Genomic DNA, 115,343 nt, shown 5'->3' on the forward strand with positions numbered 1-115,343 from the left:
CGAGTTCCTGGGCAAGCAAAGGGCCAGCGCAGGCGCTAGGGGCAAAACGCGCCACGCCATGGGTAGAGGCTTGGGCACGGTGGGCGGTGCCAAAAGCGTCCATCACAAAGATATCGCACAGCGGGCGTACTGTTTCGCCAACTGCTCATCATCTTTTTTCTCGCCGCTGTTAAAGCGCACGTTCTCTAGCAGTACGACGTCGCCATTGGCGAGATCCAGCGTTTCGTCGACCGTTTCACCGAGATAGGCTTTGATCAGCGGCACTGACGGCCTAACAGTTCACCCAGGTGTTCAGCCACCGGCGCCAGGGAAAACTCCTCGGCGGTTCGCCTTCGGTGGGGCGCCCTAAATGGCTCATCAACATCACCTTCGCCCCAGCCTTTGCGGCGGCTTGGATGGTTGGTAGTGCGGCACGCAGGCGGGCGTTGCTAGAGACGCGCCATGTTTGATAGGCACATTCAAATCTTCACGAATCAGCACGCGTTGTCCTTCCAGGGGAAGGTCAGTCATCTTTTTTTACGTTCATGGAAGCGGTTTCCTCGTGTTTAGGCCGTGGAACTCAATATAAACAGTTAATGCAAATAGGTTACGTTTCTGTCGAAAGTCTGGCCAGTCGCTGGCTAATATCGAGCATACGGTTAGCGAACCCCCACTCATTGTCGAACCAGCACAGCAGTTTGATAAGGCGCTTGCCAGCCACTCGGGTTTGGGTAGCGTCCAGGATGCCTGAGCGAGGGTCGTGATTAAAATCAACCGACGCCATAGGCGCTTCAGTATAGCCAAGCACGCCCTTTAAGCGCTGCTGACTGGCGGCCAGCAGCAGGTTATTACATCGTCGCGGTGAGTGTCGCGGCTGACGGTGAGTGCCACGTCCATGGCAGAGACATTGATAGTGGGAACACGTACGTGCAGGCACTCAAGCGGTTCGCAAGATTAGGCATCAAGCGGCTAATACCAGCGCCAAGCCGGTATCCACCGGCACAATGGAGTGCATTGCCGAGCGGGTCAGACGCAGGTCGGTCTGGTGGTAGGCATCGATCACCGGTGGTCATTCATCGCCGAATGAATCGTCGTGGTGACACCGTGCTCAAGGCCGAGAGCTTCATCCAGAACGGTCAACAGCGGCACCAGGCAGTTGGTGGTGCACGAAGCGGCAGAGAGTATGCGCTGGGAAAGCGCCAGCTCGCCTTCATTAATGCCCCACACAATGGTGGCATCGACATCATTTTCCGCTGGCTGGGAAAACAGCAGCCGCTTAGCGCCTGCCGCTAAGTGCAGCTCAGCGGTGGCACGATCTTTAAAGCTCCCGGAGCACTCCAGCACCAGATCCACATCAAGCGTCTTCCAGGGTAACTTGTGTGGATCTTGTTCGCAGAGTACCTGGATGCGCTGGCCGTTGACGATAAGGTACTGACCGTCGTTATCGACGTCACCGGAAAGCGGCCATGGGTGGTGTCGTAACGGTTAGATAGGTGATGTCGCGAGATCAGAGAGTTCATTAATGGCGACCACTTCAAGTTCGGGGTTGTTGCCGCTCGACGAGCGCCGCAACACGCATTGGCCAATGCGTCCGTAACCGTTAATGGCGACGATACCTGGAGCAGAATTAGCCATGCAGAAGGGTGGCTCTTAAAGTGAATCAACAATAATCGAAATAGGCTAGAACTCGTTGTGATGATAACGTATTTCAGCGGACGATTCTTATTAACTGCCGGTGCCTATCAGCTGCCCATGCTTATTAATCGCCAGGCGAGTGGCAGCAGTACTGCGGTGAAAATACCGGTAAGGCTCATGCCCAGTGATGCAAAAGCCCCAGCGGTGGGGCTGATCTCAAATGCTCTTACCGTGCCAATGGCATGGCCGTTAAGCCCCAGGGCGAAACCGATCAAGCGCTCATCGTCAATATGCAGCCAACGCGCAGCGAGGCTGACACAGGAATCGTGATCACCCGGTGACCAGCAGCGCACCCAACAGCAGGGCTACCGTACCACCAAGCTGTTCCGTAATGCCGATAGCGATAGGCGCGGTTACCGATTTAGCGGCAATGGAAGCGAGTATGGTGTCGAGCTGCCCAGTAACCAAGCAATTGCCAGTGAATAGCAAGCTGCCAGCGTTGCGGCGATGGGTAAACAATCGCCAGCGGTCGCCATAATTCAACAATCGCGGCAACTGTTGATAACGGCATACCCAGCGCCACTGTGGCTGGCCCCAATAGCACCGTTTAGCCATGTGGCCCCCTGCTGATAGGTAGCGTAGGCAGCCCTATCAGCGCTAACGCTCCCCCAGTAGCAGCGCCGCGATCAAAATAGCGGGAAGCCAAGAAGGGCGCTTTAAACGCTGAACAGAGCACTACCAAGCAAATAAGCGGCGAGCGTTAACCCCCCGCAAATAGCGGGGTGGTGGTTAATAAAGTGAGCAGCGGTGTATCAGCGGAACATGCGGCTGCCCGATTAGTCGCTTGAGCAGCCACAGCGTGGTTATCACGCTGAGTAACGTACCCAACACAAAGGCAATAAGAATGGCACTCCACTGCCCAGCCAGTTCGCCGATGATGAAAAACACTCCTACAACCCCGGGCATAATCAGCATAGCGAGGAGCGCAATAAGCGGCTGGGCGTCAGCGGCAATGCTGCTAGGGACACGGCCGGACGGCGAGCGTAGCGCAGAGCAGCAACATGCCGATCACGCCTGACGAGATCGGCAAAGCGGTGAAGTGGATTACCACTTCACCGATAAGCCAGTAGCTAATCAGCCATAGGAAGCCACTGATGCTGGCATGGCTTAGCCGAGTAGTTCGTTGGCTTGCTTGACCACATTGTCGACGGTAAAGCCGAAGTGCTTGAACAGATCCCCCGCTGGTGCGGATTCACCGTAGGTGGTCATGCCGATCACGCGGCCGTCAGACCCACATACTTGTACCCAGTAGTCGGCATGGGCGGCTTCGATGGCGATACGCTTGGTCACCGCCTTAGGCAACACGCTCTCACGGTACTCGGCGTCCTGGCCGTTAAAGCGATAGGCCGAGGGCATGGAGGACCACGCGTACCGCTTTGCCCTGCTGCTCGAGCTCGGCGGCGGCGTCCATCGCCAGGCCGACTTCAGAACCGGTGGCAATCAGAATCAACTCCGTTCCTTCGCTGTCCTTAAGAACGTACGCACCGTTCTGAATGGCTGCCAACTGAGCTTTAGTGCGCTGCTGGTGGGGCAGGTTCTGGCGTGACAGCACCAGCGCCGTGGGGCCAGAGTGACGCTTGATGGCCGCATCCCAGGCGGCGGCGGTTTCGACCGCATCACAGGGACGCCAGGTATTGAGGTTCGGCGTGGTACGCAGGCTGGTGAGCTGCTCAATGGCTGGTGAGTCGGGCCATCTTCACCCAGGCCGATGGAGTCGTGGGTAAACACGTAAATCACCTGCTGGCCCATCAGCGACGCCATGCGAATCGAGTTACGCATGTACTCCATAAAGATCAGGAAGGTTGCACCGTAAGGTACCAGACCGCCGTGCAGGGCGATGCCGTTCATGACCGCCCCCATGCCGAACTCACGCACACCGTAGTGCAGGTAGTTGCCGCTTGCATCTTCTGGGGTAATCGCTTTGGCGCCTTTCCAGAAGGTCAGGTTAGACGGCGCCAGGTCGGCACTGCCGCCCAGCAGTTCCGGCATTTGCGGGCCGATCACATTGAGTGCTTCAAACGAGGCTTTGCGTGACGCAATGGTCTCGCCGCGCTCTTGGGCCTGCTCGATCAAGGCTTCGGTGGGCAGTTCCGCGGGCAACTGACGTTTCATCCGGCGGGTGAACTCCCGCGCTTCTGTGGGGAAGGCTTCCGCGTAGCGGGCAAACCGCGCGTCCCACGCCTGCTGAGCCGCTTTGCCCGCTTCACGGGCATCCCAGGCGGAGTAGATCGGCTCGGGAATATGGAAGGGCGCATGGGGCCAGTCGAGCTGAGTGCGTGCCAGGGCCACTTCGTCGTCGCCTAAGGGGGCGCCGTGGGCGTCTTCCTTGCCCTGCTTGTTGGGGGCACCAAAGCCAATGATGGTCTTGCAGATAATCAGGCTCGGCTTATCGTCGTGGCTCTTGGCCAGCTCAATAGCGGCTTTAACCTCTTCAGGCTTGTGGCCATCCACATTGGGCACCACGTGCCAGCCGTAAGCTTCAAAACGCTTGGCGGTATCGTCGGTGAACCAGCCTTCCACTTCGCCATCAATGGAGATGCCGTTATCGTCGTATACAGTGATCAGCTTACCCAACTGCTGGGTACCGGCCAGCGAGGCCGCTTCGTGGGAGATACCTTCCATTAAGCAGCCGTCACCTACAAAGCACCATGTGTGGTGATCGACGATGGTGTGGCCGGGGCGGTTAAACTGCGCCGCCAGAGTTTTTTCCGCGATGGCAAAGCCCACGGCATTGGCAAAACCCTGACCCAGTGGGCCAGTGGTGGTTTCAATGCCGGGCGCGTAGCCGAATTCCGGGTGGCCCGCGGTGGGCGAATGCAGCTGGCGGAAATTCTGCAGCTGTTCCAGGCTTAGCTCGTAGCCGCTGAGGTGGAGCAGCGAGTAAAGCAGCATGGAGCCGTGGCCATTGGAGAGCACAAAGCGGTCACGATCGGCCCACTTGGGGTCTTCGGGATTGTGCTTGAGGTAGTCATTCCATAGCACCTCGGCGATATCAGCCATACCCATGGGGGCGCCCGGGTGGCCGGATTTGGCCTTCTGAACGGCATCCATGGACAGGGCGCGAATGGCATTGGCTAGCTCAAAACGGGACGGCATGGGGTGCTCCTCGCCTGAAAACAGAAATTATAAAGGCGCTATTGTCGCTGACTTCCCATGTTGCGGCAAATGTAGCGGCAAATTCTGGGGATCACGTTCTGGGAAGCATCGCCGACAGCGTGTAGACTCTGCCTCCCGACGCGGTAGAAAAGTAATGCTATCGCTTCACTAATACGGGCAGGGGACACCTGCCATGATTTCCTGCTGATGCTGTGGATTAAATACAGCCGTCATACAGAGGGTAGAGTGCGCGATGAGCGAATATTCCCTGTTTACCTCCGAGTCCGTCTCCGAAGGTCATCCCGATAAGATTGCCGATCAGATCTCTGACGCAGTGCTAGATGCCATTATCGCCCGCGATAAACAGGCCCGCGTTGCCTGTGAAACCATGGTGAAAACCGGGGTGGCGATCATTGCCGGTGAAATTACCACCTCCGCCTGGGTCGATTTAGAAACCCTCGTGCGTGATGTGATTATCAGCATTGGCTATAACTCGTCCGACGTGGGCTTTGACGGCGCGACCTGCGGCGTGGTTAACCTGATTGGCAAGCAGAGTGTCGAGATTGCCCAAGGCGTTGACCGCAGCAAACCGGAAGATCAGGGCGCTGGCGACCAGGGCTTGATGTTTGGCTACGCGACTAACGAAACCGACTCTTTTATGCCGGCACCGATCCACTACTCTCACAGGCTGGTCGAACGTCAGGCCGAACTGCGTAAAAATGGCCTGTTGCCGTGGCTACGCCCGGATGCCAAGAGTCAGGTAACCTTCCGCTATAACGCCGAAGGCCAGCCCTGCGGTGTCGATGCCATCGTTCTCTCTACCCAGCACGACCCAGATATTGATCAGGAAGACCTGCGCAAAATGATCAAGCGCGAGGTCATCGAGCAGGTGATCCCCGCTGAGTGGTTGGATGACAGCACCCAGTACCATATCAACCCGACCGGCAAATTCGTGATTGGCGGCCCGGTAGGTGATTGTGGGCTGACTGGACGTAAAATTATCGTCGACACCTATGGCGGCATGGCACGCCACGGTGGTGGTGCGTTCTCGGGCAAAGACCCCTCTAAAGTGGATCGCAGCGCTGCCTATGCGGGCCGCTATGTGGCCAAGAATGTGGTGGCCTCAGGCCTGGCTGACAAGTGTGAGATTCAGGTCTCCTACGCGATTGGCGTTGCCGAGCCGACGTCGGTCTCCATCGATACCTTCGGCACCGGTAAAATTGACGATGCCAAGATCGTTGCACTGGTTCGCGAGCACTTTGATCTGCGCCCCTACGCGATCACCAAAATGCTTGACCTGCTGCACCCGATGTATCAGCTCACCGCCGCTTACGGCCACTTTGGCCGGGCACCGTTCGAGCACAGCTACACCTGGAACGATGATAAAGGCCAAGCGCATACCGAAACCTTTACCGCCTTCCCGTGGGAAAAGATTGATAAGGCTGAAGCACTGCGTAAGGCCGCCGGTTTGTAAGAGATTCGCTACACCGTTTGTAAGAAATGGATTAAATCGCCCCTTTGGCTTCGGCCGAGGGCTTTTTTTATGTCCGTTGCGTTAGGCTAAGCCTAAAAGCTGATGTGTTACCGCGGGGGTAAGCAATGTTGTTGAGTGTACGAACTTGGCTATTGGGTAGCCTTATCTGGCTTGTCACTTTTTCCGCACAGGCTGCCCAATGCCCTGATTGGCCGGAGGAGCGCCTAAGCCGCGAAAGCAAGGCGCTGGCTGAGCAGGTTCACCGCTGGGACACTGCCTACCATGACGAGGGCGCCGCGCTGATCGATGATGCCCTTTACGACCAAGCGGTTGAGCGCCTAGCCACTTGGCAGCGTTGCCTGGGCACTGTACCGGACCATCGCCCGCTTACACGCGTTACACGTAGCAGCGGCACTCTTGAGCATCCGGCTGCGCAGCGTGGGCTTGATAAAGCCGATGACGATGGCGTCAGACGTTTTACCAGCCGCCGCGAAGACCTGTGGATCCAGCCCAAAGTGGACGGCGTGGCGATTACGTTGCGCTATGAAAATGGCGAACTGGTCGAAGCCGTTAGCCGTGGCGACGGCGAGCGGGGCCAGGACTGGACAGTCCGTGCCCAACAGATACCTGCCATTCCCAATACGCTACCCGAGCCTATTTCTGCAGTGCTCCAAGGCGAGCTGTATTGGCGGTTAACCCAACACGTGCAGTCGCGTTCACCCGCATCGGGTGCCCGGGGTGCCGTGGCGGGAGCAATGGCGCAATCCTCCCCCACAGCGGCCACCCTTGAGCGTATTGGCCTGTTTGTCTGGGGCTGGCCCGATGGCCCTACCGCAATGCAGGAACGTTTAGCACGGCTAAGTGAACTGGGCTTTGATAGCGCTGACTACACTCATCCACTGGATGACCGCCATGATGCCGGTTATTGGCGCGATAGTTGGTTTAACGGGCCGTTGCCGTTTGCCACCGACGGGGTGGTGATTAAGCAAGCCGAGCGACCCGGTGTACGCCGCTGGTCATCATCACCGCCTGAATGGGCCATTGCCTGGAAATATCCCGCCCAGCAGGCGCTAGCGGAAGTGCGCGGCATTGAGTTTCGCGTTGGGCGCACTGGGCGTGTGACGCCGCTGGTGTGGCTTAATCCGGTGCTGCTGGAGGGGCGGCGTATTAGCCGCGTCTCGTTAGGCTCACTGGAGCGCTGGGAGTCACTGGATGTCCGTCCCGGTGACCAAGTGGCGATTTCGCTAGCGGGATTAACGATTCCCCAGTTAACCGAGGTGGTGTGGCACACTCAGGAGCGCTCGCCGCTGACACCGCCTTCACCCCAGCGCTTTAACCTGCTGAGCTGCTTTGAATTAACGCCCGGCTGCGATGATCAATTGCTGGCGCGGCTTAGCTACCTTGGCGAGCAGCTTGGTATGCAGGGTATCGGTGAAGGTACTTGGCAAGCGCTAATGGATGCGGGCGTAGTCACGCATTTACTGGACTGGCTGGATGTCGAACCGCGCCAGCTGCAACAGGCCTACGGCATTGGTGAGGCGACCGCTGAAACGTTACTGGAACAGTTTCAAGTCGCCAAGGGCAAGTCGTTTTCGGCCTGGTTAAGCGCGCTGGGGGCGCCGCCAGGTAGCGAGTCGGTTCGCGGGGATTGGGATGAGCTAGCGGGCTACCAGCGCGCACAGTGGCAAGCCGTTCCCGGCGTTGGCCCGGTTCGCGCTGACGCGCTGGTAGCATTTTTTAGCCACCCCGAGATACAACACATGGCTCGACAGCTTAACGAAGCAGGTGTGGCTGGTTTTTAGCCTAGTCCTGTGAGACGCAGCATCAAACCCAGATAAAGCGGAATCAGCAGCGGCGCGAGCAGTGTCGTCACCAGCACCGCTAATGCGCCTTTTTGCGGTTGAATGCCCAGCTCCATGGCCACCACCACTACGTTGGAAGCCATGGGTACCACGCCTATCAACAGCAGCGCCATGGCCAGCTCCGTGGAAAGAGGTGCCGCCCACTGTAGTATTAAAGCGGCCCCCAACATAACGAGCGGCCAGAGCAGGTAGCGAAGACCCAGGCAGGCGGCTACAAAGCGTGAATCCCAGGCGGCAAGCGTTACTTGGCTAAGCGTCATGCCAATAATCATCATGCCCAGCAGTGTGTAGGTGGCGGGGAAGACTTGCAGCGAACTCATTACTGCAACGGGTATGGTTATTTCAAGGGCGCTAAGCAGTAACGCGAATAGGAACGCATAGATAAGCGGTAAGCGAGAAATTTTGATCAAACTCTCACGTACGGAAAAACGTCCGCGTGCGCTAAGGTAAAAGCCCACGGTGAATTCGTAAATATTAATCCCCAGCATACAGAACAGGTAAAGAGTAACGCCTTCAGGGGGAGCAAAATCAGCGCAATCGGTAGGCCGAAATAGCCGGTATTACCCGTTCCTGAGGAGAACGCCAGCAGAGCAGCCTCCTGTTCACCAAAACGGTGGCGAGTAATACGCTGTACCACCAGTGCCATCAGGCTTGCCAGAATGAACAGTGCTAATGTGAGTAAGAGGTAGTCAGGTGTTGGGCCGCCGTTCATCAGCGCGCGAAAAATCGTAAAAGGCGCTATCAGGTAAACCAGCAGCGTCGCAATCGGGCGAGGATCTAGCTTGAGTCGTTGGGCGGCGAGCCAGCCTAGCCCCACGTAGCTGAGTAGCATGAGTAGCGGCCCAACGAGCGCCCCAGGTGCAAGATCCATTTATCCTCCCGTCGTATGTGGTGGCCCGCTAACATGAGCCGAATTAAAGGCCAAGCGTGGAATCTTTCATTAGCCCCAGCGCGCTGGAACAGCGAGAATACCTCAAAATATCATCACTTTTGATCACTAATAAGGAAACCCCATGAGCAGCCATGAGCATCCGCTAGGTATCAGCTTTGAATTCTTTCCGCCCAGTACCGATGCTGGGCGCGACAAGCTGATCCACGTTCGCGATGAACTGGCCGCCCGAAAACCACGTTTTTTCTCAGTTACTTACGGTGCTGGTGGGTCTACCCAAGCGCGTACCCGTGAGGTGGTGCGTGCGGTCGGTGAAAGTGGTATTAATACCGCCCCGCATCTCTCCTGCATTGGCAGTGAAAAAGCGCAGTTGCGTGATCTGCTGGCGCAGTACCGCGAGGAAGGGGTCGAGAGCCTCGTCGCGCTGCGTGGTGATATGCCCTCAGGTATGGGAAGCATTGGTGAGCTACGTTATGCCAACGAACTGGTTGAGTTTATTCGCGCGGAGACGGGCGACCATTTCGACATCGCAGTGGCTGCTTACCCTGAATCTCATCCACAGGCGCCTAATCTTGATAAGGATGTGGAAAACTTTGCGCGTAAAATGAAGGCGGGCGCCAATATGGCCATCACCCAGTACTTCTTCACCGCTGACGCCTATTTCAACTTCGTTGATAAAGCCCGCGCGCTGGGCGTCGAGCAGCCGATTATTCCCGGTATCATGCCGATTACCAACTACACCAAGCTGGCGCGTTTCTCTGACGCCTGTGGAGCCGAGATCCCGCGCTGGATTCGCAAGCAGCTGGAGTCCTATGGCGACGACAGCGAAGCGATTGCTGCCTTTGGCACCGATGTAGTGAGCCGTCTTTGCCAGCGATTGCTGGAGGGCGGCGCGCCAGGCCTGCACTTCTACACGCTTAACCAGGCGGCGCCGGTGCTGAGAATCGTCGATAACCTGGCTGGTTAACCAAGCCGCTTTATTTGCTTACCTTGTGCCCATTAAAAACCCTGCTCAACCATTGTTGAGCAGGGTTTTTTTACGCTTAGCGTTTAGCGGCTTAAACCAATCAGCCAGCTTGCGCCGTTTTGCTACCACCGCCGTTCACCTTACGCTGCATCATGAATAGCACGATACCAATCGCAAGGCCGGCAATGTCGGTATAGATACCGCCGTAGATTAAAAACAGCGCGCCTACCAGCATGACGACACGCTGCACTAGGTTAACGGGGCCAAAGAACCATTTCTGTACCATGCCTGAAAGCAGCACAATGCCCAGCGTTGCAGTTAACCCAACGCGCAGGATCTGCATCGGTGAGCCTTCCATCAGCATGGCCGGGCTGTAGAAGAACATAAACGGCACAATGAACGCGGCCAAGCCAATCTTGAACGAGGCCACCGAGGTGCCCATGGGTTGTCGCCGGAGATACCGGCCGCGGCATAGGAGGCCAAGGCAACAGGGGGGGTAATCGCGGAGACGACCGCAAAATAGAACACAAAGAAGTGAGCAATCAGCGGCTCAATGCCGATATTGATCAAGCCGGGAGCGACCACGGAAGCGGCCACCGCATAGGCAGCAGTAGTAGGCATACCCATGCCGAGTAGAATACTGATCAGCATGGCGAACACTAGTGCCAGCAGTTGGCTCACGCCCGCTAAGCCAAGTAGCAGTGACGAGAAACGCGCGCCCACACCGGTCAGCGAGATAACCCCGACGATTAAGCCCGCGCAGGCGCACACGGCGATAATCTGAATCGACATAGTGCCCGCTATTTGCAGCGCTTTAAGAATCGCCCGAAATCCCATTTTATTGGGTGATAGCCAGCTAACCACCGCGGCTGACGCGGTTGCCAAGGTGCCCGCGCGGATCACCGAGTAGCCCATAAACAGGGCGACAATCAGGATAATAATCGGCGCGAACAGATAGACCTGTTTTACCAGCTTCGAGAACAGCGGAATCTCATCTTTGCGCATGCCACGCATGCCTTTACGGGCGGCTTCAAAGTCGACCATAAAATAGATAGAGGCAAAATACAGAATCGCCGGAATAACAGCGGCAAGGGCGATTTCGGTATAGGGAATACCGGTCACTTCGGCCATGATGAACGCGCCCGCGCCCATAATCGGCGGCATGATTTGCCCACCGGTTGAGGCGGCTGCCTCAATCGCGCCTGCGCTACGTGATGGGTAGCCGACTTTCTTCATCAGGGGAATGGTCAATGAGCCGGTGGAAACCACGTTACCTGCCGAAGTACCGTTAATCATACCCATCAAGCCAGAGGCAAAAATGGCCACCTTGGCAGGGCCACCACGGGCACGGCCAGCTGCGGCAAAGGCAAAGTTAACGAAGTAGTCGCCTACTTTAGAGGCCTGTAGGAAGGCAGCAAAAATAATGAACAGAATAATATAGGTCGACGACACGGCGGTGGTGGGCCGAGAATGCCTGCGTCGGTATACACCTGGCTAAAGAAGCGCTGTAGTGACAGCCCCGGATAGCCTAAAAAGCCTGGCAGATAGGGCCCGGCGAAAACGTAGGTCAGGAAAACCGCAGAAATAACCACCAGGGCCAGGCCTGCGACCCGGCGGGTGAGCTCCAGAATCAGTAGTGAGCCCGCAATCGCCGCCCAGGAAATGCCTGACGGTGCGAAAGAGGTACCCGTCGACATGCGGATATTGGTGTTATAAGCCACTAACAAATAACCAGCGCTGGCCAGCGCGCAGACCATCAGTACCAAGTCTGCAGGATTGAAGCGATGCCGTGCCTGACGATAAAACCATGACAACACAACAGCCGCCGCTGTCGTTGCCATTAGCGGGTAGCCGTAGTGCCAGTTTTCAATGCTCGGGTCGATGCGCATGGCGCCGCCGCTGAGTGTTTGATACATCAACAGAACTTGCGCCAGAGTATAGGCGGCAGGAATCAGTAACGCGTAGCTAAGCCATTTGATCCAGGCACCTGACGCCTGGTGATCGTCGTCGGCAAAACGGGCACCGGAAAAGAGCCCGTAACCGAGAATAAGTGCACCGGCAATATGCACGATACGAAACGACCAGGTTTCCATCGGATACACGTTGAGTGAAATCAGATGGAAACTTGAGTAAGCGATTGCTAATGCCGCAAACAGTAGGAACTGCCAGCCCGTAAACAGGCGGCGATTGGGTTCAACAACGTCTTCATCGACACCATCGGCAATGGACTCTGGTATCACTGACGCCGCGTGGGCATCATCCTTGAGATCATTGGGTCTTGGTCGGTTTTGTGACTCATTAGAGTTCACCCTCACAGCAAAAGCAGACAAAGGGGTAGCAGCAGCGAAAGCTGCCCCGCCCGGCTGGGCCGGAAACGGGGCAGTCAGAACGGTAAACGTTGCTTAGTTGATCATGTCATCAGCAATTTCATAGCCGTTCTCTTCGTACCAGCGTGCAGCGCCGGGGTGAAACGGCAGCACGGTGTTGTGCTTGATGTTTTCTGGAATGGTGGTTTCAGCGCTGCGGTGCACAGAGCGCATGCGGTCGTTGTTTTCCATCGTCGCCTTGGTGACTTCATAAACGAAATCTTCCGGCAGGTCGCAGCCTGCGATAGCGAAGTTCCACATGGAGACAGCGCGGGCATCTTCTTCCAGCGTCGTATAGGTGTTGGCCGGAATCATGAATTCAGCTACGGGGAAGTTTTCCAGCACCGTGGCCAGCTCTTCCTCGTTAAACTCAATAATGTTGACGTCAGTTTGTACTTCTAACTGGCTAACGGCGGGAATCGGAATACCGGCAGCGAAGGCGACCACGTCAAGCAGGCCATCCTGCAGTTGACCGCCCAAGTCTGACCAACCGCCGTTGCGACGCTCAAAGTTAACGCCCAGGGTTTCTAGAATCGCTGGGAAGTAGGTGTCAGAGGTCGAGGCAGCCGGGCCAAAACCGATGCGCGCGCCATCAGGAATGTCGGAAATTGACTCAATACCGCTGTCAGAAAGCGCGGTAATGGAGAATGGCGTTTCGTACATGGGGAACATGGCACATACATTGTCCATCTTCATTCCAGGCGCTAGCGGACTTTCACCTTTAACGGCATCAGAAGCAGGGCCCATGGTGGTTAAGCCAAATGCCATATCGCCTGTGTGCACCAGTGCCAGGTTTTGAGTCGGGCCACCGGTGACTTCACCACCGCCAGATACACCCAGCTCATCAGCGATAAAATTGGCCCAGCCTGAACCGTAGACGAAGTAAGTGCCGCCTTGGCTAGCGGTGCCCACGGTAAAGTTATCGGGCCAATCAGAGCGGTCTGCTTGCGCTTGGGCACTGCTGGCGGCTACAAGCAGAGCGCTGCTGGCGAGAAGAGTGAACGTTTTAGGCATATGTTTGCGCATGGCGAAAATTCCTAGCTGTTATTGGGGTTATATACTGACAGCGTCGATAAATGCGGCCAGTCGATACTGCGTTAAGCAGGGTATCCAAGGTATATAACAGCGATAGTTGTGCCATTTAAAGGTTATGATTTTTAAATCAGATGCTTATGAATTTTTTATTCAACTTTGGTGGAAAGCACTTTTTGTCATAGTGTCCGATTGTTCGCACGACAATGGTTATTTAGTGTGCGGATAACCGCACATAAATGGTGTTGCCTGTACGCTATCGGCTTGTGGGGCGGTCAGGAAAGAGTGAACACGCCATCCTTGGCGGGGAGGGGGTTAACGCGAGGATTTACCTGGATCCAAAATACGCACGGGTTGCACATCCTGCTGCTTCTGATCGTCACGTACCTGGTTGACCCGGGTGGTCATTTCGGTAAGCGCATCCTCTTCGATGGGCAGTTGCTCGAAGAAATCGCAACTGACGCATTCTCGGTAGCGAATACCGTTTTGCTCCCAGGCACGGATCCGATCCATCGCCGCGCAGCGCGGGCAAGTAACACCGGCGATAAAGCGTTTCACACTAGACATCATTAGACTCCAAGAGCGCGCCTTCTAAGTGGAGGGCGCGCATAGGTTTTGCAGATTTAAGCAGCGCGAATGCCGCTATGGCGCAGTAGCGGTTCGACGCTCGGCTCTCGGCCTCGAAAGGCGACAAACAGGTCGGCTGCATCGCGGGCGCCGCCCTGCTCCAGGATTTCGCGACGAAAGCGCTGGCCCGTTTCAGGATCGAAAATACCGGTCTCTTCAAAGGCGCTCCAGGCGTCCGCCGAGAGCACTTCAGCCCACTTGTAGCTGTAGTAACCAGCCGCATAGCCACCGGCAAACACGTGGCCAAAACTATTTTGGAAGCGGTTGAATGGCACTTTCGGCAGCACAGACACCGCTTCGCGCACCTCATCTAACAAGGCTTGCACATCGCTGGCGCTGGGGGCGCTAAGTTCATGGTGCAGACGCAGATCAAACAGCGAGAACTCGATTTGGCGCATCATACCCATGGCTGACTGGAAATTCTTGGCTGCCTGCAGGCGCTCAAGCAGCTCTGCTGGCAGCGGTTCACCACTATCCACGTGTTTGGCGAGTAGATCTAAGCCTTCACGCTCCCAGCAGTAGTTTTCCATAAACTGGCTGGGCAGCTCTACGGCATCCCAAGCGACGCCGTTAATGCCGGAAATATCGGCGATCTGCTGCTGGGTCAGCATATGGTGGAGGCCATGGCCAAACTCATGGAACAGCGTGGTGACTTCGTCGTGGGTGAGCAGTGCCGGGCGGCCGTTTACCGGGGCAGTAAAGTTGCAGGTCAGGAAGGCGACGGGCAGTTGCAGACCCTGCTCGGTTTGACGACGCACCCGGCAGTCGGCCATCCAGGCACCGCCACGCTTACCTTCGCGGGCGTAGAGATCCAGATAGAAACCGGCAATGGGTTGGCCGTTTTCGGTGAGGCGGAAATAGCGCACGTCATCATGATAGCGGGGTGCTTGGGTATCTTCTTCAAAGCGCACGCCGTAAAGGCGTTCAACCACCTGAAACAAGCCATCGATTACCTGGGGTGCTGGAAAATAGGGGCGTAATTGCTCCTGGGAGATCGAGTGGCGCGCTTCGCGTAGTTTTTCGCTGGCATAGGCAACATCCCACGGTTCCAGCGTCTCTAGGCCGAGTTCATCTCGGGCATAGGCAGTGAGTTCTGCAAACTCCTCCTTCGCCTGAGGCAACGCACGGCGGGCTAAGTCGTTGAGAAAATCGAGCACCTGCTCAGGAGATTCCGCCATTTTGGTGGTGAGAGAGTAATCGGCATAAGTGGCAAAACCGAGCAGTTGGGCCATCTCATTGCGCAGTGCCAGGATCTCTTCCATGATCGCCGCGTTATCGAATTTGCCCGCATCTGGGCCTTCATCAGATGCACGGGTAACAAAAGCGGTGTAGACCTCCCGGCGCAGCTCGCTGTTATCGGCATAGCTAATCACCGGGAAGAAGCTGGGGAAATCCAGGGTAATACGGTAGCCCGCAATGCCTTTCGCCTCGGCGGTGGCTTTTAAGGTGTCGAGAGCACTTTCCGGCACCCCCGCTAACGTCTCTTGGCTATCGATGTCCTTGTGCCATGCCTGGGTAGCATCCAGCACGTTATTGGAGAACTGATTTGACAGCAGTGAGAGCCGCGACTGAATCTCGCCGTAGCGGGCTTTCTGGTCAGCAGGAAGATCAACACCGGCAAGGCGGAAATCGCGTAGGGCGTTCTCCACGGTGCGCCGCTGTGCGGCATCCAGGTGCTTCCAGGCCGGGCCATCTTTCAATGCTTGCCAGCCACGAAACAACCCTTCGTGCTGGCCTACCCAGGTGCCGAAGTCGGAGAGCTTCCCAAGGCATGCCTGATACGCTTCGCGCATTTCCGGCGAGTTCATGGTGCCATTGAGGTGCGAAACCGGTGACCACGCCTTGGTGAGCCGATCATTCACCGCTTCAAGGGGCGCTGCAAAAGTGTCCCAGGTAGGCGGGGTAGCGGCTGCCTGCTCGGCGAGGCGATCAATGGCCTCTCGGCTTTCGCTTAGCAGCGTCTCCACGGCAGGCTCCACGTGCTCGGCGCGAATCTCAGCAAAGGGGGGCAGCGCGTGCGTTTCAAGCAGCGGATTGGTGGACATGGGCACCTCGATTGGCATCGTTTTAAAAACCGTTAGTGAGCGCAAAACGCGCAATAATAATGACACAGTGCGGGCGGTGGTGCTGTGTTTCAATGTTAGCCTCAACAACTATGTTTAATGCCAGGGTTTGGCCTGCACGCGAGCGCCTGCTAGTCTTGCCGCCTTTTAATGCCACCAATGGCAGGAGCATGTGATGAGCGAAACGCTGGAGCGCTGGGGGTCGAAGCGGGCCTTTATCTTGGCGGTAACAGGTGCTGCGGTGGGGTTAGGCAACATCTGGCGCTTCCCTTACGTGGCCGGAGAGAACGGCGGTGCGGCGTTTTTACTGATTTATGTGGCGTTTGTGCTGCTGCTGGGTATCCCGGTCATGATGGCGGAGATACTGATTGGCCGTGCCGGGCGACGCGGGCCAATGCAAGCGTTGAGTGCCTTGGCGGCCGAGGCGGGGGCTTCGCCTCGCTGGCGCTGGTTGGGGCTATTCGGGGCGTTCACCGTGTTCTGCATTTTATCTTTCTACTCGGTGGTGTCCGGCTGGTCGATTGAGTTTTTGGTGGCCTCTGTTAACGGCCATTTCAATGGCGCGAGTGCCGCAGAGATTGGCGCCGGTTTTGAAGCCTTCTTGGCCAACCCTGGGCTGCTGATCTTCAACCACTCGCTATTTCTGTTTATGACCATGACGGTCGTGGCGGCGGGTGTTGCCAAGGGGTTAGAGCGGCTGAATAACCTGCTGATGCCGCTGCTGTATCTGTTGTTGCTGCTATTAGCGGGCTATGCCGCGACGACTGATGGCTTTGCCCCCGCCTTGGCGTGGCTGTTTTTACCCTCTTTCGAGGCGATAACCCCCGCGGTGGTGGTTCACGCCATGGGGCACGCGTTCTTTACTTTGGCGGTGGGCGCCTGTGCTTTGATGGCGTATGGCGCTTATATGCCGGAAGAGCAAAGCCTGCCTAAAGCCGCTGTGGCAGTCGCCGTACTCGATATTAGCGTGGCGTTACTGGCGGGGATCGCTATTTTCTCGGTGGTATTTGCTCAAGGCATGGATCCCACTGATGGCCCAGGGTTAATGTTTGTCACCCTGCCCATTGCGTTTTCTGAGTTGCCCTGGGGCTCTGTATGGCTGAGCGTGTTCTTCTTGCTGCTGCTACTGGCCACCTGGACATCGGCCATTAACCTCGCGGAGCCGATGGTCGCAACGTTACAGGGTTTGGGGCTGCGTCGCAGTATCTCGACTGCCATTGTGGCGCTCAGCGTCTGGTTGATCGGGCTGTTATCGGCCTTCTCTTTTTCAACCCTGGCGGAATTTCGGCCGCTATTTGGACGCAATGTCTTCGAGCTTGTCAGCAGTATACCGCCGGATGTTTTCCTGCCTTTGGGCGGCCTATTGATAGCCGTTTTTGCGGCTTGGGTAATGCCTCGCGATAGAGTGGTGAGCGCGTTAGGCATTGGTGAAAGTGGCTATCTGGTGTGGCGCAATATCATTCGCTGGGTGTCGATTCCGCTGACCTTTATTGTTCTGCTGGCCGGGTTGCTATAGTGGGGTAACTGAATTCTCTAAGCTATCCAACAACCCTAGGAGCGAGTTATGAGTAGTGCATTAAGGCCCTATCAAGGTATGGAACCCCAATTGGGTGAGCGCGTTTATATTGATCCGGCCAGTGTGGTCATTGGTGATGTGGTGATGGGTGACGACTGCTCTGTCTGGCCGATGACGGTTATCCGTGGCGATATGCACCGTATTCGTATCGGTGCGCGTACCAGCGTGCAGGACGGCAGCGTGCTACATATTACCCACGCCAGTGATTTTAGTCCGGAGGGGTTTCCGCTCACCATTGGCGATGATGTGACCATCGGCCATAAAGCGATACTGCATGGCTGCACCTTGGGAAGTCGGATCCTGGTAGGGATGGGCGCGATTGTAATGGATGGCGCGGTCGTTGAGGACGAGGTCATTATTGCCGCAGGCGCCGTGGTAACGCCGGGTAAGCATTTGGAGAGTGGCTATGTGTATGCCGGTAACCCCGCCAAAGCGATGCGACCACTCAAAGACAAAGAGCGTGCTTTCTTTCCCTATACCGCAGGTAACTACGTTAAATTGAAAGACCGCTTTCTGGCCGAAGTCACCCGCTAGCGACTTTTTCTAAGCTTTCCCTAAGCGATTGCTAAGCCAACCTTTTTTCTTAAATTAGTCATGTCGCGAACACTAAAAGTCTGTTAATTTATACAGTTTTCTGTTTTGCAGACTTTGGGATGCCGCGTCATGGCTAATTTTCGCACGCATATTACGGTGGCAGCGGCGGGCGGCATGCTGATAGCTTACGTAGGTTGGAAAGGCCAGTGGTGGCCACCCTCCCAAGCGCTGGTGATGATTGCATTAGTCACCTTTGGCGGCATTTTGCCCGACATTGATGCTGACCGTTCCCACTCTATCCGTTTGATATTCAATCTGCTTTCGGTGCCCGCCTTGGTATTAGGCGCCTTGTTGTTACAGCCATGGCTCACGCCGGGCGCGTTGTTGATTGCCTGTGGCGGAATCTACTTCTGTGTGCGCTATTTGGCGGGGTGCTGTTCTCGCGTTTTACCGTGCACCGCGGTATTTGGCATTCACTGCTAGCGGGCGGGCTATGCAGCCTGCTCACCGCCGCGTTAAGTTTTAATTTGCTCAGCCAACCAGCGTGGCTAGCGTGGTCTCACGGTGCGGCCACCTTAGTAGGGTTTTTGATCCACTTGAGTTTGGATGAGATATACAGCGTTGATCTTGAAGGCGCGCGGCTAAAACGCTCGTTTGGTACGGCGCTCAAGCTAGGCGACAGCCGGCGGCCAATGTCTAACCTGCTAATGTTGATTGCCACATTAACGCTGGTGCCCTGGGTGCCGCCCTGGTCTGTCTTGGGGGAGTTGTTGCATCAAGGCTCGCTGCTGTGGCGATAGTCGTCGGCATTGAGGCCGTGCTTTTTAAGTTTGTCGTAAAAGGTTTTGCGCGGAATGCCCAAGTGGTGACAAACATCGGTTACCCGTCCATGGTAGCGCGACAGAGATTGGCTGATCAGGCTCTTTTCAAACAGCTCTACCTGGCGCGGCAAAGTAGGCTCTTCGGTGTCGGCGTTGACCCCTTCCAGCAGCGCATCCAGACGATAGTCAAAGGCGGCGCCCAGTAGCACGTAACGCTCGGCAAGGTTCCGCAGCTCGCGCACGTTGCCGGGCCAATCATGGGCCAGCAGGGCGGCAATGGCGGGGCTGTCGAGGGTCGGTGCTTCTAGCCCGCTACGATTGGCAGCGACCACGGCAAAGTGCTGGAACAGCAAGGGGATATCCTCACGCCGCTCGCGTAGAGCAGGCAGCGGCAGGGTGACAACGTTTAGCCTATAGTAAAGGTCTTCGCGAAAACTCCCCTCTTCGGAGGCGGCTTTGAGATCCACCTTGGTGGCCGCAATCACCCGAATATTGAGCGGAACTGTTTCATTGGCGCCTAACCGCTCGACGCTGCGTTCCTGCAGCACCCTCAGCAGCTTGACCTGCAGCGCCATGGGCATCGATTCGATCTCATCCAGAAACACGGTGCCGCCGTTAGCGTGTTCAAACTTGCCGATTCGCCGCTCTACTGCACCCGTGAAAGCGCCTTTTTCATGGCCAAACAGCTCGGACTCAATGGTGTTTTCGGGCACCGCGCCGCAGTTGATCGCCATAAAGGGGCTGTTGCGCCGGCCGCTGCGTTCGTGAATTGCACGGGCCACGAGGTCTTTACCGGTACCTGTTTCACCAAATAGCAGGACATCGGCTTCTACTTGGCTGATACGCTGAATCATCGCCGCGAGCCGGGAAATGATGGGCGTGCGCCCAACGAGTCGCGGCCCCAACGCGGCTTGTTGCACTTCAAGTTCAGCTTTAAGGCGGTGGTTTTCCAAGCTGAGCTGGCGCTTCTCTATGCCTCGGCGTACTACGTCCAGCAACTGATCACCGGCAAACGGCTTCTCGAGAAAATCCCATGCCCCTGCGCGCATGGCTTCTACGGCCGTGGAAATGTCGCCGTGGCCGGTGATTAAAATAATCGGCAAAGTGGCGTCGCGGCTGTGTAACTCATGGAGTAGTGCCATGCCATCCATTCCCGGCATGCGGATATCACTGACAATGACACCTGGGAAGTCCGGTGTTAATGCTGCCAGGGCTTGTTCCGCTGATTCGAAGCAGTAGGGCGTGTAGCCTGCAAGCTCGAGGGTTTGGCTGGCGGTGATCCGCAGATGCGGTTCGTCGTCGATCACCATGACCGGCAGCGTCGACGGCTCATGCATACGAGGAGCTCTCCTGGGGGTGAGTTAACGGTGAGTGGGGCAGGGTGATAGTGAAGCAAGCGCCGCCTTCGGGTTGATTAGTCGCCTGTAGCTTGCCGCCTAAATCGTCCATGATACGCGACGAAATCGAGAGTCCTAGGCCTAAACCACTCCCCGGCGCTTTGGTGGTAAAAAAGGGTTCAAAAATATGCCCTAAGTGCTCCTCGGGAATGCCAGGGCCATTATCGGTAACGCTAATAATGACCTGCTGCTGGTGTATTTGGGCGCCCAGAGTAAGTTGTGGCGCAGGTACACCTTTCATGGCCTGCAGCGCATTACCGATTAAATTGACCAACACTTGTTCCAGACGCACTAGATCGCCTTGCACCCATAGTGTTTCATTGGGCCACTCCTGAGTAATGGAGATGTTGCCTTCGCGCAGGCGGCTTTGAAACAGGCGAAGAGCGTAGTCGATACAGGCTTGTACCGAAATCGCCTCCTGATGCTCGCTGCTCTTACGTGAAAACTGGCGCAGCTGAGCGCTGATGTCCGCCATACGTTCGGTCAGTTCAACAATTTGTTCAAGGTTGGCATCCGCTTTTTCGTGGCGTGCTAATGCCATAAAGCGGCGGGCGTTTTCCGCGTAAGCGCGAATAGCCGCCAGTGGTTGATTAAGTTCATGGTTGATGCCCGCGGCGAGCTGCCCCAACACAGCGAGTTTGGCGGCTTGAATAAGCTCGTCTTGGGTCTGGCGTAAATTGGCCTCTGCACGGCGACGCTCTTCAATTTCATCCGATAGGCGTTGGTTGCTGGCCACCAGATCACGGGTGCGGCGCTCTACGCTTACCTCAAGTTCGTCACGCACGTGTGCCAAGGTATTGCGCTCGCGCTCGGCAAACGCTTCGCGTTCACGGCGCAGCCGTAGGCGCTGCCAGCCAATACCTGCGCCGAGAGTGACCACGCCGTAGAGGCCGCCTGCCATGAGGGCGGCAATCCACTGAGCGCTAATCACCGGTGTTAGCGGCTTTAAAATATGCATTTGCCAGCCAAATTCAGGGACATGTCGGGTCAAACTAAGATAGTCGCTACTGCTCAATGGGCCTTGGGAGAAACTGACCAACTGGCTTCCCTGTCGGTAAGGTGCATTGATTTCAATACCCGAGGGTGACAATGGCTCCATGGCATAGCGGCGCGTTTCTCTTAGGGCTTGACGCTGCTCATCGGTGAGTGGGTAGAGCGCGTTCATGCGTAGTTCGGGGTGGCTGGCCATGAAAATGATGTCGTCGCTATCAGTGACAAATAGCTCGGCATCCTGCTCAGCCCAGCTCTCTTCAACATCATCTAAAAGCACTTTAACTACTAGCACGCCGTCTGGCTGTGCATCGGGCGAGGTGTCGTCTAGCCATATGGGCGATGAAAAGTAGTAGCCCCGCTCAAGCGACTTGATGCCCAAACCAAAAAAGCGCCCCTGGCCTCCGGCAATGGCATCGGTGTAGTAGGAGCGGAAAGCATAGTTCTGGCCAATAAAGGTGTTAGGGCGGTGCCAATTGCTGGCGGCGATCGTGTCGCCATCGCGATTGAGTAAATAGACATCTGAAACCCCCGCTGTAAAGCGGAAACGATCCAGTAGCATATTGAGCGGCATCGGGTCTTGGCTATCGGGAGAGGCCAAAAAACGCTGCACGCCTTCCCGAGTGGCAAGCATTTGCGGCAAGTAGTCGTAGCGCAGTAAATAGCCGTTTAAGTTGGCGGCAGACAGCCGCAGCTCGTTTTCGGCATCATCCTGTAAGTTGGAAAGCGCTTGTTCACGCGCCAACTGGGCGGCCTGCCACATGCAAAACAGCAAGCCGAGTGAAATAACCAGCAGCCACAGGCGCCGCCAGCGTGGCGGCAAGGGGGTGGGCGCTTGGTTATTCATACCAGCGCTGTTCATGCTGACGTCTTACTACTGCCTTGAGCGCGGCGAAGGGCACGCTGGGCGCGCGTCTCAGCCCTCGCCATCTCAAGTAGACCTTCTTCGACAAACACTAAGTGCTCATGGGCTCGAGTGCGGGCATCCTCCGCGCGGCCTTCCAAAATGGCATTGAGTAGGGCGCGGTGCTGTTGCATTAACTGACTGCGCGAACCCTCCTTGGCGAATAAATGGGCCAGGTTATTTACAATGCTCTTCTCTAGCAGGTGAAAAATGCCGCGAATGGTATGCAGCAGTAGAACATTGTGAGCAGCTTCGGCAATCGCTAAGTGGAACGCTGCATCTAGTTTGGCCTCTTGGATAGGGTCGGCACCGGCAAAACCGCCGTCGAGCTCTTCAAAGCGCTGAATAAGCACGGACTTATCGGCGGGTGTTGAGCGCAGCGCAGCGTAGTAGGCGGATATACCTTCCATAGCGTCGCGGAATTCAAGTAAGTCTAGGTTAAATTCGCCGTGACGAGAGAGCATCTCCAGCAAGGGGTCGGTATAACCATTGCTGAGGTCATCGTTAACAAAAGTGCCGCCGCCTTGGCGGCTGGTTAGTAGGCCACGAGCGGCTAGTTTCTGAATAGCTTCCCGTAAAGAGGGGCGCGAAACACCAAACCGTTCGGCTAATTCACGTTCGGGAGGTAAGCGCTCGCCTGGTTTTAGGCTGCCTTCTAGCATCATAGCTTCAAGGCGTTCAGTAATTACATCGGCCAAGCGCTGCTGGCGGAGCGGTGGGTAGCTCATATTGAATAGCTCATGTCGATTTGCGTCCGCAATTGGTAAGACCAATATTAAGATCTTTGAGGTTTGATCTCAAGCGTCTGCGAAGTAGGATTTAACGCTAATAAAACGCATTAATAGCGACTTTAAACTAAAGTATAGCGGGATGAGGTGCTAAGGCGTGATATCACCGTTTGACACGCTTAGGGCGGCTCACTACTGTTGGTGCTAGTTTTTTTGTCAATTGGTAAAACCAATTTTCCACTTTGGGGCGCCGGTGTATAGCGCATCCATTGTATAGGGCTATTACACAGGGCTATCCATGATCATTTCTGCTTCCACTGATTATCGCCAAGCGGCCAAGCGTCGTATCCCCCCTTTTCTATTTCACTACGCTGACGGTGGTTCCTACGCGGAGCATACGCTGCGACGCAATGTTGAGGATCTTGCTGGTGTCGCTTTGCGTCAGCGTGTGTTGAAGGATATGTCTTCACTATCATTGGAGACCACACTGTTCGGCGAAGCGCTTGCTATGCCGGTCGCCTTGGCGCCGGTGGGGTTGGCAGGAATGTATGCTAGGCGTGGTGAAGTGCAAGCTGCGCGGGCAGCTGCTAATAAGGGGGTGCCGTTTACACTGTCGACAGTATCGGTGTGTCCAATCGACGAAGTGGCCTCTGCGGTTGATCGGCCTATCTGGTTTCAGCTTTATGTGTTGAAAGATAGAGGATTTATGAAGCATGTCTTGGAGCGAGCCAAAGCCGCTGGCGTCAAGACACTGATCTTTACCGTCGATATGCCCGTGCCGGGGGCACGCTATCGAGATGCACATTCAGGCATGAGCGGTAAGCGCGGCCCAATGCGGCGTATGCTTCAAGCAGCAACACACCCTTTTTGGGCCTGGGACGTGGGTGTTAATGGCCGTCCCCATGACTTGGGTAACGTGTCTGATTATCGCGGCAAGCCAACGGAGCTAGAAGACTATATTGCCTGGCTGGGTGACAACTTTGATCCGGCCATCTCATGGAAGGACTTGGAGTGGATTCGTGAGCTCTGGGAGGGTCCAATGATCATCAAAGGGATTCTCGACCCCGAGGATGCTCGTGATGCGGTTCGCTTCGGCGCGGATGGTATCGTTGTTTCCAATCATGGTGGTCGTCAGCTAGACGGTGTCCCCTCTACCGCGCGTGCGCTGCCTGCTATCGCTGATGCGGTTAAGGGCGATTTGGCCATTCTAGCCGACTCCGGCGTACGCAGTGGGCTTGATGTTGTGCGCATGATCGCCATGGGGGCGGATACCGTATTGATTGGGCGTGCTTTTATCTATGCACTTGCTACAGCCGGAGAGGCGGGCGTTTCCCATCTGCTTGAGCTGTTTGAAAAGGAGATGCGGGTTGCAATGACGCTCACCGGGGCGCGTAGCATCGCCGACCTAGGGGCTGATTCGCTGGTGCCAGACTCGCTCCGCGGTATCTGAGGGCCATTGTCAGTACCTCTATCAGTATTAGGGTTAAAAACCGCTTGCCAACCCGTCAGCGAATCCGTAAAGTACGCATCCGCTGCCGGGGACGCCAAGCGTTACCAGCGGTGAATAAGGTGTGAAAGCCTTGGTTTGTCAGGAGGTTAGAGCAGGTTGTGTCGCTCGCCTCACTCGCTAAAAAAACAGCGATTGACAAACACCACGGAATGCGTAGAATACGCCTTCCTCGCTGAGGCAAGCCAGTTCAACGGCAAGTCGTGTGGCCCAGTTGGTTTATTAGCTAGCCACCGCAGCGAAACAGCTCTTTAACAATTTGATCAGGTAATTCATGTGGGCGCTTGCTGATGTTGGTGACAAATCACCGAATATCAAGGCAAGCGACTCAAGCAATAAGGTTTTAAAGGATTTGTCCTTTGGGATCTGTTTTGAATGAATTCGTTTGAACCTTGAGCCAAGTTTGGTTCGCTTCTGTCACTTTCGGGTGGCGGGTAAGAACCGCATAGATCTTAAACTGAAGAGTTTGATCATGGCTCAGATTGAACGCTGGCGGCAGGCCTAACACATGCAAGTCGAGCGGTAACAGGGGTAGCTTGCTACCCGCTGACGAGCGGCGGACGGGTGAGTAATGCATAGGAATCTGCCCGATAGTGGGGGATAACCTGGGGAAACCCAGGCTAATACCGCATACGTCCTACGGGAGAAAGGGGGCTTCGGCTCCCGCTATTGGATGAGCCTATGTCGGATTAGCTAGTTGGTAAGGTAATGGCTTACCAAGGCAACGATCCGTAGCTGGTCTGAGAGGATGATCAGCCACATCGGGACTGAGACACGGCCCGAACTCCTACGGGAGGCAGCAGTGGGGAATATTGGACAATGGGGGCAACCCTGATCCAGCCATGCCGCGTGTGTGAAGAAGGCCCTCGGGTTGTAAAGCACTTTCAGCGAGGAAGAACGCCTATCGGTTAATACCCGGTAGGAAAGACATCACTCGCAGAAGAAGCACCGGCTAACTCCGTGCCAGCAGCCGCGGTAATACGGAGGGTGCAAGCGTTAATCGGAATTACTGGGCGTAAAGCGCGCGTAGGTGGCTTGATAAGCCGGTTGTGAAAGCCCCGGGCTCAACCTGGGAACGGCATCCGGAACTGTCAGGCTAGAGTGCAGGAGAGGAAGGTAGAATTCCCGGTGTAGCGGTGAAATGCGTAGAGATCGGGAGGAATACCAGTGGCGAAGGCGGCCTTCTGGACTGACACTGACACTGAGGTGCGAAAGCGTGGGTAGCAAACAGGATTAGATACCCTGGTAGTCCACGCCGTAAACGATGTCGACCAGCCGTTGGGTGCCTAGAGCACTTTGTGGCGAAGTTAACGCGATAAGTCGACCGCCTGGGGAGTACGGCCGCAAGGTTAAAACTCAAATGAATTGACGGGGGCCCGCACAAGCGGTGGAGCATGTGGTTTAATTCGATGCAACGCGAAGAACCTTACCTACCCTTGACATCTACAGAAGCCGGAAGAGATTCTGGTGTGCCTTCGGGAACTGTAAGACAGGTGCTGCATGGCTGTCGTCAGCTCGTGTTGTGAAATGTTGGGTTAAGTCCCGTAACGAGCGCAACCCTTGTCCTTATTTGCCAGCGAGTAATGTCGGGAACTCTAAGGAGACTGCCGGTGACAAACCGGAGGAAGGTGGGGACGACGTCAAGTCATCATGGCCCTTACGGGTAGGGCTACACACGTGCTACAATGGCCGGTACAAAGGGCTGCGAGCTCGCGAGAGTCAGCGAATCCCTTAAAGCCGGTCTCAGTCCGGATCGGAGTCTGCAACTCGACTCCGTGAAGTCGGAATCGCTAGTAATCGTGAATCAGAATGTCACGGTGAATACGTTCCCGGGCCTTGTACACACCGCCCGTCACACCATGGGAGTGGACTGCACCAGAAGTGGTTAGCCTAACGCAAGAGGGCGATCACCACGGTGTGGTTCATGACTGGGGTGAAGTCGTAACAAGGTAGCCGTAGGGGAACCTGCGGCTGGATCACCTCCTTAAACGATGCGTCACAGTCGGTAAGCGTCCACAATGAATTACCTGATCAGATATAGAGCAAACGGTAAAAGCACGATCCCCTCTTGGGTCTGTAGCTCAGTTGGTTAGAGCGCACCCCTGATAAGGGTGAGGTCGGCAGTTCAAGTCTGCCCAGACCCACCAAATTTTATCTATCGCTGCGTTATTTTATAACTCGCATAGCAGGCTATGCGTCGTCATAAAATGCCTTGCGCTAAATAAAATTGGCCAGAGGTGAGTGTGACTAAGAGTGACTAGATGGGGCCATAGCTCAGCTGGGAGAGCGCCTGCCTTGCACGCAGGAGGTCAGCGGTTCGATCCCGCTTGGCTCCACCATTACGTTACTACCCTGTTTAATCTTCAATACCGTTTGTAATGTTTCGTGACCATTGATAAGTCGCTGTGTTGTCGCTGTTGTTTTAGTATCACACACCGCTTATCACTGTTCATTGAACAGCTGCTCTTTAACAATGTATATCATGCTGACAAGAACACTTCGCAAGAAGTGGTCTTAAATTGTGATACGTCTCAAGCGTATCCGGCAAAATGAAACGTGATCATTGCGAGATACCAGACTCCTTCGGGTTATAGGGTCAAGCAATGAAGCGCACACGGTGGATGCCTAGGCAGCCAGAGGCGATGAAAGACGTGGTAGCCTGCGATAAGGCTCGGTGAGGTGGCAACAACCTGTGACCCGGGCATTTCTGAATGGGGAAACCCACTCATCATAAGATGAGTATCGTGCACTGAATACATAGGTGTACGAGGCGAACCAGGGGAACTGAAACATCTAAGTACCCTGAGGAAAAGAAATCAACCGAGATTCCCCTAGTAGCGGCGAGCGAACGGGGACCAGCCCTTAAGCATGTGACTGATTAGGCGAACACGCTGGGAAGCGTGGCCGTAGCGGGTGATAGCCCCGTAGTCGAAAATCTGATCATGTGAAATCGAGTAGGTCGGGGCACGAGAAACCTTGACTGAAGACGGGGGGACCATCCTCCAAGGCTAAATACTCCTGGCTGACCGATAGTGAACCAGTACCGTGAGGGAAAGGCGAAAAGAACCCCGGAGAGGGGAGTGAAATAGATCCTGAAACCGTGTGCGTACAAGCAGTAGGAGCAGACTTGTTCTGTGACTGCGTACCTTTTGTATAATGGGTCAGCGACTTATATTCAGTGGCGAGGTTAACCGTATAGGGGAGCCGTAGGGAAACCGAGTCTTAACTGGGCGACACAGTCGCTGGATATAGACCCGAAACCGAGCGATCTATCCATGAGCAGGGTGAAGATTGAGTAACATCAATTGGAGGCCCGAACCAGGATCTGTTGAAAAAGATTTGGATGACTTGTGGATCGGAGTGAAAGGCTAATCAAGCTCGGAGATAGCTGGTTCTCCTCGAAAGCTATTTAGGTAGCGCCTCACGTAGTACCGCCGGGGGTAGAGCACTGTTTCGGCTAGGGGGTCATCCCGACTTACCAACCCGAGGCAAACTCCGAATACCGGTGAGTAGAGCGTGGGAGACACACGGCGGGTGCTAACGTCCGTCGTGAAAAGGGAAACAACCCAGACCGTCAGCTAAGGTCCCGAAATCCTGGTTAAGTGGGAAACGATGTGGGAAGGCTCAGACAGCTAGGAGGTTGGCTTAGAAGCAGCCATCCTTTAAAGAAAGCGTAATAGCTCACTAGTCGAGTCGGCCTGCGCGGAAGATGTAACGGGGCTAAACCAGGTACCGAAGCTACGGGTTCATTCTTAGGAATGAGCGGTAGAGGAGCGTCGTGTAAGCCAATGAAGGTGAATTGAGAAGTTCGCTGGAGGTATCACGAGTGCGAATGCTGACATGAGTAACGATAAAGGGAGTGAAAAACTCCCTCGCCGGAAGACCAAGGGTTTCTGTTCGACGCTAATCGGAGCAGAGTGAGTCGGCCCCTAAGGCGAGGCCGAAAGGCGTAGTCGATGGGAAACGGGTCAATATTCCCGTACCGGACATGGTTGCGATGGGGGGACGAAGAAGGCTAGGTGAGCCAGGCGTTGGTAGTCCTGGTGAAAGTGAGTAGGCCGAGACCTTAGGTAAATCCGGGGTCTTAAAGCCGAGACACGAGACGAACTGACCACGGTCAGGAAGTCACTGATGCCACGCTTCCAGGAAAAGCCTCTAAGCTTCAGATCATGTGCGACCGTACCCCAAACCGACACAGGTGGTCAGGGTGAGAATCCCAAGGCGCTTGAGAGAACTCGGGTGAAGGAACTAGGCAAAATGGTGCCGTAACTTCGGGAGAAGGCACGCCGGCATAGGGTGAAGAGACTTGCTCTCCTAGCCCGAACCGGTCGAAGATACCAGGTGGCTGCAACTGTTTATTAAAAACACAGCACTCTGCTAACGCGCAAGCGGACGTATAGGGTGTGACGCCTGCCCGGTGCCGGAAGGTTAAATGATGGTGTTAGCCGCAAGGCGAAGCTCTTGATTGAAGCCCCGGTAAACGGCGGCCGTAACTATAACGGTCCTAAGGTAGCGAAATTCCTTGTCGGGTAAGTTCCGACCTGCACGAATGGCGTAATGATGGCCACGCTGTCTCCACCCGAGACTCAGTGAAATTGAAATCGCCGTGAAGATGCGGTGTACCCGCGGCTAGACGGAAAGACCCCGTGAACCTTTACTATAGCTTCACACTGGACGCTGATGTTGCCTGTGTAGGATAGCTGGGAGGCTTTGAACTCTGGACGCCAGTTCGGAGGGAGCCAACCTTGAAATACCAGCCTGGCATCATTGGCGTTCTCACTCAGGTCCGTTATCCGGATCGAGGACAGTGTGTGGTGGGTAGTTTGACTGGGGCGGTCTCCTCCTAAAGAGTAACGGAGGAGCACGAAGGTACCCTCAGCACGGTCGGACATCGTGCATTGAGTGCAAGAGCATAAGGGTGCTTGACTGCGAGACAGACACGTCGAGCAGGTGCGAAAGCAGGTTCTAGTGATCCGGTGGTTCTGTATGGAAGGGCCATCGCTCAACGGATAAAAGGTACTCCGGGGATAACAGGCTGATACCGCCCAAGAGTTCACATCGACGGCGGTGTTTGGCACCTCGATGTCGGCTCATCACATCCTGGGGCTGAAGTCGGTCCCAAGGGTATGGCTGTTCGCCATTTAAAGTGGTACGCGAGCTGGGTTTAGAACGTCGTGAGACAGTTCGGTCCCTATCTGCCGTGGGCGTTGGATGTTTGAGAAGGGCTGCTCCTAGTACGAGAGGACCGGAGTGGACGACCCTCTGGTGTTCCGGTTGTCACGCCAGTGGCATTGCCGGGTAGCTATGGTCGGACGGGATAACCGCTGAAAGCATCTAAGCGGGAAGCCCCCTTCAAGATGAGACATCCCTGAGGCCTAGAGCCTCCTGAAGGGCCCAGCGAGACCAGCTGGTTGATAGGCACGGTGTGGAAGCGCTGCAAGGCGTTGAGCTAACGTGTACTAATGGCCCGTGAGGCTTGACCCTATAACACCCAAGGGGTCTGGTCGTATGATGACGACAATTAAAACCGGATACGCAGCGTGTGGCCCAAGCGACATAACGCCAGGGCGGCAGGCGATGAGACGCACACAATTGAGCAAGCAACGCTAGAAAGCCTGCTCGTCAGCATGATGTACATTACCTGTTACGCCTGACGACCATAGCACGCGTGAACCACCTGATCCCTTGCCGAACTCAGAAGTGAAACCGCTTAGCGCCGATGGTAGTGTGGGGTCTCCCCATGCGAGAGTAGGTCATCGTCAGGCACTTATTATGAAAAATCCCCCAGGGCTGATGCCTTGGGGGATTTTTTTGCGTAACACCTCACCAGTCGATAGATTTGCCATCCCAGGCCCAGAAGGTTCCACTATCTTCGGGCGTTCGCTGAGAGATGACTGCCAGCAGCTTCTCTGCTACAAATGCGGGTGCAAATAGCTTTTCGCTAGGTACTCGGTTTTGAAAAGGTTTAGAGAGGGCTGTGTCGGTGGTGCCAGGATGAAGACAAAGCACTAGCGATTGCTTATTCAGCCGCTTGAGCTCAATGGATGCTGTCTTAAGCAGCATGTTATGCGCTGCTTTGCTGGCACGATAGCTGTACCAGCCTCCTAACTGATTATCTTCGATTGAGCCAACGCGAGCCGAAAGGCTGGCAATCACTGCAGGGTGTGACCCTTTGAAAGAGTCTTTCAGTGCCGCTAGCAATAAAATTGGCACATAGGCATTGATGTTCATTGTTTGTGCAAGGCTTTCGACACTAAGCTGGTCGAGGCACTTCTCGGGAAAGAGTCGTTGCGCGTCATCATGAAGGATGCCGATGGCATTGAAAAAGAAGTGGATTGGCTGCGAGGCTAGTTCTGTTTTAAGCGCCTGCCGGCCCTGCTCTTGAGAAACATCAAGCATTAGGTGTGTAAGACGGGGGTTGTCAATTCGTGGTGGCTGCCGGCTTACCGCAATAACATGGCCGACCTTAGAGGAAGAGAGTAGCTGATTAATAATAGCAGCACCTATTCCCCCCGAGGCGCCTACAACCACCGCTGTATAATGATGAGGCAATAAATTGAACATGATCGTCTTTTGATTTGCCGCTGAGAGTGGGCTTTCATTGAAACGTCATGCTGATGGCTTGTCGAGGGAGGTATCAGGCGGAAGCGTTGATTCTGCCGGGTTGGGCGCTGTTGCGTCCATCAGGCTTATAGAGCGTTTTTTCAGCGATTTGACGAATATAATCAAGCATTGCCTGATTATGCTTCAGTCGTACGGACAACATCTGGCCCGTTAGCTCATTCATACGCGCGGCTCGCTCGCTTTTTTCAAGCAAGCTTTCCCAAGCTGTCAGGCAGCCAGCATCATGAGCTGCCGCTCTGGCGCCGTTTGCGCCTTCGGCATAACCAAGACGTTTTTGCACATTGCGCCGCACAGTCTCAATGCGCTCGAGTTCGGCCAATAAAGACTGTTTGTCTAGTGCAACTTGCGATAATGCATCACCGTCAATATCACCTTGCGTCAATAAATTTTGCTCGCTGGACAACAACGAAATTAACGCCTCAAGACGCTGTTGCTGGTCGGTAAGCAAGGATGCAAGGCTCATTTACAGCGTCCCTTATAGATCTTTAAGATTGTCAATTAAGCCCTCGGCGATACGGTCGGCGCGCATTTCAAGGCGACCTTCACGTATAGCATCGCGAATTTCTTCAACTTTAGCAGTATCGACGTCCTGAGATTCATCGATACTTGATTGGCTCAGTTGAGTCGATTCGCGAGCTGCGCCGCCCGGTGCGACGGGTGATACGCTATCAGCCTTTTGCGTTTCATCACGCTGCTGGGCTTGGCTTGAGCGTAATAGCGAATTAATGTTATCAATTTTCACGTTGTCTGCCTCATCGTCAACGTCGATGCGCTTGGCGCTTAGTGTAGCTTGTATAACAGTACATCGGCAGCATTGGGCCTAACTTTAGGCTGCGAATTAAAAATCCACGACCAAAATACCACGCTCGGCGACACGAGCAGTCATGATTTCTCGTGGACCAAAACGAACTCTAATTTGCTCACCAAGAGCACCATCTTCCAATGCTTCGCCTTCGCGTGAAACTCGGAAGGCAGAGCCTTGAGCTATGACAGTAACGCGCTGCCCACGTTCAACTAAATGAGGTGCTTGTAAGTAATGCGCTAAAAATACACTACCACTACGAATAGGGCGCTGAGCTATTTTACCCACGATATCCTCTTCAGCTGTCAAAGCCTGAGCTGAGAGATCGCCGAGATTGCCCCCGCGTTCGCTAAGCATGCTTGATGTAATCAGTGTACCTCGCTCAATATCCCTGGCTGCCACCACATAATCACCAATGACATCAATCTGCGCCTGTAAATAGCGAACTTGCCGGCCATCTTCACCGCAACGCACCCCAACGGAAACGCGGCCCAAGGGTGCTTGATTGGCGTTGGCCAAAAAAGGTTCTGGCTGAACGCACTCTGGCAAATGCGGAGAGGGTGGTCGTAGGTCAATGACCACTTCCTCGCCTAATGCCTGTGTCTCTTCGTACAAAAATTGATGCACTTGCTGGAGAAGATTGTCGTCATCAGCTTGAATCCTGGTGAAGGCAGTAACGCTTAGGATTGCCCAGAAGAAGGCTAATTGCCAAAAGCGAAGCGTGCTTGGCTTAGTAAAGCGCAGTCGGAGCATGGGGAGGCCGCTTACTTGGGGGCTGAAGAAGAAGGAACGTAACGAGGAGAATTCATCGTTCAGTGTAGCGAAAAGGTAGTAGCCGTATCACGCGAAATGCTGGTGGAAACGCCAGCTGTTCCATGCTTTAGGCTGACAGCTCCAGACGTATTCTTCATCATCAACAAAATCCATTTTATTTTTTGCCTCAACGCGAGGGTCGGCATGATTGATCAACTGGAATCTGCCTTTAATTTTCATCAGCAAGCAGTAGGGTTACGTCAAGCGCGTCACGAGGTGTTAGCGGCTAATATCGCCAATGCCGATACACCGAACTATAAGGCGCGTGACATTGACTTTGCTAGTGAGCTGAAAAAAGCAGTCGAAGGTACTCAGAGTGCATCTAGCCATACCGGAGGCGGTCTGACTTTAGCGCGTACTTCTGGTAGCCATATTGCTGGAGAAGGTCCCGCATGGCGTGGAGCGGGCAACCCCGATTTGCTTTACCGCATTCCCGACCAGCCCAGTTTGGATGGAAATACGGTTGATATGGATCGTGAGCGCACGCAGTTTGCAGATAACGCTGTTCGTTATCAAGTCGGCCTCACGATGCTCAACAGCCGTATTCAGGGGCTGAAGAATGCCATGCAGCCCGAGTGATTCTGTCTAAATTAGTGAGGAGTTAATCCACGATGTCGATGTTCTCTGCGTTTGATATTGCCGGGTCGGCAATGAGTGCCCAATCCCAGCGCATGAATGTTACTGCTAGCAATATGGCCAATGCCGACAGCGTCGCAGGGCCTGATGGTGAAACCTATCGAGCCAAGCAGGTGATGTTTGAGACCCAGTCACAAGGTAACCGCTATGGCGTTGGCGGCGTGCGCGTCACCGAGGTAGTGGAAGATGACTCACCCCTGCGGATGGAGTACATGCCCAACCACCCGGCGGCAGATGAAGAGGGTTATGTGGCAAAGCCCAACGTTGAGCCGGTGCATGAGATGGTCAATATGATTTCTGCCTCGCGCTCCTATCAAGCCAACGTTGAAGTCTTTAATACCAGTAAGCAGATGCTGATGCAGACGCTGTCGCTGGGTGAGGGGTAACCGATGAGTAGTACTATTGATTCTAGCGTAGTAAACAAAGTAAATGGCGGTGGTGCCAATGGCCTCCCCCCGCCAGTCTGATGAGCTGCGTGAAAGCTTTATGACGTTGCTGATTACGCAATTGCAGAATCAGGATCCGCTCAAACCGATGGAAAATGCGGAGATGACCTCCCAGCTAGCGCAAATTAACACGGTGAGCGGCATTGAAGAGCTGAATAGCACGCTAGAAGGCATTACCAGCCAAATGGATGCCAATCAGGCACTGCAGGCGAGCGGCTTAATTGGCAAAGGTGTCATGGTGCCTGGGAAGGATGTATTGCTGGAGCAAGATGGCGACGGCAACACTTATACAACGCCTTTCGGAATAGAGCTGGCCGAGCCAGCGAAGAATGTAAAAGCTACCATCGTTGGTGAAGGTGGACAAATCATCAAACGTTACGATGATCTCGGTCCACTGAAAGCAGGTGTTCATTCGTTCGACTGGCCTGGGTTCAATGACCAAGGCGAAGCGGCTGCCAGCGGCCGGTATACGGTGCAGCTAGAGGCAACTGACGCTGAAGGTGAAAAAATTGAATCTACTGCCTTACAGTACGCGGTGGTTAACCGGGTAACGCCGAATGACGGCAGTGGCAGCGTTCGACTGGATCTGGGCGCTATTTACGGTCAAATCAATCTGAACGACGTTAAACAAATTCTTTAATTGCTGACTAAACACAGTCATAAACCACAGCATTTGATTAAACACAGCTTTATTAGGGGAACAGCATGAGTTTTTCACAAGCACTCAGTGGTCTAAGCGCACAGCAACAAAAACTAGGTGCGGTGGGTAATAATATTGCCAACTCGCAGACGGTTGGTTTTAAAAGTTCTAGCGTCCAGTTCGCTGATGTATATGCTGAGTCGCGCATCGGGCTTGGCGTTCGTACCTCCACGGTACTGCAGAATTTTAGCGGGGGTAATATTGAGTCCACCAACCGCAATATGGACTTGGCTATTTCGGGTGAGGGCTTTTTTCGCTTTCAGCAGCCCAATGGCGAAGTAGGTTATTCGCGCAATGGTCAGTTGACTATGACCGCAGATGGACGTCTGGTGAATGCCCAGGGCGCGCAGATTATGGGTTATGCTGCCGATGCGAATGGTGATGTTCAGGCAGGTGGTGATGTTACTCCCTTAACGGTCGATTCCGAAGCCCTTGCGGCGAGTGCCACAAACGAACTATCGGTAGAGGTCAACCTGGACTCAGGTGAGGCGGGTATAGATACCGCTGCTGCTGGTTATGTGTTTGATCCGACTGATAACACTACCTATAGCTTCTCAACGAATGCCACTGTTTATGATTCGCAAGGTAATGCACGTAACTTATCTATGTACTTTATTAAAGATGATGCTGCGCCCAATCAGTGGCAGGTTCAAGGTCGTCTAACAGGGGGGCCTAGCGACGCAGAAGCCTATAATTTTGACCTCGGAACACTAGCCTTCGATACAAACGGTAGGCTCGTTGATGGCGCACCTACCGCGATCAATGATATTGACAGCACTGATGCTGGCTTTAACGTCGAGGGAGCTGGCGCCAATGAGTTCGGCCCAATTTTTACCGACTTAAATATTGCAGTTGATTTTCAAGGCTCTACACAGTTTGCAGAACAATCAGATCCCAAATCTATTTCCCAGAATGGTTATTCTTCGGGATCTTTAGTGGGGATTACCATTGAAGACGATGGCACCGTGATGCGTAATTACGCTAACGAACAGTCGCGTGCCGCGGGCCAAGTAGCACTAGCCAGCTTCCGTAACCCGGAGGGATTAAAACCTGAGGGGAATAATCTTTGGACTGCTACCGGTAGCTCAGGTCAGGAACTGGTAGGTGCGCCGGGTACCGGTCTGCGTGGCTTAATTGAGCCAAGTGCAGTTGAAACGTCCAATGTCGATATGGCTCGCGAGCTAGTCGATATGATCGTTGCCCAACGGGCCTACCAGGCCAACTCACAAACTATCAGTACCCAGGACGAGCTCCTGCAGACCATTATTAACCTTTAATGATCGGTCATTTAGGTAAGGAGTCAGTACCGTGGATCGAATGATCTATACCGCCATGAGCGGTGCTAAGCACACCATGGATCAGCAGTCAGTGGTGAGTAATAACCTGTCGAATGTAACCACCACCGGTTTTCGCGGACAGCTACAGGCTGCTCGCTCGGTGCCTGTGCAAGGCGAGGCCTTACTGGCAACGCGTACCTCGGCGGTAACCACCACGCCGGGCAGTGACTTTTCTCAGGGGCCAGTTGAGTATACTGGCCGTACCCTTGATGTCGCGATGCAGGACGACGCGTGGATGGCGGTGCAAGCAGATGACGGTACTGAAACCTATACCCGCCGTGGCGATCTGCAGATCGATAGTGACGGCGTGCTACTTAGTGTGGGGCGTCCTGTGCTGGGCGATGGTGGGCCCATCGCCATCCCGCAAGGGGCACAGGTCTCAATTGGTGCTGACGGGACAATTAGTGCCATCCCTGAAGGTGTTGGACCCGAAGCGTTGGTCGAGGTAGGCCGCATTAAACTGGTGACGCCTGAAGAGGGGGATTTAACCCGTGGTGAAGACGGCCTGTTTCGCGCGCCCCCTAACGAAGAAGGTGTCCCCGGTGCCTTGCCCGCCGACGAAAATGCCACGTTAGTAAGCGGTGCGCTCGAAGGCAGCAACGTTAGTGCTGTCGATGCCATGGTCTCGATGATCGATGTTGCACGCCGCTACGATATGCAGATGAAAGTGCTGAGTACGGCCGACGAAAACGCCCAGCGTGCCAACGGCATCCTGTCCATTCAAGGTTAATGTTGGTCATTCAGCACTGATGCTAATCAGTCGGCCAAGGGAGTTTAATTATGATTAAGTCATTGTGGACCGCTAAAACCGGTTTGGAATCGCAGCAAACAAAGCTAGACGTGATTTCGAACAACCTAGCTAACGTAAGCACCAATGGTTTCAAACGCTCACGTCCGGTGTTTGAAGACCTGCTATATCAAAATATGCGTCAACCCGGCGCTCAGAATAATATTCAGGATCGTCTGCCATCAGGCATGCAGATCGGTACCGGTGTGCGTGCTGTGGCCACGGAGCGCCTGCATACCCAGGGTGGGCTGGAGGAAACCGGCAACTCCCGCGATCTGGCCATCAATGGCCAAGGCTTTTTTAAAGTCTTGATGCCTGACGGAACGACGGGTTATACCCGTGACGGTAGTTTTCAGCTCAATGAAAACGGGCAAATGGTAACCGCCAACGGTTACCCGATTGAGCCCGCTATCTTTTTGCCGGCTAATGCTCTGTCAGTGAGTATCGGTGAAGACGGTACGGTGAGCGTTAGTCAGCCTGGTGTCGCGGTCGACAATCAGGTGGGGCAAATAACCGTCAGTTCCTTTATTAATCCAGCAGGTTTGCAAAGCATCGGCGGTAACCTCTACCTGGAGACGGGAGCTTCTGGTGCGCCCAATGAAAACATTCCGGGTGCTAATGGAGCAGGACGGTTGTTTCAAAATTATGTTGAAACATCTAACGTCAATGTTGTTGAAGAGATGGTCAATATGATTCAGACCCAGCGAGCCTATGAAATTAATAGCAAAGCGGTGTCCACTAGCGATGAAATGTTGGCACGCTTAAGCCAGCTGTAACGGTTGTTACTCACCGGGCTTACTTATAGGTTGCGTTATGCTGGAGTTGCACCACATGTCACGTCGTATTGCGCTAGTAGGACTGGTGCTTTTTTTATTGGTTGTAGCCGGCTGCGCTCAAGTTCCAAGAGCTTCAGTGGTGGGTGAGCAAGAGCAGATCAGCATTGTTGATCGCCCGCCACCCATCCCCAATGGCTCTATTTACCAGGCTAGGCAAGGTTATCAGCCACTTTTTGAAGATCGTCGGCCGCGCGCCATGGGCGACATCTTGACCATTGTGTTGGATGAGGAGGTCAGTGCGAGCAAAAATTCGCAATCCAATGCAGGGCGTAGCGGTAGCGCTAGCCTGGAGTTAACACAGTTGCCTGATGTCCTTGATACGCTTGCAGAATATGGCTTTGATATTTCAGGTGAAAACGACTTTACCGGTAGTGGCGGGTCGCAGGCCAATAACTCCTTTACCGGTACTATCACGGTTTCGGTGTTAGAAGTAATGAATAACGGCAATTTACGTGTGCGTGGCGAGAAGCAAATTGCCATCAATCAAGGTACTGAGTTTATTCGTTTTTCCGGCGTGGTTAACCCACGTACGATTACCGCTCAAAACACCGTTCCTTCCACTCAGGTAGCGGATGCGCGGATTGAGTACGTCGGTGACGGCTATATTAATGAAGCGCAGCACATGGGCTGGCTACAACGTTTCTTCTTAAACGTCTCGCCGTTCTAGCTCTATGGGGAGCCATCAATGACAGAGCTACGCCAGGCAGGCCCTTCAATGGCAGGTCGACCAATGAACGCGGGACAGCGGGTTATCGTGATGCGGTTAAGAAATGTGTGGATTAATTGTCGGCAAGCCATCAACGCCGGGCTTATTCAACTGACCACCTTAGCGCTAATGTGCGCGCTGGCTATGCCTGTTCAGGCGGAAAGCGTTCGTGAACTGGCGAGCTTTGCCGGCGTTCGAGATAACCAACTGGTCGGCTATGGCTTGGTCGTCGGCCTCGACAGTACTGGCGACCAAACGACCCAGGCGCCCTTTACCAGCCAAAGCCTGACTAATATGTTGTCCCAGCTTGGGGTGACCGTGCCTGCAGGCACGAACTTGCAACTGCGCAACGTAGCTGCGGTGATGGTGACCGCTGATCTCCCGCCGTTCTCAATGCCGGGCCAGCGTCTAGATATAGTCGTTTCGTCGATAGCCAACGCACGTAGCTTGCGCGGCGGCACGCTGTTGATGACACCTTTAAAGGGGGCCGATGGTGATACCTATGCTATTGCCCAGGGCAACATGCTCGTGGGCGGCGCTGGCGCCCAAGCGGGTGGCAGTAGTGTGCAAATCAATCAGCAGGCATCGGGGCGTATTCCCAATGGCGCACTGGTTGAGAAGGAAGTGCCGCTTAACCTAGGTGGCAATGGTGGCATGCTTGAATTACAGCTTAACGACTCTGATTTTGGCACCGTTCAGCGCATGGTAACGGCGATCAATAACGAGTTTGGCCAGTCGGTGGCATATGCACGTAATGGCCGAGTAATCGCCCTTGACGGTCCTACTGATGATAATGCGCGGGTCAACTTTATGGCACGCATTGAAAACGTTCAGGTCACACCTACGGAGGCTCCGGCACGCGTTGTGCTGAACTCACGTACCGGTTCGGTAGTGATGAACAGTGCCGTCACACTGCGTGAAGCAGCCGTAGCTCACGGCAGTCTGTCTATCATGATTGATACCCAGTTTGGCGTTAGCCAGCCGAATCCGTTTGGCGAGGGCGAAACGGTTGTGGTGCCCGACGCAGATATTGATATTGAGCAGCAAGAGGCTTATCTGCAAATTGTAGAGGGTGCCCAGCTCAACGAAGTGGTCAATGCATTGAATGCGTTGGGCGCTACCCCTCAAGACTTGATGTCGATTCTGGAGGCGTTAAAAGCATCGGGATCGCTACGTGCAGAACTGGAGGTCATTTAATGAGCGCGAGTGATATGACCAGTCAGTTCGCCCTGGACATGAACGGCTTTCAGCGGCTCCAACACAATGCACGAGTCGATCCTGAGGCTGGTGTGGGTGGTGCAGCCCAGCAGTTTGAAGCGCTATTTATTCAGATGATGATGAAGAGTATGCGTGACGCGACACCCAGTTCAGGACTGATGAACAGTAGTGCGACGGATACCTATCAATCGATGCTGGATCAACAGTGGTCACAGGTGATGGCTTCGCGTGGAATGGGCCTTGCAGATGTGCTTGTTGAGCAACTGGAGCGCCAAGGAGCCATCTCAAAAGCGCGGCCAGATGCGGATCAAGAGTTGCAAGCATTGATAGCCGGTATTCCCCGCGGCACCCCGCGTGTGCTTGACGATTCATTCGCGGCTAATCCTGACACGATTGAAACCCAGCATGAGCAGGGCAGCGGTCGATTCTTAGCCGAGCTAGAGGCCATTCGCCAAGGTGTCGAGAAGGGTAGAGCGGTGGATGAATCTGCGCTAAACCCGCTAGCGCAAACGACGGCCTCTGCTCACGTAGATCAGTTTATTCAAACGTTAGCGGCACCCGCTCAAGCGGCCAGTGCGTCCACCGGCGTTCCTGCTGAACTCATTTTGGCCCAGGCGGCGTTAGAAACAGGCTGGGGACGGCACGAAATTGCGACTCGCAATGGCAACAATAGTCATAACCTGTTTGGTATCAAAGCCGGTAGCCATTGGCAGGGTGAAACCACCGATATTGTGACTCATGAGTATATTAATGGGCGGCGAACGCAGGTGGTTGACACCTTCCGTGTCTACGACTCGTTTGAACACGCTTTTACTGACTATGCCAGCCTAATCGGCAATAACCCTCGCTATGCTGGGGTTGTTCAAGCACCCACCGCTGAGCAGGCCGCGCGTGAGCTGCAGGCAGGTGGGTATGCAACTGATCCGCTCTACGCTGAAAAGTTAGTCGCAGTGATGAATACCATGGGGCCGCTTAACGCTGAGGGAAATTTCCTGGCTGACGCTCGCTAGCCCTTTCCTCAAGTTTTTCTGTGCAGCGCCGATAATTGAAGTAATGATAGGTATCGGCCTAAGGAATTGAACCATGAGCATGTTTTCGATCGGCTTAAGCGGCCTCAATGCCGCACAGAATGCCCTGAATACTGTTAGTAACAATGCCAGCAATATGTTAACGCCTGGCTACAACCGCCAGATTACCATGCTTGGCGAGGGTAGCGCTGGCAGTAAAGGCGTGAAGGTCAATGATATTGAAAGGCAGTTCAACACTTACGTGGCCAGCCAGTTAAATAACGCCAAAACACAGTCAAGTGCTTTATCAACGTACAATCAGCAAGTGTCACAGATCGATAGCCTGCTGGCAGACCGAGAAGCGGGTTTATCTCCGTTAATGCAAAAATTCTTCTCCTCAATAGAAGATTTAGCCAGTGCTCCATCTGACCCGGCTGCACGTCAGGGGGTACTCGGTACCGCTAATACGTTGAGTGCCCAGTTCCGTTCTTTTGACGGCTATCTGCAAGATATGCAGGGCAACATAAACGGGCAAATTAAAGATGAAGTTACTCAAATCAATAACACTACTGAGCAAATTGCCGGATTAAATAAAGAAATTGCGTTGGCTCGAGCGCGTACGGGAGAAGCACCCAATAGCCTGCTTAATCAGCGCGATCATCTTGTCTCTGAGCTCAATGAGCGCATGGATCTGCGCCTGAATATACAGGATGGCAAAACTTACAATATTAGTTTGCCTAACGGGCAGCCGCTGGTGACAGGGGCGGATACCTTTAAGCTAGAAGCTAGACAGGCTGATTACGATCCTCAGCGTACCGTTGTGGGTTATATTGATGGTGGCGGTAATTCGGTTCAGCTGGATGAATCAACGATAACGGGCGGAACCTTGGGCGGATTAATGGCTTTCCGTTCAGAAACGCTGGATAAAACCCAAAACCAAATTGGCCAACTCGCTGTCTCCTTAGCGACTGCTTTCAATGAGCAGCACAAACAGGGAGTGGATCTTAACGGTGACCAAGGGGAAAGCTTCTTCGCGACCCGCTCTCCTCAGGGTTATGGTTATACAAGCAACAGCGACCCGAATCTGCTGACGTCGATAGAGTTCGACCCAGCAACCGTCGATAAACTGCGTGCCACGGATTACACCGTTTCATTCGATGCGTCTGGCACTCCTACTGTAACGCGTAATGATACTGGTGACGTGCTTGATAGCACGGATCCTGATGATGCTGACTTTGTTGATCTATCTGAATGGGATGCTGCAGCTGGCGAGGGTGAAATCACCTTTGGCGGCGTAACGGTTGCGTTTAACAGCGGTAATTCTGTCGCAGGCGGTGATCGTTTTGAAATCCAGCCGGTGCGTCGCGCTGCTGGCGGTATGGATACGCGTATCGCCGACCTCGATAAGATTGCGGCAGCTAGCTTGGTTGAACGTGAAGGTGACTTGGATATCAGTCAACTAAGTGCTGCAAGCGGTGCTTTTGCCACCAATGACGAATATGAGATAGAAGTTGACGATGCCGGTGGCTTGTCAGTTACTCCAGCGGCAACCGTCACCCGAAATGGCGAGCCTTTTACTCCAGGAACGGACACCCTGGCAGAAGGTGATATCGTCACTATTGACGGTCTTAGCTTTACCCTTGATACACTTCCTGAGACAGGTAGTACAGCTAGCCTGGATATCAGCCTTAGTGATGCTAGTTCAGGCGATAACCGCAACGCTCTGGCTCTGCAAAATCTGCAAAGTAAGGATGTTGTCGGCGGACGTGCCTCGGTAAGTGGTGCGTACGCATCAATGGTCAGTGATGTGGGTAACCGGACTAATATCACGCAGGTTAATTTGGAGGCGCGACAAGGCTTGACTGATCAGCTCCGTGCAGTGCAACAGTCAGAGTCTGGTGTCAACTTGGATGAAGAGTTGGCTAATCTCCTTCAATATCAGCAGTACTATGCAGCTAATGCGCGTGTCATAGATACGGCGGGGTCGCTTTTAGACACCATTTTGAACCTGCGTGGCTAATTTAGGAGCATAAATTATGCGTATTAGTACTGTTACCATGTTTGAGCAGAGTACCGCGTCCTTAAACCGTCAGCAGGGCAATCTGTCGAAGGTCAGCCAGCAGATTGCCAGTGGTCGGCGTGTAGTTAATCCTTCTGATGACCCGCAGGCAGCATCGCGTGCAGTGGGCGTGGATCAGTCACAAGCGATTACTCAGCAATATGCTGATTCACGCATTTCTGCGCGCAACTCGCTATCACAAACTGATAGCATTTTGAGAAGTATTGTCGATGCAATTGATAGCGCAAAAGGACGTCTGGTTCAGGCCTCTAGCGATACGTTAAGTGACGTTGACCGTGAGTCCGTTGCCAGCGAGCTCAAAGGCATCTATGAAACGATGATCGGTCAGGCCAATGCCACCGATGGTAACGGGCGCTATCTGTTTGGCGGCTATAAAGACAGTGCTCAGCCCTTCACGAAAGATGCCAGCGGTAACGTGCAGTATCAAGGGGACTTTAATGTACGCGAACAGCGAATCGACTCTACGCGGTTGGTCAAGGTCGCGGACAATGGCGACACCATTTTCAAAAGCGTACCTAGCAGTGCCGGCTACGTGGCAGAAGCAAAGAAAGATGACGGCAGTCTGAATAGTGGCAATGTGACATTTCGCGGGCCGCAGATACGCGATGTTAATGATGCAGATTATGGAACAGATTTCCGTATAACCTTTAACACCCCTGCTGATACATTCGACATCGAGACATTTGATGGCACTGACTGGAATGCAGTTCAAACTGAAGGTTATACAGGTAATTTGGGCGACTCTGCTCAGCAAGTAACCTACGGCGGTGTGTCAATTGATTTAGAAGGTACGCCTGCTGCTGGAGACTCGATTCTAGTCGCGCAAGCAGGTGGCGAACAACGCGAGCCCAATCTCTTCCGTAGCATGGAAGAAGCCATTCGCGTTTTGGAAAATCCGGCCGACACCGACGCTAAAAAAGCTGACCTGCGTAATACCCTGAATACCTCAATGCGTGATTTGGATAATGCGCTAGATAATGTTTCAACGGTGCTGGCTTCAGTAGGGGCACGGGTTAATGAGCTTGACGTTGTGGATGTTGTAGGGGCAATAGGATGATGAACTATACGGAGACGTTATCTGATTTGGTAGACCTTGATTATGCCGAGGCCATTTCTGAATACAGCTTGCGTCAAGTGGGTTTGCAAGCGGCACAGAAAACGTTTGTGGATATTAAAGGCTTATCGCTGTTGAACTATATGTAATAGATCCGCTTTTTGCTATTGCTTGATCACTTTGCGTATTGCTCAAACAAACTTTAACCCATGCTTATGTGAAACCTTTCACCTACAGCATGGGTTTGTTAGTTTAAGGGCGCCATCGTTTCGATTAACGTCTGCATAAACTCTAGGCCTTGCGTAAACAACCGCTGTAGAAAGCGGTTAATGTCGGTCATGAGCACCATCATTAATATTAGCCCCACGATAAGAGAGGTAGGAAAGCCAATATTGAAGACGGTGAGCTGGGGGGCAGAACGGTTCAGTATGCCCAGCGCCAGGTTGATGGTCAGCAAGGATCCCACCAATGGTAGCGCCAATAACATTCCCGACGCAAAAATCGTGCCCGCATAACGAGATAACAAAATAAACGCATCTGGGTTGAACGTCCCAATGCCAATGGGCAGCGTTTGGAAGCTCATAATCAAGGTTTCAAGCACCATCAGATGACCATTCATGGCCAAAAACATGAGCAGAGTGATCATGTAGAGAATGCGTGAGAGCACCATAATGTTGGTACCACTCGAAGCATCAAAAAAGCTCGCAAACGCTAGGCCCATTTGCAGACCGATAAAATCCCCCGCCGCTTGAACAACCGCAAACATGATATGCATGACGCCCCATCGCCAAGCCGATTAGAATCTGTTCGATCATAATCCCCACGCCTGCCCAGGACATTACAGCTATATCCGGCATAGCTGGTAAAATCGGCGCGATGACAATGGCAATTAAGGCTGCCAAACCTACTTTGGCTTGGTTGGGAACGCTGGAGTGGCCCCATAGAGGCGACGCTGCCATGAAAGCTGTAATGCGCGCAAACGGCCATAAAAAAGCCACTAGCCACCCTTGCAGCTGTGCGAAAGTGACTTCCACCATAGCGCTACATCACCATACTGGGGATATTAGTAAATAGGCGGTGAGTAAAATCGGTAATTAAGCCAATCAGCCATGGGCCTGCTAATACCAACACCGCGAACACAGCCAGAATTTTAGGAATAAAGGTTAGTGTCATTTCATTTATCTGAGTCGCGGCTTGAAATAAGCTGATGATAAGGCCGGTGAATAGCGCCGCCAACAGCATGGGGCCAGCAAGTAGAAGCGTTACTCGCATTCCTTGATAAGCAATGCTCATCACCATCTCGGGTGTCATAGCTGGGTTCCTGTGGGCTGTATAAACAATGTGCGGTATAACGCGCTATATCATGTAAAAGCTTTCTGCCATCGAGCCAATAATAAGCTGCCAGCCATCCACTAAAATGAACAGCATCAGTTTAAAAGGTAATGAGATAGTGATGGGCGGAACCATCATCATCCCCAATGCCATCAATGTGCTGGCCACCACGAGGTCAATGATCAAAAACGGAATGAAAATGGTAAAGCCGATTTGAAAGGCCGTTTTTAGTTCACTGGTGACAAAGGCGGGCAGCAAGACACGCATTGGCAGTTCTTCCGGGCCTTGCATGGGGCCCACATCGGCTAGGCGAACAAACAGTGCCAGATCCGGCTCTCGGGTTTGAGCGAGCATAAATTCCCGAAATGGATCCTGAGCCAGCAGTAAAAACTCTTCAAAATTTATCGTCTCATTAGTCAGCGGCACCCAGGCGTTGTCATATACCTGGGCCAATACGGGTGACATGATAAAAAAAGTTAAAAACAGCGCTATCCCTAACAGCACTTGGTTGGGCGGCGTTGCCTGGGTGCCCATCGCTGTCCGCAACAGGCTAAGCACAATGATGATACGAGTGAAGCTCGTCATCATCAGCAGCATGGAGGGCAAAAACGCTAGAGAACTTAGGAAAAGCAGGGTTTGCAGCGACAATGACCACTGCTGGCCCCCGTCATCAAGCGGCTGAGAAATAATGCCGGGAATCTGTTGTGCATGCACAGGGCTGGCTATAAAACACGCGACAGCAAACACAAGCCACATCATGAACGGTTTAGCCGTTTTGCTATTCAAAACACAGGGCCAAAAAAGGTGCATCCGGTACCTCATGGCGTCTGATGTGGATCGGTGGGCGCAGACGAGTCGCGACGGCCTGCGGCTAGCGCTTTGGATAAACGACGCGCAAAGCGTGAGGAAGGCGGAGCTGATGCGGTTGGCGGGCGCTCTTCAGGGGCCGGGCGCTCGTGGAGTTTAGTAATTCGGCCACCTCCCACTCCAACAACCAACCAGGTATCTTCTACTTCAACAATCACGATACGCTCACGATTTCCCACAGCCGTACTGCCCACAATGCGCAGGTGGGCGCCATGGCGAGTGGTATGGTTGCTCCAGCGCTTTAAAAGCGCTGTACAGATTAAAATGATCGCAATAACGAGAGCTAAAGCCGCGGCAGTCTTGCCCAAAACGGCCATCCCTACCAATGCCTCGCCACCGTTACCTAGTGCATCGAGCGAACCATTCTGCGCCGAAGAGGTTGCAACGCTCATCGGTTCAATTTATGAATACGTTCAGAAGGCGTGATGATTTCAGTAATCCGAATGCCGTACTTATCTTCGATCACAACAACTTCGCCTTGAGCAATCAAGTAGCCGTTAATCAAGATATCCATCGGCTCTCCGGCGAGTCCTTCAAGCTCAATAACAGACCCTTGTGCCAACTCCAGTAACTGCTTAATAGTTAGCTTTGTACGGCCGAGTTCCACGGTGAGCTTCACCGGGATATCCATGATCATCTCAAGCTCACGCGCCTGGGAAGAGCCGCTGTCTGGGCTCAACGGACGGAAGATATCCTCACTTGCCGCTTTCGCTGCAGGTGCTTTGGGCTCTTCTGGGGCAGCAGCTGTCTCTTCTTCGCTCTCTTCAGCAGCTTCTTGTTCCGCCATTTTGCGGCTGCCCAAGGATCTTCCTCTTCGCTGGCAGCATCGGCGCTGGAGGTGGGTTCTTCTTGCTCGGACATGGCATCCGCCCAATCGTCGTCAGAGACGTTCTGATCAGGCTTATTGGGATCAGTCATGCTTTGGATTCCTTGGCTTTCTGTCGCGTAGACCCTTTAATGAAGTCCTTGGACGATGCATTATTCATAGCGGCATGGTCAATCATATGTAACACACGCAGTGCATGCTGTTGACGTTGACTTCCGTACTCGCACTCCATGACGGGCACCCCGTCAACGTTGCGGTGATTGAACTTGGAATGTCTAACGGCAGCACGTCGCCTTTTTTCAATCCCATCACATGGGCGATACGGCTGGGTATCTGAGCAAATTCAGCGACTAGCTCCACTTCCGACTGACGCAGCTCACTTGCCATTCGGCGTGACCAACTGCCGTCTTGGTCGTGATTGCTGTCATTAATTGGGTTAGCTAGTAAGTCGCGTAGCGGCTCAATCATGGCGTACGGCATGCATATCTGAAAATTGCTAGATAGGTTGCCCACTTCAATGTTGAACTTGGTGTTCACCACAATTTCATTGGGTGAGTTGGTAATGTTGGCAAACTTTGATTGCACTTCTGAGCGTAAAAACTGACATCCAGCGGATAAACGACTTTCCAGGCCTCTTGGTATGCCTCAATAGCGAGATTGAGCAGGCGCTGGATAATACGCTGTTCAGTATTAGTGAACTCCCGGCCGTCGATTTAGTGACAAAACGACCGTCACCACCGAAAAGGTTATCCACCACCATAAAAACGAGATTGGGGGGAATACGACGAGTGCTGAACCCCGCAGTGGCTTCATCGACACAATGTTCAGGTTGGTAGGCACGGGAACATTACGTGAGAACTCGCTAAAGCTTGATAGCGAACTGACTCGACGGTAATGTCCGCGCTACGCCGCAGTAGGTTAAACAGGCCAGTACGAAGTAGCGAGCAAAGCGCTCGTTGATAAAATCAAGCGCATGCAAACGCTCACGAATAACGCGATGCTGGGTCGACGGATCGTAAGGGCGAACCCGGGCTTCATCTGACGCATGGAAGATGAAGCCGATGGCTCATCGTCTCCACTAACGCCCTTTAGCAGGGCATCTATTTCTTCCTGGGACAGTAGATCGTCCTGTGACATGAACGGCTCCAGTTCCCGAGGTTATTGCACAATAAATTCGGTGAATAAAACTTCACGCAAATCAAGTGGCGGCTGATTCTCCGTCAGCGGGACGTTGAGTCGATCAACAATCGCTTGTGCAAGCTGCTGCTTACCTTCCGGGAAGTAAGTTCATCAGCCTGCTTGCCGGATAGCAGCATCAGCAAACGGCTGCGCACTTGAGGCATATGCTCTTCTAGAATGGTTTACTCTCTTCATCACCCACACGAAGAGTCACGCCTGTATAGAGCAAGCGTGAACCATAACTGTCATCGGCAAGATTGACGGTAAAGGGTTCAATACGCATAAAAATAGGCGGCTCGCGCTCCATCGCTTGCTGCATCTCAGCGTCTTCTGAACCGTCATCACGCTGATCCATTACCATATAAATAGCTGCCGCTGCGCCTGCTGACGACAGCAAGACCAGGATGATCATTATCCAGAGCAGTTTTTTGACCCGCCGCTTTTTCTGCCATTTGCGATTCCTGTGAACTCCATGCGTATCACTAGCAATGTATTATGCCTAAAGCGCATGCTGGTGATGAAATGAACAGGCTTATTTGTAAGCCTATCTTTTGGTTTAGCTATTTCACGTACGTATTTATGAGCGTATTAATCGACGTAGTTCTAGAATGGTCATGCACTCTGTCAATGCTTAGGCGTATAGATCGACCCGCCCATCCAGTCTTAGCGGGCTGCGCTCGGTGCTTTGGGTAAGTGATTCATCCAAGCCTATATCGCCGTTGCCGCTCCCAGCCTCGGCACCTGTTTGCCGCCTGATTGAGCAAAAGCCTGCTCGTTGGGGTCACGCTGTTCGCCAACCGATGTCTCGCCTAGCGAATGCCTTGCTCAGCAGCGCTTCCCTCAGCTGGGGAATCGCTTGTTCGAGCACTTGGCGTACCTGGGCATGGGCGGACAAAAAGTGCGCTTGCGCCCCCTGTTCACCAAACTTCAGGGAGATAGACAGCGGCCCTAATTCTGCAGGGTTTAATTGCATCTGAACGTGCTGTTCGCCACCACGCTGTGAAATCTGTACTAACTGCTGGCTCAACTGTTGTGGCCAGGCGGGGCTGTTGACAGGTGTCGCTAAAGTGGCCGCTGTCGGTGTGACATTGGGCGAAAAGCCTTGGGTAGATTGCGATGTAGCTAACGGACTGCTGCCGGTATTTAACGATAATCCAGTAAGTAAGTGCTCACTGCTTGGGCTTGCTTTCGAAGCCCCGTCTCCTGTCAATAGAGCGGACATTAGGGCTTCGCTGCTGATCTGGGTGGCTGCAGTGGGAGAGTTAATCTGCTGAGCTGCATTACCAGTGTTCATTTGAGCAAAGAAAGTATCAGGTTGTGGCCTTAGGGCTGCCTGGAGCTCGGCAACAGGCGAGCGGACATTGGTTAACTGAGTCGACTCTGCTGATTGGGGGGAGGCACTTTGTAGCTGACCAGCCAGCGCATTTAGCGCGGAGGCAAGCTGTGCTGCTTCCGTTTGACTAATATTTAACTGCTCAGCGACGACCTTCAGCTCTGCTGGGACGATAGGCTGCGCAGCATCCGTTTGATTAATATTTAACTGATCGGCAATGGCTTCCAGCGCGGCTGGGTCGATAGACTGCCCAGGCCCACTTTTATCCATACTTAGATACTGGGCAATTGTCTTGAGTCCCTTGGAATCGACCAGCTGTGCCGCTTCCGATTGACTAATATTTAACTGTTCAGCGATTGCTTCCAGCGTGGCTGGGGCAGCGGGTGAAGCCAACTCAGGCCTGCTTTCCGTAAAAGATGCCATTAGCGCGAGACGGCCGGCAATTTCGTCAAGGGGAGTCAATGCTTCTCCAGCATCTAGACCTAGCGTTTCTAGGCTGACCTCTGAGCTCGGCTGTTGCAACTGAGCCAATAATTCAGACAAATCGCGCTCACTGACATCCAGTCCCAGGGTTTGCAGGACTTCACTCAAATTTTCTACATCGTCAGCTGATGCATCCGACAAAAGAGAGCTGAGTTCATTTAGCTGAGCTTGCGATCGCGGCGTATGAGAAGCAGCAGCTTCACTGAAAGCAGACGCTGATAATCGCTGAGCGCCAGACGCTTGCAACAGCGTTTGATGAAATACGCCCTTAGCTGTGTCTTGTTGGCCGAAAGTGCCTTGAGACTGCGTCTGAGGCGAATTTTGGCTGACCGAAAGCAACTGGTGAATGTTCATGTTCAGTTCCCTGGCCCCGCTAATGCGGAGTGTCGTTATGCTGACGAGCCGCGCGGCTTGTCACCAAGTCATCGTTAGTTTTTTGTTCATGACGTTCACTGCGGCGGTGCTCTTCAAGTAGTCGACGCGACGCCAGTGTATCGTAGGAAGAGAGCTTTCGCTGCTCTTGTTGCCAGTTCTTTTTACTCTGTTCAACGCTTGCCTGTTGAGACGCTAACGCTTGTCGAGCGCGGCTTAGGGCCGCGTCCAAAGAGGCTAAGAACTGCTGATAGTTGTACATAGTGGCAGGGTCAATGCCGTCACGCATCGCTTTCTGCAAGCGCTCAGCGTACTCCGCCCGATAGCTCAGTAGCGACTGTAACTGAGCGGTCGTTTGTTGCTCCGTTTGTCGCTCTTGTGCCAGTACTTTACCCGCTTGGTCGCGGGCACCTCTGGCTAAGTCGGTTAACATTTCGAGCTGGGAAGTGCTCATGTGCGTCCTCCTACCAGTGCGTGCAGCGCTTGGCGAGCATCGACAAGCGTTGCACACTCATCAATATTCTGTTGAAGGAAGTTTTCCAACGATGGAAAGCGTTTCACTGCTTCGTCGAGCTGGGGATCATGGCCAGGGCTGTAGGCCCCCACGCTGATAAGATCCCGGTTACGCTGGTAGCGCGAGAAGAGCTGTTTGAACACTCGCGCTTCCTGAAGCTGATCGGCTGAGGCGATGGAGGTCATTGCGCGGCTAATTGAAGCTTCAATATCGATGGCCGGATAATGACCTGCTTCCGCTAGCGTTCTCGACAGCACGATATGCCCGTCTAGAATGGCGCGAGCAGAATCGGCAATAGGATCTTGTTGATCATCGCCCTCGGTTAGCACGGTATAAAACGCCGTAATGGAACCACCACCACGCTCAGCATTACCTGCGCGCTCCACTAAGCCGGGCAGCTTTGCAAAAACCGACGGCGGATAACCTTTAGTAGCGGGTGGCTCACCAATGGCCAGGGCAATTTCCCGCTGTGCCATGGCGTACCGGGTTAACGAATCCATGATCAGCAGGACATCACGACCTTCGTCACGAAAACCTTCTGCCAGGCGAGTCGCATACGCGGCACCCTGTAAGCGCTGTAGCGGTGAGGTATCAGCGGGGGCGGCGACGACGACAGCACGCCGTCGACCCTCAGGGCCCAAAATGTTATCGATAAAGTCTTGTACTTCACGGCCCCGCTCACCAATCAAGCCCACCACAATGACGTCGGCCTTGGTGTAGCGTGCCATCATGCCTAGCAATACTGACTTGCCCACACCGGAGCCTGCAAATAGCCCCATACGCTGACCGCGACCTACGCAAAGCAGCGCATTAATAGCGCGAATGCCTACGTCAATTTGCGCATCAATTGGCGCGCGAGAAAGCGGATTAAGCGGCGGCGAGCTGAGTGTTGCTCGAGGTATCTCATCGATGCCCTCCCGATCATCAAGCGGATTGCCATTGCCATCCAGTACCCGGCCCAGCAGACTATCGCCCATCGGGAAGCGGCGGGCACTGTTGTTGCCGCTTTCATCAAGAGGCGCGACGCGAGCGCCAGGCATTAGCCCTATGACCTCTTCCAAGGGCATCAGGAATAGCTTATCACCAGAAAAGCCGACGACTTCCGCTTCGGCATGCCTATCGCTGTCGGACAAGCGACCGTCGCTGCCCGGCAATTCAATCCGACAGGCGCTACCCACCGCCACACGTAGCCCAACCACTTCAATCACCATTCCCGTCGCACGAATGACGCGGCCGTTATTGCGGTAGCGAGGCAGATGGCTAACACGCTGCTGCGTGCGTCGCAATGCCTTATTCCAGCGATGTTGATGGGGACAGGTGTATCTGCCATAGCGTATCCGCCTAGGATGAAGGGACGTTAGAGGAGGGTGGAGAATTGAGACCGCGTTTGCGCGATTGGGCTTGAATAGCGTGCCAACGGCTTTCAAAGGTTGCGTCAATTTCACCCTGAGCACTGGTTACCCGGCACCCGCCACGGGCCAGTTGGTCATCAGGCTGGAGCTTCCAATTGGCGGCCCTGAGCTCATTACCCAAGTGCTCCTCTACTAAAGCGTGATCATCGGGGTTAAGCCAAAGACGTTGCTGGCCTACCAAGGGAGGCTCGGTGTGCAGAAGCTCGCGGACAATGGCCAAAACTTGTTCAGGTGTGTCCTGTAGGGCATCGCTAGCAAGTTGTTTGCCGGTGGCCAGTGCTAACTCAACCAGGTCGTAGGCGATGGTGTCATCAAGTCGTTCAAGCGCATTTGAAAACTGTTTGCCCAGTGTTTCCAGCGGCGCAACGGTCTTGTGGATTTGTGCTTCTAGCTCTTTTTTGGCCTGTTCGGCAGCGTCTGCTAACCCCTTTTCCAACCCCTCTTTGCGACCCTGCTCAAAGCCTGCGTCATAGCCCTCTTTTTCGGCTTGCTGACGAATACGCTCGTGCAGTGCCTGGCGCTCATCCTCTTCACGTTGGCGTGCCAGTTCAGCCGCTTTTTGTGCCGCCTGTACTTTGCGTTGATGGGCCGTGGTACCTCGCCCTCTGAGGCATGGCTACTCTTCGTGGACGCCAGTTCTTCCATTTGCCAGCGGCGCCAATCGCCATGGCGATCAAATTTCGGCGAGTGAGTATTAGACATACTCGTCGTCTCCACCTGCCAAGACGATTTCACCAGAATCAGCTAAGCGCCTAACGACCTGCAATATAGCCTTCTGCTCGGTTTCCACCTGAGAGACGCGGATCGGGCCGCGGGCTTCCATATCTTCACGAACTAAATCGGCAGCGCGCTGTGACATATTGCGCAGGAATTTGTCCACCAAGGCGTCCTGAGCCCCTTTAAGGGCCACCACCAGCGAGTTGGTATCGACTTCTTGGAGCACCATTTGAATAGCGCGGTTGTCGAGGTCGAGCAGATTCTCGAACAAGAACATTTCGTCGATAATTTTCTGAGCCAAATCCTCGCTGTGCGCACGCACGGTCTCGATGGCGGTCTCTTCTTGGGGAGTTCATCAAGTTGAGGATCTCGGCCGCGGTTCTTACGCCGCCCATTTTGCTGCGCTTGAGGTTCTGACCGTCCAGCATGCTAGTGAGTACTTCGGTCAGCTCTTGCAGTGCGGCGGGCTGAACGCCGCTGAAAGTAGCGATACGAAGAACCACGTCATTGCGCAGTTTTTCCTCGAATAGCTCGAGGATGTCGGAGGCTTGATGACGATCCAGGTGAACTAGAATGGTTGCGATAATTTGCGGGTGCTCGTCGCGAATGAGTTCGGCCACCATGGAGGCTTCCATGAGGTTAAGCGCGTCAATGCCCGAATTATTGCCAGTGGTCTCTAGAATATCTTCAATCAGACTCGTCGCGCGTTCGCTGCCCAGTGCTTTGGTCAGCACTGAGCGAATGTGATCGCTGGAGTTAAGATTAAGCGCTACAAACTCTTCGGTCTCTTTATGGAATGCTTCGAGCACCGCCTTCATGTCGTCATGGGAGACCTGGTTCAGCCGGGCCATCTCCATACTGATTTCTTGCACTTCCGCAGCGCCGAGGTATTTAAAGACCTCAGCGGCACTGTCTTCATCGAGTGCAAGCAATAAGATGGCGCTCTTGCGAGCCCCGTTCATTTCAGCAATTGAACTACTCATTGGCATTCATCCAGCTACGAATGATCATCGCGACCATGCGGGGGTCTTCTTGAGCCATTTCACGCAGGTCATTGAGGTTATGCTCATAGAGTGAGGTTTTACGCCGACGCTTCGGCTTGGCGTAGGTCTCATCGCTCTCGCCTGATGGCTCTTCGCCTTCTTCGTCATCATCTTCACCGCCTACGCTGGCGGCCAGCGTGCCGCCGGGCGTTGCTGCCGCCATAACCGGTGTTTGGGTATAGCGTTTAATTAAGGGGCGCAAAATCAGCAGGTAGAGCAATAGAATCGCCAGGGCAACCAATAGGTAGCGACCTACCTTGCCAGCCAGTGACAGAACGCTGGGATCTTTCCACCATTCGACCTCCGCGGTTTCCTCGACACTGCGCGCGAAGGGAGAGTTGACGACCTCCACTTCATCGCCTCGCAGTTGCGAGAAGCCCATTGCTTGACGAACTAGACGCTCAATCTGGGCAATTTCTTCATCGGTTAGCGCAACGTCGACCCACTCGCCTTCATCGTTCATTTCCGAACGGTAGTTTACGACCACCGCGGCGGATAGCCGCTCTATCTGACCAAGGCGATGCTGGACATGCTCAATGCTGCGATCAACTTCGTAGTTGATGACGTCATCCTGACGCAAGTTGCGCAACGCTTCGGGGGGCACATCCTCTTGCTGATTAGCATCCTCTTCCTCGCCCTCCGGCTGGTTGATGGGGGAGGGCAGTGTGCCTGGCGGCGTGTTGCTCAGCGCGCCTGGAATGCCGGTGGCCAATGGGTCTTCACCGTCAAATGTAAGGCTCAACTGGCGGCTACGTACGGCTGCTTCGTTGGGGGGCTGATTGGGCCCGTAGCGTTCAGAGGTCTGCTCGCGTCGAGAGAAGTCGATTTGCGCTGCAACCTGGGCGCGCACATTATCACGACCCAAGATGGGCGTTAGAATATGCTCAATACGCTGCTGGTAAGAGCGCTCAACCTCGACAATATATTCAAGCTGTGAACCATCCAGGTCATTACCGTTGCTTGTCTCGGCAGACAGCAGTCGGCCATCCTGATTAACCACCGTGACATCTTCAGCGGCTAGGTCAGGCACGCTGCCCGAAACCATATGAACGATCGCGCTGACCTGGCCTTCACCTAAAACCCGGCCCGGTAAAAGAGTCATCACAACGGATGCTTTAGCTGGCTCACGGTCGCGAATAAAGACTGATGGCTTGGCCATGGAGAGGTGCACTCTCACGCTTTCCACCGGCCCCAGCGATTCGATTGAGCGCGCAAGCTCACCTTCAAGACCTCGCTGGTAATTAATTTGCTCGGCAAACTGGCTAATCCCAAATGCCTGGCTGTCCATTAGTTCAAGGCCAAGATTGCCCCCGCGGGGTAACCCCTGCTCAGCAAGCTGCAGGCGCAGTGTGTGGACTTGATCACTAGGCACCATTAATGCCTGGCCGCCTTCGCTGAACTGGTAAGGAATGCCGCGGGTATCGAGCTCATTGATGATGCTGCCACCATCAGCTTCGCTTAGGTTGCTATACAGCACGCGGTACTCGGGACTGCTGGCCCACATAAATAGAGCCGCCACAATAGCAATTGAGGCGGCGCCTGCGATAAGCAGTGCGACTAGCGGATTGCCACGCAGCTGTTTCAGCGTACGCTCAAAAGCTGAGCCGCTGGTGTCGCGTTCGGTATTTCCACTACCGGTGCTTCCACTATTGATATTTCCACTGCGGGGAGCGGCTTGATTCGTACTGTTTTGACGGCCTGCCGTTGCACCGGTTTCGCTCATGCGACCCTCCAGAGGGGCAGGCAAAACTGGTGTCGGCCCAGGCGCATCACCAAAGAAGGCATAGGCTATATCCGTCGATCGCGGTTATCCGCCAAAAAGATGAGGCGGAATTGTGATGACAGTCATTATCCGGTGACTAGTCGAGCATAAAGGAACGATAAGCTTCGCTTTTTATGCGCATTTGTCCGTATGAGGCGGGGCGCTTTGGTGTTAGGCTTTTTGCATTAGATATTTTTTGCGAATTGAGGTGAGCGTATGAGTACTCCCGCAATACAGGCTGCGCTACAGCAGATGCAAGGCATGGCGACCCAAGCGGCATCCACGCAGCCCCTTATTAGTGGTGCGCAGGCGTCAGCGGCTGTCGGGCAGGGCGGTTTTGGCGGTGAGCTGCAGGCCTCGATTCAGCGCATTAACCGACTTCAGCAGACGGCTAACAGTCAGGCGATGGCTTTTCAGGCGGGTGATCCTGATTTGCAGCTCAATGACGTGATGGTTGACATGCAGAAGGCCAGCGTTGCGTTTCAAATGGGGCTTCAGGTTCGCAATCGTTTGGTATCTGCATATCGTGATGTTATGAACATGCAAGTGTAGGGTTGTCTACGTCACGCATTAGGCTTCAATTGAGATTATTCGTCCCTGCATTTCTTCAAGTCGCTCGGCAATTTTGAGTACTTCTTCTGCTGGGATCTGGCGTATGACGTCGCCAGACTCCCTATCTATGACCCGCGTGATCACGCGTGATGTTGCTTCGCTTAATTCGAATTCTAAGCCATGTGGGCGCATTGTCTCGTTAATGCGCTGGATGGGTTTGACGAGCTCTTCGGATGATATTTCCTGCTCATTAATGTCTATGTTTTTAATCTGAGTGTTCGTTGTTGCTAGCTGAGCTAGAGTGCTTTCGAGCCGTTGGCTTGGGTTCAGCTGGGCTAAGCCTGATGACTGCAGCGTTGTTGCTTCGGTGGGTAGTGAGCTCATGGGGCACGTTCCTCCTTTAAGATCAGCTCTGGCAGCCAGTTAGGAGTGCAACAGCGTGGAGCGGCAGCCATAGCTTGGAATTTTGCTTATCAATAAGTGTTTCTATATCAGTATCGGCAGTCAGCTAAAAAACTTTACTCTTGCCGACGTGGCGTTTTTGTTTTCTGGTTCTTGGGAGTGTCAGCCATATAGCCTCCTCTCTCTGTTTGCTATGGCTTGCCTAATAAGTATGAAAATGGTGGCTTTTTGTGCATACGCCATGCTGTGGGCATCTGATATGCTTCTCGAGTTTGCGGCTAATTAACGCATAAGAGTAAGCGAGGCGAGAATGGTGGCGCAGCAGGATGAGTTTGAAACAATAGTAAGTACAACAGTGATCGAGTCTCTGCTGAATACCTTGATCGAAACCGGTGGCGTCTCGCTCTGTCTTGCTGCGACGGGAGCTCGTCCAGAGCCCATTGTCTTGATGGAGCAGCACCAGGGCCAAGCATTGGTGATGGATCTTTCCTCTGTTGACTATTTACTTCACCATTTACAGGGTGGTGCTGCGTTTTACTTGCGCGGGCAGGCGCAGGGGAAAGTGCTGCAAACGCCGCTCCTGCAACTGACGGAGACGCGTCAGGCCGGGGGGCGCTTTTTGTGTTGCAGTGATTATCCTGCATCGTTGGAAGTGCTGCAGCGTCGTGAGTCCTTCCGTGCTGAGCTGCGCATGGGGATGGTGGTGTCGACAGGTTTGTATGGTGGTGATGCCGAGATAGAGGGTGAGCTGCGGGATTTATCCCAGGACGGCTGCCAGCTTGAATTGCCATTGGCCGCTAGCGGGCTGCTAGCGGGAGCCGCTAGCCCGCTAAAGTTGGCGTTTACCTTCCCCGACGGCACCTACTTTGAAGTGCTTGGAGAGGCTCGTCATCAAAAAACCGACGCTGAGCGCCATCTACTGCGCGTCGGTTTTAACTTCGTTGAGTGTAGTGCGGAGCAAGAGCGGCAAATTTGGTATTTCGTGTGTGAAATAGAGCGCGAAGCGGCACGCTATAAAAAAGAAGAACAAAACGAGCGTCAGCCCTCTCCGCTATTCGCGCTGCCAAGCAAACGATCCGGTGCAGGAGAGTTGCTTGGGCGGCGTGATGTCAAGCGCTACGCGACCCCTATGGCGCGTCGGCTTGTCAAAGTCGCTGCCTATCTGGATACACAGTTGTTGTCGTTACAACAAGGTAGCGATATCGATGGGCGTCAGCTCTCCCGCTATGCTGATCGCATATTGGGTCTTCATGAAGAGGATCGTGAGGCGCTGCTATTTGCTTCACGTTGCTTATCTCCCGAGCCTTTAATAGTGCGCCACGGTATTGCTGTGGCTGTGCATTTGCTCGATTTTGTGGGTGCCAGCATGCCCCGTGAGTTGCGCAAGGCGATAGTGGCCAGCGTCTTATTCACGATCTTGGCAAGGCGCTTGTGCCTCAGGTGTTGTTCAAGGCGCCGCACTTTGAAGCTAAGCATCGAGAGGCGATCAGTGAGCATGTCCAGCTGTTGTTAGACCGTTTACATAACTGCCAATGGCTGTCTGCGGGTATTGTCCAGGCGGTGATTGGGGGGGTTAACGAGCGTATGGATGGTAGTGGGTATCCATGCGGGTTAAGTGGGGCTGACCTCAGTGAACTGGCTAAGGCGAGTGCTGTTGTCGACGTAGTAGAAGCTATGCGACGTGACCGTGCAGATCGTCCAGCTAAAACAGCACAGCAAATTTATCGGCATTTATTGCAGCACCCACACCATTTTGATATGCGCTGGATTAAACGCTATATCGATCATTTCAAGGGATTGCCAATAGGTTCGCTGGCGCAGTTCTCTAGCCAGCAGAAGGGGTGGATCTTACGTCTTGATGCTAAAGGCAACCCCACAGAGGTGTTGCTTGCGCCACAGGTCGAGCCGCCAATGCGTGACAATGTGGGGGTGATCGTGGGGAGTAATATCGCTGAGCGACTTGGGCGAACTGTCGGTGAGATCGCCGTGTCTACTTGAGTAAGCAGGAAGTTAATGCGTGATGGCAGTTGGTCGATGTCATGAGCTGCGCTGAAAAAAGCGTTGTAAGCCGTTAAAGTCCCCCAGACTCACGCCGATAGATACTAGTAGTGCCGTTTGTTGTTTATTTTTATCTTTTAATAATCGTGGTCTCTCCTTATCCAGGGTGAGCATAAAACCACGCACAGGAGTTCCGCTTATGACTTACTCTCGCGGTGGCGCCGCCTATGGGCGAGGAGCTAACGCTTATGCGCGTGTTGGCGTAGAAAGCGGAGTGATGTCGGCAGATCCTCATCAGCTTATTGTGATGTTGTTTGACGGCGCCCAGGCCGCTATTCGTGCTGCACGCATCCATATTCAGTCGGGTAATACGGCCGAGAAAGGCAAGTCGATATCGAAAGCGCTGGATATTGTAAATAACGGTCTCGTAGCCGCTCTTGATCAAGAGCAGGGCGGCGAGATTGCCGAACGCTTAGCATCGCTTTATGACTATATTTCGCGCCTACTGTTGGCGGCGAATCTGCGTAACGATGAAGAGAGCTTAAATCAGGCCGAACGCCTGCTCGAAGATATCGCCTCAGCCTGGCGTGATATTGGTCAACAGCAGAGCGCGTGAGGCAATAATGTCAGCTCCTATATCCGCTCGTGATAAAAATGCTCAACAGACGCTGCTCACTAGCTATGAAACGCTATTGAGCCGCGTTGAGCACATGCACGAACTGGCTAATGGCGAACAGTGGGCAGAGCTAATTGATCAGCGTACCAACTATGTAATGTTGGTGGATCAGTTGCGTGAGCTGGATACCACCGTTGTGCTTGATGCCGCTGCTCAGCAGCGTAAGGCAGAACTGCTGGAGCGCATCCTTGAGCACGATGTGGAAATACGGCGTCGTTTGGTGGCGCGCCGTGATGAGCTGGGTAAGCTCATAGGGGTATCCCAGCGTCAGCGGAATTTACATAGGGCCTACGCACCACAGCAAGGGGCTCCGGTAGCTTATGACGCCGATGATGCTGATTCCACGAGGTCATCGTGAGTGGTATTACCCCTCTGATTGATACGCTCTTGCACCAAGTGCTTGGGCGGCAAGGCGAGTTGTCGCTGCAGCGAGCATTGAGTCAGCCTGTGAAGCCCGTTTCACCCGGCGAGGGGCCGCGTGCCGTAATGGGTGATGCCAATCTGGATGGCCGTGCGTCGACATCGCCGCTAGGCGACCTAAAGCGTTTACCGCACCCTCTTGATGGGGGGCGAACGTTGCCCCGAGGTGAGGCGCAGCCTTCGCCTTCAGGTTCAACGCAGACCCATTTTAGTCCTGCAGCACGAACAATCGCCGACGTGCTGCTGCGCTTTCCAGCCCCTCCCTCGGTAATGCGGCCCGAAGCACCTCTTATCACCAGTCAGGAAGCGCCAGCAGCGAGTACAGTAGCAACACGCTTAGAGGCAAGTATTCGCGATAGTGGTTTGTTTTATGAGTCGCATCTAAAGCGCTGGTTTCAAGGTGAGGGAACCCGCCAGCAGCTAATGAACCAACCGCAAATGCAATCCGGCCCTCGCCCGCTTACTCCTCTTTTATCGACAGGCCCGAATGTGTCGCTCCCAGCTGCAGCGCCTTCGACGGCGTCTGCCTTGTCTACAGCTGTCTCAGTTGGGGTGCCACTGACCCCACAAATGCCTACGCAGTCAGCTGGAGCGCCCCTGACAGCACAGGCGCTTACGCAGGTGGGGGCGGGAGCGCCTTTGGCAGCTCCCCTGGTAGGGCAGGGAGGCATGGCTATTTTACCCAACGTGCCGCTAGTGCCTGTTACTCATGAGCAAGGCTTAGCGGTTCGGTTGGCGAGCGCGTCCCATTTTTTAGCAACTGGCTCGACGGCTGCTGCCTCCACTACCCCCGCTCAAGGGGCTGCTTCGCAGGTGTCGACTAATCCTGCCCAGCCGGCCCCTATGCCTGGCGAGGCGCGCGACAGCCATCAGGCAAGGGCGGAGTATAGCCAGGCTAGGGAGATGAGCGATCTGATGGCCAATCGACCGGCTCGCGAGGTCGTTCACGAAAGCCTGCAGAGCCTGGTGCGCCACCAGCTTGAAATGTTGGTGATGCCGTCTATTCGCTGGGAAGGTGATGTCTGGGCAGGCATTTTTATGGCTTTAGTAATCAATTTGCCTACTCGTGAAGAGGGCCAGGAAGGAAAACAGCAGGGGGGAGAGCCAGACGGTGGATGGCGTTCTGATATGCAGCTCGATGTTCCCAGTTTAGGGGCATTCAGCGCGTCGCTATGGCTCTATCGAAACGTGTTAAGCATCGATTTTACCACCGAAAGTACGCACGTTTATCAGCGTATTGACGCTGGACTGCCCGCGTTAGAGAAGCGCCTTAGCGCCTTGGACTTACAAAAAGTGCAGCTTCGCGCGCGCCATATCGAAGCGGAGGCACCCCATGGCTACGCCGGGTGAGCGACGCCGTCAAGCTGTTGCCCTGGCTTACCAGGATAATGACCGTGCTCCACGGGTAGTGGCGAAAGGCTATGGTGATCTGGCCGAACGTATTATGGCTGAAGCTCATCGCCAGGGTATTTATGTGCACGATGCGCCCGAGTTGGTAGCGCTTTTAATGCAGCTAGATCTGGATGCGGAAATTCCGGCGAGTCTCTATCAAATTGTCGCAGAACTGCTGGTGTGGGTGTTCGAACTATCAGAGGAAGGGCTAACTCATCGTGAAACGCCTGAGTAGCCATTTACAGACATTGTATGCAACCATGAGGGTAGGTAATAAAAAGTCATTAATGGCGCCAGTATAATGGTCACAACACCGCGCCTGAGTCGTTTAATGGGACATTATGAGTCAAACCAACTTTCTCGATGAAATTCAGGAAATTAATTTAGCTTATTTGCTTCTGGCGCAGCGCTTGCTTGATGAAGATCGTGAGGCTGCTATGTTTCGCTTAAAAATAGACAGCGATGTTGCCGAGCTGATTGTCTCGCTTAATGCTCGCCAGCTTACCAAGTTGGCACGAACCAGCCAATTATTGTGCCGGTTTAGCCAAACGAGTGCCGAGCGGCTTCGACAGCTTACAGATAATCCCCGCGATCAGGGGTTGGCAGGGCTTCATGCATCACTGCTGTTGGCAAGCGATGCATTTGAGCCAATGCCATCGGGAGGCGAGAAGTGAGCCAGAAAAGCTTGGTCGATGAAATGCACCAAGTGCAGCTGGCAATCGAATTGATTGAGCTGGGTGCGCGCCTTCAGGTGCTGGAAACAGAAACGGAATTAAGCCGCACGCGTTTGATCAAGCTGTATAAGGAAGTGCGTGGCATGTCACCGCCTAAGGGCATGCTGCCTTTTTCCACCGACTGGTTTATTACTTGGCTTCCCAATGTGCATTCGTCGCTGTTTTACAACATTTATTTAAGCCTGAAGGAGGCGGCAGGCTGTGATCGCATCGATGCCTTTGTCAAAGCATATCGGCTCTATGACGAGCAAATGTCGCTGGAAAAGGTGGAGCCGGTTCTCGGGTTAACCCGTGCGTGGACGCTGATACGCTTTTTCGAGAGTGATTTGCTCCAGCTTAATCAGTGTACGCGTTGCACTGGGCAGTTTGTGGCGCACGCTCATAGTCCCGCTCAACACTATGTGTGCGGTATTTGTCAGCCCCCCTCAAGAGCGGGTAAAACGCGCAAAGCACAGCGGGAGAATAGTGAAAAAATGTAACAATCTCTGCGATTACATCACTGATGGTGTGAAGTAGGGTATAAGACAGTAATGAGTACTAACAAGAAATAAGTGTATTGGCTTAGATAGGCCTAAAAGCCAGTGGTGCTTTTTCATTAAACAGACGTCTGACCCTAGTATAATAGGGCTAAGACATGCTTGGAATGGAACATTGCTTAAACATCAGATCAGGTGGCTAAGTTTTGGTTCCCTAATTTAATACTGAATACCGCAAGGATCCTGCTTGTGCTGATACCTCTAGGTTATGTAATCGTATTGCTATCTGTGTTTGGTGGCTATGTGCTGGCAGGTGGCAGCTTAGGCCCCTTGTATCAACCACTTGAGCTGCTGATTATTGGCGGAGCCGGGGTTGGTGCATTTATCGCAGCGAACAATGGCAAAGCGATTAAAGCGACCTTTAAAATCTTGCCCCGGCTCAAGCGCGCCAAAAAATATAACAAAGAACTTTATATGGAGCTGATGGCGCTGCAGTATAAATTACTCTCCAAAATTCGCCGTGAAGGCATGTTAGGCATTGAACGGGATATTGATAATCCCGAGGAGAGCCCGCTGTTTCAAGAGCATCCTACGGTATTGGCTGATCCTCATATCATGAATTTTCTAACGGACTATCTGCGCTTAATGGTAAGCGGCGGCATGGAACCCATGGAAATTGATGAGCTGATGCTGCACGAGATTGAGGTCTTTGAGCAGGAAGCTCATATTCCTGTCGATGCCATTGCCAAAGTCGGCGATGCCATGCCTGCCTTCGGCATCGTGGCGGCAGTAATGGGGGTCGTTAAAACACTCACCTACGCCGATGCTACGCCGACTCAGATGGGTGTGATGATCGGCCAAGCGCTAGTGGGCACCTTCTTGGGTATTTTGCTGGGCTATGGTTTTGTTAGTCCGCTGGCAAGTTACATCGAACGGCAGGCGAAAGAAGCCGAAAAAATGCTCCAGTGTATTCGCATTACGCTGCTCGCTAGCTTGCACGGTTATGCGCCGCAGTTGGCTGTTGAATTTGGCCGCAAGGCACTGTTTGCCGCCGAGCGTCCTAGTTTTACGGAGCTTGAAGAGTATGTAAGGGATGCAAAAAAGGCCGGTAACGCATGAGTAAGGGTGGTGACAAGCGTCCGATTGTCATTCGACGCAAAAAAGTCGTCCATGCCCATCACGGTGGTGCCTGGAAAATTGCCCTAGCGGATTTTATGACTGCTCTGATGGCCTTTTTTTTGGTGCTATGGCTTTTGAGCGTTTCCAGTGAAGAGACGCGCAAGGGGGTGGCAGAGTACTTTAGCACCCCCCTGGTGACGGCGATAACCGGTGGCGATCGTTCGGGCAGCACCAGCGCGATTCCCGGCGGCGGGCCCGATCCCACGCATAGCGATGGGGAGCGGGCGCGCATTGATAGCCTTCAGCGCACTCGTCCAAGCATGCAGGAACGAAACTTTTTCCGGGATTTACAAGAGCGTATTGAACGGGCCATTGAGCGAGATCCCGAGCTGCGCCAGTTGCGCAATCAAATGCGGTTTGACTTGACCCGCGAAGGGCTGCGCATACAGCTACTCGATACCGACCAGCGCCCCATGTTTGAGCTGGGTAGCGACCAAGTGGCGCCTTATATGCGCAGCTTGTTACGTACCATCGCACCGCTGCTAAATGAGCTTCCCAATGAGCTAAGTATCAGCGGGCATACCGATAGCGTTCCCTATGCGGGAGGCTATCGTGGTTACAGTAACTGGGAGCTTTCCAATGATCGCGCTAATGCGTCGCGCCGCGAGCTTATTGCGGGTGGCTTTGATCCAGGTCAGTTACTTCGCGTGTCGGGCTTTGCAGATCGTGTGTTATTGCCCGAGACTGAGCCAACCGATCCTATCAATCGACGCATAGAGCTGGTGGTGTTGTTTCCGGAAATTGCTGATGCGATTCGCAATCCTACTGTAATGGAGTCGGGAGATGCATCGCCAGAAGCTTCAATCGAAGCACTAGAAGCTTCAGCCGAAGCGCAAATTGAATCAACACAACAAGACGAGCCTCAGGTTCAAGCGCAAGAGTGATCTGAGCCTGTCATAAAAGACGACGTTAAGGTGGAGCGGTGTATGGATATAGCGGATTTTTTTGACACCTTTTTTGAAGAGGCTGAAGAGCTGCTGTCGGATATGGAACAGCATTTACTGGAACTGGATGTTGATGATCCAGACAGTGAGCAGCTCAATGCTATTTTCCGTGCCGCCCACTCGATCAAGGGGGGGGCGGGAACCTTTGGTTTTACCGTGCTACAGAAAACCACGCACATTTTGGAAAACCTCCTCGATTACGCACGTAAAGGCGAACTGACGCTGCGAGCCGACCTCGTGGATACCTTTTTAGAGGCTAAAGACATCATGCATGAGCAACTCGATGCCTACCGCAGCGACGAGGAGCCTAATCAAGAGGCATTTGAACGTATTTGCCAAACGCTGCAGCAAATTGCCTTGGATGAAATTGGCCAACAGCTCGATGGGCCGACTATTCCTGCTGCTGAGCCCAAGGCTGCGCCGACGCCTGTGCCGACGCCTGTGCCAAGTGAAAACGACGCGGAAGCAAACAGTAATAATGCAGAGGCGTCCTCGAACGGCCATCTGCTAGTGGCACTGCTCAACGTTGAAGATAAAGACCGCATTTTGCTGGTTGAAGAGTTAGAGCAGCTCGGTGAAGTGCAGTCCCAGTTAGGCGACGCAAAGCGTTACGAGGTAGTGCTCAAAAGCAGCGACAGTGCTGACGATATTGAAGCGGTCATGTGCTTTATTATCGAACCTGATCAGATTGAGATTACGGCTGTTGAGGGCGTCGCTACTGAGCCAGCTCCAGCCGAGCCAGAAGCCTCGACGCCTGCAGCCCCAGCGCCGCAAGCGCCGGCAGAAAGCACGGCCTCTAAGGCAAGCGCGCCAAAGCCTGCTGCCAAAGAGAAGCCCAAAAAAGCTGCCGCCGAGTCTTCGTCAATCCGCGTATCGGTAGATAAAGTCGACCAAATTATCAACTTGGTGGGTGAGCTGATTATCACCCAGTCGATGCTCGATCAAACGGTTAGCGATTTAGAAGATCAGTCGGTGGGCAATGCCTCACTGCAAAATGGCATGAGCCTACTGCAGCGCAACGCCCGTGATCTCCAAGAAGCGGTCATGTCTATTCGCATGATTCCCATGGAGTTTGTATTCAGTCGCTTCCCCCGCGTGGTGCGCGACACCGCCGGTAAGCTGGGTAAAGAGATCGAATTAATTACCGAAGGCAAGTCGACCGAGCTGGATAAGAGTTTGGTCGAACGGATCACTGATCCGTTAACGCACCTGGTGCGCAATAGCCTCGATCATGGCGTGGAAATGCCCGATGTGCGCGAAGCCATTGGCAAGCCGCGTGTCGGCAAATTAACCCTCTCCGCACGTCACCAGGGTGGCAATATCTTGATTGAAGTGCGCGATGATGGTGCCGGCATGGATCGTGAACGCCTGCTAGCCAAAGCGCGCGAAAACGGCCTCAATGTGTCGGACACCATGTCGGACGAAGAGGTCTTCCAGCTCATTTTTGCTCCCGGCTTCTCAACGGCGAATGAAGTGACCGACGTATCTGGGCGTGGCGTGGGCATGGATGTAGTGAAGCGCAACATTCAGAGCATGGGCGGTCGGGTTGAAATCCAGTCGAAGCTAGGTGAAGGCACCAACACCCGTATCGTGTTGCCGCTTACGTTGGCCATTCTGGACGGTATGTCGATCAAGGTCGGCGGCGAGACGTTTATTCTTCCGCTCTCTACCGTACTTGAATCACTGCAGCCCGCCAAAGACGATATGTACGCCATGGCCGGTGACGACGTGGTGATCAAAGTCCGCGACGAATATCTGCCCGTGATTGCCATTCACGAAGTGCTGAACGTCGAGAATGCGATTACCGACCCGACCAAAAGCATCGCTGTCATTGTGCAGGGCGAAGGCCGTCGTTACGCCATGTTGGTCGATGAGTTGATCGGACAGCAGCAGGTCGTGGTCAAAAATCTGGAAGACAATTACCGCAAAGTACCAGGGATCTCGGCCGCGACCATCTTAGGTGACGGTAGTGTAGCGTTGATTCTGGATATTACTGGTTTACACCGCCTGAGCCGATATAAAAAAGAGGCAGGCAAAAAAGTAGTAAACAATCAAAACCTTTCATCTTTTAAGGAGGCTGAGCCGTCATGAGTCAAGCCAACAATGGTGCGGTACTAGCCGCAGAAGCCGAAAACCGCGAATTCCTAGTGTTCTCATTAGGCGATGAAGAGTACGCCATTGATATTTTGAAAGTGCAGGAAATTCGTGGCTACGAAAACGTAACCCGGATTGCCAATGCACCTGAATTTATCAAAGGGGTCACCAATCTGCGCGGCGTCATTGTGCCAATCGTAGATCTCCGCATTAAGTTTCACTTTGATAAAGTCGAATACGGTGGCCAAACAGTGGTGATCGTGGTCAATGTTGCAGACCGGGTGGTCGGCATCGTAGTGGACGGCGTTTCCGACGTGATGACACTGACCCCTGATCAGATTAAACCGGCGCCAGAATTTGGTGTCACGCTCTCGTCTGACTTCCTGAGCGGTTTGGGTAGTCTGGATGACCGCATGCTGGTACTCGTGGATATCGATAAGTTGCTCACCAGCGACGAGATGGCACTGGTGGAAAGCACCAGCAACCAGTAAGACTAAAAAACATGGCACAGGGAGCGTGCCAAATCAGTTCTACTCAATGATGCATTCTCGCGCTACGGAAAGTGCCAGCGAGTGCCGGTTGTGCGTGGAGAAAAGGGCGTGACACAGCGAATGCGGCAATTAATGAATAATATGACGGTGCGCTTGAGTTGGGGCTTAGTGCTAGCGACACTTTCGGTGCTTGTTTTAATTGCCAGTGGTATTGGTCTTTATGCCCTGCACCATGGTGCAGCAATCGTGCAGGCCTCTGACGATGTGCAGGCACAACAGGCCGCTTTCAGTGCTTTTGCCGCGACAATTCGCTGGGCACTACTCGGGATAGTCGTAATGACTATCGCCACGGTAATCGTGGTTATCTGGGGGGTGACGGCCAATGTGTTGCGCCCGCTAGATCGCTTGGTGGGCTATTTTGAGCGTATGGCCCAGGGGGATCTAAGCCAGGCCATTACCTCTCCGGGTAATAACGAAATAGGGCGGCTTTATAGCGCCATGGCCCATATGCAGAGCTCACTCTCGCAAACGGTAGGTACCGTGCGCACCAGCGGTACATCGATTTATGAGCGCTCTCAGCAAATAGCCAGCGGCAATAACGACCTTTCTTCGCGCACCGAGCAGCAGGCCACCTCGTTAGAGGAGACGGCTTCCAGCATGGAGCAGTTAGCCTCAACGGTGGGCCACAATGCCGAAAATGCCCGCCAAGCCAGCCAATTGGCCGGGAGCGCTACCCTGACAGCCCGCCGTAGTGGCGAAGAGGTGGGTGAGATCGTCAGCACCATGCAAGACATAAGCGCAAGTTCTCATCAAGTCGCTGATATTATTACCGTTATCGATAATATTGCGTTTCAGACCAATATTCTGGCGCTGAATGCTTCGGTGGAAGCGGCGCGTGCTGGCGAGCATGGCAGAGGGTTCGCCGTGGTGGCACAGGAAGTACGTAGCTTAGCCAGTCGCAGCGCCGCTGCCGCCAAAGAGATTCGCACGCTGATTGATGCATCGCTCAGCAAGGTAGATACCGGCACTCAGCGGGTCAATCAAGCTGGACAAACCATGCAAGATCTAGTGGGCGCTGTTCAGCGCGTCAGCGATATCATGGATGAAATCGCCGCCGCTTCTGAGCAGCAGAGTAGCGGCATTGGCCAAGTGAATCAGGCCGTGGCGCAAATGGATCAGGTTGTGCAACAAAATGCTCAACTGGTGCAGCAAGCCGCGCGCAGCGCCAATGAACTTGAAAGCGAAGCCGCACGCTTACGCGAGGCGGTTGAGCGCTTTCGTGTCACTGAATTATCAGCCCCGCGCGCTCCGGCTGTATTGCCAGCGGCAGTGTCAAAACCCGCAACAAGGCGTCCACAGCCAGTAGCAGAAACAGAAGAGTGGTCATCGTTTTAATTTGCTTGGTAGGGCAGGCGCACTCTTTTTGAAAAATAAAACATTAAAAAAAGGCACACCATGCGTAATAACCAACCAGTCTCTCAGCGTGAAATCGAACTAAAAGAAGACGACTTCCTAGTCTCGCGTACCGATACCAAGGGACGCATCACCTATGCCAACCCTGCGTTTATCGATATTAGCGGCTTTGAACACGCAGAGCTGATAGGTGCGCCGCATAACCTGATACGCCACCCGGATATGCCGCCGGCAGCCTTTGAAAACCTCTGGAAAACCGTCAAAACGGGGGAAACGTGGCGAGGGCTGGTCAAAAACCGCTGCAAAAATGGCGACCACTACTGGGTAAATGCCAGCGTTACGCCGATTATTGAAGATGGACAAGTCGTGGGCTACACCTCGGTACGTGTACAGGCCAGCCGCGCAGCCATTGAGCAGGCCGAGCGGGCCTACACTGAAATACGCGAAGGCCGCAACAAGCGGCTTTACTTAGATAAAGGCCGGTTACGCCAGAAAGGTGTGATTAAGCGTTTGGCCCGGGTACGCCTCGACACCATTCGTGCCAAATTGGTAGGCATGATTGTCGTTGCAGGGCTGCTGTTATTAATCAGCGGTGGGCTTGGTCTGTATGGTTTGAATGTCTCTGGCGAGCGCTTGGGGCAACTGAATAATGACGGTCTGCGTGATGTTATTCGCCTGCAGAAAATCGATCAAACCATTGCCCAAACGCGCCAAGCGATGATTGAGCCAGAGCGTATGGAACTGATCAATCAACGCTTCGAGATGGGTGAAAGCATTGAGGAGAGCGCCGCAGAGGTTGCTGAGGTGTGGCAGGAGTATTATTCCCGTGAGGTCAATGCGACTGAGCTTGCCACCGAGTTTGACCAGCAGCTACAGACCTTCCTGCAGAACGGCATGGGCCAGGCGGCCAGCGTGCTTCAGGCAGAAGAGACCTACCAAGCCTTTACTGGTCTCGATGCTGTGATTAGCGTCATGACCAGCGAGGGCCGCATCCTGTCAGGCATGGTTAATCAACTGATTTCCCAGAAACAGCAGGCAGCTGAGGCCATGGCCGTTGATGCTCAGCAAGGTCAAACCACGATGCTGGGCGCTCAAGCCATAGTACTTGGAATTGGTTTACTGCTACTTATTTTGATCGGCATGGTTACCCTGCGGGCGATTACCAGGCCGCTAAAAAGTGCTGCAGGTTTTACGCTGCAAATTGCTGGCGGTAATTTGGCCGCTAAAGTCCCCGCCCAGAGACGCGATGAAGTGGGCCAATTGATGGACTCGCTGAATACTATGCGCAAAAGCCTCAGCAGCATCATCGCCGATGTAAAAAGCGGTATTGATGTGGTCACTCCGGCTGCTCAGGACATTGCCAGCGGCAACGAAGAGCTGTCGTCGCGTACTGAACAGCAGGCGGCCTCCTTGCAACAAACCGCCTCCAGCATGGAAGAAATGACTGCCACTGTGCGGCAAAACAGTGAGAACGCTCAAGAAGCCCGCCGTCTAGCCGATAACAATGCTATCCAGGTAACGAATACTGGCGAGTTGATGACACAGTTAGTCGACAACATGCAGCGGATTACCCAAAGCTCCCAGCAGATGGCCGATATTATCAATGTTATCGATTCGATCGCGTTTCAGACCAATATTCTGGCGCTGAATGCATCGGTAGAAGCGGCTCGGGCCGGCGAGCATGGGCGTGGTTTTGCGGTGGTGGCCGAAGAAGTGCGTAACCTGGCTGGCCGTAGCGCTGGTGCCGCCCAAGAAATTCGCGGTTTGATTGATGGCTCTAACCGTGAGGTAAGTGCGGGTGCCAGTATGGTCACCAAAGCCGAAGCTGCGATTAGCGAAGTGGCGGAAGCCGCGCGCAGTGTGACGCAGATCATGCACGAAATTTCAGCCGCCTCCGAAGAGCAGAGCCATGGTATTGCCCAGGTTAACCAAGCAGTAGCAGAGATGGATCAAGGTACCCAGCGTAATGCGGTGCGGGTTCAGGAAACCGCACGCGCGGCGGTCTCGCTTGAGAAGCAGGCGGGGCTATTAGCGCTATCGGTGGAAGCGTTTCGATTAAACAGTCAGGGGGCGCTACGTCCGCCAGCAGTGACAGCGACTAAGCACACTGCTCAGTTGCCTAGCACATCGTCGCCGAATTCGCCCGTTAAACGGCAGGCAGCCTCAGCAGAGGAGTGGGAAGCGTTTTGACCGAACAACGTGAACGGGTGGTAGACGCAGGTCAGTGGACATCGAGCAGTCAGATTGAGCGCGATCTAGTACTGACGGATGCGGATTTTACACGGATTCGCGAGCTGATTTATCAGCGCGCCGGCATTGTGCTGGCTGAGCATAAACGTGAAATGGTCTATAGCCGCCTAGCAAAGCGGCTACGCCACCATGGCATGACGCGCTTTACTGACTACTTGGTGCGCTTGGAGCGTCAGCCAGAAGCCAAGGAGTGGGAGGCGTTTACCAATGCACTGACCACTAACCTCACGGCCTTTTTTCGTGAGGCGCACCATTTTCCGCTGTTGGCTGAGCATATAAAGAACAAACAAGACCCGGTCACTATTTGGTGTTCGGCCGCCTCCACCGGGGAGGAGCCTTACTCGCTGGCAATGACATTGTTAGAAACGTTGGGCGCTAAAGCGTCGCAGGCCAAAGTGATCGCCACCGATATCGATACGGATGCGTTGGCCAGGGCTCGCGCTGGCGTTTATCCCCTGGAACAGGTGCGCAAGATCGATGAGGCCGGGTAAAGCGGTTTTTTCAGAAAGGAACGGGTAACCATGCGGGCTTTGCAAGGATTCGCCCAGAAGTATCCGCACTGGTGGAGTTTTTGCCACTGAACCTGCTAGCGCCGCAATGGCCAATTAAAGGCCCTTTTGATGCCGTGTTCTGCCGAAACATCATGATTTATTTTGATAAAGATACTCAATCAAAAATTCTTAAACGCTTTGCACCACTGATGAAGCCCGATGGCTTGCTGTTTGCAGGCCACTCGGAAAACTTCTCGTATATCAGCGACGCATTCAAGCTGCGTGGTCAAACCGTTTATAACCTGGCCAAAAAATGAATAACTATCGTGTCTTTATAATCGCTTTAGGCGCTGTGGCTCCGGCGGTTGCAATAACACATCAGGCGTCTACAGCAAGAGGAGGCGTGCTTTGAGCGCAGCCAAGATCAAAGTGTTGTGTGTCGATGATTCGGCGCTAATTCGCGATTTGTTAACGGAAATTATTAATTCCCAGCCCGATATGGAAGTCGTTGCGGTAGCGCCTGACCCCATTGCCGCCAGGGATTTGATCAAGCAGCACAATCCTGATGTGCTCACCCTTGATGTGGAAATGCCACGCATGGATGGCTTGGATTTTCTTGAGCGTTTGATGCGCCTGCGTCCTATGCCGGTATTGATGGTGTCGTCGCTCACCCAAAGCGGTTCGGAGATTACCCTGCGTGCGCTAGAGCTTGGCGCGCTGGATTTTGTCGCCAAGCCGAGTCTGGGCATCCGCAATGGGATGATGGAGTACGCTGACGAGATTGCCGAAAAACTGCGCGCCGCTGCGCGCTCGCGGCCTCGTCAGGCGCGGCATAAAAACACGCCCCCGCCAGCGGCCTTGAAGGCTCCGCTGGTGTCGAGCGAAAAGTTGATTATTATTGGCGCGTCCACTGGCGGCACAGAGGCGATTCGGGCGGTGCTAGAACCGTTACCGGCAAATGCCCCGGCGATATTGATTACCCAGCATATGCCAGGTGGTTTTACCCGCTCGTTTGCCGAGCGTCTAGACCGGCTGTGCCGGATTACGGTTAAAGAAGCCGCCGATGGCGAGCGGATTCTACCCGGACACGCTTATATCGCACCGGGGGATCAGCACCTCAAGTTGGCACGTAGCGGCGCTAACTACGTGGCGCGATTAGATGACGGCCCGCCAGTAAACCGCCATCGCCCATCGGTAGACGTGCTTTTCCACTCAGCGGCTCAGCACGCAGGTAAAAACTCCATTGGCGTGATTCTTACCGGTATGGGAAAGGATGGCGCGGCAGGGTTGCTTGAGATGCGTCAAGCGGGGGCGCCCACCATCGCTCAAAATGAGCAGACCTGCGTGGTTTTCGGTATGCCGCGAGAAGCCATCGCGATGGGCGGCGCGGTGGAAGTGGTGGCTTTGGACGATATTCCCTCGCGGATGATGGCTCTGATCGCCGCTTCAGGTCGCGCCCAGCGTGTGTAGTGCAATTCATAAAAAGTTAGTAATCATAAAAGCTTAATAAGCTCGCAAGGGAACTCACAATGAATCGTTTACTGCGCAACTTGAGTATTCACGCCGCTGTGGTCACGGCACTTAGCTGTTTTGGCGTGCTGATTTTGGTGATTGCAGGTCTGTCCGTTGTGGCTGATCGCAGTACGCAAAATAATTTTGCGACGCTGAATAATATTAGCGGTTCGCAGCTAAATGAAATTAATCGTGCTGACTCACTGCTAAACCAGGCCATGTTGGCGATGGAAACCGCATCCAATTACTTAATGGTTGGCCAGACCCGACAATCCAACGAGCAGGTAGCCATCGCTGGTGATCGCATAGAGCGTGCGGAGCGGCGCTTTGAGCGCTTTGTCGAGACGCCTCGAACTCCTCAAGGAGAGTTGCTCGGTAACCCCCTGATTGAAGATTTTAATACTGTAATGGGGTTAGTGAAGCAGCAGCATGAAACCTTCGAGTATATGGATTTAACCAGTTACAACACTCTGCGTGATGAGCTTGTTGAACCCTTAAGTAGTTTGGCCAATAGTATGACGGCGTTTGTGACTTATGGTTTCCAACGCGTGGATACGATTCGTGCCGACGCGGATGCTCAGGGCAATCTATTTACCATGATCAATGCGGCAGTGGTGATCTTTGCTCTGTTGATGACGGTCGTGATTTACATAGGCTTACGTCGTACAGTGATTGCGCCGCTAAGAGGCGCAATCCAGCGGCTGGATGCGATTGCCGAGGCTGATTTGACCAATCCGCTGCCGGAAGCGGGTAAAAATGAAATTGGCCGTTTGTTTGGTGCTATGGGCACCATGCAGCAAAACCTCACCAATATCGTTGGTCGGGTGCGTGAAGGCAGTAATGAAATTCACCACGGCACCCGTGAGATTGCCAGCGGCAACGCTGATCTCTCCTCACGTACAGAGCAGCAGGCGGCATCGATTCAACAAACCGCGGCCAGCATGGAAGAGATGACCGCGACGGTAAAACAGAACGCCGACAATGCCCGTCAAGCCAGCACCCTGGCAGCAGACGCTTCCACCACGGCTGAGCGCGGTGGACAAGTGGTGGAGCAAGTGGTGCAAACTATGCACGGTATCTCCACCAGCTCGAAAAAAGTCGCCGATATCACCAGCGTTATTGACTCAATTGCTTTTCAAACCAATATTCTGGCTCTCAACGCTTCGGTAGAGGCCGCCCGCGCCGGCGAGCAAGGCCGCGGATTTGCGGTGGGGGGGGAAGTGCGTAATTTGGCCAGCCGCAGTGCGGATGCGGCCAAAGAGATTAAAACCCTGATTGATGCCTCGGTAACACAAATTCAGCAAGGCTCCACTCTGGTCGAGCAGGCAGGTACCACGATGTCGGATGTGGTTACTGCAGTGCGCCGTGTTACCGACATCATGGATGAAATCTCCGCTGCCTCCCAAGAGCAGAGTGACGGTATTGAGCAAGTCAGCCAAGCCGTGGGCCAGATGGATCAAGTCACCCAACAAAATGCCGCGCTGGTACAGCAAGCCTCTGCGGCGGCGGCCTCCCTTGAGGAACAGGCCAACCGGTTGGAGCAAGCCGTAGCCGTGTTTAAGCTGTTAGGTATGCAGGGGGCGTCCCATCAGGCGCTGCCTTCCTCATCGCCAGCAACGGACGTTATGCCTGCGCCTAGGGCCGACCAGCAAGCTCGTCGCCCAGCTCCAGCTCCAGCCTCGCAGCGCAGCGACCACGAAGAGTGGGAGGAATTCTGAAGAACCGTTTTGAAAGAGCCGTTTCAAAGTAGCCGTTTTAAACCCCTGACTGTACTTTTCAGTCGCCCTTGTGCCATATACTGATTGATTAGAGGATGACCCATGGCAGATAAGAATATGAGTTTCCTGGTTGTAGACGACTTTCCCACCATGCGTCGGATCGTACGTAGTCTGCTTAAGGAGTTGGGCTTCACCAACGTGGATGAAGCCGAAGATGGACAAGATGCGCTCAATAAGCTGCGTGCCGGCAAGTTTGAGTTCGTCGTTTCCGATTGGAACATGCCGAACCTTGATGGCCTGGAGATGCTCAAGGAGATCCGTCAGGATGACGCCTTGAAAGACCTTCCTGTGTTGATGGTGACCGCAGAAGCGAAGAAAGAGAACATTATAGCGGCTGCTCAGGCGGGCGCTAACGGCTATGTCGTCAAGCCGTTCACTGCCGCTACCCTCGAAGAAAAGCTCAATAAGATCTTCGACAAACTGGGTATGTGAGCAACTGGGCCTATGTGCTTGGTTAACGAGGAGACAACATTATGAGCCAGAATGAGCAGTCCGATTCTGCCCAATCGTCCGAACAAGCCGCCGAAGACTTAATTCATCGCATCGGTAAGTTGACGCGCATGCTGCGCGAAAACATGCGTGAACTGGGGCTTGATAAAGAGATTGAGAAGGCGGCCGAAGCCATCCCCGATGCACGCGACCGCTTGCACTATGTCGCCACCATGACGGAGCAGGCAGCAGATCGAGCGCTCAATGCCGTTGACCGTGCGCAGCCGCTGCAGGATCAGTTGTCAGACCGGGCGGAAGCGTTGGATAAGCGCTGGGCCGAGTGGTTTGAAGCACCGAAAGAGCTGGATGAGGCGAAAGCGCTCGTTGTCGAGACACGCACTTATCTTAGCGAAGTGCCCGATGTGGTTTCAGCGACTAACAAAGAACTGATGGAAATCATGATGGCTCAGGACTTTCAGGACCTGACCGGCCAAGTGATTAAGAAGATGATGGACGTGATCCATGAGATCGAACATCAGTTGGTGCAAGTGTTGATCGATAACGCGCCGGGTGCCCATGCACGAGAAACGCTGCAGCGCAAGGCCGAGGATCAGTGGAAAAGCGACAGTGCACGGCGTAACGAAGAGCTTTTGAATGGGCCGCAAGTGAAGGATAATGTCCCTGATACCGTCTCTGGGCAAGATCAAGTAGACGACTTATTGGACGAATTAGGCTTCTAAGATGCGTTATTAAACGCCCTCTGGGCACGCAAGTACGCCATTCAGCCGTCCCTATGGACGGCTGAATACGTGATAAGCTTTGCTTCACCTGGCCGGATACCCGTATGGCAGATAACGATAGCGACCAGGAAAAGACCGAAGAGGCCACGCCCAGGCGGAAAGAGAAAGCCCGTGAAGAGGGTCAAGTTGCCCGTTCCCGCGAGTTAAATACGTTTTTACTTTTGCTGGGTGGGGTGATCGGCCTTTATAGCATGGGCAACATGCTCTACGACCAGCTGGGTGCGGTGATGGAGCAAGCTTTCTTGTTTGAGCGCCGCCAGGCAATGGAAAGTACGCCGATGCTGGTCAATGCGCTGGACCTTGGTCAGCGCACGCTATTTGCCATGATGCCGCTGTTTTTACTGTTAGCCATCATTGCATTAGTTGCCCCTGGGCTGATGGGAGGCTGGCTGATATCGGGTAAATCGATGCAGCCCAAGTTTTCCAAGCTAAACCCTATTAAGGGCGTAAAGCGTATCTTCTCCACCCAGGCTCTGATCGAATTGGCAAAAGCGATTGCCAAATCGTTTCTGGTGGGGGGCGTGGCTGCGACGTTTTTGTATTTCAACATCGGCAAATTTATGGCGCTAATGGATCAGCCTATCCAGCAAGCGCTAACCAATGCCTTAAGCATGGCGGCTCAGGCAGCTGGGCTAATGGTGCTGGTGTTGATCGTGGTCATTTTGATCGATGTCCCTTTCCAGCTCTGGGACAATGCTAAGAAGCTGCGCATGAGTCAGGAAGAGATTAAGCGTGAGCACAAAGAGTCCGAAGGCGACCCGCATGTGAAGGCGCGCATTCGCCAGCAGCAGCAGGCCATGGCGCGGGGCAGGATGATGAGCAAAGTACCCGAAGCGGATGTCATCATCACCAACCCTACGCACTACGCGATAGCACTGACTTATCAGGAAGGCAGTATGGGCGCCCCGCGGCTGGTGGCAAAAGGCGCCGACGCAGTGGCTGTACGCATTCGCGAAATCGCTGAAGAGGCAGGCGTGCCTCGCTTGCAGGCAGCACCATTGGCGCGGGCCCTGTATCATCACGTCGATCTAGATGCAGAAGTACCTGCCGAACTGTATACCGCGGTGGCGGAAGTAATGGCCTGGGCCTACCGCCTCAAGCAAGTATCACAACAAGGAGGCGAGGTGCCCCCAACCCCCGATAACCTGCCGGTTCCGCCGGAGATGGAAAGCCCCGGGCATGGCGCCGGTGGTAATGAGGCGCAACCATGAAAGGCTTGAGTCAGCTAGTAGGTCGGCGCGACTGGATGGGTGATGTGCGCATGAAGCTGCTGGTCGGGCCGCTGCTCATCCTCATGATTTTGGGCATGATGATTGTGCCCTTGCCTCCCTTCGCCCTGGATTTACTCTTCACCTTCAACATCGCTCTGGCCATTATGGTGTTATTGGTCAGCATGTTTACGCAGAAGCCGCTGGACTTTGCGGCGTTTCCTGCCGTGTTGCTATTTACTACGCTGCTGCGCCTGTCGCTCAATGTGGCTTCTACCCGTGTGGTGCTGATGGAGGGCCACCAAGGCGGCGCCTCTGCGGGTAAGGTCATTGAAGCGTTCGGGGCGTTTCTGGTCGGCGGTAATTTCGCTGTTGGCCTAGTGGTCTTCCTGATTCTTGTCATCATCAACTTTATGGTTATCACCAAAGGTGCTGGCCGTATTGCCGAAGTGGGTGCGCGCTTTACCCTGGATGCAATGCCTGGTAAGCAGATGGCCATCGATGCCGATCTGAACGCCGGCTTGATCGGCGAAGAAGACGCCAAAAAGCGCCGCGCGGAGGTTTCTCAAGAGGCGGATTTCTTTGGTTCGATGGACGGCGCAAGTAAGTTTGTCCGTGGCGATGCCATTGCCGGTTTGGTGATTATGGTGGTCAATATCATCGGCGGGCTGATGATTGGCATGCTGCAGCACGATATGAGCTTTGGCGCTGCTGGTCAGACCTATATGTTGTTGGCGATTGGTGATGGCCTGGTGGCGCAAATCCCTGCTTTGGTGATCTCCACCGCCGCGGGTGTCACAGTATCCCGGGTCAGCATGGATACGAACGAAGATATTGGCCAGCAAATGCTTAGCCAATTGTTCGTTAATCCTCAGGTACTGATTTTGGCTGCCGTGGTGATGGGCATGCTGGGTATGGTACCTGGCATGCCCAATTTCGTATTTCTATTCTTTACCGCGTTGTTGGCTGGCCTGGCATGGCTGTTAAGCGCGCGCCCAAAAAGAGAAGGCGTTGGTCAAGGAGGAGATTGCCGCGGCACCGGTGCCTTTACAGAGACTCCCGAAGCGAGTTGGGAAGATGTGCAACTGGTCGATACGCTTGGCCTGGAAGTGGGCCATCGCTTAATCCCGCTGGTGGACTCGCGTCAAAAAGGCGAGCTGCTCGGGCGCATTAAGAGCGTACGTAAGAAGTTTGCCCAAGAAGTGGGTTTCCTGCCGCCGGTCGTCCATATCCGTGATAATTTGGAGCTGCCGCCGAACGCCTATGTACTCTCCATGAAAGGCGCCGAGATTGGTCGCGCCGAGGCACAACCAGGTAAATGGCTAGCGATTAACCCCGGGCAGGTATCGGGCGAGCTGCAGGGCACCCATACTCAGGATCCCGCTTTTGGCTTGCCCGCTGTATGGATTGATAGCAACCAGCGTGAGCATGCCCAGGTGTATGGCTACACCGTTGTGGATGCCAGTACCGTCATAGCGACCCACTTGAACCACTTGTTGCACCGTCATTCACCCGAGATGCTGGGCCGTCAGGAAGTACAGAAGTTGCTGGATAAAATGGGCGATGATCAAAAAGCGTTGGTCGAAGAGGTGATCCCCAAAGCTATTTCATTGACGGTACTGCAGCGTATCTTGCAAAACCTGCTTGACGAAGATGTCTCTATCCGCGACATGCGCACTATTCTCGATACCCTGGCCGAGTACGCCACACAGCAAAAAGATCCTAATGAGCTGACGGCGCTGGTGCGAGTCTCGCTGGGGCGCGCCATTGTCCAGCAGTGGTTTGCGGGGCAGGAGACACTCAATGTCATGGGGCTGGATGCTCAACTGGAACAAGTGCTGGTACAGGCCATGAATGGCAACGGCGCCATGGAGCCCGGGTTGGCAGAAACGCTGATGACCCAGGCCCAGCAGGCGCTGGAGCGTCACGAAAGTTCCGGCGAGCCGCCGGTGCTGGTCGTGCAACATTCACTAAGGGCGGTGCTGTCGCGCTTCTTGCGTCGCCGGTTACGCCATATGTCGGTACTGTCCCAGGCTGAAATTCCCGACGATCGCACATTAAGAGTGACCACAGTGGTCGGCGGACGTTAAAGATGGCACGCCGTGATAGGCTAGCGTCGTCCATTTTCAGAACAGGCAAGGGTAAATCATGAGCGTTAGACGTTTCGTGGGAGCCAATAGTCGTGATGTGATGCGCCAAGTGCGTGAAACGCTCGGTGAAGACGCCTTGATTGTCGCAAATCGGCGTACCGAAGGGGGCGTTGAAATTTTAGCGATGGCGGATGAAGCCATCGACCACTTTGAACCCTCACCAGAACCTGCACCACCCGAAACGCCGACAGCACCCCCAGCGCAAGACCCCATGCAGGCGATGAGCGAGCGCTTACTGCGCGAAATGCAGGATATGCGAGCGCTGCTGGCAAACAGCCAGTCAACCCATACTGCTTCACCATCGCCAGCAGCGCCCACCGGAACGGCTGCACGGCTGCGTCAACTGCTATGGAATGTGGGTTTTAGCAGCGAAATTGCCGATGAACTGCTGGCTGGGTTGCCTGCATCGCTAACCAGGTTAGACGGCGATAGCGAAGCCCCACTGCAGTGGCTGCGACAGCAGTTAATGGATCGCCTTTACGTACTCAACGATGAAGCAAGCTTTTTCGACCAAACCGGCATTGTTGCCCTGGTGGGGCCAACGGGGGTAGGTAAAACCACCACCACCGCCAAGCTGGCCGCTCGTTTTGTGATGCGCCACGGCACGCGCCCGGTAGCGCTGGTTACCACCGACAGCTTCCGGATCGGTGCCCACGAGCAGTTGCGCATTTATGCGCGCCTGCTGGATACCCCGATGTACGCCTTGGATGCCGAACAGCCCATCGACGATTTGCTGGGCCGCCTGCAGGGCAAGCAGTGGGTAATTATCGACACCGTAGGCATGAGTCAGCGTGACCAGCGGGTGATAGAGCAGATTACCCACCTGCAAGGAGGACGCTCGCGGGTACGTTTGGTGCTGCTACTCAATGCTGCCAGCCAACCGGAAACCCTCGAAGAAGTGGTGCTGCGCTACCGTCAGGCCGCGCGGGCGGCGGGCGCAGAGTTAGATGACTGCATTATCACCAAACAGGATGAGGCGGGACGTCTGGCTCCAGTGTTAGATATTATTATGCGTCACGGGATGCGCGTCCTGTTTGGTTCTAATGGCCAGCAGGTGCCCGAAGATATGGCCCTTGCCGCCCCCGATGCGCTAGTGGATCAAGCGCTGAGTACCGCGACACCTCAACGTGAACGGGTGCAAAGTGCCGATGCGCCGATGGGAATGCCGCGCTGGTCGCGGGATGTCCTGGGCCAAGGGCGTCGTTTGTCGTCGCTACTGGCGAGGTTGCGCCAACGCGTCACGGGGTTTGCGGAATTAGAAGAGATCTGGAACCTAGCTTCGCTGCCTAGTCGTTTGCAGGAAACGCATTTGGATGCATTACTTGCCGGTTATCCAGCGGCAAAGACCACCTTAGGGATGGCGTGGTTTCCGCGGCGCAATGAGCGCGGCTGCGACTGGGCAATGCCGGACATTGGCCTGGACACGGATGGTGCCTGGCTGGCGCTACCCTGGCTGCAGCATCGCCACGCCGCAGGATGGCAGCCACGCTTAGCCGCGTTGTCGGCATCGAGCGGCGTAGCGGTGCACTTACTGCCGCGCTTCCCTGAACCGGATGCACTAGCGTGGCTGGAAGCCGAGCACTTGACCTGGGTCAGCCAAGTGGCCCCCAGTCATCGGTTACGCTTTCACCACGAACGTCAATCTATCCGCCAGCTATTTAGTGACAGTGTGCTAACGCACCATGTGGGCGTGCGTTTTCGTGGCCAATCGGTGCAACTGTGGACTGCCTACGCCGAAGTCGAGGACGCCAGCGGCACGGCTCTACTCGCCTGGTTCGGTGAAGTTCGTGATCCGGAAAGCGCCAAAGTAGTGGCGCGCCGCTACTGGCTTACCCCCGCTCGGCTAGGAGCAGAGGTGCTCTCACTGCTGTTAACCCAGCTGCAAAGCGAAGGCTTGGCCGCCTTGACGCGTCGCGCGTGGCAGCAGTTAAAAGAGGCCGATAGCGGGGATCTTAATGCTGAAGTTCGCCTATTGATGGCCAGCGGTGTGGCATCGGTCGCCGGGCATCTCGATGTTGCTGATGATGAGGAGGCGCAGACGCTGCGTGGCGATCTGCTCAACCTATTAGGCAACAGCCGTCGCCGCCGCGATACCGGCATGCTTGATGCACTGGTCTACGCCTTTATGGCACGAGATGCGATTCGTCAAATGGGCAGTGTTAGTCGAGAGGGCGTGGCGTGAGCGAACAGGATCAAGCATCGGGTCTACGCAAGTGGGCAAACCTGCAGCGCCAACAGCAGCAAGCTGAGGGTACAGTTGATGTTGCGGCGGCAGAACACGTGCCGGAACCTGAACAGCCTACCTCTCTGTTAACGCCGACAGCTGCAGCGGTGGAAGAGCCAGCAACGGTGGTAGCGCACCGGCCCAAAATTCCGCTTATTGTGGTCGGACTACCGGGTAGTGGTGCAGCCCAGGTGAACAAGGTTAAAGCACGATTAGGGCAGTGGTCGACGTTAGGTCGAAGCTGGGCCGGTGATCCTGAGGATTGGGATATTCATATCGTCATGGCCGAAACGGCCGACCTAGCCCAACTTTGCGATCAATACAGCCGTTGGGCACTGTGGATCAGTAGCGATGCCGATACCTTTGCTTCCATGTTCCGTACCTTGCGTCAATTACATGAGCGTGGCGGGCCGCGCCGTTTGCTGGCGCTCCACGAGCCGCATTTGCCGCGTCAAGGGTTGCTCAATAACTTGCGTGAGGCAGCTGATTACTACTTAAATATGGAGCTGTTGGTACTTGCACGATGAGCGCACTCTGCTGAGGAGACCAAGCATGCTAAGCTGGCTATTAAGAGGTAGACTGCTACTGAGCCCAGTACTGTTGACAGGGTGTCTACTAGCAGGGTTAACGGGAAACGCTCAGGCGACACCCGGTAGCTGGAGCAGCCAGATACCAGGTCTGATGGTAGCGATGAGTGATAGGGCAAGTGCTAGTCAAAACGCTACCCCACCCGCTGCTGCTAACAATGTGGAGTCAGCACAGCTCGGGCGTATTCATTGGCAGTTTCAATATCCCCCTGGTGCGCTATTAAACGCTTGGCTGTGCCATCCTGAGCAGTGCGTTGCGTTAACCGGCATGCGGGGGACTACCACTGCCCTGGCGGGGTTTGCCGCGGATGCGCCGTTGCATTTTCGCTTCGCTTTACGTCCGGGGCAGCGGCCTGTTCGTGTCCAGGGGCTGCAAATGATTGTGAACTATCAGTGAAGGCTGGATAGCCGCGAGGCGAGAGGATGTACACAGCACAAGGCAGGATCAAACAGAGTGAGCTGTTGACGCAATACATGCCACTGGTACGACGTCAGGCCTTGACGCTTCAGGTCCGTTTGCCAGCCAGCATTGAGCTCGACGACCTTATTCAAGCCGGGATGGTAGGGCTGCTGGAAGCACTGGGGCGCTTCGATGCCACCCAGGGAGCAACGTTCGCGACGTTTGCCAGTCAGCGTATTCGCGGTGCAATGATGGATGAATTACGTACCCGCGACTGGTTGCCCCGCAGCGTGCGCCGCTCAGCGCGAGCGGTTGACAGTGCCGTTCGTCAATTAGAGCAACAGCTCGGACGGGCACCAGAAGAGAACGAAATCGCCCAACACCTTGAAATGCCGTTGAGTGAGTATCAGCAGCTCCTCAACGACACTAACAGTGGTCAACTGTTGCCGTTTGAAGAGCTGGTGGCCGATGGTGGCGAGCCTAGCAATAATGAATTGGCTAATTCACCGTTCGAGCAGTTGCTAGACGGCCAGCAACGACAAACGTTGATTGAGGCAATTGAAGCGCTGCCAGAGCGTGAAAAGCTGCTAATGGCGCTGTACTACCAAGAAGAACTCAACCTTAAGGAAGTAGGGGCTGTGTTGGGCGTCACGGAGTCACGCGTTTCACAACTGCACAGCCAAGCCGTCAGCCGCTTACGCGCGCGTTTACACGACTCGGCATAACACCTCTTTTTACTCACTTGTGACCGGCAAGGAGCCGTGGATGAACCCTTCGACGCTGATAGGCATATTTGCCAGCATACTACTGTTGGTGAGCGTGCTGTTTTTCACCGCAGAGTCCCCTGAAAGTTTTATCAATTTGCCGGGTTTGGCCATTGTGGTGACCGGTACCCTAGCGGCAACCTTTATCAGCTATCCGCTGAAAGAGGTGCTCCGCGTCGTACGGTTGGTGGGCTTGGTATTCCGGCGCGAAAATACCTATATGCGTGACGATATCCGCGAATTGGTGGATATGTCGCGACTCTGGTTTAAGGGCGATGTACGTGCTGTCGAGCGCGAGTTGGAGCATACCCGAAACCCGTTTTTGCGTACCGGGATCCAACTGGTCATTGCCAACACCAAAGAGGATGAAATTTTTGACATGCTGCGTTGGCGCATTGCCCGTCTTAAAGCGCGTGAGCATGCCGAGGCACAAATATTCCGTACCATGGCCACCTACGCACCCGCATTTGGCATGATCGGCACCCTGGTGGGGCTGGTCAATATGCTGGAAGTCATGGACGCAGGCGACCTGCAGGTGATCGGCCCGCGCATGGCGGTGGCCCTGCTCACCACCTTCTACGGCATTTTACTCGCCAACTTGGTGTTTAAGCCGATTGCGGTGAAACTCGAGCGCCGCACCGAAGAGCGGCTGATTACCATGAACATGGTGCTGGAAGGTATTTCGCTGATTACCAAGCGCCGCCTGCCGTCGTTTATTGAAGAGACCCTCAACTCGTTTGTAGCTAACTATCACGATGAGATCCGTGATAACAGCGTCAAACCAAGGCCTGATTCGTCGGTTAGTGCGGCGGCGAAGGGTAGGCCGATGCTTGACCGTGATACGCGCCACGCACTGGAAATGACGCCGTCGCCAGGCGATGTGACGAGGGTTGGCTAACCAGCTATTTGGATGTGCTGACGCTGCTAATCACGCTCTTTGTGCTGCTGCTTTCACTGACACCGCCGGGAGGCGGTGAGGCGGCTGATACTGCTTTCATGCGCTCGGCTAGCGCTGTATCATCATTGCCGCTGGCGTCTCTAGCCACTGGTATTCAGCCCCGCCATTCAGGGGTTCAGCCGCAGTTTGATGGGCTCGACATCCCCGGTGTCAGTGTTTCGCAAGGGAGTGAAGGGGTCACGTTACGTATTGATACCAGCCTTTTATTTCCCAGCGGTCAAGCTGTACTGACTTCCCGTGGGCAAGAGGTGGTAGAAAGCCTTATCGATGTGCTGACCCGTTTTGACGGTCAGATTTCGGTAGAAGGCCACACCGACAGCGTGCCTATTTCAACGGCCCGCTTCCCCTCTAATTGGGAGCTTTCATCAGCGCGGGCTATCGCTGTGGTGAGGCATTTAGAGCGCCAAGGATTCAATATCTCTCGTATGCGGGCCGTCGGTTATGCCGACACCCAACCCATGGAACCGAACGCAACGGCGGAGGGCCGAGCTGCCAACCGTCGCGTAGAGTTGTTGCTAAGGCAGCAGGTCGAGGGTGAATAGATTGCGAGGCCACGTTTGTGTCCATGTACCACCCGCGGTTGCAGTCGTTTGGAGCTCTGCTGGTTTTAGATGCCGATTGTCGCCGCATTCAAGCCAGTAGCACCAACTTAACCCGCTTGACCGGTATTGAGCGCCCTGAAAATGGGCCGCACACTCTTGCCTATGTGTTAGGAAAACGGCTAAGCCAGCGGGTGCGCCGCGAGTTGCAGGGGCAGCAGAAACTCTCCGGCCCGCTGGTGTTTATTCGTTCCAAGCATAGCTACATGCGTTTTCAGCTCTATGCTTACCGAGCAGGTGGGAAGGTCATCGTCGAGATTGAGCCACTCAACCCCCAAGGTAAGCGCCGCCTGCTTGGTACAGTCAATGAGCGGCTGATGCATTTAGCCGACGCAACCCACCAGGAAGAGCTGCTCGACTGCTTGGTTAACGCTATTCAACAGCTCACCGGCCATGATCGCGTCACCGTGTGCCATTTCGACAGTGATTGGCATGGTTTAATGGTTGCCGAAGCGCTGGCAACCAGCTGCCTTCGCTGTTGGGTCAGCGCTTCCCTCAAGCGACTTCCCTGTCGCCTTACGCAAAAGTTACCAACATTACCCGTTCGGTTAATTGAAGACGTCGATGCGCCGCCTGAAACGCTGACTCCCGCCTACTCGGGAGTGAGCCTTAGCGGCAGCTTTTACGCGCCCTGCCCCTGAGCGGCAGCGGTATTTAAATCGCCTGGGGGTGCGTGGGTCATTCAGTTTGGCCATGCAGGGGGATACTGGCTTATGGGGTCTAGTGTTTTGCCATTCGCCAGCACCGCACTCGGTTGAACCCCCCGTGCGCGATGCCGTTCGCACCCTCGTGCAAATGGCCACCCAGCGCATGCTGTTGCTACGGGCGCGTCAAGAAGCCCGCTACCTACAACGGGTTCAGGATAGCCTCGTGCTCAGTGCGCGAACGCGCAGCGAGCCGCAAAGTCCCCAACAGTTACTTCATGAGCAGGCGGCTATCTGGATGAAGCTGTTTCGCGCCCATGGCGTGGTGCTGTGGGTGAATGGTGGCGCTTATCAAGCGGGTGTGACGCCGACTCCAGAAGCGATAAGCCAGTTTGTGCTGCGCCTGGAAAGAACTCATGTACATAGCGGCCCTTGGTGCACGCGCGAAATCGGCAAAGAGACGTTAACCGCTTCGCTAGCCATGCCCGAGCAGTGTGGGGCTCTAGCAGTGCCGCTGCCAATGAGTTCGACCCAGCGCGCCTGGCTGATTTTTTTTCGCCCCGAGCAGGTGGAAACGCTGTATTGGGCGATGCAGCCTACAACCAACCCTAAACCGGCCGTGATATTGGCTCCATCGGTTGCTTGGTCTGAAGAGATAGTCGGCAGAAGTGAAGCGTGGCTGCGGGTAGAGCGCTTAGCGGCGGTAGACTTGGGGAAGACCTGACGCTGGCGATTTCTGCCTATGAAATTAGCTCACTGAATATGCACCTGGAGCACGAACGCAAAGCCCTTGCCGAAGCCAACCAGCGTCTTGAGCAATTAGCCCATTTCGATCCTCTAACCAAGGTGTGGAACCGTTACCGCATCGAAGAAGCGATCAATGCAGAGCTGGTGGCTGCCAAGCGCTATGCGGCCGCTTTTGCCTTGCTACTGTTCGATGTGGATAACTTTAAGCAGATCAACGATGCTCACGGCCATAGCGTGGGTGACGATGTGCTGGTGGCCCTGGCGCGCTTAGTGGAAAGCTCGCTGCGTGGCTGCGACCACCTGGGCCGTTGGGGAGGCGAAGAGTTTATTGTGCTGGCGACTCATTCCGATGTTGATGCCGCCACTGGCCTGGCTGAGCGGCTGCGCTCGCTGGTAGAAGAGCTGCGTATAGAGGGCGTTGAGCAAACGGTTACAGTGAGTATCGGTGTCGCCGTTTGGCAGCCGGGTGACAGCTGTAAAACCCTTATCTCCCGGGCTGATGACGCCATGTACCGCGCTAAGCATGGCGGACGCAACCGCGTTGAAATGGCGCTTGAGCCTGTGGTGCTGATTTAAGCAAACCTTTAGGTGCCACTACCTTCACACTGGGTGAGCATCCAGTTGATCGCCGCATCGGCGCCTTTTAGGCTAAAGGTCATATACCACGGCTCGCGCTCGTCCTGGTCGAAGCCGAGAAATAGCTGCTCCCCCTGGCGCATGTCGGCCATCAGTGATGCCAAGTCACTTAAATAAAAGTGAGCATAAAACCCGTCATCGCCGCGCTCAGTGATAAATTCCGCCATGGTGTCGATAACGGGCCGCTCATCGATGCGCAGCCGAGTGGGCACCAGGTTTACTGTACGGCTCTCTCCCTGCTGCTGCTCAAGGGTGACGCGCATCTCCAGCCAGGGTAAATCGCAAACGCCCGAGGTGGCATTCAAGCTCAGCGTCGCATCCGAGTAGCTGTGGGTTTCTACCGCCCGATAGTGGCGTTCGCCCCCCAGTGAGAGCGTCATTGACTGCCAATGGTCGTGGGTGGCCACATCGTCGGTATTGAAGGTGGTCGCGTTAGCGACGGGCGTAGCGACCATCCACATGGTCGCTATCGCCACAACGGTAAACGTGAGCGTGCAAAGATACTGGGATGGAGAGCGCAGGAAGTGAGTTGCGGACATGATTAAAGCCATTTAACCCAAAACCCCAGTCTATATCGTGTTTGGGATTGGCAAAATAGTAACGCGCTGATTTTCCTATATATGGTAGAAAAAATTAAAAAAAGTGCCTCATATGGTGGGAGGTCACGTCTATACTTCACTTCGATGCTACGTATAATCGCCCTATTTGAGCGCTATAATTCACCCTCGCTGTGAAGGAGTTTTGCGACATGAGCACCGCTGCCAAGGCTATGAAGACCTCTAACGATGTCCCTATGCAGGCCCCCTCGCGGGAAATATGGGACGCCAAATACCGTCTCAAGGATCGTCATAGCCAACCCGTTGATCAGGACGTTGGTGCTACGTTTGAACGGGTTGCTCGTGCCCTGGCAGCGGTGGAGGGAGATAAAGCGGAAGAGTGGTTGCCCAAATTTCGCTGGGCGTTGGAAAACGGCGCCATTCCTGCCGGTCGTATTCTCTCCAACGCGGGGGCTGAGGCCTACAAGCCTGCGGTGAGCCTGATTAACTGCACTGTCTCCCGCACCATTCGTGACTCCATGCGCGATATCCTCGACTCAGTGGTCGATGCGGGTATGACGCTGAAATCCGGGGCGGGTATCGGCTACGACTTCTCGACGCTGCGTCATAAGGGCGCGTTCGTATTCGGCGCTGGCGCGGGCACCAACGGTCCACTGGCGTTTATGGATATCTACGACAAGATGTGCTTCACCGTCGCCTCTGCTGGTGGTCGGCGTGGTGCCCAGATGGGCACCTTTGACGTGGGGCATCCGGACGTACGTGAGTTTATTCAGGCCAAGCGCGAAGCGGGGCGCCTACGACAGTTTAACCTCAGCTTGCTGATCACCGACGAATTTATGGAAGCGGTCAAGAACAATGCTGACTGGCCGCTGGCTTTTCCGCTGCACCCCGGTGAGAAAGAGGATGTCAAAGCGGAAGACCTGATCTACCGCGACTGGCCGGTGGTTGAAGAGGGCTACACGGTCGATGCCGAAGGCCGCGTCGCCTGCCGCATTGTTGAAGTGATTAAAGCGCGCGAGTTGTGGGACACCATCATGTCCTCCACCTACGACTACGCCGAGCCCGGCTTTATCCTGATCGACCAAGTTAATCGGATGAACAACAACTGGTTCTGCGAAGATATCCGTGCGACGAATCCCTGTGGCGAACAACCCTTGCCGCCAGAAGGCGCCTGCCTGCTGGGTTCTGTCAACCTAACCAAGTTTGTGATCGACCCCTTTGGCGCCGAGCCGCGCTTTGATTGGGAACGCTATCGCAAAGTGGTGGCGATCTTCACCCGTATGCTCGACAACGTGGTGGAAATTGCTGGTCTACCGCTGCCCCAGCAGCAGCGTGAGATTGAAGCCAAGCGTCGCCACGGCATGGGTTTTCTAGGCTTAGGGTCGACGCTTACTATGTTAAAGATTCCCTACGGCTCTAAGCAGTCACTGGTATTCACCGATGAAGTCAGCCGTCATTTAGCCATTGAGGGCTGGAAACAGGCGCTGGAGCTTTCTCAAGAGAAGGGCATGGCGCCGGTGCTCGAACAGGAGCACACCATTACCCCCAAAATGCTGCGTGAGCGGCCACAGTTGGCTAAAGATGGCTACGAAGTGGGTGATCAAGTGCCAGGGCGCATTCTGCACGCCCGTTACAGCCAATATATGGCCCAAGTGGCCGAGCATGAGCCGGAGTTGGTGGCGCAACTGGCCGAGCACGGCGCGCGCTTTACCCACCACAGCTCGATCGCGCCGACCGGCACGATCAGCCTGTCGATGGGTAACAACGCCTCCAACGGTATCGAACCCTCCTTCTCGCATCGCTATTTCCGCAATATTATTCAGTCGGGCAAGAAGACCAAAGAGCAGGTCGAAGTCGTCTCCTTTGAGCTGGCCGCCTACCGTCACTTTATTGCATCTGATGCGGTGGACAGCGACCTGCCTGACTACTTCGTTACCGCCGATGCGATATCTCCCGAACAGCACGTTGCCGTTCAAGCCGCCGCCCAGCACTGGGTGGATTCAGCGATCTCGAAAACGGTCAATGTGCCTACCGAGTTCCCCTTTGAACAGTTCCAGAACCTCTATTTGCAGGCTTATGAAAGCCGCTTAAAAGGCTGCACTACTTTTCGCTTTAATCCCGAAGCTTTCCAGGGCGTGCTCGTGCGGGAAGATGATCTTAAAAACACGACCTACGTATTCGAACTGGAAAACGGTGAAACCCTCGAACTAGCCGGGGATGAGAAGGTGATTTACGACGGTGAAGAGCATAACGCTGCCAACCTCTTTGATGGCTTAAAAGAAGGCACCTACGGCAAATGGTGATGCTGCGTTAAGCGCCACCTGTTTAAAAACGCACACCTTTGCTAAGTGGAGAACACCATGGCTGTAGAAATTACTTCAAAAATTGTGGGTTACCGTATCAAGCAGCAGGAGCAGGCCGTTCCCGTTCCTGAGCTACAAGATGAAGATCCGCTAACGGTGCGTATACCTTCCCGTCCGGAAGGCACGTTGGAAGCCGTGTCTGAAAAGATTTCATACGTAGGCGCGGAAGGGCGCAAAAAAGTCTATTTGCTGGTGTCGTTTATGCCAGTGGAAGGCGTGATTGGCAGTAAGCGCGTGGTGATTGAGCGCCCGGTGGAGTTCTTTTTTCCGTCAGGGCAGCTCTCCAGCGAGCACCAGTGGATCACCGCGACCATGCGCAGCCTTTCGCTGGCGGCCCGTGGTGGTTACGTCACACAAGCGGTGGCGGATCTGCGCAAAGTGGCCTGGGACAAAGGCTTGGTGCGCTGTGGCATGAACCGCTGGAACAAGCCAATGTTCCACGATTCGGAAGTGGCGGCGATTGCCTGGTCGATTCAGCAGATTCTTTATCGCCGCGGTTTTCTAGATCGGGATGGCAACCAGGTGCCGGTTGAAAAGCTGGTAGAGCGTTATGCTCATCGTATGGCTCACGGCCACGCTTGGCAGCCCGGTGCTGAAGACGAAGCTAATGATGCACCCATTGAAACAGGCGCGGTGGAGTCGATTGGCGGTGATAAGGCAACGAAGGGAAAAAAGCCTGAAGGCAGTGGCCCAGCCATAGTGGGTAACTGCCCCGAGTGCCGCGGTGAGCTGATCATGATGGATGGCTGCCCGACCTGCTATGCTGGCTGCGGCTGGTCAAAGTGTGGTTAGTTTTCTCAGGTGGAATCGCCTAACAGTGGCCGGACATTGTCGGTGAGGTAGCAATCGTCAAATTCACCTTCGGTGCATAGCGCGGATAAGTCTGGAATGGTGACATGGTGGCGGTCGCGAAATACTAGGCCGTCTTCACTAAGCGCCGTAAAGGTGCGGCTAACGTGTACCGGGCTTAGCCCGAGCACATCGGCTAACTGCTCCTGTGAGAGCGGCAGGCGGAACTGGTTGCTAATATCCGGGTTGGTTTGGCGCAGCCTTAAATACATTTCATACAGAAAATGCGCCATTTTCTTACGTGCACTGCGTCTGGCCAGAGTGACGAGGCGCTCAGTGAGCAGCGCCTGCTGACGGCTGCCAATGGCAAACATCACCGAGGTGAGAGGCAGCGAATGGCGAAATATTTCCAGCATACGTTTATGCGGGAAATGACAAATCACGCCATCATCAATCATGCGCACATTTTCAAGCCGCTGCGAGAAGGCAAACTCGCGCAACCCGATGATATCGCCCGGCAAAAACACTTCGAGAATCTGTCGGTCACCATTCTCTAAGTGACGGTAGGAGTAGGCCCAACCACTTTTTAGCGTGCAAAACTCATTGGCCGCATCGCCCATCTCCCAGAGTAGCGTGCCCGACTTAATATTGGTTGGGCTCTCCTCTAGCGCCATGAGCAATCCCTTCTCATCATCGCTTAATGAGCAGTAGTGATTGAAGTGCTTAATAATACAGCTGTTTTCCTGACCCACGACGTATCCCTCCAGCACAGGATTGGATAATACTGCTAACGATTATCTACCCGCCACTATAAACGATGTGGCCATCTACTGCGTCGCCCAAATAGGCTAACTAGCGTACCTATTTAGCCTGGGGTGAGCAGCGCTCACCCCTCGAAAACCAGCGTCAACGCTTCGTTGCACGCTTGCCTCGCGCGAGCAGCGGCGCTAAGAAGCGGCCGGTATGCGAAACGTCCTGTTTGGCGAGCTGTTCCGGCGTGCCCTCGGCGATGATCTGTCCGCCACCTGAACCCCCTTCGGGGCCAAGATCGACAATCCAGTCGGCGGTTTTGATCACATCCAGGTTGTGCTCAATCACCACGATGGTATTGCCGTGATCGCGCAGACGGTGAAGTACCGTCAGCAGTTGGCGAATATCCTCAAAGTGCAGGCCGGTGGTGGGCTCATCCAAGATATACAGCGTTTTGCCGGTATCACGCTTGGCCAATTCACGGGCGAGTTTAACCCGCTGCGCTTCGCCACCGGAAAGGGTGGTGGCGCTCTGCCCTAAGCGAATGTAGGAAAGGCCTACATCTAGCAAGGTTTGCAGGCGACGTGCAATGGCGGGCACTGGGCTAAAGAACTCCAGGGCGTCTTCCACCGTCATGGCCAGCACTTCGTGGATGGTTTTACCCTTGTAATGAATGTCCAGGGTTTCGCGGTTGTAGCGTTTGCCCTTACAGACATCGCAGGGCACGTAGATATCCGGCAGAAAGTGCATCTCTACCTTGATCATGCCTTCGCCCTGGCACGCCTCGCAGCGCCCACCCTTGACGTTAAAACTAAAACGACCGGGCTTATAGCCCCGGGAACGCGCTTCTTGGGTGCCCGCAAACAGCTCGCGAATCGGCGTAAAAATACCCGTATAGGTGGCCGGGTTGGAGCGTGGCGTGCGACCAATCGGGCTCTGGTCGATATCGATGACTTTATCGAGCTGGTCGAGCCCCTCGATCTTCTCATAGGGCGCGGCGGTCAATGTCGTCGCGCGATTTAATTCGCGCGCCGCAATCGGCATCAAGGTACCGTTGATCAACGTCGACTTACCCGAGCCGGAAACGCCGGTAATGGCGATAAACAGCCCCAGCGGCAGGCTAAGGGTGACGTTCTGCAGGTTATTGCCGGTAGCGCCGCGCACAATCAGCTGCTTTTCTGGATTGCCGGGTATGCGGTAGGGCGGCACGGCAATTTCCCGGGAGCCAGATAAGTATTGGCCGGTCAGCGAGTTGGGGTTGTCCATCACATCTTGAGGGGTGCCCTGGGCAACGATTTCACCACCGTGGACGCCTGCCCCAGGGCCGATATCCAGCACGTGGTCGGCGGCGCGAATGGCGTCTTCATCGTGCTCTACCACAATCACGGTATTGCCCAGGTCACGCAGTCGCTCAAGGGTTTTCAGCAGTCGGTCGTTGTCGCGCTGATGCAAGCCAATCGACGGCTCATCGAGAATATACATCACCCCCCAGGCCTGCGCCAATTTGGCTGGCTAAACGGATACGCTGGGCTTCACCGCCGGATAGGGTGTCGGCGCTGCGCTCCAGGTTGAGATAGTCCAGCCCCACGTTGACCAGAAACTCTAGCCGGGCGTGAATCTCGTGGACGATTTTATCGGCGATCTCACCCTTGCGGCCGGGCAGGCTTAGATCAGCAAAATAGCGCCACGCTTCACCAATGGGGAAGCGCACAATTTCGGCGATGTTGTGATCGTCCACATAGACATGGCGCGACTCTTTACGCAGTCGTGAGCCGTTACAAGTGGCACAAGGCTGCACCGCGATGTATTTGACCAGGTCATCGCGGACCATGTTGGATTCGGTTTCCCGATAACGGCGCTGCATGTTGGGCAGCACGCCCTCGAAGGCGTGCTCGCGCGTCACTTTACGGCCCCGGTCGCCCACATAGACAAACGGAATCCGCTCATCGCCGCTACCGTTGAGGATAACCTCCTGCTGGTGGTGGGCGAGCTCTTGCCAGGGCGTTTCCAGCTCAAAGCCGTAGTGCTTGGCCAGCGCCTGGAGCTGGGTAAAGTAGTAAATATTGCGCCGATCCCAGCCTTTGATCACGCCTTCGGCAAGCGATAGCTCCGGGTGGCTGATGAGCTTGTCCGGGTCGAAGTACTGCTGTACGCCTAGCCCGTCGCAGGTAGGGCAGGCGCCCGCAGGATTGTTGAACGAGAACATGCGTGGCTCAAGCTCTGCCAGGGAGTAGCCGCACACCGGGCAGGCAAAGCGCGATGAAAAGGCAATGTCTTCGCGCTCACCGTCCATAAAGTGAATCATGGCGGTGCCGTCGGCGAGGTTCAACGCGGTTTCAAAGGATTCCGCCAGCCGCTGGGCAAGGTCGTCGCGCACTTTGAAGCGGTCAACCACCACGCTGATATCGTGTTTTTTGCGCTTATCCAGCGGGGCTATGTCATCCAGTTCCAGCACCTGACCATCGATCAAGGCGCGCACAAAGCCCTGGGCGCGTAGCTCTGCCAATAGCTGTAAATGTTCACCTTTACGGCCTTTGACCACCGGCGCCAGCAGCATTAACTTGGTGCCTTCGGCGAGGTTCATGACTTGGTCGACCATCTGCGAGATGGTCTGGGCTTCCAAGTCTTCGCCATGTTCTGGACAGCGGGGCGTCCCGGCACGCGCAAACAGCAGACGCAGGTAGTCGTAAATTTCGGTGATGGTGCCCACGGTCGAGCGCGGGTTGTGGGAAGTGGACTTCTGCTCAATGGAGATCGCAGGTGACAGCCCTTCGATGTGATCCACATCGGGCTTTTCCATCATCGACAGGAACTGGCGCGCATAAGTGGAGAGCGATTCCACGTAGCGGCGCTGCCCCTCGGCGTAAAGGGTGTCGAATGCTAACGACGATTTACCCGAGCCGGAGAGGCCGGTAATCACAATCAGCTTGTTACGGGGCAGCTCCACATCGATCTGCTTGAGGTTGTGGGTGCGGGCACCCCTGACCAGAATGCTGTCCATCAACACCTCGAATCGCGCGGCAAAAGCGTGATTATACGTTTGTCGGCACCCTCCCGGCAAAACCGCTTTCATAACCCAAGATAACCTGCGGCAACTCGCGACGTTTCCAGCGCCAGCCCAAACCGCTAGAATAGAGGATTGTCACAATCCACTCTGACTCACCACATGCTTAACCACCATATAAAAGGGCATTATGCGCAAGGTTTCCGCACTATTGCTGGCCTCTGAACGACGTGCGATCAGTGGTTTGGCCGGGCTTTATGCATCGCGCATGCTGGGTCTGTTTATGGTGCTGCCGGTGTTGGCGCTGTATGCCGACACCCTTGAGGGTTCGACCCCGCTACTCGTGGGCGTGGCGCTGGGGATTTATGGTTTAACCCAGGCAACGCTGCAAATCCCGTTTGGCTTACTCTCTGACCGCATTGGTCGTAAGCGGGTGATTGCCATGGGGCTATTGATATTTGCACTCGGCAGCGTGGTCGCCGCTCTATACCGATACATTATTGGTGTGATTGCCGGGCGAGCGCTGCAGGGTGGCGTGCCGTTGCCGCGGCGATTATGGCGCTGCTGGCGGATCAAACCCGTGAAGAAGTGCGCACCGCCGCTATGGCCACCATTGGGCTTTCTATTGGCGTTTTCGTTTGCGATTGCGATGGTGCTGGGGCCATGGCTTGCCGCCTGGGCTGGGCTGGCTGGGGTCTTCTGGTTTACCTCGCTACTAACGCTGGTGGGGCTGCTGGTGCTATGGCGCTGGGTGCCTGCCGCGCCGCGGCGGCGACGTCACCGCGATGTGGGCATGGATCGCCAGCAGTTTAAAGTGTCATCACCCGCTCCGATTTATGGCGGCTGGATATGTCGATTTTTGCCCTGCATTTAGTGCTGATGGCGATATTTGTCGCGGTACCTTTTCGCCTGCTAGACGCCGGTGTAGCGATTGAGTATCACGGGCTGGCATATCTTGGCATTATGGCGCTATCGTTTGTGGCCATGGTGCCGCTGATAATTGTGGCCGAGAAGCAGCAGCGCATGCGTTTGATGTGCTTGTTGCGATCGGCGCTATTGTGATTAGTTTGGCCGGGCTGGGGTTGCCACTCTCGCCAAGTTACTGGCTGTTTGTATGGCTGTTTGTGTTCTTCACCGGCTTTAACTTGCTGGAAGCGACGCTACCTTCCATGCTCATTAAGTTACCCGGCGGGCGGCCAAAGGTACCGCGATGGGGGTCTACTCCACAGCCAATTTTTAGGCGCTTTTTTAGGCGGTACGCTAGGCGGTTTACTGGCGCATTACGGTGGCCTCAACGCGGTTTTTATTGGCTGTGCTGGGCTTGCGCTATGCTGGTGGATCGCCATGTGGCGGATGCCCGCACCGCCCCCGCTCTCCAGCGAAGTGGTGGCGCTACACGAGACCCAGGCAGATGCGCTCGACCTGTTGATGGAACACTTAGCCGATGTGGTCGGCGTCGAAGACGTAATGGTGGTGCCAGAAGAGCGTTTGGTCTATTTAAAGGTGAACCGCCAGCAGCTCGATCAGGCGGCGTTGAACAAGCTCATGGCACCCCCCAAATCTTAATCCAGCCGTGCCGATGAAGTGTGGCGGCGGTTGGCAATAAACTCTACATGACAGCTATTAAAGGAGCGCCTTATGGCTCGCGGCATTAACAAAGTCATTCTGATTGGCAACCTCGGGCAGGATCCAGAGGTGCGTTTCACTCCCAGCGGCACCGCTGTGGCCAACCTAAACCTGGCCACCACTGATACCTGGATGGATCGCCAAAGCGGTCAACGCCAAGAGCGCACCGAATGGCACCGCGTGGTGATGTTCAATAAAACCGCTGAGATCGCCCAGCAGTACCTGAAAAAAGGCTCCAAAGTCTATATTGAAGGGCGCCTGCAAACCCGTAAGTGGCAGGATCAGAATGGGCAAGATCGCTACTCGACGGAAATCGTTGCCAACGATATGCAGATGCTTGATGGCCGTAGCGGTGATTACCAGGGCGGTGGCGCTCCGCAAAATAACTATTCCCAGAACGCTCCTCAGAACGCCCCCCAGAATGCGCCGGCTCAAAATAATCCTGCTGCTAATCACCAAGGCGGCTATCCCCCTCAGGGTGGTGCGCCTCAAGGCGGAAATAACTACCCTGGCGGGCAGAGCCCACAGCAGCCACCACGGCCCGCTCAGCCAGCACCGCACCAGGGCAACCAAGCTCCACCGCCCAACCAGCAGAACAGCAGCTACGGCGCTCCGGATCCGGGTAACTTCGACGACTTCGACGATGAGATCCCGTTCTAAAGACGTAAAACGCCTAAAACGATTAACGAGATCACAATATAGCCCGCTAAAAAGCGGGCTATATTGCGTACCAGGCTTGGTAACCGCGGTTAGAACAACAGCTCACTCGTTGATGGCTCTTGAACTCCCGTCACCCCCAGGGCATCTTCACCGCTATTAAGGCTTAGTGCTGAGGGCTGGTTCTCGCTTTGCTCAATGATGAGTGATTGAAGATCCATTGAGCCACCATTGAAGGTTAACCGTACTACTTGTTCCCCCTCCTGCAAGTTGAGCGTCACCTCCGGCCCTTGGACATAGTTTCCCCAGTCGCCGCTATTGGGAACGCTAAGCGGGGAGGCTTGTGCGTAGAACACGCCATCTTTCTCAGCGGCGACCGTTATGCTGCGGCCAGACCAAGGTGTCGCGGTAATAAACGAGAAGGTGTGTTCGCCAGCTTCAACGACATCGACGGTGTACTCTACCCATTCATTATTGGCGATCCAACCTATGGCCTCACCGTCGCCAACAATATCCACACCTTCGCCGCGAATGCTGGCGTTACCCAGTTGGGTTTCGCTGCTATCGTTGTAGGCTATGCCCGCGCCACCCTGGTCGTAGTTGATAGCGTCGAGAAACAGACCGCCGTCATCAATCAACCAGGGGGTTTCACTGTCATTGAATGGTGTTTGGTTGTCGGTAGTAGTGATAGGGACGAGTGAGAGCGAGGCCAGATCCTGGGAGCCGCCATTGAAGGTTAAGCGCAGCACCTGTTCACCGGCTTCCAGTTCTACCTGTACGCTGTCGGTGGGTACAAAGGTCGTCCAACTGCCGCTGTAGTTCACGCTGACCGGCGAGGCGGTGGTGTAAGGGCTATCTCCTTGGGCGAAGGACGCAGTAATGGAGCGTGCGGCACCACCGGTCGACCCCAGCGCCGAGAGGAAGGAGAGCTCGTAAGTGCCTGCCTGAGCCACATTGAGAGTGTACTCGACCCACTCATTGTTTTCGATCCAGCCGATGGCCGAACCGTCACCGACGATGTCCACGCCATCGCCCCGGAAGTTGCTACCTTCCTGATTCTCGCTGCTGTCGTTGTAGGCGACATCCTGACCGCCGCTATCGTAGTTGACGGCATCCAGCACGAGGCCTTCATCCTCTACCAGCCATGGCGTTTGGTTGGTGTTGAAGGGCTGTTGCTCCTCCTCTCCCAGGTCGATCGCCTCGAAGCTGAACGACTGCAGGTCAAGCTGGCCGCCGTTGAACGTCAGTCGCAACACTTGCTCGCCAGCATCAAGATCGAACTCCAGTGGGCCAACCGTCTGGAAGCTGGTGAAGCTGCCGGTATTGGGCAGGTTGATCGAGGCACTGCTCTGGAAGTTGCCATCCTGCTCAAAAGCGGCGGTGATGGATTTTCCATTTGATGTTGCCGAGGTGAGGAAGCTCAGTGCATAGGTGCCTGCCGTTTCAACATTGAGCGTGTACTCGACCCACTCGCCATCGGCGATATAACCCAAGGCTCCGGTGCCGTTGGAGATATCCACCGCTTCGTCGGAGCGGAACGCTGCACCCTGATGGGCGGTGGTGGTGTCGTTGTAGGCCACGCCCTGGCCACCGTTATCGAACAGCTTGGCTTCCAGCGTCAATCCATCCGCCCCGAGTGTCCACGGCGTTTCGCCTGTGTTGTAAGCAGTTTGCTCTACAGGTGCCTGGTCATCCAGGAAGTTCGGAATGCCATCGCCGTCACTGTCGTCATAGAGATCGATGCGGCCGTTGCCATCGGCATCCTCCACCCCGGTGGGGTCATAGGTCTGAACATTCTCGACCAGGAAGATATTGTCGTTGTAGTCGTAGTTCACCCCCGCATAGTCCTGAATCACGATATAGGTATTGGGAATGACGTTGCCTGCTGCGTCTTTCGCTACGTAGACGCGAATCAGGTGGCCGTCGTTTTCGTCCCAGTTCAGGTTGGTGCCGGGGCTGCCGATAGCATCGATGGTGTCTTCGTAGAGGTTGGCATCGGGGTCAGACCAGGAGATGTAGCCTTGGCGACCGGTAATGTCCGCAAAGAAGCCAAAGGGCGCGTCCCGATCCAGAGTGGTGGTGGTCAGCAAGTCGCCACTATTGAGTGCCCGCGGCAGCAGCGTTTGCCCATCCTGCTCGTCGTGGGCCAGTATCTCGTCACGATCCCGGCTATCCACATCGTGGATAAACAGTCGCGCCACATCGCCTTGGGTATGATATGCCGCCAACTGGGTGATCTTGATCGGCGATTGACCGTCGGCACGCTGGAAGTAGGGCGAGAGAATCTCATCCCCGTTCGCTTCCACCAACCCGCCCTGATTCATCTGCCCCTCGGCCACATTGGTCGAGAAGCCGAAGGCATCGATGATCTCCTGTACCAGCGGCTCCTGGCCATTCTCTGACTGGCCCTGGGCAATCCCCGCCAGTTGGATCGTTTTGGTTCCCTCATCACCGTCGTTTGAGTTAATGATCAGCGTGGACTCATACAGCGTACCGTCATCGAAATCCTCGGCGATAAAGCGAACGGTGACATCCAGTGTGCCGCCGGCGGGAATGAGCAGGTTTTCGGTGGCTCCCACGATCTCAAATAGGCTCGGATCGGAAATTGCCAGGCTGCTGATCTCCAGGTCGGCGAAGCCATCGTTGGTGATGGTAAAGGTCGATTCGTCGTGGAACACCTGGCTGGCGTTGGCCGGGTTTTCTATTCGGCTCATCACCAGGCGATCATCCGAGGGTACCCCATCCAGGTTGGTGATGGAGATCTCGCCGCCGGAAACCGGTGAGATCCCTTCAATGACAAACATGTTGTCGTTGTAGTCATAGTTGATGCCGGTGTAATCCATCACGCCCAGGTAGGTGTTAGGGATTACGTTGCCATTGGCATCCAGTGCCTGGAATACCCGCACGGTATAGCCACGCTCAATGTCTTCCGCCCCTGGCGGTACCGTGCCGCCTCCAGTGGGATTGAGCGACGGGTCGGTTGAGAGATTGGCAACCTCGATACCAAAGATATCGTTACCGATCCAGCCGTCGGGGATTTGGTCGCGAGTGAACGTTGCCGTCGCGAATTGTCCATTGGCCTTGATAGGCAGTAGCGACTGGTTATTGTCGCCTGCATGATCGGAAAGGATAATATCCTGGTTTTTATTGCCGGGATTATGAATCCCCAGCGTTGCTCCCCCGTTGCCGTGGTAGGCCGCCAACTGGGTAATCGTGGCCGACTCAAAGCCATCGGCTATCTTCCAGTAACGTGACATCACCTCGTCATCATTGACCGGTCGGTAAAGGTCGAAGTCGTTGAGAACCGAGTTCTCGCCACCACCTACGGTGGTTAGCCCCTGGATGACGTTGCCAAAACCGAACACTTCCCAGACCTCGTTGACGTTGGGCTCCCAGCCGCCTTCGTCACGCGCCTGCCAGAAGCCTGCTAGGTGCACCTCGGCGACGGGGGTGTCGGCGTCGTTGGTGACCAGGCGCAGCGTTCCCTCAAAGACGCCGTCGCCTGCATCGTTAGTGGGTGGCGTATAGGCCGCGCGGTCAAACAGCACTTGCACGTCAATCGATTCTCCTGCAGCCAGTGTCAGGCCAGCGAAGATATCGGGATCGACGAGAGTGAAGGGGCCATCAAGATCGGCGTCAATAAAACCAGCTCGTTGGTGCCGGTATTGCTGATAGTGACCGTGGCATCCTCTTTATAGTCACGGTTAGGGTTGGAGGCGCTGTCGTTCTCCAGGTAGCTGAAGTGCAAGCGGTCGGAGTAGTAGGCCGCATCGTTGCTCTGGATACCGATACCTGCATCGGGGTCGCCGGGGCGGGCGAGATATCAAGGTAGTCGATTTCATCGACGCCATCCGCCGTGGAAACAACCCGCAGGTTGTAGGTGAGTCCCGCCTGAAGCTCGATATAGGCGGACTGCTCGCCGGCCTCGCCAACGCCTGGGAAACTCATCTCATCCACCGGCTGCCCGTTGAGCAGCAGCGTCAACGCACCACCATCCGGTGCGCCCGCATTGGCGGCCAGGTCAAGTTTGTAGGCGCCGCCCTCATTCACCGTGAAGTAGAAGTCGGCGGTACGGTCATTGACAGCCCGAGCACTATCGCCGCTTTCCAGCTCGATACGGCCACTGCCATCAATGTCTGCGTAAACGGGCTCGAAGGTATCCAATGGGGTATCCGCGATGCGCAGCAGGTCGACATTGGGGCCATTGGCCCCCGGGGCTGTGACGGTAATAGTATTGCTGCCTGTGCCCAGGGTTAACTCGGTTGACTGGAAGAACCAGTTATCCTCAGCTTCGTTACTCTGACCTGGGAAATTGAGCGTGCCAATATCGATACCGTTGACGGTGACTACCATTGGACGGTCAGCCTTGGAGGCTGCCAGGGCATAGCGGAAGCCAACGTCGTAGGTGCCAGCCTCATCGACCTCTACTGTCCAGGTAATACTCTGGTCGCTGGTGCCATTGAAATCGACGAACCCTTCACCCGAGGCGTTGCGGTCATCCTCACTGTTGGTGATAATCACCGGCCCATCGAGCTGAGCGTTTTCAGCTTCGTAGTCGGTGTAGCCGGGCGATGTGTCTTCGGGGGCCTGTAGGATCTCCAACTGGTCGATATTGGGGCCCGTATTATTGACGGCCTGGAAGCGTACCGTATTAAGCCCTGATACCAGCGACGCTGGGATATCCAGCGTTAGCCACTCGTTCCAGGCATCATCGCCAGTGACGCCAGCGGGTGGGCTGAAGCCGAAGGTACCTACGCTAACGTTATTGACGAATACTTCCAGCGGGCGATTAACCGTGTCGCCGTTACCGTAGCGAACTCGCAGCACTGAATCACCCGCATCGGCCCCTGATAGCTCGAAACTGAAGGTGATAAAGTCGCTATTCGTACTGCCAAAATCGGCATAGCCGCCTAATACGCCATCGGTATCATCATTGTTACCGTCCAAACCGAAGGCGCCAGGGCGGACACCGGTTGGCTGGTTGGCTTCGGGGTTATTCACCGTGCGGATTTGAATCTCAGCACCACCACCTTGAGCAATTGATACGCTGGTACCATCGTTGGGCGTATTGTCTTCTGCCTGAATAGTGAGTAGCGACACCAGCTCATCATCAGGCTCTTCTGGGTCAACGATGACACCTCCAGGAGCGGGGTCGAGGCGAATGATCTGGCTCTGACCGTTGTTGCGGTTCAGCGTCAGCAGGTAGAGCTGGCCGGTGGCCGGGTTTTCGATAATATCCAGCGGGTCTATGTAGGTGATAACGTTACCATTCACATCGCGGAGCACTTCGTCCCCAGTGATGTTGCCTGCGGCGTCGAAAGTAATGGAGCGTATATCGTCACCACCAGAATATTCGGTGAACAGCACGCTGCCTTGCAGGTTGCCGCCAAACACGCCGCTGGTGTACTCGGTGACGCCGTTGGGAGAACGGTTCTCGCCTAACGAATAGACTCCCTCGATGTCGTAGTTGGGGTCAGGGTCTTGGCCGGCAGGGTAGTTACCTACCTGGTTGGCATCGTTGCCTGCGGTTGGGTTACCGCCATTGAGGATAAACTCATCGCGCAGGGGGTTGGGATGTCCGTAATAGCCTCCTTCCTTAACCGTAAACAGGTAGTCGTCCTGTTTTTCGACGTTACTTACGTACTCATTTTGCGGTGTTGAGGGGTCATCCGGTACGTTGCCGCCGGCCGCCGAGCCGTTGGTCGGGACGTAGAGATTGCCATTGGAGTGCCACACTAGGTCATAGGCATTGCGTACGCCGGTGGCAAAAATCTTGACCACAGCGTCATCGGCGAAAGGATCATAATAACTCTCGATTAAGTTACTATCGGAATCCTCTACTGTTGCGGTACCGTTGGCCGCGAAGACCAGAAAACGGTCATCACCCATGGCAATCGGGTCTGCCTTGAAATCAACGCCGTCATCGTCGGTGAAACGGCGGTTGAAGCCATCCTCAGGCAAGGGCTCGGTGGTTACATCAAAGCCACCTGCTGGCGCTTCACGGGTCGGATCTATTTCCATGACAGCGGCACTGAGCAGGCGCTCCGGACGGTTACCCCAAGCACTATCGGGTGCCCCCATCGCCGAGTTCGATCCCTGAAGTAGATACAGCAAGTGGCTCGGTACGTCTGGGTTGGTGTTGGCGTCGAATTCGGGGTTGGCGCGGAATTCGAGGCTATTGGTAACGTGGTCGCCGTTGGAGCGCGGCAGTCCGGTGATATAGGCTTCAGCAGTGGCGTTGAAAGCGTCACCTTCTTCCAGGGTAATCTTGGAAATGCGTCCACTGAAATCGGGGACGCCATTATCACGCCCTTCAAGTGGAATCGGATAGTTATCGCTTACCCACAGGACATTGGGATCGGTAGGGTCGAAGGTTAGGCCGATAATGCCCCGCGATCCTGCCGAATCCCCTGCAAAATAGTCGAGTGCCAACACTTGCTCATTGGAGAGCGCGCCGGTTTGCGGGTTAACGTCGTAACGCTTGATCTCGCCCAGCATATTCGAGATGTACATCTTGCTACCATCAGGTGATAGCTCCAGCGAGGTGAATTGGTAAGCGTTGTCAGCAGCGCCGTTGAGCTCAATGACATCGTTGAACGCTACTTCTCTTGGCACAATTTCAGAGGCTTCACCGGTGACAAAAGTGTTGGTGAATTTCTGAAATTCCCGGGTCGGTGCGTCTGGGTCGTCATTGGCGCCACGATCCTGAAAGCCTTCGATGACCAGGGTGTAGCTGGTGAACTCTTTGAGCATGCTGTTGGGAGAAATCGTCAACGAATCGAAGCCGCCGGTAGTGTTGACGTTGAGAGCTACCTCTTCGCCGCTGACAGTTTCGAAGAGCCGTACGGAGCCGTCACCTAAGCTTTCCAGCAGGGCACCGCCACGGCCATCGACGACCGAGATGCCCACGAAAATATCCGAATCGGGATCGACGCCGGTGGGGGGCGTGCCGTCTTCGGCGTCTAACTCGACCCGAATCTCGTTCTCGCCCACTCCAGCGATGGCACGCGGGTCGGTGAAGAAGGCGTAATCTTCCGGTGCCTCACGGTCATCCTCCGGTGTCAGGTCGGGAATCGACTGGATCTCGATATACTGGACCTCGGTATTATCACCAAGGCCAATCGAATCCAGGGTCAAGCGGCCATCGGTAACCTGTACCACGCGGGTGACCAACTCGGAGCGGAAGCCTTCGGTGTCGTTGCTGGGGCTATTGTCGGCTGGAAAATCATCGGGCCGGAACGGCGTAAAGGGGGTGCTGAATTGCTCACCTTCGGCGTTGATCAGATTGACGCTGTCGTAAGGCCCTGAGGTATCGCCGATAGAAATCGTGACCTCATAATAGCCGTCGTCCAGTTCCATTTCCCATCCGGCGCGTACATAGCCTTCCGCAGGCTGGTCGAAGTGAGCGTAGGTGCCCTGGCGAGGATCAAGCCCGGCAATCTCATCGGTACGGTCGTTGACGGCGACACTGGAGAGGGTATTGATCGCCATCGGTATAGTGCCATTTTCGGTGCCATCGGCGATGGAGGCCTCGGTAACCCAGCCGTACTGGTAAACTTGGCCATCGATCTCGACGGATTGATCGCCAAACGCTAAGCCGGTATCGGCGATATAGCCTTCCGGAGTGGCAAAGCCATCGGGCTCGAAATTAATCTTGACGGCAAAGCGCTCACCTGGCTCGACAACCGGTGGCTCTTGAGTACCCTCTCGGCTGACGCTCAGGCTATCAATATTGGGGCCGGCATTACCGACGTTCTCCAGCCGGATGGTGTTGTTGCCCGCCATCAGTTCCAGCTCAATGGTGGCGTCTTGCCAATTCACCCAGCCGTCGTTGCCTGCGCCAGTGGTGGGGAAGGCCAGTTGGCCCTGGGGGGCGCCACCTACCAGGAGAGTCATCGGTCGGCTAGCTCCGGCGCCATCACCGTTGGCATAGCGCACATTCAGGGTATAAGTGCCCGCTTCTTCGACGGCTACCTCAAAGAAGGCCGCATCACCGGCTTCGTTGCCCATATCGAGGTAGCCGCTGCCGGTAAAACCATCCCATAGGCCGTCCGGGCCAGCGGCTGCATTGGTTTCGGGATTGCTAGCGTCGCGAACCACTGTATCAGGGGTAGGCTCATCATCGTCGATGGTGAGCGCTTCACCCTGAATCTCAAACAGGAAGGGCTCGGTGGGTGTTTCACCGCCGTCGTCCTGCTGGTAGTTGAAGATAATCTGATCGATATTGGGGCCGTTATTGACACCGCCATCGGCCACTGCCGGTATGGCAAATGAGACGCTGTTGGGGCCAGCTTGAAGCTCCATCTCCACTTCAAGCTCTAGCCAGCTATCCCATGGGTCGTTGACGCCATCATTGACTGCCGGCGGGAAAGCCGCTTGGGGAACAGGCGTTCCATTGATCATTAGGTCAAGGGGGCGGGGCCCTGCGCTACCGTTGGCGTAACGAATTACCGCGGTGTAGGTGCCAGCTACCTCGGTTTCAACGTTGAAGATAACTTCGTCGCCGGGGTTTGTGCCAAAGTCCATATAGGCACCACCGACGGCTCCTTCGCGGTAATTAGTGAAGGCATCGGGATTATTAGGATCTACCACTCGCGTGAAATCGGCATTGGAGGGTAGGCCACTATCATTGACGGTGACCAGAGCAGCATCCTCTGCCTGGATAACGATGGGCGCGACAGTGTCTGGAACGGCATCATCCTCGCTTACGCTACCGCTGGCCGTCGCGGCGGCGCTGTCGATGGCGAAGCTGTCACCGGTGGCGCCGATAAGCGCGACCGTGACGTTTTCGCTACCGTTATCTTCGTCGTCGTTGGCGACATCAACCGCTAGGGTGGCGGCACCGTCGATAAAGGTGACCGTGCGGGTATCGGCAACGCCATCAATTTCCAGGGCAAGCTCCACGTCACCGCTAAAAGCGTTTGAGGCGCTCAATGCAAAGCTCAGCGTAGTGACGCCCTCATCGCCACTCTCTACCACCTGGTCGGCATCGGCGATGCCCAGCAGGATAGTCGGCTCCGGGTCTACACTGCCCGTGGGCACAAACTCGATATAGTCGATGCGCGCGTACTCCAACGCCGTCGAGCTGGCGCTGAGCGATAGGGTAGCGTCATCGCCCACGGTCACGTCGGCAAAGGTGGCAGTGCGAAAGTTTTGCGGCTGAACACCGTTGCCGCTGTCAGCGTCGTCATCGAATGTCCAGCTGCCGCTGAAGCTCTCGCCGTCGGCGTTACCGATACTTAGTTGGGCAGTGCTTTCACCGTCGCTCTCGTCGACATAGCCGACGATGACGGTATAGGTACCGGCGGCCACCTTGCCCTCCAGGGCGTAGCTGGCGGTACCTTCGCTGTTTCCGGGCAGACGAATAGCTTGGCCGCCATCGGCGGCGGCGATGTTTTCGATGGTGAAGGTGGTGGCAGTGTCGAACGCTTCGGCCTGTAGGCGAATTGATTCTACGGGGGGCTCTACTTCGTCATCTTCGCTTACGCTACCGCTGGCCGTCGCGGCGGCGCTGTCGATGGCGAAGGTGTCACCGGTGGCGCCGATAAGGGCAACCGTGACGGTTTCGCTACCGTTATCTTCGTCGTCGTTGGCGACATCAACGGCTAGGGTGGCGGCACCGTCGATAAAGCTGACCGTGCGGGTGTCGGCAATACCATCAATTTCCAGGGCTAGCTCCACGTCGCCGCTAAAAGCGTTTGAGGCGCTCAACGCAAAGCTCAGCGTGGTGACGCCTTCATCGCCACTCTCCACCACCTGGTCGGCATCGGCGATGCCCAGCAGGATAGTCGGCTCCGGGTCTACACTGCCCGTGGGCACAAACTCGATATAGTCGATGCGCGCGTACTCCAACGCCGTCGAGCTGGCGCTGAGCGATAGGGTAGCGTCATCGCCCACGGTCACGTCGGCAAAGGTGGTAGTGCGAAAGTTTTGCGGCTGAACACCGTTGCCGCTGTCAGCGTCGTCATCGAAGATCCAATTGCCGCTGAAGCTCTCGCCGGTGGCGTTACCGATACTCAACTGGGCACTACTTTCACCGTCGCTCTCGTCGACATAGCCGACGATGACGGTATAGGTACCGGCGGCCACCTTGCCCTCCAGGGCGTAGCTGGCGGTGCCTTCGCTGTTTCCGGGCAGGCGAATGGCCTGGCCGCCATCGGCGGCGGCGATGTTCTCGATGGTAAAGGTCGTGGCAGTGTCGAACGCTTCCGCCTGGAGGCGGATGGGATCGGCAGGCACTACCGCTTCGTCATCTTCACTGACGCTACCGCTGGCCGTCGCGGCGGTACTGTCGATGGCGAAGCTGTCATCGGTGGCGCCGATAAGGGCGACCGTGACGGTTTCGCTACCGTTATCTTCGTCGTCGTTGGCGACATCAACCGCTAGGGTGGCGACCCCGTCAGTGAAGGTGACCGTGCGGGTGTCGGCAACGCCATTAATTTCCAGGGTAAGCTCCACGTCACCGCTAAAAGCGTTTGAGGCGCTCAACGCAAAGCTCAGCGTGGTGACGCCCTCATCGCCACTCTCTACCACCGGGTCGGCATCGGCAATGCCCAGCAGGATAGTGGGCTCCGGATCTACGCTGCCGGTGGGCACAAACTCGATATAGTCGATGCGTGCGTACTCCAGCGCCGTCGAGCTGGCGCTGAGTGACAGGGTAGCGTCATCACCTACGGTCACGTCGGTAAAGGTGGCAGTGCGAAAGTTTTGCGGCTGAACACCGTTGCCGCTGTCGGCATCGTCGTCAAACGTCCAGTCGCCGCTGAAGCTTTCGCCTTCGGCGTTGCTGATGCTCAGTTGAGCAGTGCTTTCGCCATCGCTCTCGTCGATATAGCCGACGATGATGGTATAGGTACCGGCAGCCACCTTGCCATCGAGTGCATAGCTGGCCGTGCCTTCGCTGCTGCCGGGTAAGCGAATAGCTTGGCCGCCATCGGCGGCGGCGATGTTCTCGATGGTGAAGATTGTGGCAGTATCGAACGCCTCCGCCTGTAAACGGATGGGATCGGCGGGCTCGGGAGGAGGTGTAACGCTATCTTCAACATCACCAACGGCAATGACGAATGTTTCGCTAACACTCGCACCCGCCGGGTCAGTGGCGGTTATCTCGACGCTGACCGAGGTTGTCGTTTCAAAATCAAGGCTTGTGCCGCTTTTCAAGCGCAATACGCCGCTGACATCTACCTCGAAGCGCTCGTCGCTGACAGTAAAACTATGGGTGTCGTCATCCTGGTCTTCCACAATGAGCTGACCAATAACGGCGCCTTCCTGGTTTTCCAGCACGCTGTTGTTATCTAGCAGCAGGGCGTTGGGTGCGGAAGGCTCTGCCGCCACCAACGCCATCTCAATTTTATCGATATTGGGGCCGTTGGCGCGGCCGCCCAGCCGCAGTAAGTTTTCGCCAGCGGCTAGCGTGAATTCGAGTTTTCTGTCGTCCAACCTTCCCATTGCGTGGCAGCGGGCGTACTGGTAGTTACGCCGCTGGGCAGATCATCGAGATCATCGGGCATATAAAGGGCGGGCGTTGTTTCTGCAAATGCAAAGGTGCCAATACTCGTTAAGCCGCTGCCTTCGACCAGCGACAAATCAAGCGGCCTGCCGCTGGAACTGGCATAGGTCACGGTCATGGAATAGGTGCCTGCGACGGGGGCTTGATAAACAAATTCCCCATAAGCATCTACATTGCCAAATGCCCAATCCAGGTAGCTAGCCTCTTCGGCACCTACTCGAAAGGTGTCGTTGAGGCTTACGATATTGGCGGTAGTCACCGGGCGATTGGTATCGATGCCATCTGGGGTTAGGTCGGGTTCTGGTGACAAAAAAAGCTCTTCGCCTTGGATCACCTGACTGCCTAGCGCGGGTTTGCGGATCTCGAGATAATCCACATTGGGGCCGCTGAGGCCATTTGACGTAAAGCTGACGCTGTTTTGCCCCTCTTGAAGCTGCACAATAATGGTGCGTTCAGCGAAGGTAGTGAAGTCACTTGCATTATTATTGCCTTCGGGGCTGGTACTGCGTAGGTCAAACATGCGATCAACCAACTGATCATTCACTTCTAGACGCAGAGGGCGGTTACGTTCGCTGGCGACAGCATCGTTGTTTCGACTCAAGGCGTAGCTTACCGCCAGTTCATATTCACCCGCCTCCGGGACATCGATATTGAAGGTAAGAGTTTCACCACTCGGGCCGACAAAATCGGCATAGGCATTGCCATCAGCATTAACGGCATTGGGTTCACCGACGGCGGACGTGGTCACGCCGCCTGTCATAACAGCATAGTTGCTGTCGCCATCTGTATTGTCGGTATCTTCTGCCTGAATACGGATGGGGATGAAAACAGGGGGCACGGGAAGGCTTTCGGTGACTTCAAAGGTGACCGCCTCACTGCCAGCTTCAATTAAGTTGCCTCCACTGTCGAGTGCGCTAATCAGTAGTTGAACGTCACCATTGGTAAGGTTAGGGAGGTTATCGAAGAAAAGGTGGAGATGTTTTCGTGAGCGTTAGTGACTCACCCTCGCTATTAATGATGGTTAATTCGATTGATTCCGTAAGAGATAACGAATCAAGGGGGGTATTAATGATAGGAATGATACGGATTGCACTATTTTCTATTTCATCTACTGCCACTGTCTGTGCGCTGTTTAAGCCACGCTGGACTTCACCACTCGCTGCATCGACCCAAGAAATAGAGAACATAAGACACCCCTGTGATGTAATTAGCTAATTGCAGGCAACACCTGGCATATTAGGGTTGTTGATATTGAGAAGGTGCTGAGCATCAGATCCCCATGAGCCGTGTAGTGGCCACCTTGGCTCCATGCTCGTTACAATTTTCTACCTTAGTTAACCTCTCATATCTCACAAGGGTTAAATTTCTAATGTCGTTGTATTGTCTGATTGGTTTATTAAATATTATTTTTAGAAAGTAGAGGGTTATAGCTCATGTAATATGAGTGTTTGGTAAGTTGTTTAGAAATATGGCTAAAAAAATGATTATCTTATGATGAGGCTTTAGTTTTTTGGAGTTGATGATTGATTACTATTTGAACTCTTTTTACTGCCTATATAGTCAAGGATGTCATTAGAGAGTTATTAGTTTTTTAAGCAATAGACTGTGGTTGATTCCATCTCGTCACCAGTGTTTAAGGCGCTTTACTCTGATAATATCCATTATGCAGCTATTTAAGATTGGTTTTTCACGCGGTTTATTCTGACCGTAATAGCGGCCAAATTCGTCGGTCACGGCGGTGAGGAGGCTTCCTACGGGGGGCGAGAACCAGTAAAGTGTACCGCTCCTGTCGCCGAGCGGCAGCCATGAGCCTTATCTTGTACGACAGTGCCTAGATCTTGGGTGGTTGGCACTAATGTTTGTAAATTGTGCAGAGGATGGTTGTGAAACTTTTGATATTGGATGCCGGCCACTGCTTAAACTTGGCACTGGCTCGGGAAGCAAGCCGTCGCGCCGATACGGAGTTAGTCATTGAACAGGGTACAATCATTACCGCCTCTCGTCTTGAGGCGATAGCCCCCGACGCCGTGATTATTCCACCGTTGGCCCATCCACTGAATATGGCGCCAGCGGATGTGACGGCGCATGCCGATGCGGTAGATATTTGTCTGGATGCCTGCCAGGCGCAAGACGTAGCGTTGATATGGTGTGTCTCCGATCAGCTCTATGAAGATGGTTTGGATGTCCCCATTGATGAGCATGTGGTGCCCGCGCCACGGGATGATAGCTTGCGCCGTCTGGTGCAGACCGGTGATCGCATCCGTGCGGAGTTTCGGCGTCATTTGATTGTGCGCTTAGGCCCGCTGTTTGCGCTGGAAGGAAGCCATGCGTGGCTAAATGACATCATTGGTGATTTGGTACTCGGGAAGGCAGTGCGCGCTGCGGAGGATGTGATTTTTTGCCCGACCTCCGCGGATGCCGTTGCCATGGCGCTGATTGGCATGCTACAGCAGCAGGTCAGCGGTGCTGAGGCTTGGGGGCTTACCATCTTGCTGGCACCGAGCCGGTCAGCGCCTTTACCTTTACCTCCATGGTGCGTACTCAGCTGTTAACGCACCTTGAGGGGCGCGGTGAGCAGATTACCCTCGGCGAGGTTCAGCCGCTTAAACATCATCATGATGCAAAGCTACGCGCGTTTTGAACTGCCGGCGTGTGCTGGATGTGTTTGGCGTTCATCAAAAACCGTGGCGGTTAGAGGCTGGGCGTATGTTGGATACGTGGTGTTTAACCCGTGAAAGTAACCGTGTCAGCAATACAGGAGCGTCGGCTTGATAAATGTGGTTCGCAGCTTGGTCTTTTATGCTGGCTACTTTTTGGCCATGCTGATGATCGGCATCCTGTTTCTGCCCATTGCGCCGTTTCTTCCACTGTCTGGCCGCTACCGATTGCTTAATTTGTATAACTACTTTTTGATGGTGTGGTTTCGTATTGCCTGCGGGGTGCGCTACGACATCCAAGGGCGGGAAAACCTGCCCAGTGGCCCGTGTGTGATTCAAGCCAACCACCAGTGTGAGTGGGAAACCGTGTTTCTACAGGTGATGAAGCCACCGGTATGTACCGTGTTAAAGCGCGAATTACTGCGCCTGCCGATTTTTGGCTGGGGGTTGCGTCTGCTTCGCCCGATTAGTCTGGACCGCTCGAAACCAGCACGGGCGATGAAGCAAGTGCTTACTCAAGGCGTCGAGCGTTTGGGAACGGGGCTTTCAGTACTGATTTTTCCTGAAGGGACACGGGTAGATCCAGGCATCCGCAAACGCTATAACAAAAGTGGCAGCGTGGTGGCGTGTCGGGCAGGGGTGCCGGTATTGCCGGTGGCTCATAATGCGGGTGAACGCTGGCCAGGCCGCCACTGGGTTAAGCGGCCAGGCGTACTGCGTGTGCGCATTGGTAAGCCGATTGAAACAGCCGGGCGTATGCCCGATGAAGTGCTCGCAGACGTCGAGGCGTGGATTGAAGCGCAGTTACAGGAAATTTCAGACGTGCCACGGCCTACCTCTCGGTAACCGTCTTTTGCGTATACGTTACGCCTGTACATAAAAGCCTGAGCATAAAAACGGCGCCCAATTGAACTGCACCCCAAAAGTTGGACGCTCATCCAACGATTGGGGTGTTTTTCATGACGAAACATAATGAAGCGTTCAAGTTACTAGTAGTGCAACGCTACGCAGAAGGACAGCAGGGTTACAAGAGTCTGGCCAGACAGTACGGTCTTGGCCCTACAACCGTCAGGCGTTGGGTTAAACACTTTGAACAGCATGGTCTAAGTGGCTTGCAGAAAAAGTTCACCCACTACAGCGCTGAGTTCAAATTAGCGGTGTTGCAACAGATGAGGCAAGAGGAGCTATCAGCCTTACAAGCGACGACTCTGTTCGATATTCGAGGTGGTACGAGCGTCGTACGGCAGTGGGAAAGCCAGTATCATGAAGGAGGCTTCCAAGCGTTGGAGCCTAAAGCCCGAGGACGTCCGACGAAGATGCCTACAACAGAGCCCCCAAAGCCCCCACTTCCACTGACGGATAAGAGCTCGCTGGAGCAGCTGCTCCAAGAGAATGAGTACTTGCGTGCTGAGGTGGCCTACCTAAAAAAGTTGAGGGCCTTGCGTCAGGCAAAAGAACAAGCCGCGCAGAAAAAGCGCAGATAGTCCTTGAGCTGAAGCAAGGCCACCCTTTGGCGGTGCTGCTAAAAGTAGCAGAATTGTCGCGTAGTACGTTCTATTATCAGGCAAGGGCTCAGCAGTTGGAAGATCGGCATGCTGGTCTGAAGCGACGCATTCACGTCCTCTACGAGCATCACAAAGGCCGCTACGGTTATCGCCGAATCACAGCAGCGTTGCGTCAGTCGGGCGAGCAGGTCAACCATAAGACAGTCCAGCGCCTAATGCAGCATCTAGGCTTGAAGTCGCTGGTACGCCCGAAGAAATACCGCTCCTATCGTGGACAACAGGCCAGTGTTCCCAATCTTCTTGCCCGCCAGTTTCATGCTGAACGACCCAACCAAAAGTGGGTAACCGACGTCACGGAGTTTAATATCCGAGGCGAAAAGCTGTACTTGTCGCCTGTGATGGATCTCTACAACGGGGAAATCGTGTCCTACTCAATGCAGAAACAGCCGCAGTACTCGCTGGTAGGGGGGATGCTCAAGAAAGCCTTGGCTAAGTTGGCCGACCAAGACGCGCCTTTACTGCATTCTGATCAAGGCTGGCAATATCAGATGTCAGCTTACCGGCGTAAGCTCAGCGAGCATGGCGTGATTCAGAGCATGTCACGTAAAGGCAATTGCCTGGATAATGCCGCAATGGAGAGCTTCTTTGGTACGCTGAAGTCAGAATATTTTTACCTGAACCGCTTTGACACCATTGAGCAATTACAGGCGGGCATTCGGCACTATATCCATTACTACAATCACGAGCGGATTAAGACCAAATTAAAAGGCCTGAGTCCGGTGCAGTACCGAAATCAGGCCTTGGCTGCTTAGTTTTTCACTGTCCAAGTTTATGGGGTCAGTTCACAATGGGCGCCGTTTTTATGCTTATCATGCGAGTAGCCGTACTAGCGTTAGTCGTTGAAACGCTGGAAGACTAAACACGCATTGGTACCGCCAAAGCCGAAGCTATTAGACAAGGCACGTTCTATCGTCACGTCATCGCGGCGTTCGGTGACAATATCAAAGCCGTCGGCCTGCTCATCCAAATCGGTGATATTCGCTGAGGCGGCAACAAAGTTGTGTTGCATCATCAGCAGTGAGTAGATCGCTTCCTGTACACCGGTAGCCCCCAGGGAGTGGCCGTGAGCGATTTGGTCGAGCTCATGGCGGGTGTTGTATTCCCAAACACTTCGCGTATCGCCTTCAGTTCGGCAACATCGCCGACGGGTGTCGAAGTGCCATGGGTATTGATGTAGTCAATATCACCATCGACCGTTGCCATCGCCTGACGCATGCAACGCGTAGCACCTTCTCCCGAAGGGGCGACCATATCATGGCCGTCAGAAGTCGCGCCGTAACCCACCAGTTCGCCATAGATCTTGGCGCCGCGGGCTTTAGCGTGCTCGAGTTCTTCCAACACCAGCATGCCACCGCCGCCGGCGATAACAAAGCCGTCACGAGCTTTATCGTAAGGGCGTGAGGCCTTTTCAGGGGTATCGTTGTAGTGGGTAGAGAGCGCACCCATGGCATCAAACAAACAGGAGAGGGTCCAGTGCTCCTCTTCTCCGCCACCGGCAAATACCACATCCTGCTTGTTAAGCTGAATTTGTTCCATCGCGCTGCCAATACAGTGTGCGGAGGTCGCGCAGGCAGAAGAGATGGAGTAATTGACGCCTTTGATTTTAAACGGCGTTGCCAAGCACGCTGACACAGTGCTACCCATTGTCCGAGTGACGCGATAAGGACCAACGCGGCGCAGACCTTTTTCGCGCAGTATGTCGGCTGCTTCAACCTGATTAGCGCTTGAAGCACCGCCAGAGCCCGCAATAAGCCCCGTACGCTCGTTGGAGACCTGCGCTTCGCTTAGCCCAGCGTCTTCGATGGCTTGGGCCATAGAAACGTAAGCATAGGCCGCCGCGTCGCCCATAAAGCGGAGCAGTTTGCGGTCAATGAGTGCTTCAAGATCGATATCGACGCTGCCTGCCACATGGCTACGGAAGCCACGCTCGGCATACTCTTCCTTAAAACGAATACCGCTACGCCCAGTTTTGAGCGCGTCCAGGACCTGTCGTTGGTCGTTGCCAAGGCACGATACGATGCCAAGGCCGGTGACTACCACTCGTCGCATGGGAGCCTCCTGTTCAGAAATTCGCAGTGGAGGTAAATAGGCCAACGCGCAGATCATTAGCCTGATAAATGTCGCGTCCGTCGACGGTTACGGTGCCGTCGGCGATACCCAAGATAAGACGTCGGGTAATAATACGCTTAATATTAATGCTATAGGTCACTTTTTGTGCATCCGGCAGGATCTGTCCGCTGAATTTAACTTCGCCGCAGCCAAGCGCACGTCCGCGACCAGGGTGGCCTAGCCAGCCCAGGTAAAACCCGACTAGCTGCCACATGGCGTCTAACCACTAAACAGCCAGGCATAACGGGATCCCCAGGGAAGTGGCAGTCAAAGAACCACAAGTCAGGCGTGATATCCAGCTCGGCGATCAGCTCGCCCTTGCCATGCTCACCGCCCTCTTCGTGAATGTGCTTGATGCGATCAAGCATCAGCATGTTAGGAGCCGGGAGCTGTGCATTTCCGGGGCCGAATAGCTCGCCGCGGGAGCAGGCCAGCAGTTCTTCGCGATCAAAGGAATGTTGCTTGGTCACTGAATCGTTCCGAATATCAAATTGGTTGTGTGGCTAGTCTACTTCCCGAAACCGCTGAATGCACGTAACAGGCTATTTATCGTCCATCACTAGAGATTTTAGCGGGTTGGCCGATAGCACTAAAAGTGAGCGGCTTGGCTCATTAATAACCGATTATGCACAATAAGTGTTCCATTGCCGTAATATAGAGTATCCAAGTGACTTATTAGGCGGCATGATCAGCATGGCACCTAACGCTAATTTTTATCTGAGTTAATTTGTATAGGGTATAGCGAATCGCCATGTGGCTTCCTGTTTCACTCAATCGTCCGTTAGTTTGGGTCGCACTGACGGCGCTTCCCGCCTGTGTTTGGATACCTGATGCGATGCTACGTCTGGTGGCAGCATCGCTGGTCGCGCTTGGGCTGTGGGACGCCTGGAAACAAGTGCGTCAACAGCAGCTACGTCTGCGACTGTCGCAAGATACGTTAAGACTTGCCAGCGATGCCATGGTGATTAGCGATGCGCAAAATCGCGTGATGGTGGTTAACCCAGCATTTACCGAAATTACCGGCTATGCCAGCCAAGAGATTCAAGGGCTGAAGCTGGAGACACTGGCAGCCCCGCGCCATGACAAAGCCTTTTATCAAACGTTTTGGAGTACGCTAAAAAGCACCGGCCGCTGGGAAGGTGAAATGTGGAGCCGCCGTAAACACGGCGACGAGTACCCCGAGTGGCTAAAAGTCCGTGCCGTGACCGACAAACGCGGCAACATTACCCATTTTATTAATTTGTTTGCCGATATTTCGGCACAAAAAGCTCGTGAGCGCGATTTACGCCGTATCGGCTATGAGGACCCTCTCACTGGGCTGCCTAACCGTCGCCGTCTCCACGATCTGCTTGCCTCTCGGCTGCGCCATTTACGCGCAGGTGAGAGCCTGGATATGGCGCTGGTGGATATAGATGG

Annotated in this window: 79 protein-coding genes, 2 tRNA genes, 3 rRNA genes and 22 pseudogenes (2 of these 106 cut by a window edge); 62 read left to right on the forward strand and 44 right to left on the reverse strand. The window is 54.6% G+C overall.

Going from position 1 to position 115,343, the window contains the following annotated elements:
- The 7 genes and pseudogenes from FDY98_RS00265 to tkt form a co-directional block, all read right to left on the reverse strand.
- Nucleotides 1-510 (reverse strand): annotated as a pseudogene (locus tag FDY98_RS00265) (phosphoglycerate kinase) (it extends 653 nt beyond the left edge of the window).
- Between the two features lie 76 nt (nucleotides 511-586).
- On the reverse strand, nucleotides 587-916 hold the full coding sequence (locus FDY98_RS26395; protein WP_340146609.1) for a hypothetical protein: 330 nt from the start codon (nucleotides 914-916) through the stop codon (nucleotides 587-589).
- A gap of 122 nt (nucleotides 917-1,038) precedes the next feature.
- Complete coding sequence (locus tag FDY98_RS26400; RefSeq protein WP_340146906.1) at nucleotides 1,039-1,332, reverse strand: hypothetical protein; 294 nt, start codon at nucleotides 1,330-1,332, stop codon at nucleotides 1,039-1,041.
- A 21-nt stretch (nucleotides 1,333-1,353) separates the two neighbouring features.
- Nucleotides 1,354-1,614, reverse strand: a pseudogene (locus tag FDY98_RS26405) (glyceraldehyde 3-phosphate dehydrogenase NAD-binding domain-containing protein); the annotation flags it as partial.
- A gap of 107 nt (nucleotides 1,615-1,721) precedes the next feature.
- A pseudogene (locus FDY98_RS29195) lies at nucleotides 1,722-2,419 on the reverse strand (LrgB family protein).
- Nucleotides 2,404-2,770 (reverse strand): annotated as a pseudogene (locus FDY98_RS00280) (CidA/LrgA family protein). The pseudogenes FDY98_RS29195 and FDY98_RS00280 overlap by 16 nt, the downstream one beginning before the upstream one ends.
- An 11-nt stretch (nucleotides 2,771-2,781) precedes the next feature.
- Nucleotides 2,782-4,770, reverse strand: a pseudogene (tkt, locus tag FDY98_RS00285) (transketolase).
- 253 nt (nucleotides 4,771-5,023) lie between these two features.
- On the opposite strand from tkt, the gene metK reads away from it, so the two are divergent.
- Both metK and ligB read left to right on the forward strand, forming a co-directional pair.
- Nucleotides 5,024-6,244 carry a methionine adenosyltransferase gene (metK, locus tag FDY98_RS00290; RefSeq protein WP_027958904.1) on the forward strand — a complete coding sequence of 407 codons (1,221 nt, stop codon included), beginning with the start codon at nucleotides 5,024-5,026 and terminating at the stop codon, nucleotides 6,242-6,244.
- A gap of 125 nt (nucleotides 6,245-6,369) precedes the next feature.
- A complete protein-coding gene (gene ligB / locus FDY98_RS00295) occupies nucleotides 6,370-8,046 on the forward strand; it encodes an NAD-dependent DNA ligase LigB (RefSeq protein ID WP_027958903.1) in 1,677 nt (558 codons plus the stop codon).
- Here ligB and FDY98_RS00300 read toward each other — a convergent pair.
- A pseudogene (locus tag FDY98_RS00300) lies at nucleotides 8,043-8,977 on the reverse strand (AEC family transporter). The gene ligB and the pseudogene FDY98_RS00300 overlap by 4 nt on opposite strands.
- Before the next feature lie 142 nt (nucleotides 8,978-9,119).
- Here FDY98_RS00300 and metF point away from each other — a divergent pair.
- Nucleotides 9,120-9,962, forward strand: coding sequence for a methylenetetrahydrofolate reductase [NAD(P)H] (metF, locus tag FDY98_RS00305; RefSeq protein ID WP_027958901.1), 843 nt, complete (start codon nucleotides 9,120-9,122; stop codon nucleotides 9,960-9,962).
- 100 nt (nucleotides 9,963-10,062) lie between these two features.
- Here the strand turns inward: metF and FDY98_RS00310 are convergent.
- The 4 genes and pseudogenes from FDY98_RS00310 to prlC form a co-directional block, all read right to left on the reverse strand.
- Nucleotides 10,063-12,261 (reverse strand): annotated as a pseudogene (locus FDY98_RS00310) (TRAP transporter permease).
- 103 nt (nucleotides 12,262-12,364) lie between these two features.
- Entirely contained in the window at nucleotides 12,365-13,354 is a 990-nt protein-coding gene (locus tag FDY98_RS00315) for a TAXI family TRAP transporter solute-binding subunit (RefSeq protein WP_027958899.1), read from the reverse strand.
- Between the two features lie 321 nt (nucleotides 13,355-13,675).
- Entirely contained in the window at nucleotides 13,676-13,927 is a 252-nt protein-coding gene (locus tag FDY98_RS00320; RefSeq protein WP_027958898.1) for a YheV family putative zinc ribbon protein, read from the reverse strand.
- 56 nt (nucleotides 13,928-13,983) lie between these two features.
- A complete protein-coding gene (gene prlC / locus FDY98_RS00325; protein WP_027958897.1) occupies nucleotides 13,984-16,032 on the reverse strand; it encodes an oligopeptidase A in 2,049 nt (682 codons plus the stop codon).
- 193 nt (nucleotides 16,033-16,225) lie between these two features.
- On the opposite strand from prlC, the gene FDY98_RS00330 reads away from it, so the two are divergent.
- The 3 genes and pseudogenes from FDY98_RS00330 to FDY98_RS00340 all read left to right on the forward strand — a co-directional run bounded on the left by FDY98_RS00330 (nucleotide 16,226) and on the right by FDY98_RS00340 (nucleotide 18,960).
- Nucleotides 16,226-17,566 (forward strand): sodium-dependent transporter, encoded by a 1,341-nt coding sequence (locus FDY98_RS00330; protein WP_027958896.1) that lies wholly within the window; start codon nucleotides 16,226-16,228, stop codon nucleotides 17,564-17,566.
- A 48-nt stretch (nucleotides 17,567-17,614) separates the two neighbouring features.
- Nucleotides 17,615-18,160, forward strand: a complete 546-nt coding sequence (locus FDY98_RS00335) for a gamma carbonic anhydrase family protein (protein WP_027958895.1) — start codon at nucleotides 17,615-17,617, stop codon at nucleotides 18,158-18,160.
- Nucleotides 18,161-18,289: 129 nt separating this feature from the next.
- Nucleotides 18,290-18,960, forward strand: a pseudogene (locus FDY98_RS00340) (metal-dependent hydrolase).
- Here the strand turns inward: FDY98_RS00340 and FDY98_RS00345 are convergent.
- Genes FDY98_RS00345 through FDY98_RS00355 form a run of 3 tightly spaced genes read right to left on the reverse strand, consistent with a single transcriptional unit; the run spans nucleotide 18,936 to nucleotide 23,000 of the window.
- Nucleotides 18,936-20,318 carry a sigma-54-dependent transcriptional regulator gene (locus tag FDY98_RS00345; RefSeq protein WP_009288649.1) on the reverse strand — a complete coding sequence of 461 codons (1,383 nt, stop codon included), beginning with the start codon at nucleotides 20,316-20,318 and terminating at the stop codon, nucleotides 18,936-18,938. The pseudogene FDY98_RS00340 and the gene FDY98_RS00345 overlap by 25 nt on opposite strands.
- Nucleotides 20,311-22,230, reverse strand: coding sequence for a sensor histidine kinase (locus tag FDY98_RS00350; protein ID WP_027958893.1), 1,920 nt, complete (start codon nucleotides 22,228-22,230; stop codon nucleotides 20,311-20,313). Before FDY98_RS00350 ends, FDY98_RS00345 begins: the two co-directional genes overlap by 8 nt.
- The gene (locus FDY98_RS00355) at nucleotides 22,227-23,000 is read right to left on the reverse strand and encodes a GntR family transcriptional regulator (RefSeq protein WP_027958892.1); all 774 of its coding nucleotides are present in this window, start codon (nucleotides 22,998-23,000) and stop codon (nucleotides 22,227-22,229) included. Before FDY98_RS00355 ends, FDY98_RS00350 begins: the two co-directional genes overlap by 4 nt.
- Nucleotides 23,001-23,298: 298 nt before the next feature.
- Between FDY98_RS00355 and lldD the strand changes: the two genes are divergently transcribed.
- The 6 genes from lldD (at nucleotide 23,299) to rrf (ending at nucleotide 30,272) form a co-directional block, all read left to right on the forward strand.
- Nucleotides 23,299-24,450, forward strand: coding sequence for an FMN-dependent L-lactate dehydrogenase LldD (lldD, locus tag FDY98_RS00360; protein ID WP_009288646.1), 1,152 nt, complete (start codon nucleotides 23,299-23,301; stop codon nucleotides 24,448-24,450).
- Nucleotides 24,451-24,961: 511 nt separating this feature from the next.
- A 16S ribosomal RNA gene (locus FDY98_RS00365) occupies nucleotides 24,962-26,494 on the forward strand.
- 83 nt (nucleotides 26,495-26,577) lie between these two features.
- A tRNA-Ile gene (locus FDY98_RS00370) sits at nucleotides 26,578-26,654 on the forward strand.
- Between the two features lie 116 nt (nucleotides 26,655-26,770).
- A tRNA-Ala gene (locus FDY98_RS00375) sits at nucleotides 26,771-26,846 on the forward strand.
- A gap of 255 nt (nucleotides 26,847-27,101) precedes the next feature.
- Nucleotides 27,102-29,991: ribosomal RNA gene (locus tag FDY98_RS00380) — 23S ribosomal RNA — on the forward strand.
- Nucleotides 29,992-30,156: 165 nt separating this feature from the next.
- A 5S ribosomal RNA gene (rrf, locus tag FDY98_RS00385) occupies nucleotides 30,157-30,272 on the forward strand.
- Together the 16S, 23S and 5S rRNA genes with 2 tRNA genes alongside form the textbook arrangement of a ribosomal RNA operon.
- Before the next feature lie 58 nt (nucleotides 30,273-30,330).
- On the opposite strand, the gene FDY98_RS00390 is transcribed toward rrf, so the two are convergent.
- The 4 genes from FDY98_RS00390 to flgA form a co-directional block, all read right to left on the reverse strand.
- Nucleotides 30,331-31,071, reverse strand: coding sequence for an SDR family NAD(P)-dependent oxidoreductase (locus tag FDY98_RS00390; RefSeq protein ID WP_027958736.1), 741 nt, complete (start codon nucleotides 31,069-31,071; stop codon nucleotides 30,331-30,333).
- 73 nt (nucleotides 31,072-31,144) lie between these two features.
- Nucleotides 31,145-31,594, reverse strand: a complete 450-nt coding sequence (locus FDY98_RS00395; protein ID WP_009288413.1) for a flagella synthesis protein FlgN — start codon at nucleotides 31,592-31,594, stop codon at nucleotides 31,145-31,147.
- A gap of 12 nt (nucleotides 31,595-31,606) precedes the next feature.
- Nucleotides 31,607-31,873: a flagellar biosynthesis anti-sigma factor FlgM gene (gene flgM, locus FDY98_RS00400; RefSeq protein ID WP_027958737.1), complete on the reverse strand. Its 267-nt coding sequence runs from the start codon at nucleotides 31,871-31,873 to the stop codon at nucleotides 31,607-31,609.
- A 96-nt stretch (nucleotides 31,874-31,969) separates the two neighbouring features.
- On the reverse strand, nucleotides 31,970-32,686 hold the full coding sequence (gene flgA / locus FDY98_RS00405) for a flagellar basal body P-ring formation chaperone FlgA (RefSeq protein ID WP_009288414.1): 717 nt from the start codon (nucleotides 32,684-32,686) through the stop codon (nucleotides 31,970-31,972).
- A gap of 204 nt (nucleotides 32,687-32,890) precedes the next feature.
- On the opposite strand from flgA, the gene flgB reads away from it, so the two are divergent.
- The 11 genes and pseudogenes from flgB to flgL all read left to right on the forward strand — a co-directional run bounded on the left by flgB (nucleotide 32,891) and on the right by flgL (nucleotide 43,702).
- The gene (flgB, locus tag FDY98_RS00410) at nucleotides 32,891-33,325 is read left to right on the forward strand and encodes a flagellar basal body rod protein FlgB (protein WP_027958738.1); all 435 of its coding nucleotides are present in this window, start codon (nucleotides 32,891-32,893) and stop codon (nucleotides 33,323-33,325) included.
- Nucleotides 33,326-33,357: 32 nt separating this feature from the next.
- The gene (gene flgC / locus FDY98_RS00415; protein ID WP_009288416.1) at nucleotides 33,358-33,768 is read left to right on the forward strand and encodes a flagellar basal body rod protein FlgC; all 411 of its coding nucleotides are present in this window, start codon (nucleotides 33,358-33,360) and stop codon (nucleotides 33,766-33,768) included.
- A gap of 3 nt (nucleotides 33,769-33,771) precedes the next feature.
- Nucleotides 33,772-34,468, forward strand: a pseudogene (locus FDY98_RS00420) (flagellar hook assembly protein FlgD).
- Nucleotides 34,469-34,533: 65 nt separating this feature from the next.
- The gene (gene flgE, locus FDY98_RS00425) at nucleotides 34,534-35,805 is read left to right on the forward strand and encodes a flagellar hook protein FlgE (protein ID WP_009288418.1); all 1,272 of its coding nucleotides are present in this window, start codon (nucleotides 34,534-34,536) and stop codon (nucleotides 35,803-35,805) included.
- Between the two features lie 31 nt (nucleotides 35,806-35,836).
- The gene (locus FDY98_RS00430) at nucleotides 35,837-36,595 is read left to right on the forward strand and encodes a flagellar basal body rod protein FlgF (protein WP_009288419.1); all 759 of its coding nucleotides are present in this window, start codon (nucleotides 35,837-35,839) and stop codon (nucleotides 36,593-36,595) included.
- 50 nt (nucleotides 36,596-36,645) lie between these two features.
- Entirely contained in the window at nucleotides 36,646-37,428 is a 783-nt protein-coding gene (flgG, locus tag FDY98_RS00435) for a flagellar basal-body rod protein FlgG (protein ID WP_009288420.1), read from the forward strand.
- Between the two features lie 37 nt (nucleotides 37,429-37,465).
- Nucleotides 37,466-38,155: a flagellar basal body L-ring protein FlgH gene (locus FDY98_RS00440; RefSeq protein ID WP_009288421.1), complete on the forward strand. Its 690-nt coding sequence runs from the start codon at nucleotides 37,466-37,468 to the stop codon at nucleotides 38,153-38,155.
- 168 nt (nucleotides 38,156-38,323) lie between these two features.
- Entirely contained in the window at nucleotides 38,324-39,391 is a 1,068-nt protein-coding gene (locus FDY98_RS00445; protein WP_230805444.1) for a flagellar basal body P-ring protein FlgI, read from the forward strand.
- Nucleotides 39,391-40,422, forward strand: coding sequence for a flagellar assembly peptidoglycan hydrolase FlgJ (gene flgJ, locus FDY98_RS00450; RefSeq protein ID WP_027958740.1), 1,032 nt, complete (start codon nucleotides 39,391-39,393; stop codon nucleotides 40,420-40,422). Before FDY98_RS00445 ends, flgJ begins: the two co-directional genes overlap by 1 nt.
- A 73-nt stretch (nucleotides 40,423-40,495) precedes the next feature.
- Nucleotides 40,496-42,439, forward strand: coding sequence for a flagellar hook-associated protein FlgK (flgK, locus tag FDY98_RS00455; protein WP_027958741.1), 1,944 nt, complete (start codon nucleotides 40,496-40,498; stop codon nucleotides 42,437-42,439).
- Between the two features lie 16 nt (nucleotides 42,440-42,455).
- A pseudogene (gene flgL, locus FDY98_RS00460) lies at nucleotides 42,456-43,702 on the forward strand (flagellar hook-associated protein FlgL).
- Nucleotides 43,703-43,800: 98 nt separating this feature from the next.
- Here flgL and fliR read toward each other — a convergent pair.
- From fliR to fliF, 15 genes and pseudogenes are all read right to left on the reverse strand, one after another.
- A pseudogene (fliR, locus tag FDY98_RS00465) lies at nucleotides 43,801-44,512 on the reverse strand (flagellar biosynthetic protein FliR).
- Nucleotides 44,513-44,594: 82 nt separating this feature from the next.
- On the reverse strand, nucleotides 44,595-44,864 hold the full coding sequence (fliQ, locus tag FDY98_RS00470; protein WP_027958744.1) for a flagellar biosynthesis protein FliQ: 270 nt from the start codon (nucleotides 44,862-44,864) through the stop codon (nucleotides 44,595-44,597).
- Nucleotides 44,865-44,909: 45 nt separating this feature from the next.
- Nucleotides 44,910-45,644 carry a flagellar type III secretion system pore protein FliP gene (fliP, locus tag FDY98_RS00475; RefSeq protein ID WP_051052194.1) on the reverse strand — a complete coding sequence of 245 codons (735 nt, stop codon included), beginning with the start codon at nucleotides 45,642-45,644 and terminating at the stop codon, nucleotides 44,910-44,912.
- 59 nt (nucleotides 45,645-45,703) lie between these two features.
- The gene (gene fliO, locus FDY98_RS00480; RefSeq protein ID WP_027958746.1) at nucleotides 45,704-46,144 is read right to left on the reverse strand and encodes a flagellar biosynthetic protein FliO; all 441 of its coding nucleotides are present in this window, start codon (nucleotides 46,142-46,144) and stop codon (nucleotides 45,704-45,706) included.
- Nucleotides 46,141-46,670 (reverse strand): annotated as a pseudogene (gene fliN, locus FDY98_RS00485) (flagellar motor switch protein FliN). The gene fliO and the pseudogene fliN overlap by 4 nt, the downstream one beginning before the upstream one ends.
- Before the next feature lie 82 nt (nucleotides 46,671-46,752).
- Complete coding sequence (locus FDY98_RS29200; RefSeq protein ID WP_442907952.1) at nucleotides 46,753-47,058, reverse strand: FliM/FliN family flagellar motor switch protein; 306 nt, start codon at nucleotides 47,056-47,058, stop codon at nucleotides 46,753-46,755.
- Nucleotides 47,059-47,079: 21 nt separating this feature from the next.
- Nucleotides 47,080-47,291, reverse strand: a pseudogene (fliM, locus tag FDY98_RS29205) (flagellar motor switch protein FliM); the annotation flags it as partial.
- Nucleotides 47,269-47,418, reverse strand: a complete 150-nt coding sequence (locus FDY98_RS29210) for a hypothetical protein (RefSeq protein ID WP_442907938.1) — start codon at nucleotides 47,416-47,418, stop codon at nucleotides 47,269-47,271. The gene FDY98_RS29210 and the pseudogene fliM, both read right to left, overlap by 23 nt.
- A gap of 318 nt (nucleotides 47,419-47,736) precedes the next feature.
- A pseudogene (fliL, locus tag FDY98_RS00495) lies at nucleotides 47,737-48,209 on the reverse strand (flagellar basal body-associated protein FliL).
- Nucleotides 48,210-48,538: 329 nt separating this feature from the next.
- Complete coding sequence (locus FDY98_RS00500; protein WP_155705654.1) at nucleotides 48,539-49,927, reverse strand: flagellar hook-length control protein FliK; 1,389 nt, start codon at nucleotides 49,925-49,927, stop codon at nucleotides 48,539-48,541.
- A 19-nt stretch (nucleotides 49,928-49,946) separates the two neighbouring features.
- Entirely contained in the window at nucleotides 49,947-50,399 is a 453-nt protein-coding gene (gene fliJ / locus FDY98_RS00505; RefSeq protein WP_027958749.1) for a flagellar export protein FliJ, read from the reverse strand.
- Nucleotides 50,396-51,745 carry a flagellar protein export ATPase FliI gene (fliI, locus tag FDY98_RS00510; protein ID WP_171051212.1) on the reverse strand — a complete coding sequence of 450 codons (1,350 nt, stop codon included), beginning with the start codon at nucleotides 51,743-51,745 and terminating at the stop codon, nucleotides 50,396-50,398. The genes fliJ and fliI overlap by 4 nt, the downstream gene beginning before the upstream one ends.
- 55 nt (nucleotides 51,746-51,800) lie before the next feature.
- Complete coding sequence (locus FDY98_RS00515; protein ID WP_340146612.1) at nucleotides 51,801-52,307, reverse strand: FliH/SctL family protein; 507 nt, start codon at nucleotides 52,305-52,307, stop codon at nucleotides 51,801-51,803.
- A gap of 258 nt (nucleotides 52,308-52,565) precedes the next feature.
- Nucleotides 52,566-53,571 (reverse strand): annotated as a pseudogene (gene fliG / locus FDY98_RS00520) (flagellar motor switch protein FliG).
- Nucleotides 53,564-55,354 (reverse strand): flagellar basal-body MS-ring/collar protein FliF, encoded by a 1,791-nt coding sequence (fliF, locus tag FDY98_RS00525; protein WP_027958753.1) that lies wholly within the window; start codon nucleotides 55,352-55,354, stop codon nucleotides 53,564-53,566. Before fliF ends, fliG begins: the two are co-directional and overlap by 8 nt.
- A 255-nt stretch (nucleotides 55,355-55,609) precedes the next feature.
- Between fliF and fliE the strand changes: the two genes are divergently transcribed.
- Entirely contained in the window at nucleotides 55,610-55,945 is a 336-nt protein-coding gene (gene fliE, locus FDY98_RS00530) for a flagellar hook-basal body complex protein FliE (protein ID WP_027958754.1), read from the forward strand.
- An 18-nt stretch (nucleotides 55,946-55,963) separates the two neighbouring features.
- Here fliE and FDY98_RS00535 read toward each other — a convergent pair whose 3' ends face one another.
- Nucleotides 55,964-56,329 carry a flagellar protein FlaG gene (locus FDY98_RS00535; protein WP_027958755.1) on the reverse strand — a complete coding sequence of 122 codons (366 nt, stop codon included), beginning with the start codon at nucleotides 56,327-56,329 and terminating at the stop codon, nucleotides 55,964-55,966.
- A gap of 328 nt (nucleotides 56,330-56,657) precedes the next feature.
- On the opposite strand from FDY98_RS00535, the gene FDY98_RS00540 reads away from it, so the two are divergent.
- The 30 genes and pseudogenes from FDY98_RS00540 (at nucleotide 56,658) to FDY98_RS26435 (ending at nucleotide 86,281) form a co-directional block, all read left to right on the forward strand.
- Complete coding sequence (locus FDY98_RS00540; protein ID WP_340146613.1) at nucleotides 56,658-57,860, forward strand: flagellar brake protein; 1,203 nt, start codon at nucleotides 56,658-56,660, stop codon at nucleotides 57,858-57,860.
- Nucleotides 57,788-58,345 carry an HD domain-containing phosphohydrolase gene (locus tag FDY98_RS26420; protein WP_340146837.1) on the forward strand — a complete coding sequence of 186 codons (558 nt, stop codon included), beginning with the start codon at nucleotides 57,788-57,790 and terminating at the stop codon, nucleotides 58,343-58,345. The genes FDY98_RS00540 and FDY98_RS26420 overlap by 73 nt, the downstream gene beginning before the upstream one ends.
- Before the next feature lie 199 nt (nucleotides 58,346-58,544).
- A complete protein-coding gene (gene fliS, locus FDY98_RS00545) occupies nucleotides 58,545-58,961 on the forward strand; it encodes a flagellar export chaperone FliS (RefSeq protein WP_027958757.1) in 417 nt (138 codons plus the stop codon).
- Between the two features lie 7 nt (nucleotides 58,962-58,968).
- Complete coding sequence (fliT, locus tag FDY98_RS00550; protein ID WP_022520934.1) at nucleotides 58,969-59,379, forward strand: flagellar protein FliT; 411 nt, start codon at nucleotides 58,969-58,971, stop codon at nucleotides 59,377-59,379.
- On the forward strand, nucleotides 59,376-60,791 hold the full coding sequence (gene fliK / locus FDY98_RS00555) for a flagellar hook-length control protein FliK (protein ID WP_027958759.1): 1,416 nt from the start codon (nucleotides 59,376-59,378) through the stop codon (nucleotides 60,789-60,791). Before fliT ends, fliK begins: the two co-directional genes overlap by 4 nt.
- Entirely contained in the window at nucleotides 60,775-61,068 is a 294-nt protein-coding gene (locus FDY98_RS00560) for an EscU/YscU/HrcU family type III secretion system export apparatus switch protein (protein WP_027958760.1), read from the forward strand. Before fliK ends, FDY98_RS00560 begins: the two co-directional genes overlap by 17 nt.
- Before the next feature lie 106 nt (nucleotides 61,069-61,174).
- Nucleotides 61,175-61,507 carry a flagellar transcriptional regulator FlhD gene (flhD, locus tag FDY98_RS00565; RefSeq protein WP_022520931.1) on the forward strand — a complete coding sequence of 111 codons (333 nt, stop codon included), beginning with the start codon at nucleotides 61,175-61,177 and terminating at the stop codon, nucleotides 61,505-61,507.
- Nucleotides 61,504-62,046, forward strand: coding sequence for a flagellar transcriptional regulator FlhC (gene flhC / locus FDY98_RS00570; protein ID WP_009288432.1), 543 nt, complete (start codon nucleotides 61,504-61,506; stop codon nucleotides 62,044-62,046). Before flhD ends, flhC begins: the two co-directional genes overlap by 4 nt.
- 246 nt (nucleotides 62,047-62,292) lie before the next feature.
- Nucleotides 62,293-63,162: a flagellar motor stator protein MotA gene (gene motA, locus FDY98_RS00575; protein WP_027958761.1), complete on the forward strand. Its 870-nt coding sequence runs from the start codon at nucleotides 62,293-62,295 to the stop codon at nucleotides 63,160-63,162.
- A complete protein-coding gene (gene motB, locus FDY98_RS00580; RefSeq protein WP_022520929.1) occupies nucleotides 63,159-64,106 on the forward strand; it encodes a flagellar motor protein MotB in 948 nt (315 codons plus the stop codon). The genes motA and motB overlap by 4 nt, the downstream gene beginning before the upstream one ends.
- Before the next feature lie 42 nt (nucleotides 64,107-64,148).
- Complete coding sequence (cheA, locus tag FDY98_RS00585) at nucleotides 64,149-66,257, forward strand: chemotaxis protein CheA (RefSeq protein ID WP_027958762.1); 2,109 nt, start codon at nucleotides 64,149-64,151, stop codon at nucleotides 66,255-66,257.
- Nucleotides 66,254-66,751, forward strand: a complete 498-nt coding sequence (gene cheW, locus FDY98_RS00590; protein WP_009288435.1) for a chemotaxis protein CheW — start codon at nucleotides 66,254-66,256, stop codon at nucleotides 66,749-66,751. The genes cheA and cheW overlap by 4 nt, the downstream gene beginning before the upstream one ends.
- Before the next feature lie 132 nt (nucleotides 66,752-66,883).
- Nucleotides 66,884-68,146 (forward strand): methyl-accepting chemotaxis protein, encoded by a 1,263-nt coding sequence (locus tag FDY98_RS00595; RefSeq protein WP_035538269.1) that lies wholly within the window; start codon nucleotides 66,884-66,886, stop codon nucleotides 68,144-68,146.
- A gap of 60 nt (nucleotides 68,147-68,206) precedes the next feature.
- Nucleotides 68,207-70,354, forward strand: a complete 2,148-nt coding sequence (locus tag FDY98_RS00600) for a methyl-accepting chemotaxis protein (RefSeq protein WP_027958763.1) — start codon at nucleotides 68,207-68,209, stop codon at nucleotides 70,352-70,354.
- Nucleotides 70,351-71,222 (forward strand): annotated as a pseudogene (locus FDY98_RS00605) (CheR family methyltransferase). Before FDY98_RS00600 ends, FDY98_RS00605 begins: the two are co-directional and overlap by 4 nt.
- Before the next feature lie 91 nt (nucleotides 71,223-71,313).
- A complete protein-coding gene (locus FDY98_RS00610) occupies nucleotides 71,314-72,375 on the forward strand; it encodes a protein-glutamate methylesterase/protein-glutamine glutaminase (protein WP_027958764.1) in 1,062 nt (353 codons plus the stop codon).
- Between the two features lie 59 nt (nucleotides 72,376-72,434).
- Nucleotides 72,435-74,135, forward strand: a complete 1,701-nt coding sequence (locus FDY98_RS00615; RefSeq protein WP_155705655.1) for a methyl-accepting chemotaxis protein — start codon at nucleotides 72,435-72,437, stop codon at nucleotides 74,133-74,135.
- 102 nt (nucleotides 74,136-74,237) lie between these two features.
- On the forward strand, nucleotides 74,238-74,627 hold the full coding sequence (cheY, locus tag FDY98_RS00620) for a chemotaxis response regulator CheY (RefSeq protein WP_022520923.1): 390 nt from the start codon (nucleotides 74,238-74,240) through the stop codon (nucleotides 74,625-74,627).
- A gap of 41 nt (nucleotides 74,628-74,668) precedes the next feature.
- Entirely contained in the window at nucleotides 74,669-75,364 is a 696-nt protein-coding gene (cheZ, locus tag FDY98_RS00625) for a protein phosphatase CheZ (RefSeq protein ID WP_009288441.1), read from the forward strand.
- A 104-nt stretch (nucleotides 75,365-75,468) separates the two neighbouring features.
- Entirely contained in the window at nucleotides 75,469-76,635 is a 1,167-nt protein-coding gene (gene flhB, locus FDY98_RS00630) for a flagellar biosynthesis protein FlhB (protein ID WP_009288442.1), read from the forward strand.
- The gene (gene flhA, locus FDY98_RS00635; RefSeq protein ID WP_155705656.1) at nucleotides 76,632-78,722 is read left to right on the forward strand and encodes a flagellar biosynthesis protein FlhA; all 2,091 of its coding nucleotides are present in this window, start codon (nucleotides 76,632-76,634) and stop codon (nucleotides 78,720-78,722) included. Before flhB ends, flhA begins: the two co-directional genes overlap by 4 nt.
- A gap of 58 nt (nucleotides 78,723-78,780) precedes the next feature.
- Nucleotides 78,781-80,964: a flagellar biosynthesis protein FlhF gene (gene flhF, locus FDY98_RS00640; protein ID WP_155705657.1), complete on the forward strand. Its 2,184-nt coding sequence runs from the start codon at nucleotides 78,781-78,783 to the stop codon at nucleotides 80,962-80,964.
- A complete protein-coding gene (locus FDY98_RS00645) occupies nucleotides 80,961-81,533 on the forward strand; it encodes a hypothetical protein (protein WP_027958768.1) in 573 nt (190 codons plus the stop codon). The genes flhF and FDY98_RS00645 overlap by 4 nt, the downstream gene beginning before the upstream one ends.
- 25 nt (nucleotides 81,534-81,558) lie before the next feature.
- Nucleotides 81,559-81,990, forward strand: a complete 432-nt coding sequence (locus FDY98_RS00650) for a flagellar protein FlhE (RefSeq protein ID WP_035538272.1) — start codon at nucleotides 81,559-81,561, stop codon at nucleotides 81,988-81,990.
- A 26-nt stretch (nucleotides 81,991-82,016) separates the two neighbouring features.
- Nucleotides 82,017-82,718: an RNA polymerase sigma factor FliA gene (locus tag FDY98_RS00655; RefSeq protein WP_009288446.1), complete on the forward strand. Its 702-nt coding sequence runs from the start codon at nucleotides 82,017-82,019 to the stop codon at nucleotides 82,716-82,718.
- 40 nt (nucleotides 82,719-82,758) lie between these two features.
- Nucleotides 82,759-83,655 (forward strand): motility protein A, encoded by an 897-nt coding sequence (locus FDY98_RS00660; protein ID WP_340146614.1) that lies wholly within the window; start codon nucleotides 82,759-82,761, stop codon nucleotides 83,653-83,655.
- A 14-nt stretch (nucleotides 83,656-83,669) separates the two neighbouring features.
- Complete coding sequence (locus tag FDY98_RS00665; RefSeq protein WP_340146615.1) at nucleotides 83,670-84,257, forward strand: OmpA/MotB family protein; 588 nt, start codon at nucleotides 83,670-83,672, stop codon at nucleotides 84,255-84,257.
- A gap of 23 nt (nucleotides 84,258-84,280) precedes the next feature.
- A complete protein-coding gene (locus FDY98_RS26425) occupies nucleotides 84,281-84,955 on the forward strand; it encodes a hypothetical protein (RefSeq protein ID WP_340146838.1) in 675 nt (224 codons plus the stop codon).
- Between the two features lie 124 nt (nucleotides 84,956-85,079).
- The gene (locus FDY98_RS26430; protein ID WP_340146616.1) at nucleotides 85,080-85,682 is read left to right on the forward strand and encodes a hypothetical protein; all 603 of its coding nucleotides are present in this window, start codon (nucleotides 85,080-85,082) and stop codon (nucleotides 85,680-85,682) included.
- Nucleotides 85,634-86,281 (forward strand): GGDEF domain-containing protein, encoded by a 648-nt coding sequence (locus FDY98_RS26435; protein ID WP_340146617.1) that lies wholly within the window; start codon nucleotides 85,634-85,636, stop codon nucleotides 86,279-86,281. The genes FDY98_RS26430 and FDY98_RS26435 overlap by 49 nt, the downstream gene beginning before the upstream one ends.
- Nucleotides 86,282-86,289: 8 nt before the next feature.
- On the opposite strand, the gene FDY98_RS00675 is transcribed toward FDY98_RS26435, so the two are convergent.
- On the reverse strand, nucleotides 86,290-86,892 hold the full coding sequence (locus FDY98_RS00675; protein WP_027958771.1) for a hypothetical protein: 603 nt from the start codon (nucleotides 86,890-86,892) through the stop codon (nucleotides 86,290-86,292).
- 197 nt (nucleotides 86,893-87,089) lie between these two features.
- Between FDY98_RS00675 and FDY98_RS00680 the strand changes: the two genes are divergently transcribed.
- Both FDY98_RS00680 and FDY98_RS00685 read left to right on the forward strand, forming a co-directional pair.
- A complete protein-coding gene (locus tag FDY98_RS00680; RefSeq protein WP_027958772.1) occupies nucleotides 87,090-89,201 on the forward strand; it encodes an adenosylcobalamin-dependent ribonucleoside-diphosphate reductase in 2,112 nt (703 codons plus the stop codon).
- Nucleotides 89,202-89,258: 57 nt separating this feature from the next.
- Nucleotides 89,259-90,053 carry a hypothetical protein gene (locus FDY98_RS00685; protein ID WP_022520913.1) on the forward strand — a complete coding sequence of 265 codons (795 nt, stop codon included), beginning with the start codon at nucleotides 89,259-89,261 and terminating at the stop codon, nucleotides 90,051-90,053.
- A gap of 5 nt (nucleotides 90,054-90,058) precedes the next feature.
- Here the strand turns inward: FDY98_RS00685 and FDY98_RS00690 are convergent, their stop codons facing one another.
- Both FDY98_RS00690 and uvrA read right to left on the reverse strand, forming a co-directional pair.
- Nucleotides 90,059-90,802: a Crp/Fnr family transcriptional regulator gene (locus FDY98_RS00690; RefSeq protein WP_027958773.1), complete on the reverse strand. Its 744-nt coding sequence runs from the start codon at nucleotides 90,800-90,802 to the stop codon at nucleotides 90,059-90,061.
- Between the two features lie 154 nt (nucleotides 90,803-90,956).
- Nucleotides 90,957-93,801 (reverse strand): annotated as a pseudogene (gene uvrA, locus FDY98_RS00695) (excinuclease ABC subunit UvrA).
- A gap of 193 nt (nucleotides 93,802-93,994) precedes the next feature.
- Here uvrA and FDY98_RS00700 point away from each other — a divergent pair.
- Together FDY98_RS00700 and FDY98_RS00705 are read left to right on the forward strand one after the other, a co-directional pair.
- Nucleotides 93,995-95,370: pseudogene (locus FDY98_RS00700) on the forward strand (MFS transporter).
- A 72-nt stretch (nucleotides 95,371-95,442) separates the two neighbouring features.
- Nucleotides 95,443-96,090, forward strand: coding sequence for a single-stranded DNA-binding protein (locus FDY98_RS00705; protein ID WP_022520910.1), 648 nt, complete (start codon nucleotides 95,443-95,445; stop codon nucleotides 96,088-96,090).
- A gap of 89 nt (nucleotides 96,091-96,179) precedes the next feature.
- On the opposite strand, the gene FDY98_RS26440 is transcribed toward FDY98_RS00705, so the two are convergent.
- The 4 genes from FDY98_RS26440 to FDY98_RS00720 form a co-directional block, all read right to left on the reverse strand.
- The gene (locus FDY98_RS26440) at nucleotides 96,180-99,641 is read right to left on the reverse strand and encodes a carbohydrate-binding protein (protein ID WP_340146618.1); all 3,462 of its coding nucleotides are present in this window, start codon (nucleotides 99,639-99,641) and stop codon (nucleotides 96,180-96,182) included.
- A gap of 82 nt (nucleotides 99,642-99,723) precedes the next feature.
- Nucleotides 99,724-107,526 carry a CBM35 domain-containing protein gene (locus FDY98_RS00710; protein WP_340146619.1) on the reverse strand — a complete coding sequence of 2,601 codons (7,803 nt, stop codon included), beginning with the start codon at nucleotides 107,524-107,526 and terminating at the stop codon, nucleotides 99,724-99,726.
- A complete protein-coding gene (locus FDY98_RS00715; RefSeq protein ID WP_155705658.1) occupies nucleotides 107,496-108,434 on the reverse strand; it encodes a hypothetical protein in 939 nt (312 codons plus the stop codon). The genes FDY98_RS00710 and FDY98_RS00715 overlap by 31 nt, the downstream gene beginning before the upstream one ends.
- A gap of 118 nt (nucleotides 108,435-108,552) precedes the next feature.
- Entirely contained in the window at nucleotides 108,553-108,783 is a 231-nt protein-coding gene (locus FDY98_RS00720) for a hypothetical protein (RefSeq protein WP_155705659.1), read from the reverse strand.
- A 696-nt stretch (nucleotides 108,784-109,479) separates the two neighbouring features.
- Here FDY98_RS00720 and FDY98_RS00725 point away from each other — a divergent pair.
- The 3 genes and pseudogenes from FDY98_RS00725 (at nucleotide 109,480) to FDY98_RS00735 (ending at nucleotide 112,570) form a co-directional block, all read left to right on the forward strand.
- Nucleotides 109,480-110,368, forward strand: a pseudogene (locus FDY98_RS00725) (sugar nucleotide-binding protein).
- Nucleotides 110,365-111,099 (forward strand): lysophospholipid acyltransferase family protein, encoded by a 735-nt coding sequence (locus FDY98_RS00730; protein WP_022520897.1) that lies wholly within the window; start codon nucleotides 110,365-110,367, stop codon nucleotides 111,097-111,099. The pseudogene FDY98_RS00725 and the gene FDY98_RS00730 overlap by 4 nt, the downstream one beginning before the upstream one ends.
- Before the next feature lie 113 nt (nucleotides 111,100-111,212).
- A protein-coding gene (locus tag FDY98_RS00735) for an IS3 family transposase (RefSeq protein WP_223827930.1) occupies nucleotides 111,213-112,570 on the forward strand; the annotation gives its coding sequence in 2 pieces (ribosomal slippage) (nucleotides 111,213-111,692 and nucleotides 111,695-112,570; 1,356 coding nt in all).
- An 80-nt stretch (nucleotides 112,571-112,650) separates the two neighbouring features.
- Here FDY98_RS00735 and fabB read toward each other — a convergent pair.
- Together fabB and fabA are read right to left on the reverse strand one after the other, a co-directional pair.
- A pseudogene (gene fabB, locus FDY98_RS00740) lies at nucleotides 112,651-113,867 on the reverse strand (beta-ketoacyl-ACP synthase I).
- 13 nt (nucleotides 113,868-113,880) lie between these two features.
- Nucleotides 113,881-114,397: pseudogene (fabA, locus tag FDY98_RS00745) on the reverse strand (3-hydroxyacyl-[acyl-carrier-protein] dehydratase FabA).
- 281 nt (nucleotides 114,398-114,678) lie between these two features.
- Here fabA and FDY98_RS00750 point away from each other — a divergent pair.
- Nucleotides 114,679-115,343, forward strand: a pseudogene (locus tag FDY98_RS00750) (putative bifunctional diguanylate cyclase/phosphodiesterase); it runs 1,178 nt beyond the window's last position.

The organism is Halomonas sp. PA16-9 (assembly GCF_009728585.1).
Lineage (GTDB): Bacteria > Pseudomonadota > Gammaproteobacteria > Pseudomonadales > Halomonadaceae > Vreelandella > Vreelandella titanicae.

Coding starts and splice junctions, on each gene's coding strand:
- FDY98_RS26425 (WP_340146838.1), top strand. CDS start 84,281: ATGTACCACCCGCGGTTGCAGTCGTTTGGAGCTCTGCTGGTTTTAGAT.
- FDY98_RS00540 (WP_340146613.1), top strand. CDS start 56,658: ATGGTGGCGCAGCAGGATGAGTTTGAAACAATAGTAAGTACAACAGTG.
- fliS (WP_027958757.1), top strand. CDS start 58,545: ATGACTTACTCTCGCGGTGGCGCCGCCTATGGGCGAGGAGCTAACGCT.
- FDY98_RS00330 (WP_027958896.1), top strand. CDS start 16,226: ATGAGCGAAACGCTGGAGCGCTGGGGGTCGAAGCGGGCCTTTATCTTG.
- flgA (WP_009288414.1), bottom strand. CDS start 32,686: ATGCTCCGACTGCGCTTTACTAAGCCAAGCACGCTTCGCTTTTGGCAA.
- FDY98_RS00675 (WP_027958771.1), bottom strand. CDS start 86,892: ATGGCTTTAATCATGTCCGCAACTCACTTCCTGCGCTCTCCATCCCAG.
- FDY98_RS00440 (WP_009288421.1), top strand. CDS start 37,466: ATGCTGGAGTTGCACCACATGTCACGTCGTATTGCGCTAGTAGGACTG.
- FDY98_RS00595 (WP_035538269.1), top strand. CDS start 66,884: ATGAATAATATGACGGTGCGCTTGAGTTGGGGCTTAGTGCTAGCGACA.
- flgG (WP_009288420.1), top strand. CDS start 36,646: ATGATTAAGTCATTGTGGACCGCTAAAACCGGTTTGGAATCGCAGCAA.
- motB (WP_022520929.1), top strand. CDS start 63,159: ATGAGTAAGGGTGGTGACAAGCGTCCGATTGTCATTCGACGCAAAAAA.
- FDY98_RS00660 (WP_340146614.1), top strand. CDS start 82,759: ATGAACCCTTCGACGCTGATAGGCATATTTGCCAGCATACTACTGTTG.
- FDY98_RS00395 (WP_009288413.1), bottom strand. CDS start 31,594: ATGAGCCTTGCATCCTTGCTTACCGACCAGCAACAGCGTCTTGAGGCG.
- flgE (WP_009288418.1), top strand. CDS start 34,534: ATGAGTTTTTCACAAGCACTCAGTGGTCTAAGCGCACAGCAACAAAAA.
- fliE (WP_027958754.1), top strand. CDS start 55,610: ATGAGTACTCCCGCAATACAGGCTGCGCTACAGCAGATGCAAGGCATG.
- cheW (WP_009288435.1), top strand. CDS start 66,254: ATGAGTCAAGCCAACAATGGTGCGGTACTAGCCGCAGAAGCCGAAAAC.
- flhD (WP_022520931.1), top strand. CDS start 61,175: ATGAGTCAAACCAACTTTCTCGATGAAATTCAGGAAATTAATTTAGCT.
- FDY98_RS00320 (WP_027958898.1), bottom strand. CDS start 13,927: ATGTCTAGTGTGAAACGCTTTATCGCCGGTGTTACTTGCCCGCGCTGC.
- FDY98_RS00335 (WP_027958895.1), top strand. CDS start 17,615: ATGAGTAGTGCATTAAGGCCCTATCAAGGTATGGAACCCCAATTGGGT.
- ligB (WP_027958903.1), top strand. CDS start 6,370: ATGTTGTTGAGTGTACGAACTTGGCTATTGGGTAGCCTTATCTGGCTT.
- FDY98_RS00500 (WP_155705654.1), bottom strand. CDS start 49,927: ATGAACATTCACCAGTTGCTTTCGGTCAGCCAAAATTCGCCTCAGACG.
- FDY98_RS00600 (WP_027958763.1), top strand. CDS start 68,207: ATGCGTAATAACCAACCAGTCTCTCAGCGTGAAATCGAACTAAAAGAA.
- metF (WP_027958901.1), top strand. CDS start 9,120: ATGAGCAGCCATGAGCATCCGCTAGGTATCAGCTTTGAATTCTTTCCG.
- FDY98_RS00315 (WP_027958899.1), bottom strand. CDS start 13,354: ATGCGCAAACATATGCCTAAAACGTTCACTCTTCTCGCCAGCAGCGCT.
- flgK (WP_027958741.1), top strand. CDS start 40,496: ATGAGCATGTTTTCGATCGGCTTAAGCGGCCTCAATGCCGCACAGAAT.
- FDY98_RS29200 (WP_442907952.1), bottom strand. CDS start 47,058: ATGCCGTACGCCATGATTGAGCCGCTACGCGACTTACTAGCTAACCCA.
- flgJ (WP_027958740.1), top strand. CDS start 39,391: ATGAGCGCGAGTGATATGACCAGTCAGTTCGCCCTGGACATGAACGGC.
- metK (WP_027958904.1), top strand. CDS start 5,024: ATGAGCGAATATTCCCTGTTTACCTCCGAGTCCGTCTCCGAAGGTCAT.
- FDY98_RS00390 (WP_027958736.1), bottom strand. CDS start 31,071: ATGTTCAATTTATTGCCTCATCATTATACAGCGGTGGTTGTAGGCGCC.
- flhB (WP_009288442.1), top strand. CDS start 75,469: ATGGCAGATAACGATAGCGACCAGGAAAAGACCGAAGAGGCCACGCCC.
- FDY98_RS00535 (WP_027958755.1), bottom strand. CDS start 56,329: ATGAGCTCACTACCCACCGAAGCAACAACGCTGCAGTCATCAGGCTTA.
- FDY98_RS00685 (WP_022520913.1), top strand. CDS start 89,259: ATGGCTGTAGAAATTACTTCAAAAATTGTGGGTTACCGTATCAAGCAG.
- flgC (WP_009288416.1), top strand. CDS start 33,358: ATGTCGATGTTCTCTGCGTTTGATATTGCCGGGTCGGCAATGAGTGCC.
- cheZ (WP_009288441.1), top strand. CDS start 74,669: ATGAGCCAGAATGAGCAGTCCGATTCTGCCCAATCGTCCGAACAAGCC.
- FDY98_RS00350 (WP_027958893.1), bottom strand. CDS start 22,230: ATGAACAGCGCTGGTATGAATAACCAAGCGCCCACCCCCTTGCCGCCA.
- fliO (WP_027958746.1), bottom strand. CDS start 46,144: ATGAGCGTTGCAACCTCTTCGGCGCAGAATGGTTCGCTCGATGCACTA.
- cheY (WP_022520923.1), top strand. CDS start 74,238: ATGGCAGATAAGAATATGAGTTTCCTGGTTGTAGACGACTTTCCCACC.
- FDY98_RS00720 (WP_155705659.1), bottom strand. CDS start 108,783: ATGTTCTCTATTTCTTGGGTCGATGCAGCGAGTGGTGAAGTCCAGCGT.
- FDY98_RS00655 (WP_009288446.1), top strand. CDS start 82,017: ATGTACACAGCACAAGGCAGGATCAAACAGAGTGAGCTGTTGACGCAA.
- fliF (WP_027958753.1), bottom strand. CDS start 55,354: ATGAGCGAAACCGGTGCAACGGCAGGCCGTCAAAACAGTACGAATCAA.
- prlC (WP_027958897.1), bottom strand. CDS start 16,032: ATGTCCACCAATCCGCTGCTTGAAACGCACGCGCTGCCCCCCTTTGCT.
- FDY98_RS00650 (WP_035538272.1), top strand. CDS start 81,559: ATGCTAAGCTGGCTATTAAGAGGTAGACTGCTACTGAGCCCAGTACTG.
- cheA (WP_027958762.1), top strand. CDS start 64,149: ATGGATATAGCGGATTTTTTTGACACCTTTTTTGAAGAGGCTGAAGAG.
- FDY98_RS00445 (WP_230805444.1), top strand. CDS start 38,324: ATGTGCGCGCTGGCTATGCCTGTTCAGGCGGAAAGCGTTCGTGAACTG.
- flhF (WP_155705657.1), top strand. CDS start 78,781: ATGAGCGTTAGACGTTTCGTGGGAGCCAATAGTCGTGATGTGATGCGC.
- FDY98_RS00355 (WP_027958892.1), bottom strand. CDS start 23,000: ATGAGCTACCCACCGCTCCGCCAGCAGCGCTTGGCCGATGTAATTACT.
- lldD (WP_009288646.1), top strand. CDS start 23,299: ATGATCATTTCTGCTTCCACTGATTATCGCCAAGCGGCCAAGCGTCGT.
- FDY98_RS00705 (WP_022520910.1), top strand. CDS start 95,443: ATGGCTCGCGGCATTAACAAAGTCATTCTGATTGGCAACCTCGGGCAG.
- FDY98_RS00345 (WP_009288649.1), bottom strand. CDS start 20,318: ATGCATGAGCCGTCGACGCTGCCGGTCATGGTGATCGACGACGAACCG.
- flgB (WP_027958738.1), top strand. CDS start 32,891: ATGATTGATCAACTGGAATCTGCCTTTAATTTTCATCAGCAAGCAGTA.
- FDY98_RS00615 (WP_155705655.1), top strand. CDS start 72,435: ATGAATCGTTTACTGCGCAACTTGAGTATTCACGCCGCTGTGGTCACG.
- FDY98_RS00560 (WP_027958760.1), top strand. CDS start 60,775: ATGGCTACGCCGGGTGAGCGACGCCGTCAAGCTGTTGCCCTGGCTTAC.
- fliP (WP_051052194.1), bottom strand. CDS start 45,644: ATGATGTGGCTTGTGTTTGCTGTCGCGTGTTTTATAGCCAGCCCTGTG.
- fliT (WP_022520934.1), top strand. CDS start 58,969: ATGTCAGCTCCTATATCCGCTCGTGATAAAAATGCTCAACAGACGCTG.
- fliJ (WP_027958749.1), bottom strand. CDS start 50,399: ATGAGCACTTCCCAGCTCGAAATGTTAACCGACTTAGCCAGAGGTGCC.
- fliQ (WP_027958744.1), bottom strand. CDS start 44,864: ATGACACCCGAGATGGTGATGAGCATTGCTTATCAAGGAATGCGAGTA.
- FDY98_RS00680 (WP_027958772.1), top strand. CDS start 87,090: ATGAGCACCGCTGCCAAGGCTATGAAGACCTCTAACGATGTCCCTATG.
- flhA (WP_155705656.1), top strand. CDS start 76,632: ATGAAAGGCTTGAGTCAGCTAGTAGGTCGGCGCGACTGGATGGGTGAT.